The 115,343-nt window shown below is 56.2% G+C and carries 106 protein-coding genes (2 of these 106 cut by a window edge); 63 read left to right on the top strand and 43 right to left on the bottom strand.

What is annotated here, in order from left to right:
• The 3 genes in view from JYB85_RS16945 to JYB85_RS16935 are tightly spaced (at most 6 nt apart) and all read left to right on the top strand, a layout consistent with a single transcriptional unit that may run on beyond the window.
• Positions 1–238 carry the end of a DUF484 family protein gene (locus JYB85_RS16945; protein WP_207321110.1) on the top strand. The gene continues 398 nt to the left of window position 1, outside the view, so only the last 238 of its 636 coding nucleotides appear in the window; its start codon lies beyond the left edge, outside the window; the stop codon is at positions 236–238.
• A 6-nt stretch (positions 239–244) separates the two neighbouring features.
• Positions 245–1,123, top strand: coding sequence for a tyrosine recombinase XerC (gene xerC / locus JYB85_RS16940; RefSeq protein WP_207380219.1), 879 nt, complete (start codon positions 245–247; stop codon positions 1,121–1,123).
• Entirely contained in the window at positions 1,123–1,833 is a 711-nt protein-coding gene (locus tag JYB85_RS16935) for an HAD-IA family hydrolase (RefSeq protein WP_207380218.1), read from the top strand. Before xerC ends, JYB85_RS16935 begins: the two co-directional genes overlap by 1 nt.
• A gap of 91 nt (positions 1,834–1,924) precedes the next feature.
• Here the strand turns inward: JYB85_RS16935 and JYB85_RS16930 are convergent, their stop codons facing one another.
• The 12 genes from JYB85_RS16930 to nadC all read right to left on the bottom strand — a co-directional run bounded on the left by JYB85_RS16930 (position 1,925) and on the right by nadC (position 12,604).
• Complete coding sequence (locus JYB85_RS16930) at positions 1,925–2,416, bottom strand: AlbA family DNA-binding domain-containing protein (protein ID WP_207380217.1); 492 nt, start codon at positions 2,414–2,416, stop codon at positions 1,925–1,927.
• Between the two features lie 79 nt (positions 2,417–2,495).
• On the bottom strand, positions 2,496–3,197 hold the full coding sequence (gene ric, locus JYB85_RS16925; RefSeq protein WP_207380216.1) for an iron-sulfur cluster repair di-iron protein: 702 nt from the start codon (positions 3,195–3,197) through the stop codon (positions 2,496–2,498).
• 257 nt (positions 3,198–3,454) lie between these two features.
• A complete protein-coding gene (locus JYB85_RS16920; RefSeq protein ID WP_207380215.1) occupies positions 3,455–4,192 on the bottom strand; it encodes a substrate-binding periplasmic protein in 738 nt (245 codons plus the stop codon).
• 196 nt (positions 4,193–4,388) lie between these two features.
• Positions 4,389–4,784, bottom strand: a complete 396-nt coding sequence (mutT, locus tag JYB85_RS16915) for an 8-oxo-dGTP diphosphatase MutT (protein WP_207321104.1) — start codon at positions 4,782–4,784, stop codon at positions 4,389–4,391.
• Positions 4,785–4,790: 6 nt separating this feature from the next.
• Positions 4,791–5,000 (bottom strand): DNA gyrase inhibitor YacG, encoded by a 210-nt coding sequence (yacG, locus tag JYB85_RS16910; RefSeq protein ID WP_207321103.1) that lies wholly within the window; start codon positions 4,998–5,000, stop codon positions 4,791–4,793.
• A gap of 46 nt (positions 5,001–5,046) precedes the next feature.
• The gene (zapD, locus tag JYB85_RS16905; RefSeq protein ID WP_207321102.1) at positions 5,047–5,781 is read right to left on the bottom strand and encodes a cell division protein ZapD; all 735 of its coding nucleotides are present in this window, start codon (positions 5,779–5,781) and stop codon (positions 5,047–5,049) included.
• 6 nt (positions 5,782–5,787) lie between these two features.
• On the bottom strand, positions 5,788–6,393 hold the full coding sequence (coaE, locus tag JYB85_RS16900) for a dephospho-CoA kinase (RefSeq protein WP_207380214.1): 606 nt from the start codon (positions 6,391–6,393) through the stop codon (positions 5,788–5,790).
• An 8-nt stretch (positions 6,394–6,401) separates the two neighbouring features.
• Positions 6,402–7,316, bottom strand: a complete 915-nt coding sequence (locus tag JYB85_RS16895) for a prepilin peptidase (protein ID WP_207380213.1) — start codon at positions 7,314–7,316, stop codon at positions 6,402–6,404.
• 25 nt (positions 7,317–7,341) lie between these two features.
• A complete protein-coding gene (locus JYB85_RS16890) occupies positions 7,342–8,610 on the bottom strand; it encodes a type II secretion system F family protein (protein WP_207380212.1) in 1,269 nt (422 codons plus the stop codon).
• Between the two features lie 38 nt (positions 8,611–8,648).
• Positions 8,649–10,358, bottom strand: coding sequence for a type IV-A pilus assembly ATPase PilB (gene pilB, locus JYB85_RS16885; RefSeq protein ID WP_207380211.1), 1,710 nt, complete (start codon positions 10,356–10,358; stop codon positions 8,649–8,651).
• Between the two features lie 85 nt (positions 10,359–10,443).
• A complete protein-coding gene (locus JYB85_RS16880; RefSeq protein WP_207380210.1) occupies positions 10,444–10,842 on the bottom strand; it encodes a prepilin-type N-terminal cleavage/methylation domain-containing protein in 399 nt (132 codons plus the stop codon).
• Between the two features lie 904 nt (positions 10,843–11,746).
• Entirely contained in the window at positions 11,747–12,604 is an 858-nt protein-coding gene (gene nadC / locus JYB85_RS16875; protein WP_207380209.1) for a carboxylating nicotinate-nucleotide diphosphorylase, read from the bottom strand.
• Positions 12,605–12,816: 212 nt separating this feature from the next.
• Between nadC and ampD the strand changes: the two genes are divergently transcribed.
• From ampD to JYB85_RS16830, 9 genes are all read left to right on the top strand, one after another.
• The gene (ampD, locus tag JYB85_RS16870; RefSeq protein ID WP_207380208.1) at positions 12,817–13,371 is read left to right on the top strand and encodes a 1,6-anhydro-N-acetylmuramyl-L-alanine amidase AmpD; all 555 of its coding nucleotides are present in this window, start codon (positions 12,817–12,819) and stop codon (positions 13,369–13,371) included.
• A 34-nt stretch (positions 13,372–13,405) separates the two neighbouring features.
• Entirely contained in the window at positions 13,406–14,281 is an 876-nt protein-coding gene (gene ampE, locus JYB85_RS16865) for a beta-lactamase regulator AmpE (RefSeq protein WP_207380207.1), read from the top strand.
• Between the two features lie 180 nt (positions 14,282–14,461).
• Positions 14,462–15,214 carry a pyruvate dehydrogenase complex transcriptional repressor PdhR gene (pdhR, locus tag JYB85_RS16860; RefSeq protein ID WP_207321093.1) on the top strand — a complete coding sequence of 251 codons (753 nt, stop codon included), beginning with the start codon at positions 14,462–14,464 and terminating at the stop codon, positions 15,212–15,214.
• A gap of 76 nt (positions 15,215–15,290) precedes the next feature.
• On the top strand, positions 15,291–17,954 hold the full coding sequence (gene aceE / locus JYB85_RS16855) for a pyruvate dehydrogenase (acetyl-transferring), homodimeric type (protein ID WP_207380206.1): 2,664 nt from the start codon (positions 15,291–15,293) through the stop codon (positions 17,952–17,954).
• Positions 17,955–17,965: 11 nt separating this feature from the next.
• Complete coding sequence (gene aceF, locus JYB85_RS16850; protein WP_207380205.1) at positions 17,966–19,843, top strand: pyruvate dehydrogenase complex dihydrolipoyllysine-residue acetyltransferase; 1,878 nt, start codon at positions 17,966–17,968, stop codon at positions 19,841–19,843.
• 174 nt (positions 19,844–20,017) lie between these two features.
• Positions 20,018–21,448, top strand: a complete 1,431-nt coding sequence (gene lpdA, locus JYB85_RS16845) for a dihydrolipoyl dehydrogenase (RefSeq protein WP_207380204.1) — start codon at positions 20,018–20,020, stop codon at positions 21,446–21,448.
• Between the two features lie 143 nt (positions 21,449–21,591).
• Positions 21,592–26,043, top strand: coding sequence for an EAL domain-containing protein (locus tag JYB85_RS16840; RefSeq protein WP_207382117.1), 4,452 nt, complete (start codon positions 21,592–21,594; stop codon positions 26,041–26,043).
• 74 nt (positions 26,044–26,117) lie between these two features.
• A complete protein-coding gene (locus JYB85_RS16835; RefSeq protein WP_207380203.1) occupies positions 26,118–28,322 on the top strand; it encodes a patatin-like phospholipase family protein in 2,205 nt (734 codons plus the stop codon).
• Positions 28,323–28,467: 145 nt separating this feature from the next.
• A complete protein-coding gene (locus JYB85_RS16830) occupies positions 28,468–30,513 on the top strand; it encodes a M13 family metallopeptidase (RefSeq protein ID WP_207380202.1) in 2,046 nt (681 codons plus the stop codon).
• Between the two features lie 65 nt (positions 30,514–30,578).
• On the opposite strand, the gene hxpB is transcribed toward JYB85_RS16830, so the two are convergent.
• Positions 30,579–31,241: a hexitol phosphatase HxpB gene (hxpB, locus tag JYB85_RS16825; RefSeq protein ID WP_207380201.1), complete on the bottom strand. Its 663-nt coding sequence runs from the start codon at positions 31,239–31,241 to the stop codon at positions 30,579–30,581.
• 436 nt (positions 31,242–31,677) lie between these two features.
• Between hxpB and acnB the strand changes: the two genes are divergently transcribed.
• Positions 31,678–34,275: a bifunctional aconitate hydratase 2/2-methylisocitrate dehydratase gene (gene acnB, locus JYB85_RS16820; protein ID WP_207380200.1), complete on the top strand. Its 2,598-nt coding sequence runs from the start codon at positions 31,678–31,680 to the stop codon at positions 34,273–34,275.
• Positions 34,276–34,436: 161 nt separating this feature from the next.
• On the top strand, positions 34,437–34,883 hold the full coding sequence (gene tnpA, locus JYB85_RS16815) for an IS200/IS605 family transposase (protein WP_207381940.1): 447 nt from the start codon (positions 34,437–34,439) through the stop codon (positions 34,881–34,883).
• 129 nt (positions 34,884–35,012) lie between these two features.
• Here the strand turns inward: tnpA (JYB85_RS16815) and rsd are convergent, their stop codons facing one another.
• A complete protein-coding gene (gene rsd, locus JYB85_RS16810; RefSeq protein ID WP_207321084.1) occupies positions 35,013–35,477 on the bottom strand; it encodes a sigma D regulator in 465 nt (154 codons plus the stop codon).
• Positions 35,478–35,879: 402 nt separating this feature from the next.
• Here rsd and hemE point away from each other — a divergent pair, with 402 nt between their 5' ends.
• The 3 genes from hemE (at position 35,880) to JYB85_RS16795 (ending at position 38,770) form a co-directional block, all read left to right on the top strand.
• Positions 35,880–36,944, top strand: coding sequence for a uroporphyrinogen decarboxylase (gene hemE / locus JYB85_RS16805; protein WP_207380199.1), 1,065 nt, complete (start codon positions 35,880–35,882; stop codon positions 36,942–36,944).
• 106 nt (positions 36,945–37,050) lie between these two features.
• Positions 37,051–37,851: an SDR family oxidoreductase gene (locus JYB85_RS16800; protein ID WP_207321082.1), complete on the top strand. Its 801-nt coding sequence runs from the start codon at positions 37,051–37,053 to the stop codon at positions 37,849–37,851.
• Between the two features lies 1 nt (position 37,852).
• The gene (locus JYB85_RS16795) at positions 37,853–38,770 is read left to right on the top strand and encodes a LysR family transcriptional regulator (RefSeq protein WP_207380198.1); all 918 of its coding nucleotides are present in this window, start codon (positions 37,853–37,855) and stop codon (positions 38,768–38,770) included.
• A 63-nt stretch (positions 38,771–38,833) separates the two neighbouring features.
• On the opposite strand, the gene rho is transcribed toward JYB85_RS16795, so the two are convergent.
• Both rho and trxA read right to left on the bottom strand, forming a co-directional pair.
• Positions 38,834–40,099: a transcription termination factor Rho gene (gene rho, locus JYB85_RS16790; protein ID WP_207321080.1), complete on the bottom strand. Its 1,266-nt coding sequence runs from the start codon at positions 40,097–40,099 to the stop codon at positions 38,834–38,836.
• Positions 40,100–40,319: 220 nt separating this feature from the next.
• Positions 40,320–40,646, bottom strand: coding sequence for a thioredoxin TrxA (gene trxA / locus JYB85_RS16785; protein WP_207321079.1), 327 nt, complete (start codon positions 40,644–40,646; stop codon positions 40,320–40,322).
• A gap of 152 nt (positions 40,647–40,798) precedes the next feature.
• On the opposite strand from trxA, the gene rhlB reads away from it, so the two are divergent.
• From rhlB to JYB85_RS16770, 3 genes are all read left to right on the top strand, one after another.
• On the top strand, positions 40,799–42,115 hold the full coding sequence (rhlB, locus tag JYB85_RS16780; protein ID WP_207321078.1) for an ATP-dependent RNA helicase RhlB: 1,317 nt from the start codon (positions 40,799–40,801) through the stop codon (positions 42,113–42,115).
• Positions 42,115–43,032 carry a Ppx/GppA phosphatase family protein gene (locus tag JYB85_RS16775; RefSeq protein WP_207380197.1) on the top strand — a complete coding sequence of 306 codons (918 nt, stop codon included), beginning with the start codon at positions 42,115–42,117 and terminating at the stop codon, positions 43,030–43,032. Before rhlB ends, JYB85_RS16775 begins: the two co-directional genes overlap by 1 nt.
• Positions 43,033–43,311: 279 nt before the next feature.
• Positions 43,312–46,308: a TonB-dependent receptor gene (locus JYB85_RS16770; RefSeq protein WP_207380196.1), complete on the top strand. Its 2,997-nt coding sequence runs from the start codon at positions 43,312–43,314 to the stop codon at positions 46,306–46,308.
• Between the two features lie 61 nt (positions 46,309–46,369).
• Here JYB85_RS16770 and JYB85_RS16765 read toward each other — a convergent pair whose 3' ends face one another.
• The 13 genes from JYB85_RS16765 to rraA form a co-directional block, all read right to left on the bottom strand.
• A complete protein-coding gene (locus JYB85_RS16765) occupies positions 46,370–46,768 on the bottom strand; it encodes a TlpA family protein disulfide reductase (protein WP_207380195.1) in 399 nt (132 codons plus the stop codon).
• A gap of 134 nt (positions 46,769–46,902) precedes the next feature.
• Positions 46,903–47,913, bottom strand: a complete 1,011-nt coding sequence (gene hemB, locus JYB85_RS16760; protein ID WP_207324792.1) for a porphobilinogen synthase — start codon at positions 47,911–47,913, stop codon at positions 46,903–46,905.
• A gap of 14 nt (positions 47,914–47,927) precedes the next feature.
• Positions 47,928–49,799 (bottom strand): sensor domain-containing diguanylate cyclase, encoded by a 1,872-nt coding sequence (locus JYB85_RS16755; RefSeq protein WP_207380194.1) that lies wholly within the window; start codon positions 49,797–49,799, stop codon positions 47,928–47,930.
• Positions 49,792–50,595: a TatD family hydrolase gene (locus JYB85_RS16750; RefSeq protein WP_207380193.1), complete on the bottom strand. Its 804-nt coding sequence runs from the start codon at positions 50,593–50,595 to the stop codon at positions 49,792–49,794. Before JYB85_RS16750 ends, JYB85_RS16755 begins: the two co-directional genes overlap by 8 nt.
• 2 nt (positions 50,596–50,597) lie before the next feature.
• The gene (locus JYB85_RS16745) at positions 50,598–51,098 is read right to left on the bottom strand and encodes a hypothetical protein (RefSeq protein WP_207380192.1); all 501 of its coding nucleotides are present in this window, start codon (positions 51,096–51,098) and stop codon (positions 50,598–50,600) included.
• Positions 51,099–51,170: 72 nt separating this feature from the next.
• Positions 51,171–51,914 carry a twin-arginine translocase subunit TatC gene (gene tatC, locus JYB85_RS16740; protein WP_207380191.1) on the bottom strand — a complete coding sequence of 248 codons (744 nt, stop codon included), beginning with the start codon at positions 51,912–51,914 and terminating at the stop codon, positions 51,171–51,173.
• Positions 51,915–51,917: 3 nt separating this feature from the next.
• Complete coding sequence (gene tatB / locus JYB85_RS16735; RefSeq protein ID WP_228289648.1) at positions 51,918–52,283, bottom strand: Sec-independent protein translocase protein TatB; 366 nt, start codon at positions 52,281–52,283, stop codon at positions 51,918–51,920.
• 6 nt (positions 52,284–52,289) lie between these two features.
• Positions 52,290–52,514: a Sec-independent protein translocase subunit TatA gene (gene tatA, locus JYB85_RS16730; protein ID WP_207380190.1), complete on the bottom strand. Its 225-nt coding sequence runs from the start codon at positions 52,512–52,514 to the stop codon at positions 52,290–52,292.
• A gap of 62 nt (positions 52,515–52,576) precedes the next feature.
• The gene (gene ubiB, locus JYB85_RS16725) at positions 52,577–54,226 is read right to left on the bottom strand and encodes a ubiquinone biosynthesis regulatory protein kinase UbiB (RefSeq protein WP_207380189.1); all 1,650 of its coding nucleotides are present in this window, start codon (positions 54,224–54,226) and stop codon (positions 52,577–52,579) included.
• Complete coding sequence (locus JYB85_RS16720) at positions 54,223–54,840, bottom strand: ubiquinone biosynthesis accessory factor UbiJ (RefSeq protein WP_228730135.1); 618 nt, start codon at positions 54,838–54,840, stop codon at positions 54,223–54,225. Before JYB85_RS16720 ends, ubiB begins: the two co-directional genes overlap by 4 nt.
• Positions 54,840–55,595, bottom strand: coding sequence for a bifunctional demethylmenaquinone methyltransferase/2-methoxy-6-polyprenyl-1,4-benzoquinol methylase UbiE (ubiE, locus tag JYB85_RS16715; RefSeq protein ID WP_207380188.1), 756 nt, complete (start codon positions 55,593–55,595; stop codon positions 54,840–54,842). The genes JYB85_RS16720 and ubiE overlap by 1 nt, the downstream gene beginning before the upstream one ends.
• A gap of 186 nt (positions 55,596–55,781) precedes the next feature.
• Complete coding sequence (locus tag JYB85_RS16710; RefSeq protein ID WP_207380187.1) at positions 55,782–56,816, bottom strand: formimidoylglutamase; 1,035 nt, start codon at positions 56,814–56,816, stop codon at positions 55,782–55,784.
• A gap of 108 nt (positions 56,817–56,924) precedes the next feature.
• On the bottom strand, positions 56,925–57,410 hold the full coding sequence (gene rraA / locus JYB85_RS16705) for a ribonuclease E activity regulator RraA (RefSeq protein ID WP_207380186.1): 486 nt from the start codon (positions 57,408–57,410) through the stop codon (positions 56,925–56,927).
• A 331-nt stretch (positions 57,411–57,741) separates the two neighbouring features.
• Between rraA and JYB85_RS16700 the strand changes: the two genes are divergently transcribed.
• From JYB85_RS16700 to JYB85_RS16690, 3 genes are all read left to right on the top strand, one after another.
• The gene (locus JYB85_RS16700; RefSeq protein WP_207321064.1) at positions 57,742–57,990 is read left to right on the top strand and encodes a YgjV family protein; all 249 of its coding nucleotides are present in this window, start codon (positions 57,742–57,744) and stop codon (positions 57,988–57,990) included.
• 112 nt (positions 57,991–58,102) lie between these two features.
• Positions 58,103–58,615: a phosphatase PAP2 family protein gene (locus JYB85_RS16695; RefSeq protein ID WP_207321063.1), complete on the top strand. Its 513-nt coding sequence runs from the start codon at positions 58,103–58,105 to the stop codon at positions 58,613–58,615.
• 58 nt (positions 58,616–58,673) lie between these two features.
• Positions 58,674–59,714: an MJ1255/VC2487 family glycosyltransferase gene (locus JYB85_RS16690; protein WP_207380185.1), complete on the top strand. Its 1,041-nt coding sequence runs from the start codon at positions 58,674–58,676 to the stop codon at positions 59,712–59,714.
• Between the two features lie 8 nt (positions 59,715–59,722).
• On the opposite strand, the gene JYB85_RS16685 is transcribed toward JYB85_RS16690, so the two are convergent.
• The 4 genes from JYB85_RS16685 to JYB85_RS16670 form a co-directional block, all read right to left on the bottom strand.
• Positions 59,723–61,063 carry an acetyl-CoA carboxylase biotin carboxylase subunit gene (locus tag JYB85_RS16685; RefSeq protein ID WP_207380184.1) on the bottom strand — a complete coding sequence of 447 codons (1,341 nt, stop codon included), beginning with the start codon at positions 61,061–61,063 and terminating at the stop codon, positions 59,723–59,725.
• A gap of 4 nt (positions 61,064–61,067) precedes the next feature.
• On the bottom strand, positions 61,068–61,490 hold the full coding sequence (gene accB, locus JYB85_RS16680; protein ID WP_207380183.1) for an acetyl-CoA carboxylase biotin carboxyl carrier protein: 423 nt from the start codon (positions 61,488–61,490) through the stop codon (positions 61,068–61,070).
• 4 nt (positions 61,491–61,494) lie between these two features.
• A complete protein-coding gene (gene aroQ / locus JYB85_RS16675) occupies positions 61,495–61,947 on the bottom strand; it encodes a type II 3-dehydroquinate dehydratase (protein WP_207380182.1) in 453 nt (150 codons plus the stop codon).
• 156 nt (positions 61,948–62,103) lie between these two features.
• Positions 62,104–63,720, bottom strand: coding sequence for an LVIVD repeat-containing protein (locus JYB85_RS16670; protein WP_207380181.1), 1,617 nt, complete (start codon positions 63,718–63,720; stop codon positions 62,104–62,106).
• Positions 63,721–63,823: 103 nt separating this feature from the next.
• Here JYB85_RS16670 and JYB85_RS16665 point away from each other — a divergent pair, with 103 nt between their 5' ends.
• Positions 63,824–64,408 (top strand): phosphatase domain-containing putative toxin, encoded by a 585-nt coding sequence (locus JYB85_RS16665; protein WP_207380180.1) that lies wholly within the window; start codon positions 63,824–63,826, stop codon positions 64,406–64,408.
• Positions 64,409–64,424: 16 nt separating this feature from the next.
• On the opposite strand, the gene arfB is transcribed toward JYB85_RS16665, so the two are convergent.
• Positions 64,425–64,838 (bottom strand): alternative ribosome rescue aminoacyl-tRNA hydrolase ArfB, encoded by a 414-nt coding sequence (gene arfB / locus JYB85_RS16660; protein WP_407695866.1) that lies wholly within the window; start codon positions 64,836–64,838, stop codon positions 64,425–64,427.
• A 97-nt stretch (positions 64,839–64,935) separates the two neighbouring features.
• On the opposite strand from arfB, the gene JYB85_RS16655 reads away from it, so the two are divergent.
• Positions 64,936–65,307, top strand: a complete 372-nt coding sequence (locus JYB85_RS16655; protein WP_207321056.1) for a SpoIIAA family protein — start codon at positions 64,936–64,938, stop codon at positions 65,305–65,307.
• A gap of 31 nt (positions 65,308–65,338) precedes the next feature.
• On the top strand, positions 65,339–65,515 hold the full coding sequence (locus tag JYB85_RS16650) for a DUF3012 domain-containing protein (protein WP_207321055.1): 177 nt from the start codon (positions 65,339–65,341) through the stop codon (positions 65,513–65,515).
• A gap of 108 nt (positions 65,516–65,623) precedes the next feature.
• Here JYB85_RS16650 and JYB85_RS16645 read toward each other — a convergent pair whose 3' ends face one another.
• The 4 genes from JYB85_RS16645 to JYB85_RS16630 all read right to left on the bottom strand — a co-directional run bounded on the left by JYB85_RS16645 (position 65,624) and on the right by JYB85_RS16630 (position 68,392).
• Positions 65,624–66,181: a hypothetical protein gene (locus JYB85_RS16645; protein ID WP_207380179.1), complete on the bottom strand. Its 558-nt coding sequence runs from the start codon at positions 66,179–66,181 to the stop codon at positions 65,624–65,626.
• 60 nt (positions 66,182–66,241) lie between these two features.
• On the bottom strand, positions 66,242–66,631 hold the full coding sequence (locus tag JYB85_RS16640; protein WP_207380178.1) for an Imm41 family immunity protein: 390 nt from the start codon (positions 66,629–66,631) through the stop codon (positions 66,242–66,244).
• 955 nt (positions 66,632–67,586) lie between these two features.
• Positions 67,587–67,874 carry a YciI family protein gene (locus tag JYB85_RS16635; protein ID WP_207380177.1) on the bottom strand — a complete coding sequence of 96 codons (288 nt, stop codon included), beginning with the start codon at positions 67,872–67,874 and terminating at the stop codon, positions 67,587–67,589.
• A gap of 32 nt (positions 67,875–67,906) precedes the next feature.
• Positions 67,907–68,392, bottom strand: a complete 486-nt coding sequence (locus tag JYB85_RS16630; RefSeq protein ID WP_207324773.1) for a cupin domain-containing protein — start codon at positions 68,390–68,392, stop codon at positions 67,907–67,909.
• Between the two features lie 202 nt (positions 68,393–68,594).
• Between JYB85_RS16630 and JYB85_RS16625 the strand changes: the two genes are divergently transcribed.
• Both JYB85_RS16625 and JYB85_RS16620 read left to right on the top strand, forming a co-directional pair.
• On the top strand, positions 68,595–69,860 hold the full coding sequence (locus tag JYB85_RS16625) for a sensor histidine kinase (protein WP_207321047.1): 1,266 nt from the start codon (positions 68,595–68,597) through the stop codon (positions 69,858–69,860).
• The gene (locus JYB85_RS16620; RefSeq protein ID WP_207324771.1) at positions 69,857–70,381 is read left to right on the top strand and encodes a response regulator transcription factor; all 525 of its coding nucleotides are present in this window, start codon (positions 69,857–69,859) and stop codon (positions 70,379–70,381) included. The genes JYB85_RS16625 and JYB85_RS16620 overlap by 4 nt, the downstream gene beginning before the upstream one ends.
• 165 nt (positions 70,382–70,546) lie before the next feature.
• On the opposite strand, the gene JYB85_RS16615 is transcribed toward JYB85_RS16620, so the two are convergent.
• Both JYB85_RS16615 and priA read right to left on the bottom strand, forming a co-directional pair.
• Complete coding sequence (locus tag JYB85_RS16615) at positions 70,547–72,568, bottom strand: TonB-dependent receptor (RefSeq protein ID WP_207380176.1); 2,022 nt, start codon at positions 72,566–72,568, stop codon at positions 70,547–70,549.
• A gap of 217 nt (positions 72,569–72,785) precedes the next feature.
• Complete coding sequence (priA, locus tag JYB85_RS16610) at positions 72,786–74,981, bottom strand: primosomal protein N' (RefSeq protein ID WP_207380175.1); 2,196 nt, start codon at positions 74,979–74,981, stop codon at positions 72,786–72,788.
• 81 nt (positions 74,982–75,062) lie between these two features.
• Between priA and JYB85_RS16605 the strand changes: the two genes are divergently transcribed.
• From JYB85_RS16605 to tnpA (JYB85_RS16455), 31 genes are all read left to right on the top strand, one after another.
• Positions 75,063–75,926, top strand: a complete 864-nt coding sequence (locus JYB85_RS16605; RefSeq protein ID WP_207380174.1) for a FimV/HubP family polar landmark protein — start codon at positions 75,063–75,065, stop codon at positions 75,924–75,926.
• Positions 75,927–76,164: 238 nt separating this feature from the next.
• Positions 76,165–76,377 (top strand): 50S ribosomal protein L31, encoded by a 213-nt coding sequence (gene rpmE, locus JYB85_RS16600; RefSeq protein WP_011758567.1) that lies wholly within the window; start codon positions 76,165–76,167, stop codon positions 76,375–76,377.
• Between the two features lie 438 nt (positions 76,378–76,815).
• The gene (locus tag JYB85_RS16595) at positions 76,816–78,063 is read left to right on the top strand and encodes a malic enzyme-like NAD(P)-binding protein (protein WP_207324767.1); all 1,248 of its coding nucleotides are present in this window, start codon (positions 76,816–76,818) and stop codon (positions 78,061–78,063) included.
• A 152-nt stretch (positions 78,064–78,215) separates the two neighbouring features.
• Positions 78,216–80,123: an RNase E specificity factor CsrD gene (csrD, locus tag JYB85_RS16590; protein WP_207380173.1), complete on the top strand. Its 1,908-nt coding sequence runs from the start codon at positions 78,216–78,218 to the stop codon at positions 80,121–80,123.
• A gap of 226 nt (positions 80,124–80,349) precedes the next feature.
• Complete coding sequence (locus JYB85_RS16585; protein WP_228730134.1) at positions 80,350–81,228, top strand: MSHA biogenesis protein MshI; 879 nt, start codon at positions 80,350–80,352, stop codon at positions 81,226–81,228.
• Positions 81,225–81,824 carry a PilN domain-containing protein gene (locus tag JYB85_RS16580; RefSeq protein WP_207380172.1) on the top strand — a complete coding sequence of 200 codons (600 nt, stop codon included), beginning with the start codon at positions 81,225–81,227 and terminating at the stop codon, positions 81,822–81,824. Before JYB85_RS16585 ends, JYB85_RS16580 begins: the two co-directional genes overlap by 4 nt.
• Positions 81,821–82,471: an MSHA biogenesis protein MshJ gene (locus tag JYB85_RS16575; protein WP_207380171.1), complete on the top strand. Its 651-nt coding sequence runs from the start codon at positions 81,821–81,823 to the stop codon at positions 82,469–82,471. The genes JYB85_RS16580 and JYB85_RS16575 overlap by 4 nt, the downstream gene beginning before the upstream one ends.
• The gene (locus tag JYB85_RS16570; protein WP_207324763.1) at positions 82,455–82,745 is read left to right on the top strand and encodes an MSHA biogenesis protein MshK; all 291 of its coding nucleotides are present in this window, start codon (positions 82,455–82,457) and stop codon (positions 82,743–82,745) included. Before JYB85_RS16575 ends, JYB85_RS16570 begins: the two co-directional genes overlap by 17 nt.
• Before the next feature lie 12 nt (positions 82,746–82,757).
• Complete coding sequence (mshL, locus tag JYB85_RS16565; RefSeq protein ID WP_207380170.1) at positions 82,758–84,416, top strand: pilus (MSHA type) biogenesis protein MshL; 1,659 nt, start codon at positions 82,758–82,760, stop codon at positions 84,414–84,416.
• A gap of 2 nt (positions 84,417–84,418) precedes the next feature.
• Positions 84,419–85,336 (top strand): ExeA family protein, encoded by a 918-nt coding sequence (locus tag JYB85_RS16560; protein WP_207380169.1) that lies wholly within the window; start codon positions 84,419–84,421, stop codon positions 85,334–85,336.
• Positions 85,333–86,439 (top strand): tetratricopeptide repeat protein, encoded by a 1,107-nt coding sequence (locus JYB85_RS16555; RefSeq protein ID WP_207380168.1) that lies wholly within the window; start codon positions 85,333–85,335, stop codon positions 86,437–86,439. Before JYB85_RS16560 ends, JYB85_RS16555 begins: the two co-directional genes overlap by 4 nt.
• On the top strand, positions 86,436–88,193 hold the full coding sequence (locus JYB85_RS16550; RefSeq protein WP_207380167.1) for a GspE/PulE family protein: 1,758 nt from the start codon (positions 86,436–86,438) through the stop codon (positions 88,191–88,193). Before JYB85_RS16555 ends, JYB85_RS16550 begins: the two co-directional genes overlap by 4 nt.
• 2 nt (positions 88,194–88,195) lie before the next feature.
• The gene (locus JYB85_RS16545; protein ID WP_207382114.1) at positions 88,196–89,416 is read left to right on the top strand and encodes a type II secretion system F family protein; all 1,221 of its coding nucleotides are present in this window, start codon (positions 88,196–88,198) and stop codon (positions 89,414–89,416) included.
• Complete coding sequence (locus tag JYB85_RS16540) at positions 89,417–89,893, top strand: hypothetical protein (protein ID WP_207380166.1); 477 nt, start codon at positions 89,417–89,419, stop codon at positions 89,891–89,893.
• Between the two features lie 72 nt (positions 89,894–89,965).
• Positions 89,966–90,568: a pilin gene (locus JYB85_RS16535; RefSeq protein ID WP_207321032.1), complete on the top strand. Its 603-nt coding sequence runs from the start codon at positions 89,966–89,968 to the stop codon at positions 90,566–90,568.
• A gap of 109 nt (positions 90,569–90,677) precedes the next feature.
• Entirely contained in the window at positions 90,678–91,187 is a 510-nt protein-coding gene (locus tag JYB85_RS16530; RefSeq protein ID WP_207382113.1) for a type II secretion system protein, read from the top strand.
• A gap of 148 nt (positions 91,188–91,335) precedes the next feature.
• Complete coding sequence (locus tag JYB85_RS16525) at positions 91,336–91,824, top strand: pilus assembly FimT family protein (RefSeq protein ID WP_207380165.1); 489 nt, start codon at positions 91,336–91,338, stop codon at positions 91,822–91,824.
• Between the two features lie 19 nt (positions 91,825–91,843).
• Entirely contained in the window at positions 91,844–92,392 is a 549-nt protein-coding gene (locus JYB85_RS16520) for a type IV pilus modification PilV family protein (RefSeq protein WP_207382112.1), read from the top strand.
• Positions 92,392–93,234: a PilW family protein gene (locus JYB85_RS16515; protein ID WP_207380164.1), complete on the top strand. Its 843-nt coding sequence runs from the start codon at positions 92,392–92,394 to the stop codon at positions 93,232–93,234. Before JYB85_RS16520 ends, JYB85_RS16515 begins: the two co-directional genes overlap by 1 nt.
• Positions 93,224–93,664 carry an MSHA biogenesis protein MshP gene (locus JYB85_RS16510; RefSeq protein ID WP_207380163.1) on the top strand — a complete coding sequence of 147 codons (441 nt, stop codon included), beginning with the start codon at positions 93,224–93,226 and terminating at the stop codon, positions 93,662–93,664. The genes JYB85_RS16515 and JYB85_RS16510 overlap by 11 nt, the downstream gene beginning before the upstream one ends.
• 55 nt (positions 93,665–93,719) lie before the next feature.
• Entirely contained in the window at positions 93,720–96,320 is a 2,601-nt protein-coding gene (locus JYB85_RS16505) for a DUF6701 domain-containing protein (RefSeq protein ID WP_207380162.1), read from the top strand.
• Between the two features lie 197 nt (positions 96,321–96,517).
• Positions 96,518–97,567 (top strand): rod shape-determining protein, encoded by a 1,050-nt coding sequence (locus JYB85_RS16500; RefSeq protein WP_207321027.1) that lies wholly within the window; start codon positions 96,518–96,520, stop codon positions 97,565–97,567.
• 42 nt (positions 97,568–97,609) lie between these two features.
• A complete protein-coding gene (mreC, locus tag JYB85_RS16495) occupies positions 97,610–98,494 on the top strand; it encodes a rod shape-determining protein MreC (RefSeq protein ID WP_207324751.1) in 885 nt (294 codons plus the stop codon).
• Entirely contained in the window at positions 98,491–98,979 is a 489-nt protein-coding gene (gene mreD, locus JYB85_RS16490; protein ID WP_207324750.1) for a rod shape-determining protein MreD, read from the top strand. Before mreC ends, mreD begins: the two co-directional genes overlap by 4 nt.
• Before the next feature lie 15 nt (positions 98,980–98,994).
• A complete protein-coding gene (locus tag JYB85_RS16485) occupies positions 98,995–99,579 on the top strand; it encodes a Maf family protein (protein WP_207380161.1) in 585 nt (194 codons plus the stop codon).
• 90 nt (positions 99,580–99,669) lie between these two features.
• Positions 99,670–101,136: a ribonuclease G gene (rng, locus tag JYB85_RS16480; RefSeq protein WP_207380160.1), complete on the top strand. Its 1,467-nt coding sequence runs from the start codon at positions 99,670–99,672 to the stop codon at positions 101,134–101,136.
• A 44-nt stretch (positions 101,137–101,180) separates the two neighbouring features.
• A complete protein-coding gene (locus tag JYB85_RS16475) occupies positions 101,181–105,281 on the top strand; it encodes a YhdP family protein (RefSeq protein WP_207382111.1) in 4,101 nt (1,366 codons plus the stop codon).
• Positions 105,205–106,044 carry a carbon-nitrogen hydrolase family protein gene (locus JYB85_RS16470; RefSeq protein WP_207380159.1) on the top strand — a complete coding sequence of 280 codons (840 nt, stop codon included), beginning with the start codon at positions 105,205–105,207 and terminating at the stop codon, positions 106,042–106,044. Before JYB85_RS16475 ends, JYB85_RS16470 begins: the two co-directional genes overlap by 77 nt.
• A 113-nt stretch (positions 106,045–106,157) precedes the next feature.
• The gene (tldD, locus tag JYB85_RS16465; RefSeq protein WP_207380158.1) at positions 106,158–107,606 is read left to right on the top strand and encodes a metalloprotease TldD; all 1,449 of its coding nucleotides are present in this window, start codon (positions 106,158–106,160) and stop codon (positions 107,604–107,606) included.
• Between the two features lie 181 nt (positions 107,607–107,787).
• Positions 107,788–108,234, top strand: coding sequence for an IS200/IS605 family transposase (gene tnpA / locus JYB85_RS16460; protein ID WP_207381945.1), 447 nt, complete (start codon positions 107,788–107,790; stop codon positions 108,232–108,234).
• Positions 108,235–108,413: 179 nt separating this feature from the next.
• On the top strand, positions 108,414–108,860 hold the full coding sequence (gene tnpA / locus JYB85_RS16455; protein ID WP_207381940.1) for an IS200/IS605 family transposase: 447 nt from the start codon (positions 108,414–108,416) through the stop codon (positions 108,858–108,860).
• 57 nt (positions 108,861–108,917) lie between these two features.
• On the opposite strand, the gene yjgA is transcribed toward tnpA (JYB85_RS16455), so the two are convergent.
• Positions 108,918–109,451, bottom strand: a complete 534-nt coding sequence (gene yjgA / locus JYB85_RS16450; protein WP_207380157.1) for a ribosome biogenesis factor YjgA — start codon at positions 109,449–109,451, stop codon at positions 108,918–108,920.
• A 164-nt stretch (positions 109,452–109,615) separates the two neighbouring features.
• On the opposite strand from yjgA, the gene pmbA reads away from it, so the two are divergent.
• On the top strand, positions 109,616–110,959 hold the full coding sequence (gene pmbA, locus JYB85_RS16445; RefSeq protein WP_207380156.1) for a metalloprotease PmbA: 1,344 nt from the start codon (positions 109,616–109,618) through the stop codon (positions 110,957–110,959).
• 22 nt (positions 110,960–110,981) lie between these two features.
• Here the strand turns inward: pmbA and JYB85_RS16440 are convergent, their stop codons facing one another.
• Complete coding sequence (locus tag JYB85_RS16440) at positions 110,982–111,845, bottom strand: substrate-binding periplasmic protein (protein WP_207380155.1); 864 nt, start codon at positions 111,843–111,845, stop codon at positions 110,982–110,984.
• 210 nt (positions 111,846–112,055) lie between these two features.
• Between JYB85_RS16440 and JYB85_RS16435 the strand changes: the two genes are divergently transcribed.
• Positions 112,056–112,292: a ribosome alternative rescue factor ArfA gene (locus JYB85_RS16435; RefSeq protein ID WP_207321017.1), complete on the top strand. Its 237-nt coding sequence runs from the start codon at positions 112,056–112,058 to the stop codon at positions 112,290–112,292.
• Positions 112,293–112,302: 10 nt separating this feature from the next.
• On the opposite strand, the gene rimO is transcribed toward JYB85_RS16435, so the two are convergent.
• Entirely contained in the window at positions 112,303–113,727 is a 1,425-nt protein-coding gene (gene rimO, locus JYB85_RS16430; protein WP_207380154.1) for a 30S ribosomal protein S12 methylthiotransferase RimO, read from the bottom strand.
• A gap of 256 nt (positions 113,728–113,983) precedes the next feature.
• Between rimO and JYB85_RS16425 the strand changes: the two genes are divergently transcribed.
• Positions 113,984–114,691: an oxidative stress defense protein gene (locus JYB85_RS16425; protein ID WP_228730132.1), complete on the top strand. Its 708-nt coding sequence runs from the start codon at positions 113,984–113,986 to the stop codon at positions 114,689–114,691.
• Between the two features lie 101 nt (positions 114,692–114,792).
• A protein-coding gene (locus JYB85_RS16420; RefSeq protein ID WP_207380153.1) for a methyl-accepting chemotaxis protein crosses the window boundary here: on the top strand, positions 114,793–115,343 show its beginning. The gene runs 1,123 nt beyond the window's last position; the window shows 551 of its 1,674 coding nt (coding positions 1–551); it begins with the start codon at positions 114,793–114,795; its stop codon lies beyond the right edge, outside the window.

Genomic DNA, 115,343 nt, shown 5'->3' with positions numbered 1-115,343 from the left:
CATTTGGAGTAACCGCCTCGCCAAGGGGCATTATTTCGGTCGCCTCACCCAACAGGAGGCCCGCCGTCTGTTCGGTGCTGATGTGGGGTCTGTGGCCCTGACCCGCTTGTCGGAAGACTGTGGTCAGGTGGTTTTTGCCATCGCCAGCCAGGATCCAGCCCACTTCCACCCCGAGATGGATAACCTGCTGCTGGACCAGCTCAGGCGTCTGCTCGATCATCTGTTACCCAAGCTCTGAGGCCAAATGAACGATTGGCTGCAGCGCTTCGAACGTTACCTGACGAGCGAGCGACGCCTGTCAGACAAGACGGTTCGCAACTACCTGTATGAACTGAATCGGGTCAAGGCCATGGTCACCAAGGACTGGCTGGCCCTGGAGCACAGGGATTTGGCTGCGGTTATGGCCAAGCTGCATCGTCAGGGATTGAGCCCCCGTTCCCTGGCGCTGTGCCTGTCGGCACTCAAGCAATTCGGTCAGTTTCTGTTGCGCCAGGGGGTGATTGAGGTCAACCCCGCTGCGGGCCTCAGCGCCCCCAAGCAAAATAAGCCGTTACCGAAAAATCTGGATCCGGATGCCATAAGCCACCTGCTCGACATCGACGGTGATGATCCGCTGGATATTCGCGATGGCGCCATCATGGAACTGTTCTACTCCTCCGGCTTACGTCTTGCCGAGTTGGCGGGCCTGGACTGTCACGCGCTTAACCTTAAGGAACAGGAGGTGCGGGTGCTGGGTAAGGGCAATAAGGAGCGGATTTTGCCCGTGGGTTCGGTGGCTATTGCGGCCCTTAGCCGTTGGCTCGATGTTCGCCGGGGCTTGCCCTGCGAGGATGATGCCCTGTTCGTAACCGCAAGGGGCAGGCGCCTGTCCCATCGCAGCATCCAGGCGCGTATCGATAAATGGGCCAAAATCCAGGGCATGGCTGTGCATGTGCATCCCCACAAACTGAGACATTCCTTTGCCACCCACATGTTGGAGTCCAGCGGTGATTTGCGGGCGGTGCAGGAGTTGCTGGGCCATGCAAACCTGGCGACAACCCAAATCTATACCAGCCTGGATTTTCAGCATCTGGCCAAGGTGTACGACGGCGCCCACCCGCGGGCGCGGAAAAAGGAACGATAATGCAGGTCTTCCAGCGGTTGCGGCCCTTTGCTGCCATCAGTTTTGACCTTGACGATACCCTGTACGATAACGGTCCCATTATCAGGCAGGCCGAAGCCGGTCTGCTGGCCTTTTTGCATCAGGAGTATCCCAACAGCCGAAGTTGGCTCGCCAGCGATTGGCGCCATCTCAGATTGCAGCTGATGGCGGTGGAACCGACTCTGGCACACGACCCAACCGCGGCGCGGCGTCGGTGTTTGCGCCTGGGGCTGGAACGGCTGGGATATGGCTCCGAGGAAGCCCAATCGGGCAGCGAAGCCGCCATGGCGGAGTTTTTACGTTGCCGCAGTGATTTCAGGGTGAGTGACCAGGTGCTGGACTTGCTGGAACGATTGAGCCAGCGCTGGCCTTTGATTGGCCTCAGCAACGGCAATGTCAATCCAAAGCTGATAGGCCTGGGACAGGCGTTGGAATTTGTGTTGCAGGCGGGCCAGGGCGTGCGAATGAAGCCCTTTCCGGATATGTTTGAGCTGGCCTGCGAGCGGCTGGGGATATCTGTGTCACAACTGCTGCACGTGGGTGACAGCCTGAGCGCCGATGTGACCGGTGCCCGTAGGGCCGGGTGCCAGTCCGTGTGGCTGCAACTGCCTCAGGCAAGTCCGCTGGCGGCGCCTGTGCTGCCCACCATGACCATTCATGATCTGTATCAGTTGCAGGCAATGTTAACGTAGAGCTTCAATGTGGCCGCCTGTTGTATTGGGTGCTCTGAGGGGGCGTTAACTGTTGTAAGGCTTTGTTAATGGGGCGACGAGTTAGAACTTGTCAGCTTTCCGGTGGCGTCAGATGTTTGCTTTCCCGCAGTAGGCGGTTGACCTGACGGTGACTGGCGCGCATATCGGCATCACCAACCCGAAAATAGGTGCCGCCGAACGGCGAGCTGCCAAGGAATATGGGCTTCTGGGTCTTGGTGGCTTCGGGCACATGGATACGGATGAGTTTCTTGTCGGCCAGGGCCACAATCTGCACATCTCTCGGGCCCAACAGATTGCAGCTTATTCGGCTGCGATCTTCCAGGATCTGCCAGATTTGTTGCACCAAAGGTTCGGGTTGGGCAATGCCCTGGATACTGAATTGCCCTTCGTGTTCCCGCACCCCGAGAATGATTTCTCCCCCCTGGGTATTGGCAAAGGCGCTGTAGCTTTCCCAGATGGCCTCGGGTAGCTGGCCCAGGCCGTTGCGCCCCGCAGCCAGTTTGAACTCCACCCTGACAGATTCCCGCAGTCTATCGAGATCACTGAGAGCTAGTGCAGCCATGCTTTCCCTCCGAACTGACGGGGCGGTGGTTAGCCGCCCTTGTCTCAGTCATAGCATGGGAAAGCGCTGCTGGCCAGCCTTAGCAAGTCAGGGCCATAACCTTGGGAAACAGCAGGTTGTTTTCCAAATGTATGTGGCGATGCAAATCTGCCTCAAATTCTGCCAGGGTGGCATAGCAGACCCGCCAGGTGGTGCAGGCATTTTCCGGTGGCTGATAATTGCCGGTTATTTCGCGCAATTTCGCCAATATTTGCCCCGCATCGTCGTGTTCGTGCTGCATGGCGCGGATGGGGTTGCCTATATGACCAAAGCAACCGTCAACCGCTTCACCGGCCGCCATGGCGCGAATGGCCGGGAACAGCACCTGCTCTTCCTTGATCAGATGGGGCACCAGATCATCCATCAAAGCCTGTACCCAGGCTGCCAGGGGCTTGATTTCTGCAAAGTGTTCACCGTGGGCGCGCACCATTTTGGCCGTGTACTCCAGCAATAGCGGTGCTTTTTCGCGTACATAAGTGTGGTGATTGGCTTCGATGTAATCAATCAGTTCGCCCAGGGGTAATTGATTGAGGGTGTCGTCGGCTTTTCCGCTGGCGGCCATGGTTTCCAGCAGGTCGAGCAGGCGCTCGGTGGGAACTCCGGCACGCTCACAGGCCTTGGCCAAAGACCTGCCACCGCCACAACAGAAATCGATACCAAACTGACTGAAAACATGGGCGCGACGAAAGTCTTCTGCCACCAATTCGCCTACGCTGCGATCCAGTAATGATGTGGGATTCATGGGCATTCCTTAATGATGTAAAAGTAATGCATGTTAGTGTTCAGCAGTCAGGCAGGCAAGGGGCAGCAGGGCTATTTGGGCGACGGATCACAGCGAAGTTGGCAGGAGATGAGAGCAGCAAGCCGCATTAAAGCGGCAAACTCGCTTCAGAAGAATAGGGGCAATATGGAGTCGGGTTGTAATTTCAGCTCTTTTTAGAAGTAGCATTAGCAGCTGAAGCTAAGCCGGGTCTGATGGAGGCGACCCGGCTAAGTGGGTCATTCTTCGAAGGGAAAGGTGGGCCACTGGTATTGGTCAAACAGCTTGCGTATGGCGCCTGACTTTATCAGCTCACGCATCTGTTTATCGTAGATAGCCGCCAGCCGATGACCGCGCTCATTGTTGGCAAAGGCAATGAAAGTTGGCAACACTATGACCTTTTGCATCTCAAATTCAGTCGGGTCAATGTTTTCCCGTTGCATTTCCTGCTCCAGGTCATAACGGGCGTCGAGTACAAAGTCCAGCTCACCGCTTTGTAAGCGATTGATGCCGACTTTTAATTTGAGAAACTCACTGGCCACCACCTTGACCTTGAGGTAGCTGTCCAGTTGATAGCCCTTACTCCAGCCAACCCGCTTTTGTGCCAGGCTTTGCTCTCCCTGCCAGTTGGCAACCTTGCCTTTGGAATACAGCGCGTAATACTGATCTTCATCCAGGGGCAGCTTAGGATATACGGCGTCTGCAACTTCGTCTGGAGAAGCGCCGACCCAGGCATCGGCACCATTTGCCATCACCTTACTGACGCTCCTGGCGTAGGGCATAGTTTCGAAGTTGAGTTTGATGCCTTCTTGCTGATACACCAGCCGCAACATATCCCAGTAAAGACCCCGGCCACTTTTTTCGGTGGCATTAGTCCATACCTCGCTGACAACATTGATTTCGGTAATGGGTTCTTCCGCATTGGCCAGCACGGGGCAAATGACCAGAAGCAGAGTGAATAATGCGTTCTTTAACATGGTGAAAAACCTTTAGATGGGCTGCGTGAGGATTGCGGCTACCGTGGCTAAGGGCAACCGAAAAAGCATTGTCTATTTTAGTCGATTATGGAATTGCGACATGCCAAAGTGATCTCACTTTTGCGAGTGAGACAGTCGAAGCTTCCGGAGATCTGTGGGAAAGCTGCCCGGATGCGGTTCCGGGCAGAGAAAAGCTTCAGCAATTTAAGCCAAGCAATTTGTCGAGTATGGGGCGGTTGGCATCAGGAAAGGAATATTGGCTCAATTCGCTCATTGGTACCCAGGCAATTTCCTGCCCTTCTGCGCCGTGAGCGTCACCACTGAAGTCATTGACTAAGTGAATGTCCAAAAAGACCTGCTTATCCGGATAGTCGTAGGCCAGCTCCATAAAGGGGGTGCAACCATGAATTTCCAGGCCCACTTCCTCTTTTAATTCCCGTGCCAGTGCCATGGCGACGGTTTCGCCCGGTTCAACTTTGCCTCCCGGGAATTCCCATTTGCCACCTTGATGCAGGTGTCCGTGTCTTTTGGCCAGCAATATGGTGTCACCCGATTGAATGATGCCAACCGCCACGTGAATTCGCTTTAGCATTGCCTATTACTCTTTAAAGAAGTGTTCTTCGTCGAAGCCGAGTTCATCAAGCAATTGAGGATCAAACTCAGGTTTAACCGGAATGGCATGCTTTTCTGAAGCCCAGTCTCCGAGGTCAATCAATTTGCAGCGTTCGCTGCAAAATGGCTTGAACGGAAAATCACTGTTCCATTCGACGGTTTTCTTACATTGGGGGCATTGTACTGTGATGGGCATGGCTCGTAACTGCAGATCGATGGCCTGGAGGCCAATGGTATCGCCATCAAGGGCAGGTTGCCAGTTTAAACTCTATGGTTTTGTCCGAATGGCGTTGTTCCTGAAACTGAACGAAATGAATCGCAAAGCGATTTTTGTGGCCGCTGATGGTGGGGTAACAGCCTTGATTGGCGTCCAATTTCACTCGGATAAGGGATAACGGCTGGGCACTGTCGCCTTGGTAAAAGCCACCACAGGCCTGAGTGTCCTGAAACTCACCGGTACTTCTGATTAGAGACAGCAAGAGGTTGACAGGTTCCAGCAGTGGGGAGAAATGATCCACCCAGGCTCGATATTCCATTTGCCGTTGCGGCCAAGGCTTGGCCAGCCAAAAATGCAGCTGTGGCAGATCAAAATTGCAGCAGGCCCCGGGCATGCCGAATCTTTGCCGCAGGGCATTGAGAAACCTGTCCTGTTTGAGACAAGAGCCTATTCGATTCGGGGTCTGTAACGCTTCCTTGGCGGAGGTGAGTTGACTGACGAAGACTTCTATTTGGGGGGCATTGGCGTGGGGTAGCTGCTGCCATTTGGCCAGCATAAAAAGCTGCTTTTCTATCTCTTTTAAAAGATCATTACGGTAATCGCAGCGGTCGGTTAAATCGCACAGGGAGAACAGAGGGTAAAAACACCTGTGCTGGTGATCCTGCTGCAAATTATTCTCTATTTGTTGAGACAGGTATTCCAGACGCAGATAACTACGAATTCGCTCATTTAATGGTTGTTCGTATATCAGTTCTGTCATGCGCAGTTATTGCGACTGAGATAAGGTCATATACAGGCTATGCAGTTCAGCGACTTTATCTTCTATGCCGGCAACGTCTCCATTGTTATCTATGATGTCATCTGCCTTGGCCAAGCGGTCTTCCCGCGACATCTGGCTGGCTATAATATTATTGACCTGTGTTTCTGATACTTTATCCCTGGCCATGGTTCTGGCTATTTGCTTTTCAGGTGAAATATCCACCACCAAGGTCCGATTGACTAACCTATCCAAGCCGTTCTCAAATAGCAAGGGGGCAATCAAGATCACATACGGCGAGTTGGCCTTTTCGACAAGTTCCAGCATTCGCGTCCTGATCATTGGATGCAAAAGATTATTCAGCCATTCTCTATGCTGTGGATTGGCAAATACGATTTCCCGTAAAAGCCCACGATTCAAAGTGCCGTCGCCGTTAATAACCGAGTTGCCAAAGTGGGTGCGGATCTGTTCAAGGCCTGGACTACCGGGCTCGACGACTTCCCGGGCAACCATGTCCGCATCAACCAGCGTAATACCATGGTTTAAAAAGCCATTGGCAACGGTTGTCTTGCCGCTGCCTATCCCACCGGTTAAACCTACAAGGTATTTCTTCATACAAGGTATCACAGACCGGCGAGGTACCAGTCAACTATGTCTTGTCCCCAAATCAAGGCTATCCAGCCGGCTGCCGCAATATAGGGACCGAAGGGAATGGGGTTTTCACGGGAGAGTTTTTTACTCAGCATCATGGTGATTCCCACTAGGGCGCCAACAAGAGATGAGAGCAAGATAATGAGCGGCAGCATTTGCCAGCCAAGCCAAGCGCCGAACAGGGCCATCAGCTTAAAATCGCCATAGCCCATGCCTTCCTTGCCCGTGAGTATTTTGAATAACCAATATACGGACCAGAGCGACAGATAGCCGGCCATTGCGCCAATAAGGGCATCTTCAATCCCGACAAATTGATGGTTGAGATTCGCCAGCAAACCGAGCCACAACCATGGCAGTGTTATTTGGTCCGGCAACAACATTTCGTCTAAATCTATTCCGGCCATGGCTATCAAGCCAAAAGTTAACAGCGCAGCCAATAAAAACTGCCAGCTGGGGCCGAAATGCCAGGCCAGTGTTGCGACTGTAATGCCGGTTAAGGCTTCGACTATCGGATATCTGGCCGATATTGGAGTCTGGCAGTTGGCGCACTTCCCTTTAAGTAGCATCCAGCCAAGGATAGGCAAATTATGCCAGGCCTTAATGCTGCTGTGACATTTGGGACAGCGTGATGCCGGTACAATCAGATTATATTTGCTCGGGTAATTATCAATTGGCTTTTGCAGCTCAGCCGCGCCCACTTTGGCGACCAAGGCTGGATGATACTCGCTCAAATACTGATTGCACTCCTGCTGCCATTCACGCTTCAGCATCACAGGGAAGCGATGAATGACCACATTGAGAAAGCTGCCAATGCAGGCAGCGAATATAAAACTCATTACTTCAAACAGCCAAGGAGATTGGCTTAATACGTCAATAATATTATTCATTCAATCACTGTAAATTTAATTTTTACTATCCGACTACTTTACCCAAGTTAAATATGGGCAAATACATGGCTACAATGAGTCCGCCCACTATGGTGCCAATCACCACCATCATAATGGGTTCAATCAAACTGGACAGCGCATCAACGGCATCATCCACCTGCATCTCGTAGATGTTGGCGACCTTGTTCAACATGTTATCCAATGAGCCGGATTCTTCTCCGATCATCACCATCTGAATTAGCATGTCGGGAAATAAGTTGACCGTGCGCATGGCCACGTTCATTTGCATACCGGCCATGACTTCCTGGCGGATTTTGAGCAGCGCTTTTTTATAGACGGCATTACCGGAAGCGCCAGCTGCTGACTCAAGACCATCGATCAGAGGCACACCGGCGGCAAAGGTGGTGGCCAGGGTGCGGGCAAAACGGGCCATGGCGCCCTTGTGTAAAATTTCACCCACAACAGGGATTTTTAACATCAATTCGTCAATTCTGTCCCGGAACGCCTGCGAATTACGATGCAGGCGCACAAATATGAATACAAAGGCAACAATGGAAATTAAAAATATGTACCAATAATCCTGTAAAAAACGGGATATGCCGACGACCAGCTGGGTAAACGCCGGCAATTCAGCACCAAAGCCTTTGAAGACCTCTTCAAATTGCGGTACCACAAATACCAGTAGAAGAACTGTCACAGCTATGGCAACTATCACCACTGCGGCGGGATAAAACAGGGCTTTCTTGATTTTTGACTTCAGCGCTTCCGCTTTTTCCCGATAGGTGGCAATGCGGTCGAATACCGTATCAAGGGAGCCTGAGTGCTCTCCGGCGCCAACCAAGTCTACATACAAGTCATCGAAATACAGTCTGTGAGGTCTTAAGGCATCGGACAATGGGATACCGGATTGGATTTCATTAAGAATGGTTCCTAGCAATTCCCGCATTTTAGGCTTTTCATGGCCACGGCCAAGCATTTCAATGGTGGTGACCAAGGGCACACCCGCAGCCAGCATGGTGGCTATCTGACGGGTAAGCATAGCTATGTCCATGGCATTGATCTTGGCTTCGAACAGCTGTATGCCTTCGGACTTTTTCTTGACGTTCTTGGGTGATATGCCTTGAGACTTGAGAATATTTTTAATTTCGGCGACATTAGCACCACGCAGTTCGCCGCTGCTTTTTTTGCCGTCTTTGTTTAAGCCGGTCCATGTGAAGGTAAATATCTTGGGTTGGCTTTTGGCGCCTGCTTTTACCCCTTTACCGGCTCTTCTGGATGCAGTGGCTGTCGCCATGTTATTTTCCCCTTGAATGCTGTTTGGCTAAGTCAACGCTAAAAACTGGTCACCCGGTTGACCTCTGCTATGCTGGTCACACCTTGAATGACTTTAAGCAGACCCGACTGGCGCAAATCACGCATTCCCTGGCTCTTGGCCATGGACGCAATTTGCAACGAGTTGCCTCCTTCCATAATAGTTCGGGCTATCTCGTCTGACATTTTCATCACTTCATAGATACCCACACGGCCTTTATAGCCGCCGGAGCAGAGATCGCATCCGCAAGGCTTGTATAGGGTGACACCTTGGGTTATTTGCTCCTGTGAGAATCCCAGCCGTAACAACTCATGCTCGGGAATCTCTTCGGGCTCTTTGCATTCAGGGCAAAGTCTTCTGGCGAGGCGCTGCGCAATAATCAGATTCACCGAGCTGGCTATGTTGTAGCCGGGGACGCCCATGTTAATCAGTCGGGTGAGGGTCTCTGCGGCAGAATTGGTGTGCAGGGTGGATAATACCAAGTGACCCGTTTGTGCGGCCTTAATGGCAATTTCCGCCGTTTCCAGGTCACGAATCTCACCCACCATAACTACATCGGGATCCTGACGTAGAAAAGAGCGCAGTGCCGAGGCAAAGGTTAGTCCTGCCTTGAGGTTAATGTGAACCTGGTTTACCCCTTCCAGGTTTATTTCCACCGGATCTTCGGCGGTGCTGATATTGCGCTCTTCGGTATTAAGTATATTAAGGCCGGTGTACAGGGATACCGTCTTACCCGAACCTGTGGGGCCTGTAACCAGTATCATGCCCTGGGGCTTGGCTAGCATTTCCAGATAGGCGGCCTTTTGGTCTTCTTCGTAGCCCAGCTTTTCGATACCAAGCTGCGCGGAGGAAGAATCCAATATACGCATTACAATCTTTTCGCCCCACAATGTGGGCAGTGTGCTGACACGGAAGTCTATTGACTTGGTCCGCGACAGTTTCATTTTGATGCGACCGTCCTGGGGAACCCTACGCTCAGCAATATCCAGCTTGGACATCACCTTTAAGCGAGCCGAAATACGGCCGGCGAGATTAATCGGCGGTTCAGAGACTTCGTGTAAGATGCCATCAATACGAAAACGGATGCGATAACGCTTTTCGTAGGGCTCAAAGTGCAAATCCGACGCTCCCTTGCGGATGGCATCGGTCAGAATTTTATTGATATAGATAACGATTGGCGCGTCATCGCTGCTGTCACCCTGTTGATCTTCATGACGCCTATCTGTATCAGTAACTTCAATGCCGGCAAGTGAATCCTCATCAAGACCACCCAGATCCAAGGCACTGATATCTTCTTCGAGGATCTTCTCCAGAGCCTTGCCCAGCTTATCGTCTTCCACCAGGATGGCTTCGGCATGTAAACCGGCCGAAAACTGGAAGTCTTCCAGTGCGGATATATTGGTGGGATCTGAGGTGGCGATATAAAGACGGTTACCGCGGCGGAAAAGTGGCAGGCAGCGGTGCTTTTCAATCAGTTTTTTGTTGAGATGTTCTTCGGGAATGCTGGGAATATCAAATTCGGCCAGGTCCAGCAGTGGGGTGCCATATTCCTCATAGCACATCTCAGCTATTTCCCGTGCAGACATAATGCTGTCGGAAATCAGTGTTGAAACTAAGGTTTGTTTGCTTTGCCGTGACTTGGATATTGCAGTGGCCATTTGCTCTTCCGTAAGAAATCTCTTACGGATAAACAAGGTTGCGAGGCCCAAGTGCAATCCAGATGTCGGCATAGAGTGAAATACTCAAAAACGGTGTTACAAAAAGGAGAAGAAGAGCAATGCATGGCATTGCTCTTCTCTATTGGAGCTCAAGCTATTATAAGCCAGCCCCATCGGTACAAAGTTGGCCGCCAGCGGTGACTGCAAACGCTACACTGCCATCAACATCGAAAGTTGCGGTTAAAGTACAAGTATTGTCGGTCCAAGTCAGCACAGTACCTGTGTTCAGAGCGGGTGCCACTGAAGCAGCAAGTTTTGTATTATTTTGAACTTCGTTGGGTATAGCCGCACAACCAATATCAGTTTGGATACAAGCTTGGACCTTGGTGGCAAACGCGCTGAGGCCCTTCATTGCTGCGCCACCCTCGGAAGTCACTACATAATCACGGTAGGCAGGCAGCGCGATGGCGGCGAGAATACCGATAATTGCCACAACGATCATCAGTTCGATCAGGGTGAAACCCTTGGCGTTTTTCTTCAAAGTGATACCTTTCATTTCTTTCTCCGTAAATTGCTCTGCAATTTAGTTGACCAAAGTTTATTGACCCAGTTGCCCGGTCGATTCCCTGTAACCATACATCATCCGGATGTTAGATGCACAGTAGTCAACCATAAAATGTTAACCCTGTGTTAACTGCTATCCGGTTCGTCCCTGATGTCGGCACCCTGGTCGGATGACGATGGATTGTATTCGTCTGTTATTAATGTTGTCGATAACAAACTGTCCAATTTACGTTTTTATGAACAGTAAGGCATCAACCTCACCCTGATCACCCGATTCATCATCAATCCCAAAACGTCAGTGTAGCTACACCTATTTTGGCATTATGTTGAGCTCGGTGATTGTGCTTCTTTCACAATGGGACAACAGACCCAAGATGAAAGAAGCTGCCTCTTGATGTATGCATATGTTACAAGCATCGCAAGGTACGAACCGATAATGGCCCTCCCGGCTGTCTCGGTCTCACTCTCCGGTTCAAAGGAGTTTAAGTGATAAGAAAGGCGTGTTCAGTTTCTTGTCCCACACGCATTTTTTACCATCTCAGACACTTCGTCCGGACAGGCCATTACGCCTGGGGTAAAAGTTAGTATAAAGTTTGCGAAAATGAAACAGAAAATTGCACGAAAGTCGTGTCTAGTCGCTTAATTTATCTAAGATAGTTGGTTTTTTGAGACGTTGGTTCTAACAGTTCATTGACAAGTGTTCGATTGCTTGACGCTTTGGCTGAAACGTCAATTTAACGGCGGCGATTTCGGCTGTTTACCAGATTTTTGGAGGGGCATCCATTTAGGTGTGAAAGGATGCTGAAAAAACATGAATGGGTCTTTTTTGTTTGCTGAAAAACAGAAATGGAAGAGGTCACTGGCACACTGTGAAGTGTGCCAGTTTTTGTCGGCAGTCAGGCTTTCAATCTCAGGGAGAGATCCAGCGCGCGGACGTGCTTGGTTAAGGCCCCTACAGAGATAAAGTCGACACCGGTACGGGCAAATTCGGCCAGGGTTTCCAGGGTGACATTGCCCGACACTTCCAACTTGGCGCCCAAGCCTTTCTCTTTGTAGCTGTTATTAAGTTCTACCGCATCGATCATCATGGTGATATCGAAGTTATCCAGCATGATAATGTCGCTGCCGGCATCCAGGGCCTGAGTCAGCTCGTCCAGGCTTTCCACTTCTACCTCTACCGGTTTATCGGCATGCAGACTGCGCGCCTTATCTATAGCCTGTTTAATGCCGCCACAGGCCATGATGTGATTTTCTTTTATCAAAAAGGCGTCGTACAGACCGATGCGATGGTTGCTACCGCCACCACAGGTTACGGCATATTTCTGTGCCGTGCGCAGGCCCGGAATTGTCTTGCGGGTATCCAGCAGGCGACACTGAGTACCTGCCAGCTTGTCCACATAGGTCTTGGTGAGACTGGCTACACCGGACAGTGTCTGGATGAAGTTCATCGCGGTACGCTCACCGGTCAATATGGCCCGTGCCGGCCCCGACAGTTCACACAACACCTGATTTGGCAATACCAGATCGCCATCATCCACATGCCAATGCAAGGCGACTTCACCGCCGAGCTGATTGAACACCTGTTCGGCCCAGGCTTTGCCGCAGAACACCCCTTCTTCACGGGTGATCAGTGTGGCTTCGGCATATTTGTCAGCCGGGATCAATTGTGCCGTAATGTCTCCGCTGGCATCCTGATGTCCTAAATCCTCATCCAGGGCTGCCTTAACCGCGAGTCGAATATCATTTTCCAGCATTTTCATTTCCTTGATACTTGGTACCAATACTGTGGAGCAAATCGGGACTGTGGAGTGTCTTCACCCTCCGCATCTTTGGCGATGGTACCACATCCTCACCGGGCTTGGGCATAGGCGGGCACTTTAGATGCATGGCTTAATATAGCAGTTGGTTAACCAGGACTAAGTTGTTAAAGTGTTATCTATCAATGTCATAGTCTGGTGTGGTTGGCGTGGCCAATAATGAATGGCGGCAAGGTTGGTTCCTGGCTGCCCAAAGATGTGAGTCTCCCTTCTTTAATACCCGGCCCAATGGGGAAGTCAGCCTGTTGGTCATTCATAATATCAGTCTGCCCGCCGGCTGCTTTGGGACACCTTATATAGAAGACTTGTTTCTGGGAAAATTGGACTGTGCTGCCGACCCCAGTTTCGCCGATCTTAAGGGCCTGGAAGTCTCGGCGCATTTTCTTATTCGACGTGATGGTGCGGTATTGCAGTTTGTATCCTGTGATCAGCGCGCCTGGCATGCGGGCCTTTCCAGTTTTGAAGGCCGTAGCGGCTGCAATGACTTTTCCATCGGCATAGAGCTGGAGGGTACGGATGAGGTTGATTTTGAACCGGTGCAATATGAAAGGCTCACTGAGCTGACCAGCAAGCTGATGCGGCATTATCCCGGCATCAGCAGAGATCGTATCGTTGGCCACAGCGATATTGCGCCAGGAAGAAAAACCGATCCGGGTCCACACTTTGATTGGCGCTCTTACCTGGCCAGTCTGGCGGAACTTTAGCAAGGGCGCGATAGCGCAAAAGGAAGCAAATAATATGGCATTGTTCTCATTATTGGTGGCCATCCTGGTGGAGCGACTCAGGTTGCTCCCTTCAGCCTGGCAATTTGATACTTTGCTGCCCGAAGGATTGGAGCTGCTGTTTGGTAAGCCCCGGGAGGGGGCTGGTTCGGTACTGTTTAAACTGTCCGAACTGCAATTGGGGATGGCAATACTTCTGCCTGCGGCCTTGGTTTATATTGCCGGTTTGTTGGTTGCCGGAGTGGCCTGGGGCAGCCTGTCACTCTTGCTGTGGGTACTGGTGGCAATAGTCTGTTTCAGTCACGATGAGCAAAGGGCATCCTTCAAGCACTATATTCAGGCGGCCTGTCGTGGTGATGTTCAGGCCTGTTATCACCATGCCGAGCAATTGGATTGCAGTGAATGCCTGGATGCGGTCAGTGAAAAAGCGCTCGCAGCCAGGGTGGGGCAGAGTGTCGCCTGGGTCAACTACCGTTATTACGGGGCCGTGGCCTTGTACTTTATCTTGCTGGGCCCAGTCGGGGCAGTTCTCTACTGCACCGTGCGTTATTGCAGTCTGGTGCAGCAAAAGGCCAAGGCGACATTGCCTTTGGTGGATGCCTTGCAATGGGTACTCGATTGGTTGCCCAGCCGCATATTTGCGCTGTTTTATGTGCTCAGTGGTGACTTCAAGCCGGCCTTTGCCAGTTGGCGACGCCTGGCGCTGAATTCATCAGCCTCGGCGCGCAGCATTATTATAGACACCGCCGTCAGCGCCGAAGAGTTGCCTGAGCCATCGGAAGCGCCCGTATGTGTTCAACCGACACTGGCGTTATTGGCACTCACCAAGCGCAACTTTGTGCTTTTGGTGACAGCCCTGTCCTTACTGACAATTTTCGGCGTTGTCAGCTGATTCTGTGGCTTGGATCTTGTTTGATGGCAATTGGTCAGACCCCATGGCCAATATTTTGGGCTATGCTCTCTGTCCGTAAGTGATGGGGATCACTGAAGTAGACTTTAAAACTGTGATTTGATAAAGTGCCCTCACTTGCTAAAATTGGTAAGACCAATTTACAAAGGAGCTGAGGGCCAAATGGCTTATAGCAAAATCAACCAGCCGAAAATTTCAGATGTGATCATGCAGCAACTTGAGCGCATGATCCTTGAGGGTAGCTTGCAGCCGGGGCAAAAACTGCCGCCGGAGCGCGAGCTGGCCATTCAGTTCGAAGTTTCCCGTCCATCCCTGCGCGAAGCCATTCAAAAGCTGGAGGCCAAGGGCCTGTTGATGCGCCGCCAAGGCGGCGGTACCTATGTAAAGGAACAGCTCTGGCAAAGTCTTGCCGATCCTATCGTGGAGTTGATGCACAGCGATTCCGAGAGTCAATATGACCTGCTCGAGTTCCGTCATGCCACCGAAGGCATGATGGCCTATTTCGCGGCGCTGCGTGGTACAGACGCAGATATGCAGAACATCCAGAATATGATCCAGCAAGTGGAGCAGGCCCAGGGAATAGAACAACAGGCCGATGCCATTGTGCGTTTTTACCGGGCGGTGGCAGAGGCCTCACATAACGTGGCCATGCTGCACCTGGTACTCAGTTTGACTCCCGTGCTGCATAAAAATGTGGCACAAAACCTGGAACTTCTGAGCCGACGCGAAGATGCCTCCAGAATGGCCAACGAACACCGCCGGGCACTGCTCGCCGCCATCGTTCGCCGTGATCCCGAAGCGGCCCGCGAAGCCTCGAATGAGCACTTGAGCTACATCGAGGAAGTCATGCTGGCGGTAAGGGAAGAAGACAGCCGGTTGCAGCGTAGCCTGCGCCGTTTAAAGAGCGGCGCCTGAAAGCCGGGTTGGCAATTCGCCAGTTCCTCCGGAAGCCGTTAATCCACCAAAAATGTATATAAATAAGGACAGTCTCATGTCTGAACATATGCTACAAGACTTAGATCCAACCGAAACCCAGGAGTGGCTTGCAGCCCTCGAGTCCGTTGTCCGAGAAGAAGGCGTAGAGCGTGCCCAGTTCCTGTTGGAACAGGTATTGGATCGGGCCCGTCTTGACGGCGTGGATATGCCCACCGGCATTACCACCAACTACGTGAACACTATCCCGCTCACCGAAGAACCGGCTTATCCCGGTGACACCACTATCGAGCGCCGCATTCGTTCTATCATTCGTTGGAACGCCATCATGATAGTGCTGCGCGCATCCAAGAAAGATCTGGAACTGGGCGGCCACATGGCCTCATTCCAATCTTCTGCTGCTTTTTATGAAGTGGGCTTCAACCATATTTTCCGCGCCCCCAACCCGAAAGACGGCGGCGATCTGGTGTATTACCAGGGCCACATCTCCCCCGGTATCTACGCCCGCGCTTTCGTAGAGGGCCGTCTGACAGAAGACCAGCTGAACAACTTCCGTCAGGAAGTGGACGGCAAAGGTCTTCCTTCTTATCCGCATCCCAAGTTGATGCCCGAATTCTGGCAATTCCCAACCGTATCCATGGGTCTGGGCCCCATTTCTGCCATCTACCAGGCGCGCTTCCTCAAGTACCTTGATGGCCGTGGTCTGAAGGACACCTCTGAGCAGCGTGTTTATGCCTTCCTCGGCGACGGTGAGATGGACGAGCCGGAAAGCCGTGGTGCCATTTCTTTCGCCGCCCGTGAAAAGCTGGATAACCTTTGCTTCCTGATCAACTGTAACCTGCAGCGTCTCGACGGTCCTGTGATGGGTAACGGCAAGATCATTCAGGAGCTGGAAGGCCTGTTCAAGGGTGCCGGTTGGAACGTGATCAAGGTAGTTTGGGGCAGTGGCTGGGACAAGCTGCTGGCCAAGGACACCACAGGCAAGCTGTTGCAGCTGATGAACGAAACCGTTGACGGTGACTATCAGACCTTCAAGGCCAAAGACGGCGCCTTTGTGCGTGAGCACTTCTTCGGCAAGTATCCCGAGACTGCGGCCCTGGTGGCCGACATGACCGACGATGAAATCTTTGCCCTCAAGCGTGGTGGCCATGAACCGTCCAAGGTGTTTGCTGCATTCCAAAATGCCAAGCAAACCAAGGGCCGTCCGACTGTGATACTGGCCAAGACAGTTAAAGGTTACGGCATGGGTGATGCTGCCGAAGGCAAAAACATCGCTCACCAGGTCAAGAAGATGGACATGACCCACGTAAGCAAGATGCGCGATCGTCTGGGCCTGACCGATCTTATCAGCGACGAAGAGCTGGTAAACCTGCCTTACCTCAAGCTGGAAGAAGGCAGTGCCGAGCACACTTATCTGCACGCCCGCCGCCAGGCGCTGCACGGCTATACCCCCAAGCGTCTGCCCAACTTCAGCGGTGAATTCATCGCGCCCGAACTGACCGAGTTCCAGCCGCTGCTGGAAGAGCAGAAGCGCGAAATCTCCACCACAATGGGCTTTGTTCGTACCCTGAATATTCTGCTCAAAGACAAGAATATCGGTAAGAACATAGTGCCAATCATCGCCGATGAGGCCCGTACCTTCGGTATGGAAGGTCTGTTCCGCCAGATTGGTATCTATAACCCCCGTGGTCAGAACTATATTCCGGAAGACCGTGAAATTGTGTCTTACTACAAGGAAGACACTGCAGGTCAGGTATTGCAGGAAGGGATTAACGAGCTGGGCGCCATGTCTTCATGGGTTGCCGCCGCCACCTCGTACAGCACCAACAACCTGCCGATGATCCCCTTCTACATCTATTACTCCATGTTCGGTTTCCAACGTGTTGGCGATATGGCGTGGATGGCGGGCGATCAACAGGCCCGTGGCTTCCTGCTGGGCGCCACTGCCGGTCGCACCACGCTGAACGGTGAAGGTTTGCAGCACGAAGACGGCCACAGTCATATCCTGGCCGGCACTGTGCCCAACTGTATTTCCTACGATCCGACCTTTGCCTACGAAACGGCGGTCATCATTCAGGACGGTATCCGTCGCATGTATGGCGAGCAGGAGAACGTGTTCTACTACCTGACGCTGATGAACGAAAACTACGCCATGCCGGCCATGCCGGAAGGTGCCGAGGAAGGGATCCGCAAGGGTATCTACAAGCTGGAAAGCCATGCAGGCGCCAAGGCCAAGGTACAGCTGCTGAGTTCCGGTACCATCATGAACGAAGTGCGCAAGGCGGCGGTGATCCTGGCCGAGGAGTACGGCGTGGCATCGGATGTGTTCTCTGTGACCTCCTTCAACGAGCTGGCCCGCAACGGCCAGGACTGCGAGCGCTACAACATGCTGCATCCTGAAGCCGAAGCCAAGGTGCCTTACATTGCCACTGTGATGGGTGATGCGCCTGCGATTGCGGCCACAGATTACATGAAGAACTATGCCGAGCAGGTTCGTGCCTTCGTACCGGCTGCATCCTTCAAGGTGCTGGGTACCGACGGTTTCGGCCGCTCCGACAGTCGTGCCAACCTGCGTCGTCACTTCGAAGTGAACGCCGGTTACGTGGTGGTGGCGGCGCTCAATGAGCTGGCCAAGCGCGGTGAAGTGGCGAAGTCCGTGGTGGCAGATGCCATCCGTAAGTTCGACATTGACACCGAGAAGATGAACCCGCTTTACGCGTAAGAGAACAGACAATGACAATCGAAATTCACGTACCCGATATTGGCGCAGATGAAGTCGAAGTCACCGAACTCCTGGTGAAGGTGGGTGACACCGTCGCGAAAGAGCAGTCGCTGATCACAGTGGAAGGCGACAAGTCTTCCATGGAAGTGCCTGCCCCCGCCGCCGGCGTGGTCAAGGCCATCAAGATTGCCGTGGGTGACAAGGTTGCCACCGGCTCGCTGATCATGGAATTTGAGGCCGAAGCTGCGGCCGCGACTGCGGCTCCCGCACCTGCGGCTGCGCTCGTGGCCGCTGCCCCTGCTTCAGTAAATGCCACTGTGGCACTGAAAGAAGTGCACGTCCCGGACATTGGCGGTGACGAAGTGGAAGTGACCGAGATCCTGGTGGCCATCGGCGACAGCATAGCTGAAGAGCAGCCGCTGATTACCGTGGAAGGTGACAAGGCCGCCATGGAGGTGCCTGCACCTTTTGCCGGCGTGTTGAAAGAGCTCAAGGTCGCCAAGGGTGACAAGGTCGCCACAGGTTCACTTATCATGGTATTTGAGGTGGCCGGCACACCGGTGGCCGGCACTCCGGTGGCCGGCGCTCCTGCCGCCGTAGCAGCTGCTTCTGCCCCGGTCGCCGGATTGCAGGACATCAAGGTTCCTGACATCGGCGGTGATGCAGTGGAAGTGACCGAGCTGCTGGTAAAAGTGGGCGATGTGGTTGCCAAGGAGCAATCGCTGCTTTCAGTGGAAGGCGATAAGGCCGCCATGGAAGTGCCGGCTCCCGTTGCCGGCACGGTAAAAGAGATCAAGGTCGCCGTGGGTGACAAGGTGTCCACCGGCTCCCTTATCATGGTGTTTGAAGTCCAGGGTGCTGCGCCAGTTGCCGCTCCTGCTTCTGCTCCTGTGGCTCAGGCCGCTGCTCCGGCTGCCAATGCTCAGGCCAAAACAGGTGAGTTCGTGGAAAACCACGAATACGCCCATGCATCGCCCGTGGTGCGTCGTTTGGCCCGTGAATTTGGCGTCAATCTGGCCAAGGTGAAAGGCACCGGACGCAAGGGCCGGGTGCTGCGCGAAGACGTGCAGGCCTACATCAAGGATGCGCTCAAGCGTCTGGATGCCGCTGCAGCAGCGCCTGCAGGCAAGGGCGACGGTGCCGGTCTGGGACTGCTGCCTTGGCCCAAGGTGGATTTTGCCAAGTTCGGTGAGACCGAGGTACAACCTCTGTCCCGCATTAAGAAGATTTCCGGCGCCAACCTGCATCGCAACTGGGTGATGATCCCCCATGTGACTCAGTTTGATGAGGCCGATATCACCGAGCTGGAAGATTTCCGCAAAAACCAGAACGCCGAGGAAGCCAAGAAAGATACCGGCATGAAGATCACCCCGCTGGTGTTCATCATGAAGGCCGTGGCCAAGGCACTGGAGGCGTTTCCTTCTTTCAACTCGTCCCTGTCCGATGACGGTGAGAGCCTGATCCTCAAGAAGTACATCAACATTGGTATCGCAGTGGATACCCCCACAGGTCTGGTAGTGCCCGTGGTGCGTGATGTGAACAAGAAGGGCATCTATGAGTTGTCCCGCGAGCTGGCGGAAATTTCCAAGAAGGCCCGTGCCGGTAAGCTGACCGCTTCCGATATGCAGGGTGGTTGTTTCACCATCTCCAGCCTGGGTGGCCTGGGCGGTACCGCCTTCACGCCGATTGTGAATGCCCCCGAAGTGGCGATCCTCGGTGTGTCCAAATCCGAGATCAAGCCCAAGTGGAACGGCAAGGACTTTGCGCCGCGGCTGATGCTGCCCCTGTCCCTGTCCTATGACCACAGAGTGATCGATGGTGCAGAAGGTGCCCGCTTCGTCACCTTCCTGAGCGGTGTGCTGGCAGACATCCGCAAGTTGGTGTTGTAAACACTTAAGGCTGTCCTTTGCGGGACAGCCTTTTGTTTATTGAGATCCTGACCCATCGCGGGTTAAAATGCGGCCACCTTACACGCGGGCCGAATGTCGGCGAAAAAAATGTCGTCTCCCTCAGATGCTTGGCGAGTTTTTTGAACCGGCGAAATGAAAAATTCAGAGGAAAACATGAGTAATCAAATCAAAACTCAGGTAGTAGTGCTGGGCGCGGGTCCTGCAGGTTATTCAGCTGCCTTCCGCGCAGCCGACCTTGGTCTGGAGACCGTTATCGTTGAGCGCTACAGCACCCTGGGTGGTGTGTGTCTGAACGTGGGTTGTATCCCATCCAAGGCCCTGCTGCACATCGCCAAGGTCATTGAAGAAGCCAAGACCGCTGCCGAGCACGGTGTGGTATTCGGCGAGCCTTCCATAGATTTGGACAAGCTGCGCGGTTACAAAGAGAAGGTTATCGGCCAACTGACCGGTGGTTTGGGTGGCATGGCCAAGATGCGCAAGGTGCAGGTGGTCAATGGTTTCGGTAAGTTCACCGGCCCCAACAGCATTGAAGTCACCGATGGCGAAGGCAAGGTAACAGTAGTTAACTTCGACAACGCCATCATCGCCGCCGGTTCCCGTCCTATCCAGCTGCCATTTATTCCTCATGAAGATCCTCGTATCTGGACCTCTACCGAAGCTCTGGAACTCAATGAAGTGCCCGGCAAACTGCTGGTAATGGGCGGCGGTATTATCGGTCTGGAAATGGGTACCGTATACCATGCTCTGGGCAGCCAAATTGACGTGGTTGAAATGTTCGACCAAGTTATCCCAGCTGCCGACAAAGACGTGGTTAAGGTATACACCAAGAAGATCAGCAAGAAGTTCAATCTGATGCTGGAAACCAAGGTGACCGCAGTTGAAGCCAAGGAAGACGGTATTTACGTTTCTATGGAAGGCAAGAAAGCCCCCGCCGAACCTGTGCGTTACGACGCAGTGCTGGTGGCCATCGGTCGTACTCCCAATGGCAAGCTGATCGACGCCGAGAAGGCCGGCATCAATGTCGATGAGCGCGGTTTCATCAATGTTGACAAGCAACTGCGCACCAACGTGCCACACATCTTCGCCGTGGGCGACATCGTTGGTCAGCCAATGCTGGCTCACAAAGGTGTGCATGAAGGCCATGTGGCCGCCGAAGTGATCTCCGGTCTGAAGCACTTCTTCGATCCCAAGGTGATCCCATCTATTGCTTACACAGATCCTGAAGTGGCCTGGGTAGGTCTGACCGAGAAAGAAGCCAAGGAGAAGGGTATCGCTTATGAAACTGCGACCTTCCCATGGGCCGCTTCCGGTCGCGCCATTGCCTCCGACGCCAGCGATGGTATGACCAAGCTGATTTTCGACAAGGAAACCCATCGCGTGATCGGTGGCGCCATTGTCGGTGTGAACGGTGGCGAGCTGCTGGGTGAAATCGGTCTGGCCATTGAAATGGGTTGCGATGCCGAAGATATCGCACTGACCATCCATGCGCACCCAACCCTGCATGAGTCTGTGGGTCTGGCCGCCGAGATCTATGAAGGTTCCATCACGGATCTGCCAAACCCGAAAGCCAAAAAGAAAAAGTAAGCTTTTGGTATGAAAAAAAGAAGACGCCTGCGGGCGTCTTTTTTTGTCGCAGGTTGTGACATTTGTAAATTATGTGTAATTATTGTCGGGATTTAGGTCCATTTTTTAGGACCTTTCCTGCGCAGTCCCCTGAGCCGAAAATGATGATAAGAAAAGCCGTTCACCGTTTGATATTTCTCCTGCTGTGCTGCTGTGCAGGGCTGCAGTGGGCGAGTGCCGGTGAGTTGGTGCAGCGGGTTTTCGCCGCCCGGGATGGCTTGGCCAACGGGGTCGTCAATGATATCAGCTTCGATCAGTATGGTTTTACCTGGCTGGCGACCGAAGATGGCCTTTATCGGGTCAGCAATACCAAGGTCAGGCGCATAGACAAAAAAGGCCTGGAAAACCGCCTGAGCAATGCCTATGTCAATCAGGTCATCCCCCTTGACAAGGAAAACCTGTTGGTGGGGGTTAATCAGGATATCTATCGTTATCATATTCCCAGTGACAGCTTTCAACGTATCGGCAGCCCTGAGTTTATGCCCGATTACCCCGGCGGCGGCATTATGGATGCTACCCGCCTACCGGATGCCCGTTTGTTGCTGCTGACCAATGCGGGCCAATTGCTGGAGTTGGACTATCGTCATTGGCAAATCCATTCCCTGGTGCATTTACAGCAGGATAAGGACAGACCCTGGGGCAGGGTGCTCAGGTTGAATGATGGACGTATATTGCTGGCAAGCTCCTATCAGCTGCAGCTACGCAGCAGTTCCGGGGAAAAACTGGCCCAGTTGCCCTGGAATGAGACCTCGGGGCAAATTAAATCTTTATTCGCAGACAGCCAACAACGGCTGTGGATGAGCAGCAGCGAAGGGCTGTTCCGCATTGAGCTGGAAAAGCTGCAGATCACGGCCGAATCCAAGGTGCCCTATTACTGTACTCACATGGTGGAAGACGGGAGCGGACATTTCTGGATTGCCAGTCGCGCCGGGCTGCTTAAGTGGGTTCCGGGCCAGGAACCCACAACCTATAAGGATGCGCTCAAGCAAGAAGCAGACATTGAGTATATCCATGATATGGAAATAGACAGTGCCGGGCTGCTGTGGGTGGGCGGCACGGGGGAAGGACTGGCCATAGTTGCCGACACTCCCGGCTTTATAGTGGACAAGTTTGATGCCGCAGGACGGTACAAGCTGGCCAATGAAATGATCTGGTCCGTGTATGCCGAGGGCAACCGGGTGTGGCTTGGCAGTGACGCCGGCTTAATCGCATTTGAGCGTGGCAAGGACGGCTCCCGTTTATTGGTTCCGGATGATTTCGAACTTAACGACAGCGTCTATAACATTACCCCCCTTAACGGCGAATACCTGCTGCTGTCGACCACCAATGGCTTGTATGTACTCAATAAAACGAATTTCTCCAGCGAACGTTTTGCGAAGTGGAGCCAGGGTTCTGATTCCCTGAGACACAAGCTGGTGTTTTCCACCTACAGGGACCCGGCGATCCCTGGGCGGATCTGGTTCGTGACGGCCACGGGGATCTTTTTCTGGGAACCCGGTCTGTTTAATCCCGCCGTCGTCGACATTCGTACCCGCGAGGGACAATTGCTCAACCCCAGCATTCAGACTGTGCTCAGAGACAGCAGCGGCCGCGTGTGGCTTGGAGGCGAAGGGGTTTTTGGCTATCTGGATGACGAAGGCTATTTTGTCAGCCAGTTGGCGTTATTCGATGGTTTGGAGGGCACTCCCGGTGTCGGTCATCTATTGGAACCTGAGCCGGGAGTGCTGTGGATTGGCAGCGGGCAAATGGGTTTGTTGGAGTATCGGAGTAACGCTGCCCAGGTGCAGCCATTGGGACAGGATTGGCGGGTCGATTGCAGCAGCATCTTTTTCCTGCGTGATATAGGTGAGTACCGGCTTATCGGTTGTCCCCGCAGCCTTATCCGGCAACATAAACTTTCGGGTAAGGTTTCGGTTTACTCGGTGACCGATGGGCTGGTGGCCAGTGAACTGAACGAAAGCGCCGTCTATTTCCACCCGGATCAGGGCTTGTACCTTGGCACCCCCGATGGTGCCGTGTTGGTGGATGTCAACAAACTCAGCAACAGGTTCAACACTGACAAGGTCTCGTTGGAGTCGGTCACAGTTTACTTTGATGAGCATTCAGAGCTGCAATTGGTGCCGGAGCAGATGACCCGGGTCGCTCCAGGGGCACGTATGGTCAGTTTGCAGCTGACCAGTCACAACTTGTTGGATGACTCACCATTGCGGGTGAAGTATCGCTTGCGGCGGCCTGGGGATTTGGGGCAGGGCAGTTATCTGCTGCTTGATGGCCAAACCCAGATTAACCTGTCCGGCTTGACCGCCGGACTGCATTTGCTGGAAGTGCTCAGCCAAAGCAACGGCGTTTGGTCCGAGGTGCCTCTCAGCTACCGCTTACAGGTGGAACAATATTGGTGGCAGACCCCTTGGTTTAAGTGGGCATTGGTATTGCTCTCTATCATCATGGCGATAGGCGCGGCGTTCGCCCGCCAAAAACAGGTGTCCCGATTCCGGCGCATGAACCAGGCGCTGCTGGAAAGCGAGGACAGGCTCAGGCAGTCGCTCAAGGGCAGTGAATCCGATCTGTGGGAGTGGCGGGCAGACACGGATCACTTCTATCTGGATAACCGTGGCGGGGTGTTGGGCAGTCACGCCGAAATGATAGAACGTCCGGTGAAAGACATTCCCATCCATCCCGATGACAGGGAGCGGGTGGAGACCCTGTGGTCCCAGGTGGCAAAGGGGGAGCTGCCAAGATTCGAGGCCGAATACCGCTTTCAGCGTCAGGATGGTCATTGGGGCTGGCTGCGGGTGCGTGGTCGTCCAACCCGCCATAGCCGGGAAAACGGGCTTCCCGAGCAAATCTCTGGTATTTACAGTGATATTACCCAGCAGCGCCAGCTACAGGATGAGGTGGATTTGCTGGCCCAGGCCTTTGAAAACACTTCCGAGGGGGTGCTTATCCTCGACGCTGCCGAAAAGATCAAGGTGGCAAACCGCGCCGCGCAGACCATTCTGGGCGAGACGGCAGATTCCTTGTTGGGCCGCAGTTTTGTCTCACTTGTCAGTGAGCGCAGTAGCGAGCAAAGCGAGATCCGCGAGTTGCTGGGGCACGGCCAGTCATGGACCGGGGAGCGTGAGCTGCGGGTGGCAGCCGGTCAGGTCTGTCCCGTTTGGCTCAACGTTTCCGCCATGCTGGGAGCCGAAGAGAAAATCCAACATTATGTGGTGGTGTTTTCTGACATCACCGAACGCAAGCGCAGTGAAGCCGATCTGCGCCGCCTGGCCAACTACGATGTGCTGACCGGGTTGCCCAACCGCTCCCTGTTCTCGGCCCGCCTCAATCAGGCAATCCACAAGGCTACCCTTAACGATGGCAAGCTGGCACTGATGTTCCTGGATCTCGACAGGTTCAAGCACGTCAATGACTCCTTTGGTCACAGCATGGGTGATGCCTTGCTGGTGGAGGCCGCCAACCGTTTGCAGTCATGCATGGAACCCGAGCAAACCCTGTGTCGCTTTGGCGGAGATGAGTTTGTGGTCTTAATTAACCAGGGCACGGATCTGGACAGTCTCAATCATCTGGCCGAGTCCATGCTGCGTCAGATAGAAATGCCCTTCAGGCTCTATGGCCGGGAGTTTTTTATCTCGACCAGTATAGGGATTTCCATTTGGCCCGATGATGCCCGTCAGCCAGAGGCCTTGATTAAAAATGCCGACTTGGCCATGTACCATGCCAAGGATGAGGGGCGGGGTAACTTCCAGTACTATTCGGAAGAGCGCAATGCCGAGGCCCTGTATCACCTCAAACTGGAAACCGATCTGCGTAAGGCGTTGGAGCGGGAAGAGTTCGAACTCTACTATCAGCCCCAGATTGATGTGCTCAAGGATGATGCCGTGGTTGGGGTTGAGGCCCTGATCCGCTGGCGTCATCCCAAGGATGGCTTCGTCCGTCCCGATGTGTTTATCAAGGTAGCCGAGGCCTGTGGCCTGGTGATCGATATCGACAAGTGGGTGCTGCGCCGGGCCTGTCTGGATGGTGCCCGCTGGGCCAGGTTGGCCAAGGGGCCGTTCAAGGTGTCAGTCAACGTCAGTGCCATCCACTTCCGCCAGGCCGACTTTATCAGCCATCTGCAACAGACCCTGGCAGAAACCGGTATGCCGATAGCCAATCTGGCGCTGGAAATCACCGAAGGCGTACTGATGAAGGAGTTGCAAGTGGCCAGACAGCATTTACAACAACTCAAATCCATGGGAGTTGATGTGGCCATCGACGACTTCGGTACCGGTTACTCTTCGCTGGCGTACCTGCGACATTTCGATGTCAACACGCTCAAGATTGACAGGTCTTTCCTCATCGATATCGCCACCAATGAAGCCGATCAGGCCATCGTCAGCAGTATTATCGAGCTGGCCCGCAACCTGAAACTGAACGTGGTCGCCGAGGGCATAGAAACCAAGGAACAGCTTGAGCAGGTATTCAGCCGGGGCTGTCATACAATTCAGGGCTACTACTTTGCCAAACCCATGCCGCTGCCGGAGCTGGACAGCTTCATCGGATTAAATGAGAGCTAAGGAACTGGCCAATAGAATGTTTTGTTTTCTGATATCAATCCGTTTTTAACCCTTTGACTGTGAAGAATCATTCCATGATCCGTCTTGTGTCGCTTTTGCTACTGTTATCCGTCTCCCAGGCATGGGCCAGGCCGACCGTTGGTCTGGTGCTCAGTGGTGGTGGGGCCAAGGGCGCCGCCCACGTGGGGGTGCTCAAGGTGCTCGAGGCCAATCATATTCCCGTGGATTATGTGGCCGGCACCAGCATAGGTGCCTATGTGGCCGGCATGTACGCCCTGGGCTATAGCGCGGCCGAAATTGAGGCCATCATGATGAACGTGGATTGGAATGCCGGTTACTCGGATACCATTCCCAGGGAGTCGTTGGGGTACCGTGACAAGCAGCTGCGGGATCAATACAACATTCCGCTCAACCTCGGGTATGTAGATAACGAGGTAAAGACCCCCAGTGGCTTGCTGCAGGGGCAATCCATGTCGATATTGCTGCGCCAGTCAACGGACTTGGTCAGGCAATTTGACAGCTTTGACGAACTGGCCATTCCCTACCGGGCGGTGGCGACCGATCTGGAAACCAGTCAGCCGGTGATCCTGTCCCGTGGCAGCATGGTCAATGCCATGCAGGCTTCGGCCACTGTGCCCGGTGCCTTGCAGCCCATGGTTCAGGACGGCAAGTTGCTGGTGGACGGCGGCATTGCCAATAACATGCCGGTGGACGTGGTCAAGGCCATGGGAGCCGAGGTAGTGATTGCTGTCGACATAGGTTCGCCCCTGGTGGACAAGAGCCAGCTGAACAGCACCATAGCCGTGCTGAACCAGTTGTCGACCATGCTGACCAACGTCAGTACCGAGGCACAGAAAAAACTGCTGACCGACGAAGATGTGTTGATCCGTCCGGCGATTGATGATCTCAGCACCACAGACTTCAGCGTTATGGGCCGCGCCCTGCCCCTGGGGGAAGTGGCTGCCAATGAGGCTTTGACGCAGCTCAGGCACCTGAGCCTGTCCGAAGAGGAATACCTGGCCTATCGGATGGCCAAAAGGCAAAAGTCGCTGCAATGGCTGGGTGAATTTGAGCGCCCCGTGGTGCGCGTAGCCTTTGATAACCACTCCAAGGTCAGTGAGAGCCTGCTGCGGGAGACCCTCGGGATTGCACCCGGTAAGGCTGTGACCAGTGAAGAGTTGAATCAGGGCATTGAGCGGCTTTATGCCCTTAACCGCTTTGAGCGGGTGGATGCTGAGTTTGCCGATACCGCCGACGGTCGGGTGCTGACGGTCAACACCAAGGCCAAATCCTGGGGGCCGAATTACTTCCAGTTGGGATTCAATTGGGAAGATGATTTCACCCTGGATTCCGCCGTGACCCTGGATCTGGCCTACACCATGACAGATGTGAACAGCAAAGGCGCCGAGTGGCGCAACGAGCTGAAGCTCGGCTATGAGAAAATGGCTGCCACCGAGTTTTATCAGCCACTGGATGCTGACCAATCCTTCTATGGCCGCAGTCGTTATGAGTACGAAATTAAGGCCTGGGAACTGTTCGATGCCAATAACAAGCTGTTCGAGTTGACCAAGAAGACCCACAGGGCGGACCTGGGGTTGGGCTACAACTATCACCAACACGGCATCATAGAGCTGGGCTTTACCGGCGAAATTGGCACCCTCAGTAATGACGCCTTGCTGGTGTCGGATTTTGGCTTCAACTCCTATGGCGGCTATTTCAAATTCGGCTTTGATAACCTCGACAGCATCAGTTTTCCGACCTCGGGTAACCGAGTGACCCTGAATGTCTATGTGCGCAAAGAGAAATTTGATGATGTGCCGGAAGAATTGGCCTCCATTTCCTCGGTGCAGGTTGAGGCCGATTGGAAAGGGGCGCTGGGCTTTGGCAATCACGCCTTTGTCGGCAAGGTGTCGCTGTCCACAGTCAATGAAGAAGGTGAGGAAACCCTGAACCTGTCGGAGTTGGGTGGCTTCCTCAACCTCTCGGGCTATCACAAGAACTCGTTGCTGGGGGTCCATAAGCTGTTTGGCGCCTTTATCTATCAATACGATCTGGGCCGTGATGCCCTGGGGATGCAGGACTATCCCTTGTATCTGGGAGCCAGCGTTGAGGCTGGTAATGTCTGGTGGCAACGCAGTGATGTGGCTCTGAACGACCTTATTTATGCCGGTAGCCTCTACATAGGGACAGATACGGATCTGGGGCCGGCGGCGCTGGGATTTGGTCTGTCCGATGATGGTGAGCGGGCCTTCTATCTGTTTGTCGGCAAGAATTTTTAATATCCGCATGTGGATTGAGGCGCCATGGTCGCAGGCAATTGCAAATAGACATTTACAAATTGCTACTACGGCTCTGGCGCCAGTCTTGTTAGTCTTGGGCCACAAAAGCATAAACAGACCATAAAAAGGACATACGGGGACTCTTATGACAAAAGTAACCACTCTGGCACTGGGTATTGCCCTCAGCCTGGGACTGGCAGCCTGCAGCAACCAGGAAGCCAAGAACAGCACTCCCGTGGTATCGGGTATTGAATTGGCCAATTTTGATCCCGCGGTGCGTCATCAGGACGACTTCTATTACAGCGTTAACGGCAAGTGGTTGGCCAACACCCCAATCCCGGCCGACAAATCCAACTATGGCGCCTTCTCCGTGCTCTATGATGAGAGCCAAAAAGCCCTTAAAGACATAGTTGAGGCCGCAGCCGCCAAGTCAGATAAGCAAGCCGGCTCATCCGAGCAAAAGATCGGTGACTTTTACAGCAGCTACATGAATACCGATAAGTTGGAGCAACTGGGCAGCAGCCCAATTAAGGCACAGCTTGAGGCCATTGGTGCCAGCAGTAGCCACCAAGCCCTGGCTGCTCTGATGGGGGATTTGCTCACCAGCGGTATCAAGGTGCCGTTTGGTTTTTACGTCAATAATGATGCCAAAAACTCCTCTCAGTATGCGGTATACATGAGTCAAAGCGGCCTGACCCTGCCGGACCGGGATTATTACCTCAAGGACGACGCCAAATTCGTCGCCAACCGTGAGGCCCTGGCCCGCTATGTGACCGAACTGCTGGGTGCGGCAGGCTATGCCAATGCCAAGCGTGCCGCCAAGAGCGTCGCCGATATTGAGTTCTTTATCGCCCAGAACCAATGGAGCCGGGTCGAGTCCCGTGATGCCAACAAGGCATACAACAAGTACAGCCGTCAGGAGCTGACCGAGCTGTTCGGCGGTTTTGATTTGGAAGCCTTTGCCGCCAAGGCCGGTATGGATGACAAGGTTAAGGACGTGATAGTGCGCCAGCCTTCCTTCATCGAAGCACTCGGCAAGCAGTATCAGCAGTTCCCGGTCAGTGCCTGGCAGGATTACCTGGCGTTCCACCTGGTGGACGGTGCCGCTGAACTGCTCAGCGAGCAGTTTGCCAAGTTGCATTTCAACTTCCATGACAAGACCCTGGCTGGCATCGAGGAACAGGCTCCGCGCTGGAAGCGTGCCGTGGATGCGGCCGACAGCGTCATTGGTGAGCTGGTGGGCGAGCAATACGTCAAGCAGCATTTCAAGCCGGAAGCCAAGGCCCGTATGGAAGCCATGATCAAGAACCTGATCAAGGGCTTCGAGGTTAGCATCAATGATCTGGAATGGATGACACCGGACACCAAGAAGGCGGCCCAGGAAAAACTGTCCAAATTCACCTACAAGATTGGCTATCCGGACAAATGGAAGGATTACAGCGGTCTGGAAATCAAGGCCGACGATCTGGTGGGCAACTATGTGCGTTACGCCAAGTTTGAATACGCCGATATGCTGAACAAGCTTGGCAAGCCAATCGATCGCACCGAATGGCACATGACACCGCAGACGGTCAACGCTTACTACAGCCCTGTGATGAATGAAATTGTGTTTCCGGCCGCCATTTTGCAGCCGCCGTTCTTCAACATGGATGCCGATGACGCGGTGAACTACGGTGGTATCGGCGCCGTTATTGGCCACGAAATCAGCCACGGTTTTGATGACCAGGGCGCCAAGTATGACGGCGATGGCAACCTGCGTAACTGGTGGTCCGATAAAGACCGTGAAGAATTCCAGAAACGCGGTAAGCAACTGTCGGCACAATACAGCCGCTTTGAAGCTTTGCCGGGCAAGTTCGTCAACGGCGACCTGACTTTGGGTGAAAACATTGGCGATCTCGGTGGCTTGACCGTGGCACTGCGTTCCTACCATATGAGTCTCAATGGCAAGGAAGCACCTGTGATGGACGGTTTGAGCGGCGATCAACGCTTCTTTATGGGCTGGTCCCAGGTGTGGCGCCGTAATTACCGTGACGAGGAGCTGGGACGCCGTTTGATGACCGACAGCCATTCCCCAAGCCACTATCGCGCCATGGGGACACCAAGGAACATTACCGGTTTCTACCAGGCCTTTGACGTTAAAGCAGAAGACAAGATGTATCTGGCACCGGAAGAGCGGGTCAAAATTTGGTAATCTGCTGAATAACAGATAAAAAGCCAGGCAATTGCCTGGCTTTTTATTGTCCGCTGTTGCCGGCCTCAGTCTCCCGCCAGCAGCGCTGGCAGTTCAGTCAGGGTCTCGGCCCGCTCATGGGCTATGACCCAACGGGGCTGGTCGCGCTCGTGGGCCGGAGGAATTGCCAGGGTGTGCATGGTGGCGGCACGGGCGGCAATCAGGCCGTTGAATGAGTCCTCTATGGCCAAGCACAGGCGGGCCGGGACCCCGAGTTTGGTGGCACAATTGAGGTAGACCTCGGGGTGGGGCTTGCCATAGGCCAGGTGTTCGGCCGACTCCATGGCGTCGAAACAGTGCCTTATCTCAAGCTTATCCAGTACCGCATCTATGATGGTCCAGCTGGAGGAGGTCGCCAGGCCCACCTTCAGCCCCCGGGCCTTACAACACGCCAGGGCCTCGAGTACGCCCGCCATGGGGGTGCCTTCATTTTTGATATATGCGATGACGCGGTCGACAATCTGCGCCGCCACTGCGCCATTGTCGTAATTGTCCCAGGGCAGGCGTCGATACCAATAGTCCACCACCTGATCGATTCGCAGGCCCACGGTTTCCAATATGTCTTTGCGTTGCAAGGGTAATCCCAGATCTCTCAGCACCTCGTATTCGGCCTGTTGCCATACGGGTTCTGAGTCTATGAGGACGCCATCCATGTCAAAAATCACTGCCTGGATCGTGCTTGGGATCATTTCTGCTCCGGAAGTTAAAAAAGTTTTCCGCTTGAAAACGGCGCCTTCATTTTGGTCTGCAGGCAGTATTTAAATCAACTATTGTTGCTAAGTATTTGTATTGGCTGTTTTTTGGTCTTGTTTCAAACTATTGTCTAATTTCAATCGTTTAACTGCAGGAGTAACTTGCCCGTCGGTGGGGAAATTTATACCGGCTTTTCCCTGCGTAAGCTTGTGAGTCGATTCATACTTTTGCAAAGCTGTAGTATACTGCGGGCCGGAAAACCGGGTCGATCCTGTCGGACTGTCTGCTGCATGAAAACCGGGCGGACACAGCAGTGGTTGTCACCTAGCTGTCCGTCACCCCTTGGGTTCAACTGCCTTTAATGTCACTTGGAACTTGGCGAGAAGACGTGCAGTTTCGCTGTTAGAGCGCCACACAAAGAGGAATTTTGCCGTGCTAGAAGCATACCGTAAACACGTCGAAGAACGTGCTGCAGAGGGCGTAGTCCCTAAGCCACTCGATGCCCATCAAGTGGCCGAACTGGTTGAATTAGTCAAGAATCCCCCAGCAGGCGAAGAAGCCTTTATCCTGGATCTGCTGGAAAACCGTATTCCCCCAGGTGTGGATGAAGCCGCCTATGTTAAGGCCGGTTTCCTGGACGCCGTAGCCAAGGGCGACGCCAAGTCTCCAATCCTGAGTGCCGAGCGTGCCGTTGAGCTGCTGGGCACCATGCAGGGTGGTTACAACATTGAGCCGCTGATCCATCAACTGGACAACGACAAGTTGGCCCCTCTGGCCGCCAAGGCCCTGTCACACACCCTGCTGATGTTCGATTCTTTCCACGACGTGGTTGAGAAGATGAACGCCGGCAACGCCTTTGCCAAGCAAGTGGTTGAGTCCTGGGCCAACGCCGAGTGGTTCCTGAGCCGTCCTAAACTGGCGGACAAGATCTCCCTGACCGTGTTCAAGGTGACCGGTGAAACCAACACCGACGATCTGTCTCCTGCTCCCGATGCCTGGTCTCGTCCCGATATCCCGCTGCATGCCCTGGCGATGCTGAAAAACGCCCGTGACGGCATTGAGCCCGATCAACCAGGCGTGATTGGTCCGGTCAAGAAGCTGGAAGAGCTGAAGACCAAAGGCTTCCCACTGGTATACGTGGGTGACGTGGTAGGTACAGGTTCATCCCGTAAGTCTGCCACCAACTCTGTGCTGTGGTTCATGGGCGATGATATCCCCAACGTACCCAACAAGCGTGCCGGTGGTTTCTGTCTGGGTGGCAAGATTGCCCCAATTTTCTTCAACACCATGGAAGATGCCGGCGCCCTGCCAATCGAGCTGGACGTGAGCAAGATGGACATGGGTGACGTGATCGATATCTTCCCATACCAAGGTGTGGTGAAGCGTCACGGCAGCGATGAAGTGATCTCCGAATTTGAACTCAAGACCGACGTGCTGCTCGACGAAGTCCGCGCCGGTGGTCGTATTCCGCTGATCATTGGTCGTGGTCTGACCGACAAGGCCCGTGAAGTGCTGGGTCTGGACGCGTCCGCTGAATTCGTACGTCCACAGGACGTGGCCGACACCGGCAAGGGTTACACCCTGGCCCAGAAGATGGTTGGTAAGGCTTGCGGCGTAGCCGGCGTGCGTCCCGGTCAGTACTGCGAGCCCAAGATGACCTCTGTGGGTTCCCAGGACACCACAGGCCCAATGACCCGTGATGAGCTGAAAGATCTGGCCTGTCTGGGCTTCAGTGCCGACCTGACCATGCAGTCTTTCTGTCACACTGCCGCTTATCCAAAGCCAGTGGACGTGAACACTCACCACACCCTGCCTGACTTCATCATGAACCGCGGTGGTATTTCCCTGCGTCCAGGTGACGGTGTTATCCACTCTTGGCTGAACCGTATGCTGCTGCCGGATACAGTGGGTACAGGTGGTGACTCTCACACCCGTTTCCCAATCGGTATCTCTTTCCCAGCCGGTTCCGGTCTGGTGGCCTTCGCTGCGGCCACAGGTGTGATGCCACTGGATATGCCTGAGTCGGTGCTGGTGCGCTTCAAGGGCAAGATGCAACCCGGTATCACCCTGCGCGATCTGGTACATGCCATCCCGCACAAGGCCATCGAATTGGGTCTGCTGACCGTTGAGAAGAAGGGCAAGAAGAACATCTTCTCCGGCCGTATTCTCGAAATCGAAGGTCTGGAGCACCTGAAGGTAGAGCAGGCATTCGAACTGTCTGATGCCTCTGCCGAGCGCTCTGCTGCCGGTTGTACCATCAAGCTGGATAAAGATCCTATCATCGAGTATCTGAACTCCAACATTGTCATGCTCAAGTGGATGATTGCCGAAGGTTACGGTGATCGCCGTACCATAGAGCGCCGCATCAAGGGCATGGAAGAGTGGCTGAAGAATCCTGAGCTGATGGAAGCCGATAAGGATGCCGAGTACGCCGCGGTTATCGAAATCGATCTGGATGCCATCAAGGAGCCTATCCTGTGTGCCCCTAACGATCCGGACGATGCCGTGTTGCTGTCCAGCGTGGCCAACACCAAGATCGATGAAGTGTTCGTCGGCTCCTGTATGACCAACATTGGTCACTTCCGCGCAACCGGTAAGATGCTGGACAAGTTTGCCAAGACTCTGCCTACCCGTCTGTGGATTGCGCCGCCAACCAAGATGGACAAGGATCAGCTGACCGAAGAAGGTTACTACGGTATCTTCGGCCGTGTCGGTGCCCGCATCGAAATCCCGGGTTGTTCTCTGTGTATGGGTAACCAGGCTCGCGTGGCCGACGGTTCAACCGTGGTTTCTACCTCTACCCGTAACTTCCCGAACCGTCTGGGTACAGGTGCCAACGTGTATCTGGCCTCTGCGGAACTGGCCGCCGTGGCTGCCCTGCTGGGTCGTCTGCCAACTGCCGAGGAATATCAGGTATACGCCAAGGAACTCGACGCCACAGCCGCCGATACCTACCGTTACCTGAACTTCGATCAGATTGACTCCTACACAGACAAGGCGTCCAAGGTGATCTTCCAGTCTGCGGTCTAATCCCGCAGCAATTGAAAAAGCCGGCTTAAGCCGGCTTTTTTGTTGTCACCCTAAAACCACCTCCTATGGAGGTGGTGATCGTTCTGGTGGGGCTTTGCCCGGAGAATGCCCATGCTAAATACTCCCTCGGTTTGTTACCAGCAAATCAAGGAGTAAGTAGCATGAGCAGATATGAATCCGCGTCTCACGTATTCTATCGTTGTCAGTATCACCTCGTTTGGACACCCAAGTACAGGTACAAAATCCTGAAAGGTAATCTCGGCAGAGAGCTTTATCGAAGTATCTATGTTTACTGCAACATGAAGAAATGCAGAGTCGTGGAACTAAATGTTCAGGAAGATCATGTCCATCTAGTAGTCAGAACCCCACCCAGTCTAAGCGTGTCGGATTTAATGGGTTTTGTTAAAGGGAGAACCGCGATCAGGATGTTTGCCAAATTTCCTTATTTAAGAAAGCACAAGCTCTGGGGGAATCACTTCTGGCAACGGGGTTATTTTGTGGACTCAGTAGGAGCAAACGAAGACATAATCCGTAGATATGTACGGCACCAGGAAAAGACAGCCAAAGAAGAAGAGAAACGGCAAATAGCGTTAGGGTTGGAAGGTTAGTTTTTAAGCCCCCTTTTAGGGGGCTGTGTCAAAGCCACCTGCTATGCAGGTGGATTTTTACTTTCTCCAAAGCGTAAAATATGCCAATAAAAAAGGCCGGCGATGCCGACCTTAATCAGAAATTCCATATCAGGAGTGGCGGGTGTGCAGCACTTCCAGGAGCTGATCTTCCAGCTGGAAGCGGGTCTCCATGGCATCGCCGAGGCGCGACAGGTCTGAATCCAGTTGCATCAGCACCTTGTCATCCGCAGCTTCGGTGTATTTGTCATTGAAGTCCAGTGCCGCATCCGTGGTGTCATTGATCTTGGGCAGTAATTGCTGAGCCACGGCCTTGCTCGTCTGGCCATGCTTTTCACAGGCGCTGACCACCTGGTTATAGACCTCGAAATGCCCCTCGGAAACGTAGTCCACCAACATCTCACAGAAAGAACGGACGTTATCAACGGACGGTAAACTGTTGCCATTCTCATAGGGGGGTAAGCCCGCGATGCGACAGTAATGCACCAAGAGGTTTCTGCGATTATTAAGCCATTGATCAATAGCTTTATTTGCTCCGCCCCACTTTTGTTCGGCTTTTTCCAGCTCTCTTAGCATTTGTTGCCTCGTTGTCCGTCAACCTTGCCTCTACTGTAGGAGAGAAACAGGGGCGGGATCAACTGTTTTCGGCAGCAATTCCATCAGCTCAGAGCAGCAATAAAAAACCCGGTTGCAGTGACCTGCAACCGGGCGAATTATGTGTCTTTGGGCTCGATGTGACGAGCTTCTTGATTGTTCTTGCTAGCGCCCAGTTTTTATACCAAAGGGGATCTGAGGGCGCAACTTTTTTCTGTCATATAACGGGTGATGGCTCTCGAATTCAGTGCTTTTATGATCCCGGCCCCTTAATCCTGCCGCCAAGATGCCTAAGTTCACAGATTTACGTTCGGGCAGGTTTTTTTAGTCGCGTAAATGCTAAACTAGCGCCCAGTTTGCCAATAAGAACAGGAACCGAGCCAAATGGCAGAATTGAAGAATGACCGTTATTTGCGTGCCTTGCTGAAGCAACCCGTGGATATGACCCCAGTGTGGATGATGCGCCAGGCAGGCCGTTATCTGCCTGAATACCGCGCGACCCGCGCCCAGGCCGGTGATTTTATGTCACTGTGCAAAAATGCCGAACTGGCCTGTGAAGTGACACTGCAACCGCTGCGCCGCTATGAGCTGGACGCCGCGATCCTGTTCTCGGACATTCTGACCATTCCCGATGCCATGGGCCTGGGACTTTACTTTGAGACCGGTGAAGGCCCGCGCTTTGAGCGCAAGGCTGATACCCTGGAAGCCATCAAGGCGCTGCCCATCCCCGATCCCGAAGATGAGCTGGGTTACGTGATGAAGGCGGTGAGCACCATTCGCCGTGAGCTTAAGGGCGAAGTGCCGCTGATCGGTTTCTCCGGCTCTCCCTGGACCCTGGCCACCTACATGGTCGAAGGCGGTTCCAGCAAGGCCTTCGAAAAAATCAAACGTATGATGTACTCAGAGCCGATGGCGCTGCATCTGCTGCTGGATAAGCTGGCCGATTCTGTCATCCTGTACCTCAATGCCCAGATCGCCAACGGCGCCCAGTCGGTAATGATCTTCGACTCCTGGGGTGGAGCCCTGTCACACAGCGCCTATCGTGAATTCTCCCTGCGCTACATGCAGAAGATTGTCGATGGCCTGACCCGTGAAGCCGACGGTCGTAGGGTACCAGTTACCCTGTTTACCAAGGGTGGTGGCCTGTGGCTGGAGTCCATGGCCGAAACCGGCTGTGATGCCCTGGGCCTGGACTGGACAGTGGATATCGCCGATGCCCGTCGTCGCGTCGGTCACAAGGTGGCTTTGCAGGGCAACATGGATCCTTCCATGCTGTACGCGCCCATCCCACGCATCGAAGAAGAAGTGGAGCAGATCCTGGCCGGATACGGCGAGGGCACTGGCCACGTATTCAACCTGGGTCACGGTATCCATCAGCATGTGGATCCCGAGCATGCAGGCGCCTTTATCAAGGCGGTGCACGAGAAGTCGCGCAAATATCACAAATAACCCAAGAGCCCGCATCAAGCGGGCTTTTTTATGCCTGCCAATAACTTGCCAGCCGCCATCCCCTGTGCCAACTTATCCGCCAATATGGATTGAACTGAGGCATGACATGGGTGACATCAAGGGGAAAGTGATACTGCTGACCGGCGCTTCCGAAGGGATAGGCCGGGCGCTGGCCAAGGTCTTGGCCCGGGAAGGGGCCAGGTTGCTGCTCACGGCCCGTAACCAGGACAGATTGCAATCCCTGTTACTGGAGCTGCCAAAGGATTGTGGGGCCAAGATCCATGCCGCTGATCTGTCCCTGCCATTGGAATGCGAAGAGCTGGTCGATGTCTGTCTGACCCGCTTCGGCGCACTGGATATAGTGATCCACAATGCCGGCATGACCATGTGGACCCGCTTCGATGAGCTGCAAGATTTGAGCGTGCTGGAGCGGGTGATGCGGGTCAATTATTTTGGTCCCGTGTACCTGACCAAGGCCGCCTTGCCCCACCTTAAGGCCAGTCGTGGCCAGCTGGTTGCCGTGGCCTCGGTGGCCGGTCTGACCGGGGTGCCAACCCGCAGTGGCTATGCTGCCTCCAAGCATGCGCTGATGGGCTTTTTCGATTCGCTGCGCATTGAATTGATGGATGAGGGAGTGGCTGTCACCCAGATTTGTCCCGACTTCGTGGTGTCGCAGATCCATAAGCGCGCCCTGGATGCCCAGGGGCAACCCTTAGGGGAAACGCCGATGCAGGAGTCGCGCATCATCAGTGCCGAGGCCTGTGCCGAAATGATGTTACCGGCCATAGCAAACCGGCAGCGGCTGCTGATCACCTCCTGGCGTGGCCGCTTGGGCCGTTGGCTCAAGCTGCTGGCACCGGGGCTTATCGACAGGCTGGCCCTTAAGGCCATCTCCCGGGGGCATTGAGATGCTGCTGGAGGATCTACAGCTGTTTGTGCGGGTGGCCGATTGCGGCAGCATCACAGCTGCGGCGGCCGAACTGGAACTCAGCGCCGCAGCCGCCAGTGCGGCTATCAAGCGGCTTGAAAAGCAACTCGATACTCTGCTTTTTGTGCGCAGCACCCGCAATTTGCGGCTCACCGCCGCCGGTGAGCGCTATCTGATCCATTGTCGCAATGCCCTGGAGCAGTTATGCCAGGCGGAGCGGGCATTGCAGGACGAAAAGGGTGAGGTGGCCGGCACCCTGGCCATCGCCGTGTCGTCGGATTTTGGCCGCAATCTGTTTCTGCCCTGGCTGGATACATTTCTGGCGCGCCACCCCAAACTGGAAGTGCGCCTGCAGCTTGGGGATCAGCTGAGCAGCTTTTATCGCGATCAGCTGGATGTGGCGCTGCGCTATGGCAAACCCCAGGACTCCAGTGAGGTGGCCTTCAAGTTGTGCAGTTTGCGCCGGCAGCTGTGCGCCTCGGCCGACTACCTGGCTCGCCACGGCTGGCCGCAGACGCCCGGGGAGCTGAGTCTGCATGAGTGCCTGCTGTACAAGCGCGGCGAGCGCACCCATGACCTGTGGCATTTTTGGCGGGATGGGCAGGAGCATAAAGTGCGGGTGAGCGGACGTCGCAGCAGCAATGATGCCGATTTGGCCCGCCGCTGGGCCGTGGCCGGTCACGGCCTGGTGTACAAGTCCAGGCTGGATCTTGCCGAAGACATGATAGCCGGGCGCTTACTGCCGCTGCTGCCGGACTTTGACGGGGAGCCGCTGGAACTGTACATGCTGTGTCCCGGTCGCCAGCATCTGAGTCCGGCCATATTACTGCTGCGGGATTTTTTGCGGGAGCGGATTACCGAGCAGCTGGCCCGCCTGGAGACCATGCCCGGCAAGTAAAATCCGGGCAATAAAAAAAGCCGCTCAGAGAGCGGCTTTTTTGTGAAACGCATTGCTCTGCTATCAGGACTTGGCGCGCTTCATGGCGGTGAAGAATTCTTCGTTGGTCTTGGTCATGGCCAACTTGTCTATCAGGAACTCCATGGCGGCAACTTCGTCCATGGGGTTGAGGATCTTGCGCAGGATCCACATCTTCTGCAGTTCGTCCTGGGTGGTCAGCTTCTCTTCGCGGCGGGTGCCTGAACGGTTGAAGTCGATTGCCGGGAATACCCGCTTTTCGGCGGCCTTGCGCGACAGATGCAGTTCCTGGTTACCTGTACCCTTGAATTCTTCATAGATCACTTCGTCCATCTTGGAGCCTGTGTCTACCAGGGCGGTGGCGATAATGGTCAGGGAGCCGCCATTTTCAATGTTACGGGCAGCACCGAAGAAGCGCTTGGGACGGTGCAGGGCGTTGGCGTCCACACCACCTGTCAGCACCTTGCCTGATGATGGGATAACAGTGTTGTAGGCGCGGGCCAGACGGGTGATGGAGTCCAGCAGGATCACTACGTCTTTCTTGTGCTCTACCAGGCGCTTGGCCTTTTCGATCACCATTTCGGCAACCTGTACGTGACGGCTGGCCGGTTCGTCGAAGGTAGAGGCAATCACTTCGCCCTGAACCAGGCGTTGCATCTCGGTCACTTCTTCAGGACGTTCGTCAATCAGCAACACCATCAACACCACTTCGGGGTTGTTGTAGGTAATGGATTGGGCAATGTTTTGCAGCAACAAGGTCTTACCGGCTTTTGGCGGTGCCACAATCAGACCACGCTGGCCCTTACCAATGGGAGAGCACAGATCGAGGATACGGGCGGTGATATCTTCGGTAGAACCATTGCCGCGCTCCATGCGAATGCGTTCTTCGGCATGCAGGGGAGTTAGGTTTTCAAACAGGATCTTGTTGCGGGAATTTTCGGGCTTGTCAAAGTTAACTTCGTTAACTTTCAGCAGGGCAAAATAACGTTCGCCTTCTTTCGGGGGACGAATTTTACCGGTAATGGTGTCACCCGTTCGCATATTGAAGCGGCGGATTTGACTGGGGGACACATAAATATCATCTGGACCCGCTAGGTATGAACCGTCGGCACTGCGCAGGAAACCGAAACCGTCCTGAAGTATTTCCAACACCCCGCCACCGAATATGTCTTCACCGCTTTTGGCGTGGGCCTTGAGGATAGAGAAAATAATGTCCTGCTTGCGCGCACGGGCCATATTTTCCAGTTTCATGTTATCCGCCAGTGCAACCAGGTCGGAAATAGACATGTTTTTCAGTTCAGTTAAATTCATTTTTGATGGGTCTTTTTTACGCGAGAAAGCTTACCCCGCGCTCAATCCGCAATGATTAAAGGAAGTCTTGATGAGATTGAACAGCGAGAAGTGGGTTAATTAGAAAGAATCTGGTTATTAAAGTAGCACTATAGCGGCGGGGCGTCCAGATTTTTGCGGATACCCGGCACATTTAAATGGCTGGCTTGTGCCGGGTGTCACGCAATGGCGGATTGACGGCTTAGATTTGCGCGTCGATAAACTCTTTCAGTTGAGTTTTTGACAGGGCGCCCACCTTGGTGGCCACCAGCTCGCCGCCCTTGAACATCAGCAGAGTTGGAATACCACGCACGCCGTATTTGGCTGGAGAGGCATTGTTCTGATCCACGTTCAGCTTGGCCACTGTGAGCTTGCCTTCGTATTCGGTGGCAATGTCGTCCAGGATTGGAGCGATCATTTTGCAGGGACCGCACCACTCGGCCCAGAAATCAACCAGAACAGGTTGGCTGGACTTCAGTACGTCATTTTCGAAGCTGTCGTCGCTCAGGGTTACAATTTTATCGCTCATGATGTTCTCCGGTAGGTTGCCATTGCTGGTTTGTTAATGGCTTAGCGTGTATATTGGGGCTGTTTTACGGCAATTCAAGTGACCGCTTTTTGGTTGTCGCTATTTCAAACGATCGAGTATCTTATTGCAACCCTGAATGGTATGCTGGCGCTATGAGCGAAACACATTTATCCCAACAGAAATTTGCCGACCTTCCCCTGCGTGAAGAAGTAAAACAGGCACTTATCGAAAACGGCTTCGAATACTGCACCCCGATCCAGGCCTTATCTTTGCCTGTATTGTTGGCGCAAAAAGACATCGCCGGCCAGGCGCAAACTGGCACAGGCAAGACCCTGGCCTTTTTGGTGGCCACCTTTAACCATCTGCTGAATTCCCCAGTTCCTGAAAACCGTCAGCTGAATCAGCCCCGCGCCATCGTCATGGCGCCGACCCGTGAACTGGCCATCCAAATTGCCAAGGACGCCCAATTGCTGTCCAAGCACACTGGCCTCAAGGTGGCCATTGTCTATGGCGGCGAGGGCTATGAAACCCAGCGCAAGGTGCTGGACAAGGGCGTGGATATACTGATCGGCACCACTGGCCGCATCATAGATTATGTCCGTCAGGGTGTAATTAATCTGGGCGCCATTCAGGCCGTGGTACTGGATGAGGCCGATCGCATGTTCGATCTCGGCTTTATCAAGGATATCCGCTTCCTGTTCCGCCGCATGCCCGAGGCCAATCAGCGTCTGAATATGCTGTTTTCTGCCACCTTGTCGATGAAGGTGCAGGAACTGGCTTACGACCACATGAACGATCCGGTCAAGGTGGAAATTGCGCCCGAGGAAAAGACCTCCCGCAACATCAAGGAAGAGATCTTCTATCCCTCGATGGAAGACAAGCTCAAGCTGCTGCACTCCCTGATTGAAGAAGACTGGCCAGAAAAAGCCATAGTCTTTGCCAACACCAAGCACCAGTGTGAAAAACTCTGGGCCAGCCTGGAAGGCGATGGTCACAGGGTTGGCTTGCTGACCGGTGACGTGCCGCAGAAGAAGCGGATCCGCATTCTGGAACAGTTCACCAAGGGCGAGTTGGATATCCTGGTGGCGACCGATGTGGCCGCCCGTGGTTTGCATATTTCCGATGTGTCCCACGTATACAACTACGATCTGCCTGACGATTGCGAAGACTATGTGCATCGCATTGGCCGTACCGGTCGTGCGGGTCAAAAAGGGGTCTCCGTCAGCTTTGCCTGTGAGGAATACGCCCTGAACCTGCCGGATATCGAAACCTATATCCAGCACTCCATTCCGGTCAGCTCCTATGATCGCAGTGCCCTGATTGAAGACTTGCCTCCTCCGGCGCATATCCATCGTAAGCACCCTGTGGGTGCCCGTGGTGGACGCGACCGCGGCGGCAGACCATCGGGAGCCCATCGCAGCGGCGGCAGCCGTCCGCCAAGGCATGACAGGACCCGCAGACACTCTTGATGCAAGATCTTTACGCCGCCATTACCCTGGGCTCCAACAGCTTTAACATGCTGGTCGCTACCACAGTAGCCGGTCAGCCCAAGGTATTGGCGAAATACAAGCGTAAGGTGCGGTTGGCAGAGGGCATTGGCTGTGATGGTATGCTCAGCGAAGAGGTGATGGCTCGCGGGCTCGACTGTTTGGCAATGTTTGCCCAAATGCTGAAAGACCATGCCATTGCCGGCGACCGGGTTGCCGTGGTGGCCACCGCCACCTTGCGCACCATAGCCAATGCCGAGATCTTCAAGGCCCGGGCCTTGCCCATACTCGGACATCCCATAGACGTTATCTGTGGCATGCGCGAGGCTGAGCTTATCTACCGTGGCATGGTCGCCACCACCTCGGGTCAGGGGCGACGCCTGGTGATCGATATTGGTGGTGCCAGTACCGAGTTTATCGTCGGTGATGGCGACAAGCTGCTGTTCAAGACCAGCCTTCCCATAGGTTGCGTGACCTATCAACAGGCGTATTTCTCTTCTTTGCCGTTACAGCAGCTGGATTTTGACGATGCCCACGGGGCTGTCGAAGCCGCGCTCGGTGAGGATGGTGCGACCCTCAGGCGCTTGGGGTGGCATTGTGCCGTGGGTGCCTCGGGTACTGTCCAGTCCGTGGTCGAGTTGTTGGAGCACAGGCAGGAATCCGCCCTGATCACCTTGCCGGTGCTGCTGGCGCTGCAGCAGGAAATTCTTGCCGCACCCGACGCTGGCCTCAGTGGTATCAATGGCCTCTGTCCCGAGCGCGCGCCCACCTTTGCCGCCGGTGTCGCCATATTGCTGGCCCTGTTCCGCCTGCTCGGTATAGAGCAATTATCCCTTTCCGGTGGCGCCCTGCGTGAAGGTGTGCTGCTGGAACTGTCACGCCAGGCCGTTGCGCACTAACCGCTGCCGGTCGTATTCCTCCTGAACGCTTCCCTATGTCCACAAGCCTGCTCCTGCTTGTGCGGCGGCAGCCATCATAAATAAATTTCATCTTGCTTGTAACGCGCTGATCTTATAGAGAATTTTGTTTTGATTCCCGTTAAACCAAACAATTCGTGCATAATAAATAATGTATACAATATGTAATAACTGTTAAGGTTCTGCGACTTTCGGTCAAAAAGTACCCGTATCACAACAGGCCGAAAGCGACACTCAGGAAAGGGATGAGGAATCTTAACCATGTTGGAAACAAGCAATAGAGCCTTAATCGGGGCTCGCAAATCACTGGCGGCGATTGCCGTCAGCTCGGCACTGTTGTTGGCGGTCCCCCAGGCCATGGCGGTTGATGGCTCCAGTATCGTCAAGGGCCAGGTGGTTAGTGGCAATGGTGCCGCCATTGCCGATGCCACCATTACACTCAGGCACAAAACCAAGGGCTTGGTTTACAAGATAAGCACCAATGACAAGGGCGAGTATCTGCTGCGTAACGTGCCCGTGGGTGAGTATGACATTGAGATCAGCAAGGATGGCTTTGAAGCGTCCCATGAGGCATCGGTGCAGGTGGTCATAGGCCAGGCATTAATCCTGGATGGCCAACTGCTGGCATCAGGTGCCAATATGGAGCGCATCGCCGTGACCGGCAGCGTCATCCGCCGGGTGGACATGGCCTCTTCTACCTCTGGCGTGTCATTCAGCCAGGAAGATTTGCAAACCATGCCGGTTAACTCGGGCTTTGAAAGCATTGCCCTGCTGGCGCCAGGCACCGCGGCACCGGGTGGCTCATCTTTTAAGGGGGCTTCCAGTTTCGGCGGGGCCTCATCTGCTGAAAATGGCTATTATTTCAACGGTATGAATGTGACCAGCATCAGGACCGGTTTGGGCTCAATCGCCTTGCCATGGGAAGCGATTTCCCAGACCCAGGTGATGACAGGTGCCGTCAGTCCCGAGTTTGGTGGTGCCATGGGGGGCATAGTCAATGCGGTATCCAAATCCGGTGAGAATGAGTTCAAATTCGGTACCCAGGTGCGCTGGGATCCCGACAGTATGCGGGCCAATCATGACTCGATTTTCAACAGTGACGGCATAGTCAGCACCAATACCCGTCAGGACAGTTACGATTTCCGTGAACTGCAGCTGTGGGCCAGTGGCGCCATTGTTGAGGATAAACTGTTTTATTACGGCCTGTTCAATCCCCGCCGTGATGACAGCGACTGGGCCGGTCAGACGACAGCGGGTCACAGGGACAGGCAGGAAGACCGCTGGTTTGCCAAGTTGGATTGGTATATTTCCCAGGATCACTCCATCGGCCTGTCGGCACTCAATAACAAGCGCACCTATGACAGAAAAACCTTTGCCTATGATTTTGAGAGTAACAGCCTGGGTGAGCAGATTGGTCCCACCGCGCCTGGCCGGGATGGCGGCAAAGTCTACAGCATCAATTATAACGGTTACTTCAGCGATAACTTTTCGGTATCGGCCGTGGTCGGGCGCACCCAGGAGAACATAGACAATGTGGTGGCCTCGGCCAATCCATCTGTGTATGACTATCGCAATGGCGAATACCTGAGCCAGCACTCGGATTCTTCTATCTCAGAGCAGGAATTTACCCGGGATCAGGCCCGGATAGACTTCAACTGGGATCTGGAAGAGCACTCGTTGCAGTTCGGTATTGATTACACCAAGGTGCTGGTGGACTATACCTCGGCGCAAAATGGCATCGGCGATGCTCAGGGCTGGTGGTCGGTGAAAACCGCAGGTACCAACAGTGTTTCCGGGGCGGCCGATGGTGAAGATTACATCGAGCGCCGGGTCCGGACCCGCTACACGGATTCCGAGGTCAGCTCGCTGGCTTTCTATGCCAGCGATTCCTGGCAGGTTACTGACCAATTGGTGCTGAATCTGGGGCTGCGTTACAGCGGCTTTGAAAATACCGTTTCCGATGGTCGTGCCTATGTGTCCATTGATAATCAGATAGCTCCCCGAGTTCAGGCGGTTTACGATCTGCACGGAGATGGCAGTGCCAAACTGTTTGCCAGCTATGGCCGCTATTTCCAGCCCGTGTCGGCCAATATGAACATTACCCAGGGTTCTTCTTCCATCGAGTGGTTTGAGTACTTCGAGCTCGATCAGCTCGACGCCGATGGACAGCCAGTGCTGCTGGCCGATGGTTCACCCAGTCGCGGCGCCATGCTGAGGGAGCGCTATTGGCGCCAGCGCGGCATTACCGAGCCGGGATTGATTGCCTCGTCCAACCTCAAGCCCATGTACAGCGATGAGTTTACCCTGGGCTATCAGCAGGAACTGTTCGACAGCATGACCGGCGGTGTGCGCTTTATCTACCGCGATCTGGGCCGCAGCCTAGAGGACACGGATGTGGGCCCTGTGCTGGCGAAAAAGCTGGCGGAACTGGGTATCGAAGACAATGTGGGGCAGGGCTCCTACTATGTGCTCAACAACCCGGGTGAAGCCATTACCCTGTCCTATGATTTCGACGGTGATGGTCAGGTCGACAATGTCACCTTGAGTCAGGACGAGTTGCAGCTGCCCAAGGCCAAACGGCGCTACCTGGCCATGGAGTTCACCCTGGATGGCCGGGTCAACGAAGATTTGACCATCAACAGCTCCTATACCTGGTCCCACAGTTATGGCAACACCGAGGGCCTGGTGAAGACGGACAATGATCAAGCGGATCCGGGCTGGACCACCTCCTATGACTATGCGGATCTGATGGATCACGGCTATGGCAACCTGCCGAACGATCACCGTCATGCCTTCAAGGTCAGCGGAGCCTATCAATTGACCGATGCCCTGACCCTGGGACTGGTGGCAAGGGCGACCTCTGGCAGACCCCAGAACTACTTCTCCCAGCACCCTGAAGGCGTCGACAGCTGTGCCGCCGGCAGCCCGTGGGAAGACTGTATCAGCCGTTACTACGATCAGGCATCGCACTATGATGAAAATGGTAACCCGGCACCCCGTGGCAGTGTTGGCACCCTGCCTTGGGTGACCAGTGTGGATCTGTCGCTGAGCTACAGTACCGAGCTGTTTGGTGGCGATCTGACCCTCAAGGGCACTGTTTACAATCTGCTCAACAGCGATGCGGCCACCGACATCAATGAGGAGCGAAGCCGCTACGCTGATACCGCCAATGGCCTGGAGCTGAACCCTGACTATGGCATGGTGACCGGACGTCAGGAGGCCCGCTACCTGTCGCTGATTGCCCGCTACGAGTTCTAGGGCAAGGGAAAAATCAAAGGCCGGCAATTGCCGGCCTTTTTTTATGGGGATCAGCCTTTACTCAGAGGCCGAGAATGTCAACCAGGTCCTGCTCCAGTGACGTTTGTGGCCGCTCCACTATCCGGCCCAGTTCCACGCCTTGGCGCAGTACCAGGATAGTCGGAATGCGGTTGAAATCGTAGCGACCGGCCAAGCCCGCGGGATCGGTTTTGTCCCTGTCGACGCCTATGTGGCTCAGCTTGAACACTGTGCCATTGAGTTGCTCGGCAATACGAATAAGGCGCGGCACTTCACGAACGCAATCGGGACACCAGGTGCCTTGAATCACCAGCAGCTCGGTGGGCTCGCTCACCTGTTGCAAAGGTGCCAGCCCGGCAGTATCGGGCTTATAGTCCTGATAGCTGCTCCGATAGTCTTCCTGTGCCAGCAAAGTGGCCGAGTCCAGTTGACCTGTTAACATCTTGGTTCCTCCAATGTCATCGCGGCCATGGCGGCCCTATGTCCGGCATTGTGCCCCAATCGGGATGCCGTGCGAAGTGGTGCCATTAAAAAAGCCACCCTGAGGTGGCTTTCTCTTGGCTGAAGCGCTGGCGCTTATTTGGCATCCTTGAGCCACTGGGCGGCACGCTTGGCGAAATAGGTGAGGATGCCGTCGGCACCGGCGCGCTTGAAGCACAGCAATGACTCCATCACTATCGCCTTCTCCGCCAGCCAACCGTTCTGAATGGCGGCCATGTGCATGGCGTACTCGCCGCTGACCTGATAAGCAAAGGTGGGCACCGCCAGCTCGGTCTTGACCCTGTGGACTATGTCGAGATACGGCATGCCGGGCTTGACCATCACCATGTCGGCTCCTTCCTGGATGTCCAGCGCCACTTCGTGCAGTGCTTCGTCGCTGTTGGCCGGATCCATCTGGTAGCTGTGTTTGTTGCCGCCCTTAAGGTTACCGGCGGAACCGACCGCATCGCGGAATGGACCATAGTAGTTGGAAGAGTACTTGGCCGAGTAGGCCATGATCTGGGTGTTCACATGGCCGGCGGCTTCCAGGGCCTGTCGTATGGCGCCGATACGACCGTCCATCATGTCGGAGGGCGCCACTATGTCGGCACCGGCTTCGGCATGTGACAGGGCCTGCTTCACCAGGATCTCTGTGGTGATGTCATTGAGTATGTAGCCAGTGTCATCGATGATGCCATCCTGACCGTGGGTGGTGAAGGGGTCGAGGGCCACGTCTGTCATCACCCCCAGCTGGGGAAACTCACTTTTAAGTGCCCGCACGGCGCGCTGAGCCAGGGCATCCGGGTTGTAGGCTTCTTCCGCCAGCAGGGACTTCTTTTCCAGCGGAGTCACGGGGAACAGGGCAATCAGCGGAATGCCCAGCTCAACCAACTGCTCGGCTTCTTTGAGCAGCAGGTCTATGGAGTAGCGCTCAATGCCCGGCATGGACGCCACCTGCTCGCTGCGGTGGTTGCCTTCCAAAACAAACATCGGATAGATCAGGTCGTTGACCGTCAGGGTATTTTCCGCCATCAGGCGACGGCTGAACTCGTGTTTGCGCATGCGGCGCATTCTGCGTTGTGGGAAAGCACTGGTAATAATGTTCACATTCGACTCCTGTCTTAAGGGGCGGAGGATACCGCTTGCAGCGTCTGTTCCTCGTAGCGACAGACACGGTTGCGGCCCAGGTTTTTGGCTCTGTACAGGGCCTTGTCGGCCTGTTCAAGCAACAGCAGCGGGTGGCTGTCGCTGTCGATAATGGCGGTACTGACACCTATGCTGACACTCAGGGCTATGCTGTCCTGGTTCCAGCTCAGTTGTAATTGGCTGATATTTTCCCGTATGGCCTCGGCTACCGCCAGTGCGCCTTCCTCGTCCGTAGCCGGCAGAATCACGGCAAATTCCTCGCCGCCATAGCGGGCCACCATATCGGTCGGACGTTTAAGGTGTTGCAGCAGGTTGGCGGCAATAACCTTGAGGGTATGATCGCCGGCCAGGTGGCCATAACGGTCGTTGATGCGTTTGAAATGATCTATGTCCAGCATCAACAGCGCCAGCGGTGTGTGTTGCCGGCGGCTGATGCGCCCCTCGGCGGTCAGACGTTTGTCAAAGGAGGCCCGGTTCTTGACCCCGGTCAGGCTGTCAATGGTGGTTTGTTCGGTCAGCTTCTGGTTCACCTCATTGAGTTCCCTTAATGTGATTTCCAGCTCCAGGGTGCGCTCCTGCACCATTTGCTCCAGGCGTTCGTTGGATTCGGCTTCCTGCCTAAGGGATTCTTCCCTGGCCAGTCGGATGCGCTGAGCCTGTTCCAGCGCCTGCTGTTGAATTCGTTGTTTGGCCCGGCGCTCATCGCTGTAGCGGATAGCCAACACCGCCGCCATATAGACTATCTCGAAGGTCAGCCCCAGCATGGCCGGCGTTTGTGGCGGAATAAGGGTATCTACCATGCCCAGATAAATCAGGCTGCTGGCGATGGCGCTGCTGAGTAGCACTATCCACCCCAGAGAATAAAGCCGGGCAAGCTTTTGTCCCTTGAATGCCTGAATCAGGGCAAACAGCAACAGCATGGTGCTGATCCCAAGCAAGGCAATGATCTCGCTGAAAATAGCCACACCATAGCTGACCAGGGGAGACAGCAGCGCCATCAGTACGCTGAACGCGGCGCCCATGCGGCAGGCCCTGAGCATGCGGATATTGTTGTGCTTCAGCTGCAGCATTTTCTCGGCAAACATCAGTGCAAAAGCCATCACAATCGGCAGCAGCAAGGGAATGATCCATTGCTGGACTTCGGGGGTATTCGGCCACAGGAATCGAAATGCCAAACCTTGCACTGTGGCCACCAATAAGGTCATGGACAGCACGTAACCGGCATAATAGCTGTAACTGAAGGAGCCGGAGGCGAGGGCGATAAACAGGCTGAACAGGCCCAGTGCCAGCAAAATGCCCAACTGGATCCCCTGAAACAGGGTGGTGAATTCACTCACCTGGTTGTAGCGCTCCGGAGCCCAGAGGCTGATGGGCAGATAGCCACTGCCTTCGGAGTCAATTTTCAAATAAAAGCTGTGGACCTCGCCCGGGGCCAATTCAAAGGGATAAAGAAAGCTAGTGCTGCGTATGGGCCGGGAGGCGAAATCCAGCTTGTCACCCATGTGCATGACACGCACCAGATCGCCATCGACCAAATGATAGAGACTGACTTTATCCAGCAGAGGATTGTCCATTTCCAGCAGTCGGTGCATGACCCCCTGATCGCTGGTGAGACTGAAGCTCAGCCAGAGATCCTGCACTCCCAGAGCCAGAGTTTCCCTTTCCAGAGGGCGCCATAACGCGCTGTCCTGCGGCGGTAACTGTTCCAGTGAATGTGACTTTTGTGCCTGATATACCTGCAAAAAGGGCGTAAGGGCCATTTCGGTCACAGCGCTGTTAACCTGCAGCAATTGCCCATGGACCTGCCATGACAACAGGAGCACCAACCACAACACAGACCTAAGCATGGCCGGGCTCCAAATTAAAGAAGGCGAGGCTGTTGCGATAACAATTTGCTGCCAGTTCGGTTTCGGATTCGCCGCGCAACCTGGCAACTTCGACGGCAATATAGGGCAGGTATTTGGGCAGGTTCTTGCCGGATTTAGGTTTGGGACGCATGGAGCGAGGCAGCAGGTAAGGACTGTCGGTTTCCAGCAACAGGCGGTTTGCCGGTATCTCTTTGACCAGTTCCGCCAGTTCCAGGCCCCGGCGCTCATCACAGATCCAGCCGGTGATCCCAAGGTGTAAATCCAGCGCCAGGCAGTCTTGCAGCTCGGCCCGGTTGCCGGTGAAGCAATGCAGCAGGGCACCGGGCAAGGCACTGCGATATTGGCTGAGAATGGCAATAAAGTCCGAATGGGCGTCGCGCTGGTGCAGCAAAACAGGCTTACCCAGTTCTGCTGCCAGAGCCAGCTGGGCCTCGAATGCCCGGCGTTGGTCGGCTCTGGGCGAAAAATCCCGATTGTAATCGAGCCCCGCTTCGCCAACGGCGACCACCTGGGGGGCTTGGCTCAACTGTCGTAGCCGGTTTTCGGACTGGTTATTCCATTGATTGGCGTGGTGGGGATGGACCCCGGCGGTACAATAAAGTTTGCCAGGGTATAAGGCGCAGGTCTGGATAGCGGCTTCGCTTTCATCGAGGGTACTGCCTATCACCAGCAGGGGGGATACCCCCACGGCCTCGGCCTCTCTAATCACAGAGACCAAGTCCGGTTCCAGGCTGCTGCCCAGAAGATTGACGGCCACATCCAGATATGAGCTCATGCTTACTTCAGGCGTTTAACCCTGATGGTGGAGTTGCGGTCATCTGTGCCGAGAATAAAAGAGCCCAAGGCACCTTTTTCAATAAACACTGCCTGCCCTTGCTCCAATTTGTATTTTCGTCCTTCAGTTTGTTTCCAAACCTGGCCGTTGGTGAATTCAACCTTCATCATGCCATAGGGATCTTTTCCTACTGTGGCAACGGTAAGGTAAATCTTTTCCAATTCTGCGTCAGGAGCTTTCTTCTTCGCACCAAAGCTTTCTTCAGCTGATATCTGAGGCTTGGCCGCTATGGCAGGAGAAGCCGCTGCCGCAGGTGTGCTGGGGGCTGAGTGTAAGGCTGTATCAGACATGACTCCATTACTTACGGTTGCCGCCAGCTTGTCGTAGCAGATAAGGCGCTCGAGTTTGTCCTGGATGGCGGCACATTGGCCCAATTGCTGCTCCAAACCGGCATGGGCTTGCAAACTGAAAGCGGCTGCGGCAAATATCCAAATGGGGCGCATGTGTAGTTCCTTGTTGTTATCTAAAGAATGACCAGAGTGTATGCACAGGCCACGGCTTAGGTGGCCGATGATTTAAGCCTCTTCCTCGGGCTCCTGGTCGTCCTTTTTACTGTAAAACCTGGCGGCAAGCAATCCGCCCTCAAACAGTAACAGCATGGGAACCGCCAACATGGTTTGGGAGATCACATCCGGAGGGGTCAACAGCATACCGATTACAAAGGCCGCCACCACTATATAGGGACGCTTGGTCCTGAGGTCTTCCGGCGAGGTTACTCCCGCCCAACACAGCAGCACCACGGCTACCGGGATTTCAAAGGCGAGGCCGAAGGCGAAAAATAGCTTGAGGATAAAGTCGAGATAGCTGCTGATGTCGGTCGCCACCTGCACGCCCTCTGGGGCCACGCTGGTGAAGAAGCCGAATACCACGGGAAACACCACGTAGTAGGCGAAGGCGATGCCCATATAGAACAGCAGGGTACTGCTGACCAGCAAAGGGACCACCAGACGTTTTTCGTGCTTGTACAGCCCGGGTGCCACAAAGGACCAGATTTGATACAGCACATAAGGTACGGCCAGGAAAAAGCCCAATACCAGGGTCAATTTAAACGGGGCAAAGAACGGGGCCGCTACGTCGGTGGCAATCATGGTCCCGGACTCGGGCAAGGATTGCATCAGCGGAATGGCCATGTAGTGGTAAATATCATTGGCCCAGTAGACCAGGGCCACGAACAGCAGCATCACGCTGGCGATGCACTTCAGCAATACATTGCGCAGCTCCAGCAGATGACTGATCAGCGGTTGTTGGTGTGACGACATGAATTATCCGTTGGTGTGGGGCGGTTTTTCCTGCCCTGCGGCCACGCTGTCGGCTTGGGATTCCGGCGTTTTCACCTGATAGGGACGGTTAACCGATTCGGCGGCCTGTTTAAGCTGGTCAATGGACTCCTGCAATTCCGGAGACAGGTTGTTCAGACCCCGGGCTTCGGCCTTTTTGAGGTCAGCATGCAACTGCTCGATTTTCAGTTCCTGTTCCAGCTCATCTTTGACCGAGTTGGCCATGCGTTTCATGGCCCTGATCCAGCCGGTCACAGTGCGCACAGCCACAGGCAAGCGCTCCGGGCCCAACACCACCAGACCTATGATGGCGATGAGCAACAGCTCCATAAAGCCGATACCGTCAAACATAAGGGATTACACCTGTTCTTTTTTCTCGGTTTCAGACTGCTTCTCAGTGGTCTGGGTCGATTTGGCGTTGCTGTCTTCCAGAGCCTTTTTGTCTTCGTCGGCCATGGCGTTTTTGAAGCCCTTGACCGCACCACCGAGATCGCCGCCCAATGAGCGCAATTTCTTGGTGCCAAACAACAGGATGACGATTAAGGCTATGATGAGCAATTGCCAGATACTGATTCCACCCATGAAGGATTCCTCTCAATCAAATTAGTCAGTTCTATTATGAACTTCTGGTTATTTAGTGCTAGCTAAAATTTCCGATTCTTTGGCCTGGATCTCCATCCGATAAGCCACAACAACGCACCGGCTGCCAGACACCCCAGGGCGGGCACCAGTGTAACCTCTCGGTCAAACAATATTGTGCCGCAGATCAAGAAAACCGCAGAAGTGATAAGCAGGTAATTGCTTTTATGCGCTTTTTGCTGGTGTTTCAGGTAGCGATCCAGCATTTGCTGTTGGCTGCCCAGCAGCTTGCGGCCCAGTCGCAGGTTGTCATAAACCAATTCGGGGAGCTCGGGAAGTTTATCAGACCAGTAAGGCGCCGCGGATTGCAGTTTTTTGAACATTGCCTTGGGGCCCGTCTGCTGGTTCATCCATTTTTCCAGGAAGGGCTTGGCGGTTTGCCACAAATCCAGCTCGGGGTACAGCTGCCGCCCCAGACCCTCGATATAGAGCAGGGTCTTCTCCAGCAGCACCAGCTGAGGTTGCACCACTATGTCGAAGCGCCGTGCGGTGCGGAACAGTTCCAGCAGCACATGACCAAAGGAAATCTCGTTAAGCGGCTTGTTGAACATGGGTTCGCACACCAGCTTTACCGCCTGCTCGAACGCCAGTATGTCGGTATCCGCCGACACCCAACCCGACTCCACGTACAGCTGGGCTATGCGGTGATAGTCGCGGTTGAAAAAGGCGAGGAAGTTTTCCGCCAGGTAGCGTTTGTCCTCTTCGCTGAGGCTGCCCATGATGCCGCAGTCCAGGCCGATGTAAAAGGGATTGTCCGGGTGTTCGCGACTGACAAAGATATTGCCCGGATGCATGTCGGCGTGGAAGAAGTTGTCACGGAAGACCTGGGTGAAAAACAGCTCCACCCCCCGCTCGGCCAGCAGCTTGAAGTTGGTACCCTGGGCCTTGAGCGCGGCGATATCCGCCACCGGAATGCCGTCGATGCGCTCCATCACCATCAGTCGCTGGTGGCACAGCTCTTCATACACCAGGGGAATGTACAGGGCGTCGGAGTTGAGGAAGTTATTCCGCAAGCGGACGGCATTCATTGCCTCCAGCTTGAGGTTGAGTTCACCAAGTATGGTGTGTTCATAGTCCTGCACCACTTCCACCGGCCGCAGGCGATTGCCATGGCCGAGCAGGGCTTCTATTCGGGCAGCCACCTGCAACATGAGCTGCAGATCGGCGGCGATTTGTTGCTCGACCCCGGGTCTGAGCACCTTGAGTACCACCTCGGCGCCGTTGGACTTGAGTCTGGCGGTATGCACCTGGGCAATTGACGCCGAGGCCAGGGGCACATCGTCGAAATCATCAAACAGGCTTTCAATGGGGGTGCCTAGTTCGCTTTCGATGGCGGCACGGGCCAGGGCCGTATCAAAGGGCGGTACCCTGTCCTGCAGCATGGTCAGCTGCTCGGCCCAGTTGTCACTGAGCAGATCGCGCCGGGTCGACAGCATCTGGCCAAACTTGATATACACGGGGCCCAATTGCTGCAACGCCAGCTTAAGGCGCTCGCCACCGCATTTGTCCTTGTGACGGTTGCGGATCCAAAAGAGGCACAGACGTAACACCTTGAAATACCACGGTGTCAGCTTGGGGGGTAAGAGTTCATCCAAACCATAATGCAGCAGGGTGCGGACAACCTGGTATCCGCGGCGGAGACTGGCGAGCGTCATAATGAAAAACGTTCCCTCAAATGCTGCAGGCGTTGGATCTGGGCCTCGGTATCCCGGGCCAGATCTTCAATGGCATCGCACTGGGCGATAAATTCAATTCGCTGCGGGGCGAGGCGATACTCTTCGGTGGCCAACTGCGCCATATGGTCCAGGCTTTTGCCCGTGATGCGGCGCAATTCTTGACCCAGCTGGCCCAGACCGGATTGCAGTCTGTGGGTGGCACCATCACCAATCCAGCGCGACAGGGGTTCGCCGAAGTCGAAACGCTGCTCTGTCATCAGGCGGCTCAAGCCCTGCAGGGCGCTCAGATCGCCATCAAGCTCCAGCTTATCCTGCTTGATGAGTGCGCTCAGGTTTGCCCCTTGGCTCAGCTGGTACAGGCAGGCTAAATCGGCTTTGACCGCGACGCTGGGCTCGGCCTCATAGCGGCTCAGCACCAGCACAGACTGGTCGAAAATCAGGTACAGGGAGAAAGGTAACTCTTTGAGTTCAATGGCGATGACCTTGCCATTGAGGCCGTAGCTGCGCAGCTGGGCGCCGCTTTGTTTGAGCAGGCCATTGAAGGCCAGTTCAATCGCGCCGCAGGCCAGCAGCGCCAGCTCTCTTTGCAGCATCAGAACTTGTATCCCCGGTGCAGCGCCACTATGCCGTCGGTCATGTTGATGTAATCCACCTGCTCAAATCCGGCATTCTGCATCATGGCCTTGAGGGTTTCCTGGTCGGGGTGCATACGGATGGACTCGGCCAAGTACTCATAGCTGCCGGCGTCCTGGGTGATGATGTCACCCATCTTGGGCAGGATCTTGAAGCTGTACATGTCGTACACCTGACGCATCAGTTCATGCTGTGGCTTGGAAAACTCCAGTACCAGCAGTTTGCCGCCGGGCTTGAGCACCCTTTGCATGGAGCGCAGCGCTGCGTCCTTGTCGGTCACGTTACGCAGGCCAAAGGCGATGGTAATGATGTCGAAATGATTGTCGGGGAAGGGGAGGGCCTCGGCGTTGGCCTGGACATAATCCACATTGCCAACCACCCCCAGATCCCGCAGTTTGCTGCGGCCAACCTTGAGCATGGAATCATTGATGTCTGCCAGGATCACCTGGCCCTTGTCACCGACCAGCTTGGAAAATTTGGCGGTCAGATCGCCAGTGCCACCGGCCAGATCCAGCACCTTCATGCCCGGGCGGGCACCGGCGGTTTCAATGGTGAATCGCTTCCACAACCTGTGGATACCGAAGGACATTACATCGTTCATTATGTCGTACTTGGCGGCCACAGAGTGGAATACGCCCGCGACCAGATCGGCCTTCTTGTCTGCTTCAACCGTCTTGAAACCAAAATGGGTAGTGTTTGCCGAGCCCTCAGACATCTGCTGTTTCCTGTCAATCTTTCAAATTAAGTGCAAGTTTGCGCCATTGGCTGCCCAGGCTGAATCCTCCTGGGGCGGCGTTGTGATCCCTGTCACGGACAGGCCGGGGACCCTGTGACAGAGGTACTGCCACAGTCCGGAATGATTGCGCATTAGACCACAAAACAGGCCGTTATTGAATAGCGGTCACACGGGACAGAAGCTGCGCCGCCCCTGGATGTAGGCATAAATCAGCTCGGTCAGGCTCTGGCCCACCTCTCGCATTCCGGCAGCCAGGCCGGCCTCGTGGCACACGGGGGCCGCTTCCGCCAGATGCAGGTAAGCACAGGGGCTGTGGCCGGCGATATAGCTGACGTAGTGACAGGCATCCAGTAAAGGCACGCCGGCGGCGGTGCAGGCGCTTGACGGCATATTGCTGATGGCGTCGAGATCCAGCTCCAGTGCCACAGGCAAGCCTGTGGCCCGCAAGTCCTTGGCGATTTGGCGCAGGGCCTCTTCCAGGGTGATCTCGCGGCGCACCCAGATGTCCTGCAGGCTGTGCCAACTGCCACCGAAGGCGGTCAATTGTTCCAGGTTGGCTTCGCTGTTCTTGAGTTCATGCAGTCCCAGCACATGGTAGTGGTCCAGGGCGCCGCTGGCGGCGGCATAGCTGAAACCGTTGCCGCTGTGGCGACCTTCTCTGGGCCTGAAGTCCGAGTGGGGGTCGAGATTGACCGCGGCCACAGGGCGGCCATAGGCGGCCCGGGTTGCCATCAATATGCCATAAGCATTGTTATGACCTCCGCCTATGACTATGGGCTCGATTTCCGCTTCCATCAGCACAGTGCACAGGGCAATAACCCTGTCGTCCACCTCGGCGACCCGATTGCGCAGGGTTTCGGTATCCAGCTCGCCCTGGTGCAGATCGCTGCAATCGAGGGTGCCGAGCAGCAGGCAATCCTTGCCATCATAGAAGCGATTGGCCTGCAGATTGACGAACCACTTGAGGCAAGCTTCCAGGGCATTGGTGGAACCGCCGCGGCCCAAATTGGCCCGGGGGCCCAGGTCTTCGGCGATGCCCAGGATGGCGAAGCGGGCACCGTCGGCCTTGGCCTGGGCCACAATGGCCTCCAGGGTGTCGCCCTGGGGCAGCAAAAGGTTGTCACCCAGGCGGGATTCCCCGGGGCGTTTTCCAAGTAATTGTTTGAGCAGGTCCTGAGAGAAGGTGATCAGATGTCGCATAGTCTTGTGTCTGTCGAGTTCGGCCATATGCCAATTATTGTGATTATGTCTGTGCAAAAGGCAATAAAAACGCCGGCGGGGCCGGCGTTATATTGTTGAGCCTGACCCTTATTCTATATCAAGGGGCTCGGGTGACAGTATGATACCTGTGTTGTCGGCATACACATGATCACCGGGGAGGAAGGTGACGCCACCGAAATTCACCGGAATTTCCACTTCTCCGACGCCGTTGCCATCGGCACCCACCGGGATGGACGCCAGGGCTTGGATACCAATGTCGAGATCCTCCAGGGCATCCACATCGCGCACACTGCCGTAAACTATGATGCCTTCCCAATTGTTGTTGACCGCAATCTCGGCGATGCTGGCATCGATCAATGCCCGTCGCAGTGAGCCGCCGCCATCAACCAGCAATACCTTGCCTTCACCGTCTTCGGCCAACACATCGGCAATAAGACCATTGTCCTCGAAGCACTTGATGGTGCTGATGGACCCGCCGAATGAGCTACAACCACCGTAATTACTGAACATGGGCTCGACCACATCCACGACGTCCAAAAACATGTCGCATAATTCTGAGGTGTTGTATTCCATAGTGACACTCCTGTAGCGCCCGAAAATCAGGCTGTTAGGCTGGTATAAAACAAACTCTTGCCAGTATATAAGGGAATCTTCAAAAGAAAAGTGTTATCAATCACGCAATTGTCGCCCTCCCTGTTGGCCATTCGTTGTAAAATTTCAACACGGGTGACGCAAAAATCGCCAAAACATGATTGCTGTCATTATATAACGGTTTTTTATTACAACTCTGGGGGCCGATTTGCTAGCATAGCTGTTGATCCCCACTCCACAGTTATATCTGCTTTAGGGGCACGGACCCCCCATTAAGCTCAAGGAAGGCAGAGGGCCTTAAACGAGGTGCCTTATGGAAGCTCTGAATCTGATTGAAATTATAGGCTATGCCGCCTCAGTCATGGTGGCTATTTCGCTGATGATGAAGGATATCATCTGGCTGCGATGGCTTAACTTTGTCGGCTGTAGCCTGTTTGTGGTCTATGGCGTTGCCATCACCGCCTGGCCGGTGGCGGGCATGAATGCCTTTGTTGCCTGCATCAATATTTACCACCTGATCAAAATCTACCGCAACAAGCCCCAGGTTGCCGTCGCGGCCTGAGTCCAGTTCAGCGAAAAGTGTCATAAAAACTTCGGGCAGGTGTCACCTGCCCGTCACAGCCCAGAGCCAGAATCCGGAGGAACCATAGGGTTTCAGCTGGGGTACTGCCTCTGTGAAAGACAAGATTGCCGAACTGGACAAACGTGGTTATCGCCTGATAGTCGACATTAGCCGGGAGCATGGCTTGGAGCCGCTGGCCCTGCGTATCTCGGCCTCGGGTGACGGACCTCTCTATCTGTACCTGTTTGTGGGCCTGCTGTTAACCCACAGTCAGGGCCAAAGCCTGTTCAACCTGGCCCTGGTGGCCTTTCTCATCGAATTACCCCTGTACCTGCTGCTCAAACACAGCATCCGCCGTACCCGGCCCTGCCATCTGGCCATAGGCGGACATTGCCGTTTCGAACCTTCGGATAAATTCAGTCTGCCTTCGGGCCATACCGCTGCCGCTTTCGTGATGGCGGCCTCGGTGCAGCACATTTACCCGCAACTGGCGGCGCCAGCCTTCCTTTGGGCCCTGGCCGTGGGCCTGTCCCGCATTGCCCTCGGCGTGCATTTCCCACTGGATATTGGTGCCGGCGCCCTGTTGGGGCTGGGGTCTGTACTGCTGGCAAGTCATTACATCTAGCGCAAGCCCATTTAACCCGGGCCCGTCGATGTCAGGCCCACTAAATTCAGGATAAGCAATGAAAATACTCTACGGGGTTCAGGGCACTGGTAATGGTCATTTAAGTCGTGCCCGGGTCATGGCCAAGGCGTTGGCCAACAGCGATAACGAAGTGGATTTCCTGTTCAGTGGTCGCAAACGGGAGCAGTTCTTCGATATGCAGGCCTTTGGTGATTTTCAGGTCAAACAGGGGCTCACCTTTGTGACCCATGCCGGCAGCATCAGCGTGCCCAAGACCCTTAAGTACAATCTGCCCCCCAGGTTCTGGGGGGAGATCCGCGAGCTGGATCTCTCGGGTTACGATCTGGTGCTCAACGATTTTGAGCCCGTCAGCGCCTGGGCGGCGAGGCGGCAGAAGGTGCCGTCCATAGGGATCAGTCACCAGGCGGCGCTGCGTTTTCCGGTTCCCAAGGTGGGCAATACCTGGTGGAACGAGATGCTGCTCAACTACTTCGCCCCCGCCGACGTGGCTTTGGGATGCCATTGGCACCACTTCGGTTTTCCAATCCTGCCGCCCTTTGTCGATGTGGACCGGGTCCAGGCCGAGCACAGCCACGACATTCTGGTTTACCTGCCCTTTGAAGCGCCTGCGGACATAGTGGCGCTGCTGGCACCTTTCGACGGCTACCGTTTTCTGGTGTATCACGCCGCAGCACCGGCACAGACGCCGCCGGAACACATAGTCTGGCATGGTTTTAACCGCGAGGGATTCAGGGCGGACATGGCCCAATGTGGCGGCGTGATAGGCAATGCCGGGTTCGAGCTGGCCAGCGAAGCCCTGACCCTCGGCAAAAAGCTGTTGGTGAAACCGCTGATTGGCCAGTTTGAGCAGCTGTCCAATGTGGCTGCGCTGCAACTCCTGGGGGCAGCCCACAGCATGATGCATCTCAGTCAGGATGCACTGCGCCACTGGCTTAAGGCGCCCCAGCCCAGACCCGTGGCCTATCCCGGGGTGGGTGATGCGCTGGTGGACTGGCTCAAGGGTGGCAATTGGCATGACAGCCGCAGCCTTTGCGATGGACTGTGGGCTCAGGTGGACTTACCGGAAACCTGGCGCTGATGGGCTTTTTACTGGGTTTCCAGCAGGCGCTCGACAAAGTGAATGTCCGGCATCTGCTGCGCCAGCTCGGGGCTTGCCAACAAGCGCCGCTGCAAAGCTATGTTGTTGTGAATGCCTTTGATGTCCAGCTCCGCCAGCGCCTGTTGCACTCGGCATAGTGCCTGGTCCCTGTCTTCGCCCCAGGCGATAAGTTTGCCCACCAGGGAGTCGTACTGGCTGGGGATTTCATAACCAGGATACAGGTGCGAATCCCAGCGGATGCCGGGGCCGCCGGGAAGGTGAAGTCCGGTCACAGTGCCTGTGCCCGGCAATTGCCGCTCAGGATCTTCGGCATTGATGCGGCACTCTATGGCATGGCCGCTGGGCTTCAGGACTGAACGCGGTGGCTGCGGTTCACCGCGGGCGAGCTTGAGTTGCCAGGCCAGCAAATCGATTCCGGTTACCATCTCGGTGACAGTGTGCTCCACCTGGATGCGGGTATTCACCTCGATAAAAAAGAACCGCCCGTCCTGGTACAGAAACTCAAAGGTTGCCACGCCGCAATAGCCGAGCTCCACGCAGGCCTGTTCGCACAGGGCCGAAATACGGGCGCTTTCTGCGGCATCCAGCCCGGGGGCCGGAGCCTCTTCAATCAGCTTTTGATGGCGCCGCTGGGCCGAGCAGTCGCGGCTGCCCAGGCACAGTGCGGCCTTGCCATCGCACAGCAATTGAAATTCTATGTGGCGGGGAGTGGTCAGGTAGCGTTCCAGATACAGGCTGTCGTTGCCGAAACTGGCCTTGGCCTCGGCACGGGTGAGTGCCAGCGCCTGCTCCAGCTCGGCTGACTCTGATACCACTTTCATGCCGCGGCCACCGCCACCGGCACTGGCCTTGATGATCAGCGGATAACCCAGTTTCTGTGCCAGGTGCTTTGCCTGTTCCATTGAGGTGAGAGCACCGTCCGAGCCGGGGATCAGTGGCAAACCCAGCCCGGCCATGGTCTGGCGGGCGCTGAGCTTGTCGCCGAGCCGTGCCATCACGGCCGCATCCGGGCCAATAAAGGTCAGGCCCGAGCGGCACACGGCCTCGGCAAATGCGGGACTCTCGGCCAGGAAGCCATAGCCCGGGTGCACCGCATCGGCACCACCAAGGTGGGCGGCGGTCAGCAGGGCGGGGATATTGAGGTAGCTGTCTTTGGCGGCCGGGGGGCCGATACACAGGGCGCTATCGGCAAGTTGTACGTGCAGGCTGTGGCGATCGGCGCTGGAAAAAACCGCCAGGGTTTCCAATCCCAACTGGCGGCAGGCACGGATGATGCGAACCGCGATTTCACCGCGGTTGGCCACCAGTACCCGCCGGAATTGGGCCATGGCGCTATTCCCGCAAGGGCTCCAGGATAAACAGGGGCTGATCGAATTCCACAGTGGCGCCATTGTCCACCAGGATGGCGCTGACCACGCCATCACAGTCGGCGGCAATCTGGTTCAGCATCTTCATGGCTTCAATCACCGCCAGGGTATCGCCGCGGCTCACCTGGGTGCCCAGCTCCACAAAGGGTTTGGCCTCCGGGCTGGGGCCCCGGTAAAAGGTGCCCACCATGGGGGACAGTACCCGCTGCCGTCCGTCGCTCGGTTGGGGCGTCTTGGGAGCCGGTTGCTGTGCTGCCGGAATAGCAGCGGTGCCTTGGTTGCCCTGGCGCACTATGCGCACCGAAGTTTCACCCTCTTTGACCTCCAGCTCCTGAATGCCCGCCTCGGTGACCATTTCGATGAGTTTTTTGATCTTGCGGATATCCATGGTGTCAGTTCCCCGTATTAATGCGGGCGACGGCTGCCTGTAGGGCCAGTGAATAACCCTGGGGCCCAAGGCCCAAAATCACTCCCACCGCCTTATCGGAAAAATAGGAGTGGTGCCTGAAGGGCTCGCGGGCATGAATATTGGACAGGTGCACTTCAATAAAGGGGATCCCTACACCCAGAAGGGCGTCCCGCAGCGCCACGCTGCTGTGGGTAAAGGCGGCCGGGTTGATAATGATCATATCGGCATCGCTGGCATGGATCGCCTCAATCAACAGGTGCTCGGCATTGGCCTGGATATGCTGCAATTGCACACCGGCCGCCTTGGCCTCGGCCTCCAGTCCGCTGACAATTTCCGCCAGGGTCAGGCTGCCATAGATCCCGGGTTCCCGTTTGCCAAGCAAATTAAGGTTGGGGCCGTTGATAAGCAGGATTTTGGGCTCGGGTGACGAAGGCATGGGATATCCTTTTGATTATGTTGCCGGCGACCGGGCGCCGAAGGACCCAATATCGCCAATGTTCAGGGTATTTTCAACCGCCAATACCGGAATTAGGCCGCCCGGGTGCACTCAATTTTCTCATATTTACCCGAACGGCGCCGGCCCATTCAGGGATCATTGAATGCTGACATGGCCCACTGAATAGGGCGGGAATATGCTGGTGGCACTGCCTTCGCGTATGGCAAAGGTCCCGCGACTGTTGACGCCCACACCCCATTTCACTTTGACAAAGGGGGCAAAGATCTTGCCGGACAGTTTGTACAGGGCGAACACCGGGCCAAGATCGTCGTTATAGGTCAGGTGGTAGTAAAGTCCCAGGCCCTTGGCGTGATTGCTCACCTGAGAAGTCTTTGTGTCCACCGCCAATATCCGGCCGAACTGCACTGTTCCCAGCAGGCCGCCAAACAGTTGTTTTATCAGGGTGCTGTCGAGGCTCAGATCGTGGAAGTCCAGCAACTCGCCGTTGATACCGGACACATAGAGTCGGTTGTCTTCACCCGCTGCGGCATAAAAGGGCACAAAATTGTCCGGCAGTGTGATGCTTTGCCCCGGCTCCAGTCTGTCGTTGTTGATGCTTAAGAGCTGCAGCATTTCGGGAATCGCTTCGCTGGCTGTTGTGTCGTCGTCGCCAAACAGGCTGTGATACAAATCCTTGGCCTTGGTGCTGACGACCCTGAGATTGGCTCCTGCCAAGGCCCAAAAGCGGTTGGGATCCCGGGGATCGCGCTCAAGGTCCACCAACAGCGGCACTGTGGCATCTTTAAACAGCTGCAGTCGGCTATGTTCCCTTGGCTGCTGTGGATTTTCGGTATCGAGCAGCAACACCTGGTTATTGATGGCCTCCAGCACTGCGGCGCGGTGGCCGTCTTGCAGGAACAGCACATCGAGATACATCTCATTGCCCCTGTCGCCTGGCAGCGACATGCGGCTGATGACCTTGGGGGCAAGCTCATCACTCACATCCAGTATGGCCAGGTCCTTGGCACCCAGCAGTATCATCTGCTGACCATTACGGGCCACGGCCGTGGGCTGTGACTGTAACTCCAGCGGGATTTCCCTCAACAGGGCGGGTTGGCCCGGCGCTGTCAGGTCGATTATCTGCAGCAACACATGGTATTGCTTACCGGTGTCGTTGGCGGCGCGCTCCCTGCCGTCGATCCCGAACGCATACAGATAGGCATGGCTGGGAGAGATCTGGGTAAACATGGCCCGCTTCAAATCCAGGGTCATATCATAGGCCGAATCCATTTCGATAAGGCCCTTGGCCTTGGGATCGGTGCGCATAAATTGCAGCCGGTTGGCATCTGTGTCCGTCGCAATGATGTAATGGCGGCTAAAGAATTCCCACTGGGCCATGCCTTGGGCATTGCTGACACTTAAACGGTGCGCTTGGCCCGCTGCCAACTCCGCCGGCACCCTTATCAGCACGGCCTTATCCAGTTGCTGCAACTTGGTCACCACTTGGCCGTCTATCTGGATTTGCGCATCGGCCGGAATATTTCCTTCGATGGCCAGCAGCTCGCCCGGGTAAATCAGGCCATCGCTTGTGAGTTTGCTGAGTTTGGCTGTGGCTGTCGGTAATTGGCTGCCGATATCGCGCACCCTGACTATCTGGGGTTGCTGACTTTGGACTGCGGGCTTGACCTGACGCGGGGTTGAATTGCAGCCGGGCAGCAGTATTAACGCCAATGCCAGCAGGGGGGCTATTCGGTGCTTGAAATCTACATCCATGTTATTAACCATTGATTTAAAAGGCTTGCCACATTAATTTAACGGCCGAGTATAACCAGTTCCCTCGGGGAATGTAAGCAAAGCAGGCGGGGAGCAAGAGGCTGTGAACGGAAATGTGCGGCGGTTAACTTTATTCGTCTGGCTGGTAATGCTGTCCTTGCCCGGCTGCGGCAGTCTGCCGGAAAACTCCCCCTATGTTGCGCCGCAGGTGCGCCCCGTGCAATGGGCCCAGCCTTTGGCCTCTCCTGTGCTGCCCAAGGAAAGACTGGAAGGGCTCGACAATTGTTATCGCATCGATGCCCGCCTTATTCGCTGTGGCCAACCCTCGGCTGCGGATTTTGCGGTGCTGGGGGAGCAGGGGGTGAGCCGGGTGCTCAACCTGCGCCAGTACCATGATGACGGCCGGCTAACCCGGGATGCACGTCTCAGCCTGAAACGTATGCCCATGAATGCCGCCGAGGTGACACCGGCGCAGCTGCGCGAGGCGGTAGCCTATATCTCAGCCACCAATGAGCAGACCCTGGTGCATTGCTGGCATGGTTCGGATCGTACCGGCGCCGTGGTGGCGGCCTACCGGATCCTGGAGCAGGGCTGGTCCAAGGCCGACGCCATCACAGAGTTTATTCACGGCGGCTACGGCTTTCATCCCATCTATTGGAATCTGGTTCTCAGTCTGGAGCAGCTGTGACTTTTTGTTGTGTGAGCTAAACCCCGACCTTGCCCCGCATCGCCTTGGTGGCACCGCGCTGCTTCTTGCTGTCGACCCGCTTTTTCTGGCTGGAGCGGCTGGCCTTGGTGGGAATACGTTTTTTCTGCACCACATTGACCGAACGCACCAGTTCGATAAATTGCGCCAGCGCGGTCTGGCGATTGGCCTCCTGACTGCGACTGTCCTGGCACTTGATAATGATCTTGCCGCTCTGGCTGATGCGGTGATCGCTTTTGGCCAGCAGGCGCTCCTTGTAAAAGTCGGGCAGGGATGAGGCGCGGATATCGAAGATCAGCTGGGCACAGGTGGACACCTTGTTGACATTCTGGCCCCCGGCGCCGCTGGAGCGGATAAATTGCCACTCGATTTCCTGCTCCTGAATGACAACCCTTTGCGATATTGTGATCATGGACATGCTTTGCAGTTAATGGCTGACAAGGGATTTGCTATGATTGGCCGACCCGCCTAGCCATTGGCCGGCGTTTGTTTTCCCTCGGAGAGCCTCTATGTTATGCCAGATCCCGGATATTGCTAAGGGTGTTATCAGTCTTTTTGCCAGCGGCCGACTGTCGGCCCAGGATTATCGCACTAGATTGCAGCCCGCCATTAAGAGTTACCGGGAAAACTGGGGCCAGGTGTGTCTCTATATCGAGGCCGATGTGTTGCTGGAAGGTTGGGAGCAATTGTCGCTTTCCGGTCCCGGTGAGGTACAATTACCGCCGTTCGATGCCCTGGTGTTTGTCGGTGGTCCGGATTGGGTCGGCAATGCCGTGCGTTTGCTGGGCCCGTTCGTCAGCGGTGAAGTCGCCTGGTTTCCGCTGGAGCAAAAGCCCAGGGCAGTGGAATGGATTATCAAGCGTTCGGCCGTGCGTGGCTGAGGCAATGCAAAAGAATTGAAGAGGAAGCACAATGCTGAGTAAAACTTATTTCAAGCTGCTGGCCGCCGTGGCCATGGTGGCAGCCCTGGGCGCCTGTACCCCTGAAGTGGGCAGCGAAGCCTGGTGCAAGATGATGAAAGAAAAGCCAAAAGGTGACTGGACCGCCAACGAGGCGTCCGATTACGCCAAGCACTGCGTGTTCAAATAATCCGACGCAGGAATAGCAAAAAGGCACCCCAGGGTGCCTTTTGTTTTGGTCGAAGATTAACGCTTTTGTAAAAGGCGCGACGCAAGGAGCGTCCTTTTGACAAACTTGTTACGTGTTTGCACTGGAAATTGCGCCATTGCTTAAATTAATTTCGTGCACATCGCCATTAAAGTCAGTGACCTTGGCGATACCACCGTGAACCTCCATGCCTTCGGTAAATATATCTGGGCCTGAGGTACTCCAAAGCTTTTCCCCATCTTTGGAATAACAACCAATTTCAAGCTCTCCCCAAGTAAGAAGGCAGCTTCTATCATCGAGCCAAAAGACACCAAAGCATGTAGCGAAATCTACTTTTTTACACCAATTCAGTTTCAAAGCAGGAAGCGACAACGAATAGAGCGCATCACCGGCAGCTACGTATAGGCTAGTACCATTGAAGGCTAATGAGTTGTCGTTAACCCTTGTTGCACCACCCACACCCAAGAGAACGGCCGAGCCCAATATCTCTTCATTTTCGGAGACATTTATTCCATGAGCTGAAACATGCTCGTACTTATCATTACGACAATACTCATTAATATAGCTTCTGGGATTATCAGTCGAGTTTCGAGAATATGTTGGCTCATCTCTTATAGCGACTTCGTAATTTCCAAATACTTTGTTCATAGCTCTAGTACACGTAACGCTCAAAGCAGCCGCGCTGTAAGCGTCGGCAGCCTTTGTTTGTTAGTTGCTGACTAATAACGGATTGACTAAATCAAAGCTACTTTCTGGCAAAACCTCACCGGTTGATAAACCAACAATAGCTAGATCAAATCGCTCTATAAACTCGTGAAGCTGTTCGTCCGTTACTCCTGCTAGCTTTACTGCATCAAGCTCATTAAAGTGAGCTGCCACAATTGACCAAACAGACTTTTGAATACCTAAGATTCGACCAAACAGTTGTTTATCAATTTGATTTTTATCTCTTAACGCGATTGCTAGTTCCACCAGAGCTTTGTGTAATTTCCAAAATTCACTGACATTCCATTCGCAGTATTCATATAGTCTCTCAGAGAATGACCCCTCCCAATCAGGGTGGCTAGCAGAATATCTTTCAATTTCGTATAAGTTCACAGATACCTCTAGCAACTAACATTTGTATAGTGCGCATGCGCATAATCTCCCCGCGTGGCGCGTAGAACGCTTCGGCTCTCGCTAAAAATGCAAAACTGTTTGCATTTTTGCCACTTACGCGGCCGCTACCGCCCTCCGACCACTTGGCTTAGACGCTCGCAACACATTGTTTTTAAATTTGATTTATACGTTAACAAAAATCATTCTGGGTGGAAAGTGCGCATGCGCATGATTTTCGCTCGCTTTGTTTTACACATAATTTTTAATTTGCTGATTTTGAAGCCACTCTCAGAAATGTTTGCAGCGGCTATTGCCGTTCGGCAAGCGAAAATTTGATGTGCTTTTGTTTTATCGGGGGCAACACTTTAGCCTGAGAGGAACACCTTAAATCAAGCACAGCCGCACCAGTGACCATCGGCGACATGGATGTCGCCGCTGAGCCTCCATGGACGGACTCGCGGCGTGTCACGGGTGTGGCAGTGCGAAAGCGCACCGCAGGTGATTTAGTACTTCCCGGGCTTGAAGTTGCACAAAAGCACAAGATAGCCGCTGTGCCAGCGGCACAAAGTCGTGGGTCTCCAACCCACACCCGGGGAAAGGGGGCAGTGTCGACTTGCCCCCTTATCCAATCCCCCAGCGACCCCCAGCCGGAGCCGAAGGCCCCTCGGGCTTATGGGCGAAACGGCCAACGCGACAGACTCGCGTCCTGCTCGACTGTCGCTACCTCAGCATCCATGCCTCGGTTGTTGCCGTTTCTTGCCCAACACCCTCGGCGGCTCCGAAGGGGGGGAACGGTGCAACAGTCAGACTTCGCAATAATTCTTAGTTTTCTAGGCTGTTTCTCCTTAGCTGGAGAGGAACACCATTAGCCAGCACTGCCGCACCAGTGACCGTCGGCGACATCGCCACGCAAACTGGCGTGGCCTTGCCGAAGAGTCACTGGAGAAAAACTGTGTTACTCCTTGAGTAACTCCAATCCTGGGGCCGTGCGGCTGACCTGCATTTCGATGACATCAAAGCGGGCTATGCCGTAACGGAAGAAGGGGTCCTGCTGCAAAATGGCGTCGAGGCTGTCCCTGTCCTTGGCCCGGGCCAGCAGCACTCCGCCGGTGCGGGGGATCTTGCGGCCCGAGAGCACAAAGGTGCCGTCGGCATAAAACTTATCGAGAAATTCCATGTGGGCCGCCAGATGGGTGTCCACTTGATCCACCGGGACCAGATAACTCAGGGAAACGATAAACATAACTTACTCCTTAAGCTTGGGTGCTGACGCCGTTAGTCGTCCATTTCGCCGTCATAATAGTCCACCGCATCGCCGGCGCGGCTGATGTGTCTCAGGGTGCGGTTGCCCTGTTCGCCCGTCATGGCCAGTATCTTGTCCGAGTCGGGGTATTCACAGATGTCAAAGGGGTCGTTGGTGCTCAAACACAGGTAGCGCAGCGTCTCAGTGCCCGTGTTGATCAGCTGGTGGGCGACATCCCGGCCACCGGGTGGGCAGGCGATGATATCCATGGGTTTGACCTGATATTCCTCGGCACCGAAGCGCAGCGTGCCAGTGCCCGCGAGGATCAGAAACATTTCCTCGTTGATCCTGTGATTGTGAAAGGGACACACCCGTTTGCCGGGCGGCACTTCGGACAGGCTGTAACCCAGGCGTTTGGCACCGATTTTTTCGCTGATGGGGTAGTAGGTGTCGGCGTACTTGCCCCGTTCGTCGTGGAAAGACTCGCTGAGTTCATTGAGGTTGATAAGGGGTTTCATCGCTGGCTCCTCGTGGCAGGTTCCCCAACTTAGGTGCACGCCTTGGGGCTGTCAATCCTGCTTTCTGCCGAGATGATTATTTGGCACAGAAGCGGATGAAACCCGGCACAGGTATTTGCGATGCATCTTTGATCTTCAGCCCGGAATTGGTTCGGACCCTTGGGCTAAAATGGTCCAATTTTTTGATCTTTAGGCAAACCTGATGACCCCTATTCGAAGCAGCCCACCGCTGGCGGCCGATCAGCTGACCCTGTTACGGGGGTTGGGACTGGTATTGCAGTTACAGCTGACCTTTGTCGGTGCCGATGCCCTGGGGCTGACCTTGCAGCAGGGCCCCTTGCTGTATGTGTTCGCGCTGGAACTGGCGTATCTGGGGCTGACCATAGGCCTGCGGCAACAATTGCTGCGCAGCCACGCCAGCCTGTTTGCCGTGCTGCTGATGGACAGTGTGCTGTGGATAGCCTGGCTCTATTTCAGTGGTGGGGCGACCAACGCCTTTATTTCCCTGTTGCTGTTGCCCATCGCCATCGCCGCCGTGACCCTGCCGTCCTGGGCGCCCTGGAGCTTGGCGGGGCTGACGGTGCTGGCCTACAGCCTGATGTTGTTCCTGGCCTCGGGTGAGCCTCAGGGTCATCAGCATCACGGCCCGGCCCAAGGGACCTTGCTCAGCCCCCATTACCTGGGGATGTGGCTGAACTTTCTGATCTCTGCCTGGGTGCTGACCACCAGTGTTGCCCTGATCGCCCGCCGTTTACGCAGTCGCGATGCCGAGTTGGCGGCCATGCGTGAATCGCAGCTGCGCCAGGAACAGCTGTTGGCCCTGGGCACGGCATCGGCCCAGATGAGTCATCAGTTGGCCACGCCGCTTGCCAGCCTGCGCTTGCTGTTGGATGAACTCAAGGACGGCGCCCCCTTGGCAGAGGTGGTGGCGGAAATGGACCGGGCCATGGGCCGCTGCGAAGCCAGCCTAAATGACCTGCGTCAGGCCACCGAGGCCATTCGCGAGCGGCGCAAACAAAGCATGACTGTGGCGCAGTTGCTCCACGGGCTCAGGCAACAGGTGCTGCTGCAAATGCCCGGGGTCAAGCTGCATCAGGACTGTGATGCCGTGCTGGCGAAGCGGCTGTTGCAGGTGGATGTCAGCTTGCTGCCGTCCTTGTTGGCCCTGGTGGATAACGGCGCCAAGGCGTCCCAGGCCGCAGGTCAGGACGCTGGGATTTGGCTAGAAGCCAGACTGGCGGGGCCGGACAGGCTGCAATTGGATGTGCGGGATAGGGGGGCCGGAATCGACCCCGAGCGCCTGCACCAGTTGGGGGCCAAACCGGTGAAAAGTAAGGATGGTCTGGGGCTGGCCCTGCTGCTCAGCCACGCCAGCCTGGAGCGCCTGGGAGGCGAGTTGCACCTGGGCAACGCTCCCCAGGGTGGCGGCCTTGCCAGGGTGCATTTGCAATTGGAGTCCGAGGCATGAAGCTGCTGATCATTGAGGATGACAATGCCTTTGCCGGAGTGCTCGCCCGGCGCATGAGCCGCCAGGGCTTTGAATGCCACCATGCCGCCGAGCCTTCCGAGGCCCTGCTCAGTGCCAGACGTTGGTGTCCCAGCCATGTGCTGCTGGACATGAAGCTGGCCGAAAGCAATGGACTGTCGCTGATCACCCCGCTGCGGGCCAGCCTGCCGAAGGCCACCATAGTGCTGCTGACCGGCTTTGCCAGCATAGCCACAGCCGTAGAGGCGGTGAAGCTTGGCGCCGACAACTATTTGGCCAAACCCGCAGATACCCAAACCCTGCTGGCGGCCCTGTTGCCACACGCCGGTCATGCTCAAAAGCGGGCGCTGCCGGACGAGCAACCCATGAACCCAAGGCGGCTGGAGTGGGAACACCTGCAGCAGGTGCTCAGTGCCAACGAGGGCAATGTGTCGGCCACCGCCCGCCAGCTGGGGATGCACAGGCGTACCTTGCAACGCAAACTGGCGAAAAAGCCCCACTGAAACCAATGCCGCTAACTTGGCGGGAGCCTGGTTGCCGTCATTGAAATAAAAAATCCCCCGACAGGCCAGGCTGTCGGGGGGCAGGTTCAAGGCAGTGGATATCACACCCTCAGCGTGTTTCGCTGCCGCTGCGATGAAAATTGAACCTCAAGACGGATACTTCACTTACAGGCGATAGTCCGCCATCAGCCAGGCATTGAGACCCGGTTGTGGCAGGCGCTCACCCACGGGCACATCGCCACCGGCAACCCGGTTATAGCCACCGAGATGATCGGCATATTCAAGGTCAAACAGGTTGTCCACACCGGCACTCACGCGCCAGTTGTTGCCCTGCCAGCCGGCCTTGATGTCGAGGGTGAAATACCCCGGAGTCGCCTGTTCCAGCTGCACGGCGGACACCTTGTCCTGGGCCGCCACCGCCCGGCCGTGAATGCCGGCAAACCAATTCCCGCTGTTATAGACCAGGCCCAGATTGGCATTGGGTGCTGCTATGCGGTACAGATCCCCGTCCTCGTCCCGGCGCTCGCCGTGAATATAGGCGGCCGCAAGCATGAGCTGCCAGTGTTCGGTCAGCCTCAGCTCGCCCTGAAGATCCATGCCGTAGAGCAGGGCATCGGTATTGCTGAACACCAGGGTATGGGCATCACCGGCCATCAGCAGCGCCGGATCTGCCGTCGGCAGGCCCTGGATATAGTTATCGATGCGCTGCACAAACAGCCGTGGGCTCAAGAGCCATTGTTGCTGCTGCAGATCCAGCCCCAGCTCCAATTGCCAGGCGGTTTCCAGCCGCAAATCCAGTGTGCCCACATAGGTGCGTCCGTCCGCCAAACCGCCGGTGGACTGCATAGGCACCCACAGGAAGCGCTGTTGGTAACTGGCATTGGCCTGTTTGCGGGCCAGACCCACTACGGCCGCCAGATCTTCTGAAAGGGCGCGGCGGCCCTGCAGCACCAGATCCAGCCCGGTATCGCTGCCGCTGCGGTCGGCCTGGTTAAATCTGTCCATCAGGGTCTTGATGGCGGGCTTCATGGCGGCCATGGAGTGGTTGACCGCGTCGGCATCGAAACGGTAGTGCTTGACCCTGGCCCCCAGCTGCCATTGCCAGTCGGCAAGTAGGCTCTGCCACTGGCCAAACAGACTGTAGCTGTCATCCCTGACGTCGTTAAAGTTATCCACCCTTAACATGGGATTGTTGGGATCGCTAATGACCGAATTGTGCCTGGCCTGGCTGATATCCAAACCAAACTGCCAATCGCCGTCGCTCAGCTTAATGCTTGCCTGCCAGTCCTCGGTGTCGGCCTGGTTATAGCGGGCGGCCATGGTTGGCATTCGCAGCCTCAGGCTGTCGTTATCCATACCGTGGCGGCCGTTGCCATAGCCCAGCTGCCACTTGAGGCGTGCATCACCCAGGGCGTGACTGCCGTCGGTGTGGACACGGTCACTGCGGATATAGTCTATGTCCATGGGCAGGGCCGGGGTGGCGCTGTTGTCGGTTTCCAGATGGCGGGCATCCAGTCCAAGATAATCCTCATCGTTCAGGAACAGGCGGTACTTGGCGCCGAACTGGGTCTGCTGATAAATGCCCGGCAGCAATCTGTGGCCCGCGCCGCTTTGGGGGACCGTATGCCCTTGTTGCCGGTCGGCAAACAGTAGCAGTGCCTGCTGCTCTGAGCCCAGATTGGCCTTGGCGCCAAGGCGGCTTTGAGCGCCATTGGCCTGATACTGGCCCCGCAAGCCGGCCGAATACTCGTTCGCCCTAGCCTGGGACTCAACCAGGTGCAGGCTGCCACCCAGGGTATCTGTGCCGCGAGCTATGTCGGCAATGCCCCGTTCCAGTTCCAGCGCTTCGGTCAGTATGCCGCTGCCATAGCTCAAGGGGGTATCCATGGCATTGGGACCCGCGCCCGCGTGGCTATGACCATCTATGTCCTGGTGAACCCGGTCACCGAACAGGCCGCGATATTGGGCAATGCCGGACAGGGGGCCGTTACTGTTGAGACCGGCGCCGGCCATGTCCCTGAGCAGGGCGCCGAGATCGGCCTGAACCTTGTCCTTGGGGCTGCTGCTGAGGCTGTTCAATGGCCTTTGGCCGCGTACCTCCAGCACTTCGTCCATGGTTTGTGCCTGAGCCGCGGCACACAAGAGGGGCAAGATACCCAGGGAAAGCGGAGAGAGTGAAAAGCGCATCTGATTGTTTCTGCAAAGATAGGGTGGCGTGATTCTCTGCATTGTGGGAGCGGGCTGCAAAGGTTAAGGGGCAATCTGCGACAGCTTGTCGCACCCTCAAGCTCAGGCTCAAGTTCAGACTCAGACTCAGACTCAAGTTCGGGCTCAAGCCCAGGACTTTTGTGGGGAGAGGGCTCGGCCCTGATGGTTTGTGGCTGTCACCTGCCCTAGGGCGGACTTAGAGCAAGTCCTGGGGATCCCGGTCCAGGGTCCAGCGGCAGCGTTTGGCCTCGGGCAGGGCTTCTATTTCACTCAGGCGGGTATCGAATACCTGTTGCAGTCCCTGGCGGTGACGGGCCTGGAATATCAGCTGCCGTCTGTGTTTGCCTGCCTTGCGATCCATGGGCGCCGGCAGCGGGCCTATGATTTCGAAGTCTTTCTCGTTTGGCAGCAGGGCCGCCACCGCAGCGAGGAAGGCATCGGCATCCTCGGCCCTGTGAGCCTCGGCGCGGAACAGCACCATGTGCCAGGCCGGGGGCAGGGCTGCCTGTTGCCGCTCCGCCAACTGGCTGCGGGCAAACTCGCCGTAGCCCCGGTGCAGCAGATCCCGCAGCAGCGGATTGTCGCTTTGATGGGTTTGCAGCAGCACTGTGCCGGGTTTGGCGGCGCGACCGGCCCGGCCCGCCACCTGGGTATAGAGCTGACCAAAGCGTTCGGGGGCGCGGAAGTCAGCACTGAACAGGGCGCCGTCCACGTCGAGCAGGCCCACCAGGGTCACATCCGGAAAGTGATGACCCTTGGCCAGCATCTGGGTGCCGACCAGGATCTTAAAGTCACCCCTCTGAATCGCCTGCAAATGAGATTCCAGTGAGCCCTTGAGCCGGGTGGTATCCCTGTCGATACGCACCACGGGGAAGCGGGGAAACTCCTGTTTCAGCGCCTGCTCCAACTGCTCTGTGCCTATGCCCTGTCCCATCAGCATGGTGGAGCCGCACTGGTGGCACTGGCGCGGAATCGCATATTGATTGCCGCAGTGGTGGCAGCGGATTTCCCCCAGGCTCTGGTGCACTGTAAAGAAGGCATCGCAGCGATCGCACTCATGCAGGTGGCCGCATTCATGGCACAGCAGTGCCGGGGCAAAACCGCGGCGGTTGAGGAACAGCAAGACCTGATTGCCGGCCTCCAGATGCTGGCGCATCTCGTTCAGCAGTGGCTGGGACATGCCGGCCTTGAGGGGCTGGTGACGGATGTCGATGATCCCCTGACGCACCTTTTTGGCGGCGCCGGCGCGCTCCCCCAACTGCAAGTGGTGGTAACGGCCGGCGAGGGCATTTTGCAGGCTTTCCAGCGACGGGGTGGCCGAGCCCAGCAGTACCGGGATATTTTCCAGGTGGCCGCGCATCACCGCCAGATCCCGGGCGTGGTAGCCAACCCCTTCCTGTTGCTTGAAGGAGGCATCGTGCTCTTCATCAAGTATGATGATCCCCGGCCAGGCCATGGGGGTAAACAGGGCCGAGCGGGTGCCGATAATGATGGCCGCCTCACCGCTGCGTCCGGCGCGCCAGGCATCCAGGCGTTGATTGTCGGTGAGGTTGGAGTGGATCACCGCCAGCGGCACCCGGAAACGGCGCCGGAATCTGTCTATGGTTTGCGGCGTCAGGCCTATCTCGGGCACCAGGATCAACGCCTGTTTGCCGGCCTTGAGTACCTGTTCCAGCAGTGCCAGGTAGACCTCGGTCTTGCCCGAGCCGGTGATCCCCTCGAGCAAGGTGCAGTGAAAGCCTTCCCGGGTACCGATGCTGGCCACGGCCACCGCCTGTTCCTGATTCAGTCTGTGGGGTGTTTCATCGAGCGTGAGCTCAGTGCGCCAGCCAAGGTCCGGCGCTATTGTCTCTTCAACACGCGCTATCCAGCCCTTGTCTTCCAGCGCCTTAAGGGCGGCCTTGCTGAATTCCATGGCGCTGAATTCATCCAGGCTGAGAGGGCCTTGCAGCAGGCGCTCAAAGAGTTTTTTCTGGGCCGGGGCGCGCTTGAGTACAGCAGCGTCGGCCTCGTTTCCGGCGGGGCTAAGGGTCAGGGACTGGCGGGATTTTGGGGCAGCGTCGGCGCCCTTTCGCAGCGCCACCGGCAGGGCCTGGGTCAGCATTTGTCCCTGACTGCAGAGGTAATACCTTGCAGACCAGAGGGTTAGTTTATAAAGTGAATCAGGTAATACCGGCAAGTCATCCAGTAGTTCGATAACATTTTTAATCTGTGTCTCGGCCAGCGCACAGCTGTCGGTCAGTGCCACTATCAGGCCTATCAGCTGTTGCCGACCAAAGGGGACCTTGACCCTGGCACCAATAAGGGCCCGATCGGCCAAAGGCTCTGGCAGTCGATAGCTGAAGGATTGCCGCAGAGGAACGGGCAGGGCAACCTCGACAAATGTGGGCATAATCAGACACTTTGTTTTTGAATGCCGCTAGTGTACCAGAGATGACCTCCCGAACCAGACCATAGATGAGGAAAACCACCCATGCGAAGCCTGATCCCAGTTCTGCTCTGTTGTCTATTGCTGCCAGGCGCGGCCATGGCCAAGTTGTCCCATGTCAGTATCAATAAGAGCCAGTTCACCCTGGGGGAGCATCCACGGCTGCGGGTTAACATTATTGCCGAACGCAATGATCTGTCCCGACTGGAATTTGTGGTGCAACAGGGCGAAAGCGAAGAAAAATTAATGGTGCAGCCTCTGAACAGTTTTATGTTGCTGCTGACCGGGGTGGAAGAGGTGCGCGATCCCAATGCACGCTTGTTGGTACGTGAGTATGTGGTGGATCAATGGCATGAATACCGCTGGTTTCCCCTGTTTGCGGGGGCCTCGGGCAAGCTGACCGAGAATGCCGTGCCTGCCCGGGCCTCAGAACTCCGGGAAAAAGGAACCCAGGCCTCAGTGGCTGCCGCCATGCCTCGGGGTGCGCAAGCGCCGGTCCAAATTCAGGAAGCGCCGGTCAAAACTCAGGAAGCGTCAGTCGAAACCGAGGAGGCGCCCACCAAAACCGAGCTTGCGCCGCAAGTTGAGATTGCCGCAGCCATTGCTGAGCCCACAGTTGATTTAGCAAACAGATCAGCAGCAAACGAATGTGAGGTGGAGCGACAGGCTGGGGATACCCTGTGGCGCATTGCCAATCGCAATGCCGCCAAATGGCAGGTGGATGTATACAGTGCCATGCTGGCACTGTTTGATGCCAACCCCGGGGCCTTTACCCGCAATAAAATCAATGGGCTTAAAAAGGATGCCAGGCTGGAATGTCCCGGGACTGAGCTGCTTGGGCGTTACCCCGATCCCAAGGTCGCCAGCCGCGTGTACGCCGACAAAGAAGCAGGGCAGACAGTGCAATAGTTTGTTGCCCAGAAGTGTCGCTTCAGCAAGGGATCCCCGGTTGGCCCGAACCGGGGATGCTTAAGAGGAAAGGTCTGATTTGGACCTGTCGGAAATTGGCCGGGCGCTGCAATAATATACTTGTCAGTATTGGTGCTTTGCTGTAGCATTCTGCGCCCTGAACATACTGTATTAACCGCATGTGGTGTCCGACTTCGGGTTGGAAGAGCGACATGGCCTTAACTTGAGGTAATCCCAAATGAAACCAGGTATCCATCCTGAATACGCCCAGATCACTGCCACCTGTACTTGTGGTAACGTTATCAAGATCAACTCCACTGTAGGTAAAGACCTGCACCTGGACGTGTGTGGTGCTTGTCACCCATTCTACACCGGCACCCAGAAAGTAGTTGACACCGGCGGTCGTATCGACAAGTTCAACAAGCGTTTCGGTATGCTTGGCAAGAAGTAATTGCTTCGGCAATGAATTCAGAAAAAGGCGCTCATCGAGCGCCTTTTTTGCATTCAGCGCCAACGAAAATCCCCCAGGCAATGCGGCAGCAGATCATTTCCCTGAAAGGGCCATTTTTGGAATATTCTTTGGTAAGTTTCAAACAAAACCCCGCTTAATTTGCGGTTGCAGGCCGGTGTTGTGTGAATGTTTCCGTATTAAAACTACAAAGTTAACTATTGGATAGCTAATTGTTTTCTTGAGTTAACTTATGAAAATAACGCTTTCAGGTGGTTAGTCCTCTTAAGTCGGTGAAATTTGTTAATCTTGGCTATAAACGGTCGGCGGATTGGCGTATCTTATTCCTGTTTCTAAGGGGTTTTTGTTGTCGCCCGCATCTCAGCCCCAGTGGACTCGGCCGCTTTTACATAACTCTTCGTCGTATTTCAGGATTAAAAAATGGCAGACCTTCGTCAACAAGCTCTCGATTATCATGAATTTCCGGTCCCGGGTAAGATGGCGGTATGCCTGACCAAACCCGCCGCAACCAGCATGGACCTTGCCCTGGCCTATAGCCCGGGTGTGGCCGAGCCGGTGCGTGAAATTGCCTCCAATCCCAACGACGCTTACCGCTACACCAACAAGGGCAATACTGTGGCGGTGATCTCCAACGGTACCGCCATTCTGGGTCTGGGTAATCTGGGACCTTTGGCCTCCAAGCCGGTGATGGAAGGCAAGGCGCTGCTGTTCAAGCATTTCGCCAACATAGATGCCACCGACATCGAAGTAAAACACCGCACCGCGGAAGAATTTATCAATGTGGTTGAAGCCATTGCCGACACTTTCGGTGGTATCAACCTGGAAGACATCAAGGCGCCCGAGTGTTTCGAGATTGAACGCGAGCTGATTGAGCGTTGCTCTGTGCCGGTTTTCCACGACGATCAACACGGTACCGCCATTGTGACCGCCGCCGGTATGCTCAACGCGCTGGAAATCCAGGGCAAGAAGATAGAAGAAGCGGTATTTGTTTGTATGGGTGCCGGTGCCGCCGCCATCGCCTGTATGAGCATGCTGGTCAAATGTGGCGCCCAGCGTGAGAACGTATACATGCTGGACCGCAAGGGCGTGATCCATACCCGTCGCGACGATTTGAACGAGTACAAGGCACTGTTTGCCAACAACACCGACAAGCGCACCCTGCAGGACGTGATCCGGGGCGCCGACGTGTTCCTGGGCCTGTCAGGTCCCGATGTGCTCAGCGCCGAAGACGTGCTGCTGATGGCCGACAACCCGGTGATCTTCGCCTGCTCCAACCCGGATCCCGAGATCAAGCCCGAGCTGGCCCACGACATCCGTAAAGATCTGATCATGGGCACGGGTCGCAGCGACTACCCCAACCAGGTCAACAACGTGCTGTGTTTCCCCTTTATCTTCCGTGGTGCTTTGGATGTGCGCGCCTCGCGGATTAACGATGAGATGAAGCTGGCGGCAGTTTACGCCATCGCGGCCCTGGCCAAGGAGCCCGTGCCCGAGTCGGTGCTCAAGGCCTACCCCAAGGTCAGCAGCCTGAGCTTTGGTCCCGAGTACGTGCTGCCCAAGCCGATGGACCCAAGATTGCTGCCAAGAATCGCCACCGCAGTGGCCCAGGCGGCGATAGAGTCCGGGGTGGCAGCCGTGACAACCCTGCCGGAAAACTACCTCGGCTGATGTTCAGCAAAGGCAACCTTCAAGGTTGCCTTTTGTTTTTGGGTGCTCAATAATTCCGCCGGAACCCCTGTACACACCACCTTCTGGGTAGCAGGGGCAACCGCCCTGGTGGGCAACCAAATAAGAACAATAAATCCAGGACGGTATTTCCCATGCAACTGACCCGCATGCTGACCAAAAAACTCATCAGTTTCTGGATGATGTCTTTGTCCGCCGTGGCCTTTGTGTTCCTGCTCAGCGCCGTTGTCAGCTTTATCCAGCTCACCTACCGCTTTCAGCAACAAAAGGTGAACGAGCTGGAAACCATGCTGGTCAATCACTATCAGAACCACAGCGAATGGGCCCTGGACAGCTGGCTGCCGCCCTTGCTGCTGGCTTATAACACCGTGAGTTTCCGGCTGAGCGAGGCCGGAGAACCCGTGTTTGAGTATCAGGGCAATTTGGCCTCGGAGCAGGTGCTGCAGTATGACAAACAGCTGGGCAGCCAGGGGCAACTGAGGATGCAACTGGTGTTGCCGAGGCCCTTTTCCCAATACCGCCTCAGTGAGGCCGAGTTACTGGTACTGCTGATAGGCCTAGGGGCCATAGCTGCCTTTGTCCGTTTCGGTTATCGCTGGTTTTCCACCGAGTTGGAGGGCGTGGAAGCCCTGGCCCAGCGCAGTAAGCTGATCCTCGATGGCCGCCATGAAGAGGCCGCCAAAACCCCGGGCAACGGCAAGCCCAGGCTGATTAACCGGGCTCTGTCGCGCTTGCTGGCGGAACTGGCCGATGCCCAGAAGGAGCGGGCCCGCTTCGATAAATTTATCCGCTCCAACACCTTTCTCGATCCCCAGACCCGCATAGGCAACCGGCTGTTTCTCAAGAACCGCCTCGATGCCCTGTCCAGCGAGCGCGGCATGATGGCCCATGGCGTCATTTACCTGCTGGAGATGGAAGACCTGGACCTGCTGGAACAGGAACTGGGCAGCGAGCCTGTGTTGGAGCTACTGCACTCCACCATTAACGGCATTAACCTGGTGCTGCAAACCCAGGCCAACAGCATCTTTGCCCGTCGTTCCCACAATCAGTTGGCGATCGTGGTGCCACAGATCTCCCTTGCCGAAGCGGACAGCCTGGCGGACAGGTTGCTGAAAATTTGCCTCAGCCAGCCGCTGCCGCCCATTGAGACCAGGGATAACTTTTTCCATCTCGGCGGTGCCTTCTTCACCGAGGGTGACAATACCGAGCAGCTGCTGGATGAAGCCGATATGGCGCTGCGGGCGGCGCAGCTGCAGGGGGCCAGCAACTGGTTTATGTACGACAAGGGGGCGGTGGACGAGGAGTTTGCCAAGGGCTCGGTCCGTTGGCGCAGCTTTCTGGAAAACGCCTTGCTGGGGCGCCGCTTTGTGGCCTTTGCCCAACCTGTTATGGAAGGGGATGGCCTGCTGCATCACAGGGAAATTTTCACCCGCGCGCGGGATCCCCAAGGCAATCTGGTGCGTGCCAGCCTGTTTATGCCCATGGCGACCAAGTGTGGCCTGATGCCACAAATCGAGCGCCAGATAGTGGAACGTACCCTGTTCGAATTGATGGCCGACGATAATCCCGGAGTGCATCACTACAGCATTAACCTGAGTCTGGACTCGCTGCAAAGCCGCGCCTTTGTGCGTTGGTTGCAGACGACCTTGCTGGAATACCGTCATTTGGCGTCCAGGCTGATTTTCGAACTCACCGAAGATACTGTCATCAAGCACAGGCAAGCCCTGGAGCCCAGACTGGATATGCTGCGCAAGATGGGGGCGCGCCTGTGTGTCGACCACGTGGGGCAGCAAGTGGTCAGCACCCAGTACATCAAGGAATTGAAGTTTGACCTGATCAAGTTACACCGTTCCGTGGTGCGTCAAATCGATCTTCGTCCTGAAAATCAACTGTTTGTTCGCAGTCTCATCGGCAGCTTGTACCGCACCGAAGTGCAGGTGTGTGCCGAGGGCGTGGGCAGCTTTGAAGAATGGCAAACCCTGCAGATTTTGGGGGTCAGTGCCGCCCAGGGCAGCTATTTCGGCGACCCGAGTGAGACCTGAGTGGCATTTTGCTGTTGCGCACTTGTGAATGGCCGGTCATGGGCCTATCTTAGAGTGGGATTTCCCTGCATAATAAATATTATTAAAAAAGAAATAATTACTGAGTAAATCACCGGGGCGCCAGCCTTGGTGGTATCAGCTTCAGCGCGGTTTCGGGGAGGAGGGCTCAAGGCTCTTCAGGGCATCCCGAGATCGTTAATGGACAGAGGAATATCGGGCATTCACAATGGAAAACAGTTTCTTGGCACGTTTGTCCTTCTGGAAAGCCAACCAAAGCAAGCGGCCCGCCGGCCTGTTTCTTGGCGAGTCCTATGCCTGGGTCTTCCTGCCGCAACCGGGAAAAGATCCCGAAGTGCTGCAATTCCCCATTGATGACAAAGATTGGTCTGCGCTGATGGCCCCCCTGAGTCAGCGCCTGGGGCCACTGAGTCTGGCGTTGGTGCTCTGTCCCGCCCGTTATCAACTGCTGACCGTGGATAAGCCCGCTGTGCCTGAGGAAGAAGTGTCCCAGGCCCTGGTGTGGTCCATCAAGGACATGGTCAGTGAACCCCTGGATAAGCTGCAAATCGACTACTTCAGCCCTCCGGTTGCCGGCAGCAATAAGCTGACCGTGGTGTGCAGTGCCAAGCCGGAATTGCAGGCCCTGGTGAAAGCCGCCGATGACGTGGGTTGTGAGCTGATGGGGATCAGTATCGAAGAGCTGGTCAGCAGTCGTCTCTGGGGTAAGGATTCCCCGGCCAGATTGGTGGTCAGTCATGTGCCTGAGCAGGATTTGCTGCTTACCGTGGTGCGTGAGGGCGAGCTGTGGATGCAGCGGCGGGTGCGGGGATTTCGTGAACTCAACGGCCTCAGCGAGCAGGACCTGACCTACGGTGTGGCCGACAACCTCAGTCTGGAAATCCAGCGCTCCATGGATTATTTCGAGAGCCAGCTGCGCCAGGCACCGGTAGCCTCCATTGAGGTTCTGGTCGAAGGTTCGGGCAGGGCATTGAGCCGCCTGTTGGCCGCCAACTTCAATCAGAAAGTCAATTATCTGGAAACAGACTCTGTGGCCGGTACCTTTGCCCGCCTGGGACTGGCCGAATTTGCCCCGGAGGTGCTGTGAGCAAGACGCGGATAAACCTCTACGACAGGTCGCTGTTGCCACTGAGGCAACGCCTGACCCTGGCGGCGTTGGGACGCACTGTGACCCTGGTGTTGCTGCTGGGTATTGGCGCCACGGGCCTGGTGTATTGGCAGCAATTGCAGTTGCAGGGCCAGCTCAGAATGGCGGAACAACGCAAACAGCAACTCGATAGCGACAAACAGTTGCAGGAACAGGCTCTGGCGCGGCACAAGGCCGACCCTGCGCTTATCCATCAGGTGGAGCTGGAAGCGGCACAGCTGGAGCTGAAGCAACGCCTGCTCAGTGAGCTTGGCCTGCGTACCCAACTGGCGAGCCAGGGGTTTGCACCTTTGCTGCTGGAGTTGGCGGAGGCCGCCGATGGCAGCCTGTGGCTTGACGGGATCCTGGCCGAAGAAGGTCGTTACCGTTTCAGCGGTTACACCCTTAAGCCGGCTCATGTCCCCCAGTGGGTAGAGCGCCTGAAGCAGAGTAACACCCTGAGGGGCCAATCGTTTGCCGCCATGACCATGAGCCGGGGGGAAGACAAGCCCCTGGGCTTTGTGTTGACCTCTGAACCAGAGGAGGTCAAGCCATGAGTGCAGTCCGTGAACTGGCCGAAAAATACAATGGCTTGAGCCGCCGCGAGCGCGGCCTGATTGCCCTGGCAACCCTGGTGCTGCTGGCCGTGGTGCTGATGCAGCCTTTGGATGCCCTGTGGCAGCAAACCCAGGCGATGAACCTCAGGCTCAAATCCCTGGTGAAGGAAAACGAGATTTCGGTGCAGCAGCTGGAACTGTACCGCCAGCGGCTGGCACTGGATCCCAATGCCAGTTACCGGCAGCGGCTGAGCCAGCTGGCCGCTGAGCAACAACAACTGGATGCCAGGCTCGATGAGCAAATGGTGGCCATGGTACCGGCGAAATTCATGCCCGGGTTGCTCAACCGAATGTTGGAGTCCATGCCCGGACTCAAGTTGCAGGAGTTTGCTTCCATTGCCCCCGAACCCTTGCTGCAGGTGGGCGAAACCGAGAAGTTGAATCTGTACTCCCATGGCATGCGTATGAAGCTGAGTGGCGATTTTTTCTCGCTGCTGCGCTTTATGCAGGCACTGGAGTCCATGCCCACCAAGCTGTATTGGAAGCGCCTGGATTACCAGGTGAAGGATTATCCCGGGGCGGAAGTGGAGCTGCTGCTTTATACCCTGAGCATCAATGAGGACTTTATCAGTGTTGCCAAGGATTAGTGTATTGCTGTTGGGGCTGTTGCCGCTCGCTCTGACTGCGGCTCAGGATCCCACCCGCCCGGCCATGTACGCCACCGCTGGCGAAACCCACAGTCAGGGTGGGCTCAAAAGCATAGTGCGCAATGGTAAAGAGGCCTTTGCCATAGTGGGCAACCGCATAGTGGCGGTGGGGGATCAGCTCAATGGGCTGAGGATCACGGCCATTGGCGCGGATTACCTGCAGTTATCCGATGGTTCACGGCTGACCTTGTTCAAGCCGGTTACAGAGAGATAGGAAAATAACAAGATGAAGCCAGGCCTTTACCTCACCCCTCTGTTGTCCCTGTTGCTGGTGGCTTGTCAAACCACGGACAGACCCCAACCGAAAGAATCCAAAGCGGAGCTGAATCAGGCGACCCAAGCCAAAGCCGAAAAGCCCACGCCGCCTCCGGTGCAATTGCCCGCCGCTGTCATGCAGGAATTGGGGGCCGCCAAGACACAATTGGCGCCACAGCTGCCGGTCGAGCGCCGCTTCGATGTGGCTGCCAACGATGTGGATGCCAGGGTGTTTTTTCCCAGCCTGGTGAAGGGCACCCCCCTGAGTGTCGCGGTGCATCCCGATGTGCAGGGGCGCATCTCCCTGTCCCTCAAGGGTGTGACCCTGAGTGAGGCGCTGCAGGTGGTGGAAGATCTTTATGGTTATGAGATCAACCGTCAGGGCAAGGTGCTGCAGATTTTCCCTGCCGGGATGCGTACCGAGACCTTCCCGGTCAATTACCTCTTTATGGAACGTCAGGGATTGTCGCTGACCTCAGTCAGCTCGGGCCGCTTGTCGGACAATAACCGCAACAACAATAACAACAGCAATAACAGCAACAATAACAATGGCTCCGGCTCGGATAATGGCTCGGGCAATAACGGCAACAACAGCAACAATACCATCAACGGCACCTTTATCCGTTCCCAAACCAAGACGGACTTCTGGAGTGAGTTGAAACTGACCCTGGAGTCCATGGTGGGCGCGGACGGACGTCAGGTGATGGTGACCCCCCAGGCGGGCTTGGTAACTGTGCGGGCCTTCCCCGATGAGTTGCGCCAGATCCGTCATTTCCTCAGTACTGCCGAAACCCACCTGCAGCGTCAGGTGGTGCTGGAGGCCAAAATTCTTGAAGTGACCCTGTCCGATGGTTATCAGCAGGGGATCCAGTGGCAGGATGTGATGGGCACGGCCTTTGGCAATGGCAATACCCAGGTCACCTTTAACACAGGCGCTGGCGCCTTCGGGAACCAAATCACCCAGGCTTTGGGTGGCATGACCTCTCTTTCCGTCAAGGGGGCCGACTTTGGCGCCATGATCACCCTGCTCGATACCCAGGGCGACGTGGATGTGTTGTCCAGCCCGCGCGTGACCGCCTCCAATAACCAGAAAGCGGTGATCAAGGTGGGCAAGGACGAGTATTTTGTCACCGAAGTGTCTTCCACCACTGTGGTCAGCAATACCCCAGTGACCACCCCCCAGGTGGAACTGACCCCCTTCTTCTCCGGGATAGCACTGGATGTCACACCGCAAATCGATGAGCAGGGCAATGTGTTGTTGCACGTCCATCCTTCGGTGACCGATGTGACCGAACAGAACAAAAATATCCGGGTCAGCGATGCCGAGCTGGACCTGCCCCTGGCCCAAAGTGAAATCCGTGAGTCTGATACCGTTATCCGCGCCCAGTCCGGCGATGTGGTGGTTATCGGCGGCCTGATGAAGAGTGAGCAGTCCGAGCAGGTGTCCAAGGTGCCCTTGCTGGGAGATATTCCCTTCCTGGGTGAGGCCTTCACCAATCGCAGCAAACTGACCCGAAAAACCGAGCTGGTGATCCTGCTCAAGCCGACCGTGGTCGGTGCCGACACCTGGCAACAGGAGCTGGAACGGTCCAAAGCCTTGCTGGATCGCTGGTATCCCGAGGGGCAATAACCGTGTATCTGCAGCACTTTGGCTTAAGCGAAGCGCCCTTTGCGCTGACGCCAAACACCAGCTTTTTCCTCGCCATGACACCCCATGTCGAGGCCTTGCAGGTGCTGCAGACCGCATTGCAGACCGGGGAAGGCTTTATCAAGGTCACAGGCGAGGTGGGCACAGGCAAGACCTTGCTGCTGCGCAAGTTACTCAATGAATTGCCGCCACCGCTGCGCTGCGCTTACCTGCCCAATCCCTGTCTCAGCCCAAGCGAGCTGCGTTGGGCCCTGGCATCTGAGCTGGGGCTGAAATACTCGGCCAACATAGACCAGCAGCAACTGACCAGTCTGATCCAGCAGCAACTGCTGGCGCTGGCGGCCCACGGTCATGCCGTGGTCTTGATTCTCGACGAAGCCCAGGCGCTGCCGACCGACAGTCTGGAAACCCTGAGGCTGTTCACCAATCTGGAAACCGAGACCCGTAAACTGTTGCAGGTGGTGCTGTTTGGCCAACCTGAGCTGGACCAGCGACTGGCAAGTGCGGAGCTCAGGCAATTGCGGCAAAGGATCACCTTCAGCTATAGACTGCGGCCCCTGAATGAGCGCGAAACCCAGACCTATCTGAATCATCGCCTGGCCGTGGCGGGGTTTCAGGGCGCCCCCATGTTCGGTGCGGCCGAGGCCAGGCTGTTGCAGCGGGCATCCCGCGGGATCCCCAGATTATTGAATATCCTGGCCCACAAGGCCCTGATGCTGGCCTTTGGCGCAGGCGACTCCAGGCCCAGCCGCAGCCAGTTGCGGGCTGCCATTAAAGACACAGAAGATGCCACCCAGGGCCAATGGCCGTTAAGCTGGGCCGGTTGGCTGGCCTGCGGGGCGCTGCTGACCAGCCTGGTGTTCTGGTTCGGTGGCGTCGGTCAATGGGGGGCTGGTCTGTGAGCGTAATTAATCAGATGCTCAAGGATCTCGACAAGCGCCGGCAACCCCATAGCCTGAGCGCCATGCCCAAGGTCTTGCCCAATGCCATGCAGGAATCGCGGCCAAGCCGTATCCGCATGCTGTGGTGGTTGCTGCCCGCGGCCTTGTTGATGGCAGCTTGGCAGCTGTGGAGCGAAGCGGCCAAGGTACCGGCTGCTGCTCCGGCACCGGAATATGTTGCGGCCGCACAAAATCAGGTAGCTTCGGTTGAACCGGCAGTTGCCGAAACCCTGACTCCGACCTCTGATGCCGTTGATGAACCTGTCACAACCTCGCCAGCCACTGCGCCTGCTGCGTTAATTGCGACCCCGGCTTTGGCAAAGAGCGATGAACCGCATTCCGGTGAGCAGCAAGCACCGACTGAACCTGTGGCCGAACCGCTGACAACGGCGCTGCCGGTTGAGCTGGATGACCGCCGGCAAAGTGTGCCTTCACCAGCTATTGCCGACAGCGGCTCCCTCGCCATTACCGAGGTCAAGTTCAGCCCGGAGGAGCTGGCCCAAAAAAGCTATATGGAAGCCCTTGCAGCCCAGGAGCAAGGCCAAGTGGCGGAGGCGGAGCGGGCCTATCGTCGTGCCCTGGCGCAAAATTCTGCCCATCACGAAGCACGCAAGGCGCTGGTGGCGCTGCTTTTCGGCCGCAGCCAATTGGCCCAGGCCATTATGCTGCTTGATGCTGGCATAGGCCAATTTCCGGAAATCACCGAATTCAGAATCCTGCTGGCCAAGGTGCAAATGGCGCAAGGGCAGGAGGCCGCTGCGCGCCTGACCCTGGACGCCATTGCCGACAGCGACAGTCTGGCGTTGGATAAATGGCTGCAACTGGCAGAACTGGCTCGGCGCCAGAATGACCAGCGCCTGGCGGAACAGGCCTATGCTGCGCTGACCGCCTTGCAGCCGAACGAGGGCCGTTGGTGGCTGGGGTTGGCTTATGCCCAGGATGCCCAGGGACAGTATGTGCAGGCTGTAACGGCTTACCGTCGGGCTTTGGGGCTTGACGGCCTGTCCCGCGACGCGCGGGATTTTATGGAACACAGATTGATGCAGTTGGGAGAGAACCGATGAAACCGAAACTCAAGATGCGCCTTGGCGATCTTCTGGTATCCGAGCAGATAATCGGTGAGGAGCAGCTGCAACAGGCGCTGGCGGAGCAGAAGAAAACCGGCCGCAAGCTGGGTCATACCTTGATTGATTTGGGCTTTATTTCCGAGACCCAGTTGCTGACCTTCCTGTCGCACCAGCTCAATATTCCCTTTCTGGATATCAGCCGCCGCCCCGTGCCACCTGCGGTAGTTAACCTGCTGTCCGAAGTGCAGGCCAGGCGCTACCGCGCCCTGGTGCTGGAGGATTTGGGGGACGAGGTGCTGGTCGCCATGAGCGACCCTGCGGATCTGCAGGCTTTGGATAACCTGGAGTTATTGCTGGCGCCCAAGCGCATCAATGTGGCCGTGTCCCCCGAGGCCCAGCTGATGCAGGCCTTCGATAACCTGTACCGGCGCACCGATCAGATTGCCCAGATAGCCGGCAAGCTGGAGGAGGAATATGCCGCCGACGAGGTCTTTGATCTGGCGGCCCTGACCCAGGGCGACAGCGATAACGAAACCACTGTGGTCAAGTTACTGCAGTCCATTTTCGAAGACGCGGTGCAGATGCGAGCCTCGGACATTCACATTGAACCCGGTGACAAGTCGCTGCGGATCCGGCAGCGTGTCGATGGCCTGCTGCAGGAAAACGTGCTCAAAGAGGTCAATATCGCCGCGGCCCTGGTGCTCAGGCTCAAGCTGATGGCCGGACTGGATATTTCCGAGAAGCGTTTGCCCCAGGACGGCCGTTTCCATATGGAAATCAAGGGTCACAAGATAGATGTACGTATGTCCACCATGCCGATTTATCACGGTGAATCCGTGGTGATGCGTCTGCTGGACCAATCCGCCGGCCTGCTGACCCTGAATGAAACCGGTATGCCGCCCCATATCCTTGAGCGAGTCAGGCGCCAGATTAAGCGTCCCCACGGCATGCTGCTGGTCACAGGCCCAACGGGCAGCGGTAAAACCACCACGCTTTACGGCATTCTCAGCGAGCTCAATACCGCCGACCGCAAGATAATCACGGTGGAAGATCCGGTGGAATACCAGCTGCCGCGGATAAACCAGGTGCAGGTCAACCACAAGATAGGCCTGGACTTCTCCAACGTGCTGCGCACCACTCTGCGTCAGGATCCGGACATCATCATGGTGGGTGAGATGCGCGATCAGGAGACGGTGGAAATCGGTTTGCGGGGTGCGCTCACGGGTCACTTCGTCCTGTCGACGCTGCACACCAACGACGCGGTGACCTCGGCCCTGCGTCTGCTGGACATGGGCGCGGCCGCCTATTTGGTGGCCAGCGCGCTGCGGGTCATCATAGCCCAGCGTCTGGTGCGGCGGGTGTGCCAGAACTGCGCCGCCGAGCATCAGCCCTCGGCCCAGGACCGGGCCTGGCTTGCCAGCGTCAGCAAGCTGGATTTCAGCAATGCCCGCTTTCGCATGGGCAGCGGCTGCCAGAGCTGCAACGGCACAGGCTATCGCGGCCGTATAGGTATCTTTGAAATCCTGGAGCTGGATGAAGCCATGGTGGATGCCATGCGAACCGGCAATCCCCAGGCCTTTGCCCATGCTGCCTATCAGAGTCCCAATTTTACCCCGCTGGCGGAATCGGCCATGGGCTACCTGCGTGAAGGCATGACCACCATTGAAGAGGTGGCCCGTCTGGTGGAGGACATGTCAGACAGCCCACAATCCCTTGCCGAAGACATGCAGCAGTTTGAGTGGGAGTCCTGAAAATGCCCCTGTACCACTACCGTGGCCGTAATGCCCAGGGCCAACAGGTAACCGGGCAGTTGGAGGCGGCCAGCGAACACGCCGCCGCCGACCAGCTGCTGGCCCGGGCGGTGATCCCATTGGAGCTGACCGCCACTAAGTCCAGGCAAGGTTTCAGCCTGGAAAAGCTGTTTGCCCGGCAGGTGAGTCTCGACGAGCTGCAAATCTTTACCCGGCAGATGTATTCACTCACCCGCTCCGGCATTCCTATTCTGAGGGCCATTGCCGGCCTGTCCGAATCCAGCCATTCGGCCCGGATGAAGGAGGCCTTGCAGGATATTTCCGAGCAGCTCACCGCGGGGCGCAGCCTGTCATCGGCCATGAATCAACATCCCGATGTGTTTAACGCCCTGTTTGTCTCCATGGTGCACGTGGGGGAGAACACAGGTAAGTTGGAGGACATCTTCCTGCAACTGTCGGGTTATATCGAGCGGGAGCAGGAAACCCGGCGGCGGATCAAATCCGCCATGCGCTATCCGATATTTGTACTGATCGCCATCGCCATCGCCATGGTGATCCTCAATATCATGGTGATCCCCAAATTTGCCGACATGTTTTCCCGCTTTGGTGCCGATCTGCCCTGGGCCACCAAGCTGCTGATTGCTACCTCCAACCTGTTTGTTCATTACTGGTTTCTGCTGTTGCTGGGGCTGCTGGGCGTCATTATCGGCATACGTTATTGGCATGCCAGCGAACAGGGCGAGAAACAGTGGGATCAGTGGAAACTGCATATTCCGGCGGTGGGCTCCATTATCGAGCGTTCGACCCTGGCCCGCTATTGCCGCAGTTTCGCCATGATGCTCAGTGCCGGTGTGCCCATGACCCAGGCGTTGAGCCTGGTGGCCGATGCGGTCGATAACGCCTTTATGCACGACAGGATAGTGGGTATGCGCCGCGGCATAGAGGCCGGTGAGTCCGTGCTCAGGGTGTCCAATCACAGCCAGCTGTTTACCCCGCTGGTGCTGCAGATGGTGGCCGTGGGTGAGGAAACCGGGCAGATAGATCAGCTGCTCAATGATGCTGCCGATTTCTACGAGGGTGAGGTGGATTACGATCTGAAAAACCTGACCGCCAAGCTGGAACCCATTTTGATCGGCATAGTGGCCGGCATAGTCTTGATCCTGGCCCTGGGCATTTACCTGCCCATGTGGGACATGCTCAACGTGGTCAAGGGAGGCCACTGAATGCAACCCCAGCGGGAGGTGGAGGGCGAATTGATGGGGGTGTTCCGCACCCTGACGGCGCTGATCCTGCTGCTGCTGATTTTGGGGGGATTGGGCTGGCGTTATTTTTCCGGGTTGGAATCCGTTGCCGGTAATGGCCTGGCACTGCAACACAGCCGCTTGCTGAATGTGCTGGGCATGGCCCGCTCCCAGTGGCTGAGTCAGGGGCAGCCGGGGGAAGTCATGCTGCAATGGGCCGGTGACGGCGGTCGCTCTGTGGTGAAGATGTCCAAGGGCGGTTGGCCAGTGCCCGATGAGGCGAGCGCCGACGGCTGCGCCCGTTTGTGGCAAGCACTGCTGAGTGTCAAACCCGAGTCGGGTTTGGTCAGTGCCGATTACAGCGTCGAAGCGGATATTTGCTCCTTCACAACACATGATGGCGACAGGCTGGAATACGGCCTGTCGTCGGGTAAACTTCTCTTGGCCTCCCAAGAGTAATTATCTGTTATTTAAAACACTTTTAATGGTTTATTTAGCTGCTACAATGGAAAAATCGCTACGGAGGCAAGTATGAAAGCAAAGCAACAGGGTTTTTCTCTGATCGAGCTGGTCATAGTCATAGTGATCCTGGGGTTGTTGGCCGTGACGGCTATTCCCAGATTCCTCAATGTGACCGACGATGCCGAGGCTGCCAGCGTTGATGGCGTCACCGGTGGCCTGTCCACCGCCGTGGGTTTTGTCCGTGCCCAATGGGAAGTGGACGGTCGCAACAATGCCAGCGTGCTGCTTGATGGTACCAGCATTGCCCTGGATACCCGCTTTGGTTATCCCACGGGCCTGGTCAACACCTCGGCCACTTCAATGACCGATGCCAGTTGCCAGGAAGTGTTTAACACCATATTGCAAAGTGCGCCCCGTAACGTGCTGTATAACCAGGATGCCCGTAACCAGCGCTACACAGTGCGGGTGATTGATGGTTCGGGTGGCAGCGCCACGGCGCTCAATGGCACCGCGGTGGCCAACCTGGACCTGTGTGTTTATCACCAGGTTGCCTCCCTGGTGCTGGACCAAAGCAGCGGTGTGCCCACACCCGTGCCGGATCTGGCCACCACAGGTGCCCTCGGTATCACCTATAACCCGGGCACGGGGCAGGTGCTCAGCTTCACAAATTAACAGATTGAAACAGGCGAGCAGGGAACAGGTCGTGCTATAAAAACAACAATTGGGGTCAGAGGCAGGATGTTTCTGGGCCATCACACTGGAACTGGAATTTTTTATGCGTATGCAAAAACAACAAGGTTTTACCCTGATCGAATTGGTGGTGGTGATCATCATCCTCGGCATTCTGGCGGTTACCGCAGCGCCCAAGTTTATTAACCTGCAGGGCGATGCTCGCAAGGCAACCGTTGAAGGGGTTAAAGCGGCGTTACAGGGGGCCAACTCTCTGATTTACTCGAAAGCAGCCTTGGCCGGGCAGGAAAAAGCTACAGGTGCATCTGTATCTATTGGTAACAGCCTGAGTGTGACAACGGACTATGGTTATCTGGACAGTGCCACTGACTCAGCAACCGTGAAGACCAACCTTGATAAGGCTATGGAGATGACCTTCGAGGCCATCACGGGTACAGACACTGCAGTAGCTAACCAAGACTATGGTGTTATTTATGTCAGCGACTCATCCTTCATCATCGTTCCCAAAGGCAAGAAGGGTAGTGATGCTTGTCGCCTGAATTACACTCCGGCGACTTCAACGACTTTACCGCAGTACGTGTTGACGGTTACTGACTGCTAATAGTTGTTACTAATTGCTATACAAGGTTCTAAAGGCCCGCCTAGCGGGCCTTTTTCTTGTCTATTTAACATCTTGCACATCAAGTATTTGCCTATTTGCCGTCCATGTTGGAAACTTGGAAAGGACGATTTCCGGCGCGGGGCGGCCAATGTTTGGCTCTCACTTTTTTTATCGACGGCACAGACAGGGATTTACCCTGATTGAACTGGTCACCACCATACTCCTTATCGGGATACTGGCCGTGGTGGCCTTGCCGCGCCTGCTTGGTAAGAGTGACTACAGCGACCATGGGCTGCGCAGCGAGCTGATTTCCAGGTTACGGCAGGCCCAGCTGATGGCGCTCAACAATACCGATCAATGCGTGCGCATCCAGGTGTTAAGTGGCAGTGGTTACCGCCAGCAGCGCTTCGATGGTCGCAGCGGTGCTCTGTGCAGTGGCACTGAGCAATGGAGCAGTGATTGGCAGTCGCTTCAGGGGGATACCACCCTGACCCTGGTGGCCGGAGGCAGCGACACCTTCAATCTCGATTTCGACGCCTTGGGCCGCTTGCCGGGCAGCGGCTGTAACGGTCCTTGTTTGCAAACAGGAGCGCTGCAAATCGGCATCAGCCGGGAGGGCTATATCTATGCCCTGTAACTCTTTACCCCGTAACTCTATGCCCTGTACCTCTAAGCCCTGTAGCTCTTTGTCCTGTAGATATGGCTCCACAAGCGCTAAAGGAAGGGGCTTCACCCTGATTGAGTTGGTGGTCGGCATGCTGGTTATCGGCATAGCCCTGGTGATGATGTCGACCATGCTGTTTCCCCAGGCCGACCGGGCAGCCGTTAACCTTTACCGGGTACGCAGCGCCGAACTGGCCCATTCGATTCTGAATGAGATCTGGGGCAAACGCTTCGATGAGGCCAGCGCCATAGGTGGTACCCCGGCCTGTGGATCTCCTTCGGGGGCGCCATGCTCCAGCAGTCTGGGGCGGGACAGTGGTGAAGAGCGCAACGACTTTGATGATGTGGATGATTTTAACGGTCTGAATGAAACCGCCACCCTGCTCGGCAGCAGCGATACCTATGCCGACCGCTACCCGCGTTTTAAGCTGCTGGTGACCGTCAGCAACCAGCAGGCTGACCATGAGAAGCTCATTCAGGTCGACGTGACCACACCCGCCGGTGAAGTGATCACTTACCACGCGCTCAGGAGTAATTACTGATGCGCCAATTCAAGAGCAGCTTGGGCTTTACCCTGGTGGAGATGGTGACCGTCATCATCATCCTCGGGGTGCTGGTGGTGGGCGTCAGCAGCTTTATCATTTTCGGCACCCGGATTTTTGTCGAGTCCAGTGCCGTGGATCAGGTGATGGCCGAGAGTCGCTTCGCCCTGGAGCGTATGACCCGGGACGTACGCCAATCCCTGCCGGGCAGTTTGAGACTTGCCAGCGGCTCCGATGGCAGCCGCAGTTGGCAATGCCTGGAGCTGGTGCCTGTGGTCAGCAGCTCCAGCTACATAGTACTGCCGGTGTTTCCCGACTCAGCCTCCACCACGGGCACGGCGCTGTTGGATTCCGGTTCCTCCCGGGTGGCCAGCGGGCAGTGGCTGTTTGTCTATCCCCTGACGGCGGATGAGGTGTATCAGGCTGCGGCCGGGGATACGGGCAAGCGGGTCGCTTTGCAGGATGTGAGTGTCAGTGCCAACGAGCTGAACCTGACCTTTGCTTCGGCGTTCCGCTTTGTGGAGGCCTCGCCGCGGCAGCGGGTTTATTTTGCCACCACGGCCCTGAGTTACTGCTTTATCCAGACCTTGGCCAGCGGTGATATTTCCTTGTGGCATTACAGTAATTATTCCCTGCTGGCAACCCAGGCGTCTCCGGCCGACATGCTGTCCCAGGGGGCCACAGAGTCCTTGATGGCGCAGCACATTGCCACCGCCAGTCCGCTCAGTCTTTATGGCGCCACCTTACTCAATAATGCCATGGTACAGCTGGATCTGGGATTCAATGTTAATGGCCAGGTATTCAGTTACCAGCATCAAATGCAGGTGATCAATGTTCCCTAAGCCAACCGGGGCCGAACGGGCCATACAGTTTCGACGTCGCCAGCGCGGCAGCGCCCTGGTGATTGGCATCTTTGTGCTGACGGCCATGTTTCTGTTGGCGGCGGCCCTGATCAATATGGCCAGTGACAGCGACAGCGCCCTCAATCAGGAGGTCTGGGGCACCCGGGCGCTGGCGGCGGCCAACAGTGGCGCCGATGCGGCCATGGCACGCTTGTTTCCCCTGGATGGCGCCGAACCCGGTTGCTCTGCGGTTGACAGTGACTGGACGCCACCCAACGTACTGGGCTTTCACGCCTGCCAGGTGTCCCTTTCCTGTCAAGCCATCACGGGTTCGGGTATGACCCAGTACCTGCTGCAAAGCCATGCTGTGTGCGCCAGCGGCGATATCCGGGTCAGTCGTCAGGTGGAGGTCACAGCCCGTGGTTATTAACTGGAACTGGTTGCCTAATCTTTGCCGCCTAACTTGCGTTGGCCTCTCGCTTATCTTGCTGTCGCCCTCGCTGCAGGCCGTGCCACTTTGCTCGGATATTTTTACCGACCCGCCAACCGGTTCCCACAACCCCAACGGCCTGGCGCCTCCCTCGGGGCTTGAATCCAGTCGCGGTGACTTTACTTGTTACACCCATGGTCATACCCGCAGTTGCAACCGCAGCGACAGCTTTGCTGCGGGTGATTTCAACTTCAGTGATGGCAGTTTCAGCCATGGTAATTACATCAGTACCAGCGGCACCACCACCCGACTGTATTTTGATAATCTGGACCTGACACAGGCGAATATCAATGCCTCGGGTAAGCCGGAAAATCTGCTGATCTTTGTCCGTGGCAATGTGCATATCTCGGGGCAGAATTACATCAATGCCATAGTCTATGTGGCCGGTACTGCAACCTTCAGCGGCCAGGCAACAATAGATGGGGCCATGGCCAGCGGCGGCAGCCTGAGCTTCAGCGGCAACGCCTATGCCGATGTGGATTTAAGCATTATAGACAAGGCCGATTTCGGTGGCATGTGCACCGACGCCTCGGCGCTGGTGGATCACTTTGAATTCCAGCTGTCGGCCAATCCCCTGACCTGTAAGGCCGAGACTGTGACCCTCAAGGCCTGTGCCAATGGCGATTGCAGTTCCCTGATTACGGATGCGGTGCAGGCCAACCTGCTAGTCAGCGGTTCTTCCTCTGCCTATTGGGTGGGCGGCAACAGTGTCAGTTTCAGTGGTGGCTCGACCTCGCTGTCACTGCGAAGCACCACCACTGAATCCATCACCCTTGGCATCGGCTCTTCAACTCCATCTGAATTAAACAGTACCCTCTGCCGCTTGGGGGCTTTGGCGCCGAGTGTCGCGGCCTGTACCTTGAGTTTTGCCGACAGCGGTTTAGTGTTTGAGGTGCCGGATAAGCTGGCCAATAAGGCAGCGGAAGGTATCAAGGTCATGGCGGTGAAAAAAGATGACAGCAGCCAGAGCTGCGCGCCCGCCTTTGTCAGCACCACTAAGAGCCTGAGCCTGTGGAGTGACTATTTGGATCCAAATGCCACGACTCAGGCAAGCAATGCCAAGGTGACGGTCAATAACACGGCGATAGGTGCCAGTCAGGCCGATGCCACGGTTCAAAACCTCAGCTTTGATGGAGCAGGTGAGGCCACCATTCAGGTCAATTATCCCGATGCGGGCCAGTTGCAGTTGAATTTGAGTTATTCCGGTAGCGGCGAAGATGCGGAGCTGTCTATGTCGGGCTCAGACACCTTCGTCAGTTTCCCCGTGGGCCTGTGTGTCGTGCCCGAAGATCCCGGTGCTGTGTGCGCTGCAGGCGATGCCTCTTGCCCCGCCTATAAACAAGCCGGTGAGAGCTTTAATCTCAAGCTCCAGGCCATGGCCTGGGAGTCTGATAACGACAGCGATTATTGCAATAACCCGACCACGCCCAATTATGCCCAAGCCAACATAGTGCTTGGCAGTGAGTTGGTGGCGCCCAGCGGCGGTGAGCCGGGCACCCTGACCACACAAGAGTACAATCATCAGATGGCGACGGCCGGCCTCAATATCCAGAGTCAGGCCATCAGTGAAGTGGGAGTATTTAAATTTACCGCCGCGCCTCCCGCCACCTATCTCGGCTCCAACTTTTACAGCATTCCCAAGGCCAGCACTGGCTATGTGGGGCGCTTTATTCCCGCCAGGTTTGAATTGCAGGACCCCAGCGTATTAGCCGCCTGTGGGACAGGCAACTTCAGTTACCTCGATCAGCCCTTCGGCTTAAGCTTGAGCTTGCGGGCCCTGAACACAAAGGATGAGGTGACCCAAAACTATCGGGGGGAGTTTGCCAAGGGCATGGCCCTGTTGGTGCTGGAAAATAACGACGATGGTAAGGACCTGGGTGATCGCATTGCCGATCTGCCCTCCTGGGATAAGGGGGGGGTTGAATTGCCGCTGGACTTCACCACCAGCGTCGCTCGCTTACCGGCGCCGGGCGTGGATGGTCCCTTCGATGCGGCCATGCTGGGGATCAAGGTGGCGGATACGGATAAGGTCGCGCTCACGGCTGCCGATATGAATGCCGCCACCACGGGTAATTGTGCCGACACAGATGATTGTGATGCCATCGCCCTGTCCAGCCAAAGCTACTTCCATGGCCGGGTGGTGCTGGACAATACCTATGGCCCCGAGGATCAGTGGCTCACCATGGCGGGTCGGGTGCAGTATTGGAATGGGTCCGCCTGGGCGCTTAATCTCAGCGACAGTTGCAGCAGTTTTGCGCCGGCATTGGCCACTCAGGTGGATGATACTGTGTTGGGTTATGGCTTTAACCCGGCGCTGGGCGTCAATCAAGAGGTTGAGCGTTTTGTTGCGGGGCCTGGCACTATGACTGAGGCCGCCGCCGGGAACTTCAACCTGCTGTGGCGCGCCCTCACCGCTGGCACTTTGGGGGGCTATACCGGACAGGTGACGGCCCCCCTTGAGGTACCCCTGTGGTTACAGTGGTACTGGAACTGGAATGGCCTGGATGCCAATGCCCTGAGTAACCCAAGGGCCAGTGCCTATTTCGGCCGTTATCGGGGTCATGACAAGGTGATCTACTGGCGTGAGGTCTATTGACGACTGTCAACAAAACAGCGCTCCGTTGCGCTGTTTTTTTAGGCGCTAAGGCTGGTGAAATTGTTCAAAAAACCTTTGATTCAAAAAAAATCACTTCATTAGCGAATGTTAACCCCCGCGGTCTTGTGGAATCAGGGTGGCATTGATAAAGTTAGCTGATTTTCTTTCTCTGGCTCCACAGAATACAGGCTAGTTACATGTTCAAGAAGCTGCGTGGCATTTTTTCTAACGATCTGTCGATCGATTTGGGTACAGCTAACACCTTAATTTATGTTCGTGAAGAAGGCATAGTGTTGAATGAGCCTTCGGTGGTGGCGATACGTGGTGAGCGCAACAGCTCTGGCCAGAAATCCGTGGCAGCCGTGGGGACCGAGGCCAAGCAGATGCTGGGTCGTACCCCAGGCAACATCCAGGCCATACGTCCGATGAAGGACGGTGTGATTGCCGATTTCTATGTGACCGAGAAGATGCTGCAGCACTTTATCAAACAAGTGCACAACAACAGTTTTTTCCGCCCCAGCCCCCGTGTGCTGGTGTGCGTGCCTGTGGGAGCCACCCAGGTTGAGCGTCGTGCCATCCGCGAATCCGCCATGGGTGCCGGTGCCCGCGAGGTTTACCTGATTGAAGAGCCCATGGCCGCAGCCATTGGTGCCGGTCTGCCGGTTTCCGAAGCCACAGGTTCCATGGTGGTGGACATTGGTGGCGGTACCACTGAGGTGGCCATCATCTCCCTCAATGGTGTGGTTTACTCCTCTTCCGTGCGCATAGGTGGTGATAAGTTCGATGACGCCATCATCAACTACGTGCGCCGTAACTATGGCAGCCTGATTGGTGAAGCTACGGCCGAGCGCATCAAGCACACAATCGGCACAGCCTATCCCGGCGACGAAGTGCTGGAGATTGAAGTTCGCGGCCGCAACCTCGCCGAAGGTGTGCCAAGAAGCTTCACCCTCAACAGCAACGAAATTCTTGAAGCCCTGCAGGAACCCCTGTCCGGTATCGTCAGCGCCGTGATGGTGGCTCTGGAACAGTCTCCTCCGGAACTGGCATCAGACATCTCCGAGCGCGGCATGGTGCTCACCGGTGGTGGTGCACTGCTGCGTGATCTCGACCGTCTGCTGATGCAGGAAACCGGCATCCCAGTGATGGTGGCCGAAGATCCGCTCACTTGCGTGGCCCGCGGCGGCGGCAAGGCACTGGAAATGATCGACATGCACGGTGGCGATCTCTTCTCCGAAGAAAACTGATCCCTGATCAAATAAGGCGGTGAATCACCGCCTTGAGTTTCTATGAAGCCAATTTTTGTTCGCGGTGTGTCCAATCAGTTCCGATTGACACTGGCAATCATATTGTCGGTGATCCTCATCGTGGCCAATGATCGACTCGACCCCGTACGCCAATCCATGGCGACCCTGCTCAGTCCCCTGCAATACCTGGCCAATGTTCCCGGCGATATGCTGGATTCGATGGCCGAAAACCTCGCCAGCCGAGCCATGCTGCAGTCCCAGAATGCCGAATTGATGCGCCAGCAGCTGCTGATGAGTGAGCGCCTGCAACGCTTTGAACACCTGCGCCAGGAGAATGAGCGCCTGCGGGCCCTGCTTGGCTCGCCACTGCACATGGATGCCCGCAAAATGGTGGCCGAGGTGGTCGAGGTGGCCAGCGATCCCTTTCATCAGTACGTGGTGATTAACCGCGGCAGCCAACATGCGGTTTATGTGGGCCAGCCTGTGCTGGACGCCCAGGGCATAGTGGGGCAGGTGGTGCAGGTCAGTGCCATTACCAGTCGGGTGCTGCTGATGTCCGATGTCAGCCACGGCATTCCGGTGCGCATCACCCGGAACGATGTGCGTCTGGTGGCCAATGGCACAGGCGAGCTGGACGAGATTGAACTCAAGTATGTGGCCAAGAGCACCGACGTGAAGGTCGGCGATCTGCTGGTGACCTCGGGCCTGGGCAACCGTTTTCCCGAGGGTTACCCAGTCGCCAGGGTCATGCAGGTACAACGTGACGATGGTCAGAGTTATGCCCGGGTTACGGCCCAGCCGGTGGCGGCCCTGGACAGGATCCGTTATCTGCTGCTGATCTGGCCGGAAAAAGCCGTGGAGAATTCACCGGAGGCCGTGCCTCCCGCTGCCGAGGCAGACGCTGATATCAAAGGGGAGGCCCAATGACATTACAGGCTCCCCGAGGCAGGTTGGTGGTCTGGTTGACCTTACTTGCCGGATTGGTTTTTCAAATCATGCCATTGCCGGCGCTGGTTGAGGGTTGGCGCCCCGACTGGCTGCTGATGGTGATGATCTATTGGGCCATGGCCCTGCCCCACAGATACAATATCCTCACCGCCTGGCTCCTTGGGGTGGTGCTGGATGTGATGTTGGGGGCCACCTTCGGGGTTCGGGCCCTGGGATTTTCCCTGGTCACCTACGTGGTGGTGCTGCATTTTCAGCGGCTGCGCAACTTTCCCATGTGGCAGCAGGCCTTGGTGATCACCAGTCTGATAGTGCTCTATCACCTGGTGGTATTTTGGGCCGAGTATGTGCTGCAAAAAGCCCAATTCAATGTGGACGTGTTCTGGCCGGCGCTGTCGAGCCTGTTTATTTGGCCTTGGGCCTTCTGGCTGCTGCGTCGACTGCGGCGTCGTTATAAAGTCCGCTAAACAAAGGAAATTGAAATGACTTTGGTACTTGCCTCCCAATCTCCCCGTCGCCGGGAACTGCTGTTGCAAGCCGGGCTTGGACGTGCCGATTTCAGGTTCGAACGGGTCAATCCCGATATAGATGAAACCCCGTTGGCAGATGAGACCCCGGAAGCCCATGTGGAGCGTTTGGCGCGGGAAAAGGCTCTGGCCGGTCTGTCACTGGCATCAGGTTTCGAGCAGCCAGTGGTGTTGGGTTCTGACACCATAGTGGTGCTCGATGGCCGCATCCTCGGCAAACCCAGGGATGCGGAGGATGCCTGTGCTATGCTGAGCGCATTGAGCGACCGTGAACACCTGGTGATGACGGCGGTGGCCATCAGTGATGGCAACCAGACCCGCAGCACTGTGGTGCAGACCAAGGTACGCTTCAGTGTGCTGAGCGAAGATGACATCCGCCTTTACGTCGCCAGTGGTGAGCCGCTGGACAAGGCTGGTGCCTACGGGATCCAGGGCATGGGTGGTGCCTTTGTCAGCGCCATTGACGGCAGCTACAGCGCCGTGGTGGGCCTGCCGCTGGTGGAAACCCGGGCCCTGTTGCAGTCTTTTTCCCTGCTGTGATTGCGGGCTTAACCGAGATACAAAAGCAATTCCCTTGAGGGGGTGGCGGTGCAAAGTAATCGAAATTCAGGTGCAAGGCTTCCGCGCAAGATGGGATCCGAGTTGCTGATCAATGTCACGCCCACCGAGGCCCGGGTGGCCCTGGTGGAGCACGGCCTGTTACAGGAAGTCCACGTAGAGCGGCGCATGAAACGCGGCCTGGTGGGCAATATTTATAAGGGCAAGATCAGCCGGGTACTGCCGGGTATGCAGGCTGCCTTTGTCGACATTGGCCTGGACAAGGCCGCCTTCCTGCATGCTTCCGATATAGTGCCCCACACCGAGTGCGTCGCCGATGTGGAGAAAGGCAACTTTGTGGTGCGCGACATCGCGGAGCTGGTGCGCCAGGGCCAGGACATCATGGTGCAGGTGGTCAAAGATCCCCTCGGCACCAAGGGCGCCCGCCTGACCACAGACATTACCCTGCCTTCCCGCTATCTGGTGTTTATGCCGGGTTCCGCCCATGTGGGTGTATCCCAGCGCATCGAGTCCGAGGAAGAGCGCGCCCGCCTCAAAGCCATCACTCTGCCATTTGTTGATGATGACGGTGGTTTTATTATCCGCACCGCGGCCGAGAATGTCGGCGAGGAAGAGCTGTCCCAGGACGCCGCGTTCCTGCGACGGGTATGGGGCAAGGTCAGCGAGCGCCGTAAACGTAAGGGCGCGACCCTCTTGTATCAGGATCTGGCACTGCCGGTACGCATAGTGCGTGATTTTGTCGGCCAGGAGCTGGACCGGGTGCAGGTGGACTCCCGCGGTACCTTTCTGGAATTGCAGCAATTTGCCCAGGAATTCATGCCCGAGTTGGCGGACAAGATTGAACACTACCAGGGCAATGTCCCTATTTTCGACCTGTACGATGTGGAGAACGAGATCCAGCGGGCCCTGGGGCGCAAGGTGGAACTCAAGTCCGGTGGTTACCTCATCATTGACCAGACCGAGGCCATGACCACGGTCGATATCAACACCGGCGCCTTCGTCGGCCACCGCAATCTGGAAGAAACCATATTCAACACCAACCTGGAGGCAACCCAGGCCATTGCCCGGCAACTGCGGCTGCGCAATCTCGGCGGCATCATCATCATAGATTTCATCGATATGCTGAACGAGGACCACAAGCAGCGGGTGCTGGCCAGCCTGACAGCGGCGTTGGCGGCGGACAGGGTCAAGACCAATATCAGCGGTTTCTCCGGTCTGGGACTGGTGGAAATGACCCGTAAGCGCACCCGCGAGAGCTTGGAGCATGTACTCTGCGGTGAGTGCCCTGCCTGCAAGGGCACGGGATCGATGAAGACGGTGGAAACCGTCAGCTATGAGATCTTCCGCGAAATTATCCGCCTCAACAAGGCCTATGCGGCGGACGAGTTCCTGCTCTACTGTTCCCCGGCGGTGCACCACAGTCTCTCCGGCGATGAGGGACACCTGCTGGCGGAGTTGGAAGTCTACATAGGCAAACGCATTCGGGTGCAGAATGAGCCCATGTATGCCCAGAACAAATACGATGTGGTGATGGTCTAGTGTCCCTGTCCCTGCCTGCCCGTTGGGGCCGAATCTGCTTGCAAATGCTGGCACTGGCGCTGGTGCTGTTTGCCCTGGCGGTCAGCCTGATCCGCGGCCTGTTACCCCAACTGACCCAGGTACGGCAGGACTTGGTGGACTACCTCCATGAACAATACCAGGTGCAGGTGCAGCTGGGCTCCCTGTCCGCCGAATGGCAGGCCTTTGGGCCGGCGTTGACGGTCGACCATCTGGTGTTGCCGCCCCAGCCGAAATTGCCTGTGACCCTGATAGTGCAGCGCACCGAGTTCAAACTGGATTTCTGGCAAAGTCTGGTCAATCGCAGGCCGCAGATAGAAAACGTGATGTTCGATGGGGTCGAGGTGGCCATCAATCTCGACCAACTCGAGGCCGGGGATGGAGAGGTCAACCTGGATTGGCTTTATCGCCTGCTGCTGGAGCAGTTGGAGCGTTTTGCCATGGACAGGGTCAGCATTCAGCTGCTCAGCCAGAATCACACCATACGCCCCATCTTCCTCGACAAGTTGCGTTGGTTTAACACCGATGGCCGCCACAGAGCCGAGGGCTTGTTGTTCCTGCAGCAGGGGGCATCGGCGCGGGAGAGTCTCAGTCTGCAGGTGGAGCTGCGTGGCGATGGCAATGACCCCGACAGCATTCGCGGCCAGCTTTATCTGGCAGCAAAGGAGCTGGATCTCGGCGCCTGGGCTTCCCATCGCCAGCAACTGGTCAATCAAACCGATGCCCTGCCCATGAACGGTGTGGTGAATCTGCAGGCCTGGCTGGATCTTGACCGTCGTCATCTGGAATCGGCTTTGGTGCAATTTCAGCCGAGCCACCTGGAGTGGCAGTTACCCGGTGAGGACATCAGCCAACGTTTCGAGATAACCAAGGGCAAGCTGCTGTGGCTTAAAGACAAACAGCAGGGCGGTTGGCAACTGCTCAGCCAGGATCTGGCCCTGGCCAGTAATGGTCAGCCTTGGCCCGAACTTATGCTCGGGCTCAGGTATGCCGATGGCGACCTGGCCGTCCATATCAATCAGCTGGAGTTGCCCATGCTGCTGCCCCTGGCAGTTTTGGCGCCGACCGTGGGCCAGGCTCAGTTACAGCGATTGTTGCAGCTGGCGCCACAGGGACAGATTGCCGATGCCAGAGTCATTCGTAATGGGGCAGGGATGAATGCCAGTGCCTCCCTGCGCCATCTGGCCTGGCAGCCCCTTGAAGGGATCCCCGGCAGTGACGCCGCCAATTTCCGCCTGATGCTGGATACCAATGGCATCACTCTGGCGGCGCCGGCCCAGTCCTATCGACTGGATTTCGCCGGTGGTTTCAAAGCGCCGCTGGCGCTGAATGCCAGGCCCTTCAAGGCCAGGGTCGACTTTGCCGAACAGGCCTTGCTCCTTCCCGGCATCCAGCTGGACAATGCCGATATTGCCATAGACGCCGCCATGCGCCTTGGCTGGCAGGAGCGGCTCCATCTGGCGCTGGCGGCGGCAGTAGATGTTAAGCGCGCCGACCAGGCCGGTCTCTATTTTCCGCGGCAGGCCATGGGCGAGCCCCTGGCCGATTATCTGGAAGGGGCCATCAAGGCCGGCCACAGCGATGATGCCCAGATGGTTTGGCATGGCTTCCTGGGGGATTTCCCCTACGGCGAGCACCAGGGGGTGTTCCAGGCCGGATTCAGCCTGAAGCAAGGTGCCTATGCCTTCCAACCGGATTGGCCGACGGTCACCGAGTTGGAGGTACGGGCCCTCTTCGAAAATGCCCGCATGGATATCTGGGCTGACAAGGGCAAGCTGTTGAATGTCAATGCCGATGGCGCCCACGTGTACATTCCCACCATGGATGAGCACAGCCTGCTGCGGGTTGAAGCGGAGCTGGCTACCTCGGGGCCGGCGGCAACCGCAGTGTTGAAGCGCTCGCCCTTGGCCTCTTCTGTGGGTGCCACCCTGGATGTGGTGCAGGTGCTGGGGGATGTGAGTGGCAAACTGGATTTAAGCATACCTCTGTGGCACGGCGCCCGGCCCGAAATCCTCGGTGAAGTGGTGTTTGACAATACCCCTGTGTACCTCAGTCAGCCCGGTGTGAGACTCAGTCGGGTCCGTGGCAAGGTGAATTTCCATAACGACAAGGTTTGGGGAGAGGGGATAAACGCCAGGCTGTTTGGTCAACCCCTGGGCTTCAGTTTTAAAAGTGGCGATGATCAGGGTTTGTACCAGTTACAGGTGGATCTCAATGGCCACTGGAATCTGGATGCCTTGCCGGAAGAGTTGGCCAATCCCCTGACTCCTTTTTACAGTGGCGTCCTCGACTGGCAGGGCGATCTGCGACTGATGTTTGATTCCGCCGGGTTCAGGATCCAGGGCTTGGTGGAAACCGAACTGGTGGACGCCAGGCTGCAGTTGCCGCCCCCCTTTGGCAAGGGCGCCGCCGAAATCAGTGCGCTGCGGGCCGAGATCCTTGGTGACAATAAGCAGCTGAACCTGGGGATCCGCCTTGAGGACAAGGGCGAATTCTGGGGCAGCTTCGACATGGAGCAGGGAGGCACGGGCCCCGTACTGAGCCATTATGACTTGCTCCTTGGCAGGGGATTTCGCAGCGGTGACGGGCTCAGAAAGGACAATGGTCATTTGCAGTTGGCCTTGCCCAAGGTGGACTTCGCCCAGTGGCTGCCCCTGATCCGGGCCTTTGTTGAAGCTCCCGCCGCCGAAGGCCGGCCCTTGTTCCCGCCTTTGACTCGGGTCGATGCGCAAGTCGAGGCCATGGATCTCTTTGGCCAGCCCCTGAGCCACCTGAACTTTAGTGCCGAACCCAGTGACGGCCTGTGGCGACTCGATGCCGAAGCCGGCGAGTTCAAGGGCCATGTGGATTTCTTCCCCGACTGGTCAACCGGCGGCCTTAAGGTGGCTGCCGAGCGGCTGGACTTACAATTGGATGGTTCCGGCCAGCAGCTCAATGACGATGATATTCGCCAAAGTCTGCCACCGCTGGCGGTCAATGTGGCCGACCTGCAATGGCGGGGCAAATCCCTCGGCAGCCTGACGCTGCAGGGCACGCCGGATGGCAATAATTATCAGATCCAGACCCTGGAACTCACCAGTGCCGACGCCAGCCTGAGTGGCGCCGGTAGCTGGCTTAACGAGAATGGCATCAGCCAGACAGAATTGTCCCTGTCCCTCAAGGCCGACAAGTTTGACAGCGTCAGTGCCCGTTTGGGAATCGATCCCGGCATCAAGGAGGCGCCTCTGGATTTAACCGCCAAACTTGGCTGGCAGGGCGCTCCCTACGGTTTTGAGCTTGGCAGTCTCAGCGGTGAGGTTAACTTCAAGCTTGGTAAGGGGCATATGTCGCAGCTCAGCGACAAGGGGGCCCGGATCTTCTCCCTGTTCAGCCTCGACTCCCTGCTGCGCAAGCTGTCGCTGGATTTCTCCGATGTATTTGGCCAGGGTCTGTATTTCGACAGCTTTGGTGGCAATCTGTTGCTGGAGAATGGTGTGGTGAAAACCACAGATACAGTGATGGACGCCGTGGCCGGGGAAATGAAGGTGCGGGGCTATACCGACCTCACCAGTCAAAGCCTCAATTACGATATCCGCTTTGCGCCCAAGCTGGCTTCCAGCGTGCCAACAGTGGTGCTGCTCAGTACCAGTGCCTGGACCATGGGCCTGGGGGCGTTTGCCCTGACCAAGGTGCTGGAGCCTGTGATTGAGGTGATTTCCGAGATCCGCTTCCGTTTGACCGGCACCATGGATGAGCCGCTGCTGGAGGAAGTGGAGCGTAAGAGCAAGGAAATTGAGATCCCCGAGTCTGTGCTGCCACGCAGGGAAGAACCCCAGGCCGTCGAGGGGCAGGTGATTGAAGGCAAGGAGGATACGCCGGACGTGCCGGAAAAAAATGCCCCGACAGAGACCACTCCGGCCGTGACGCCGGAGCCTGAAAAAGAGCCCGAGCAGCCTGAACCCCAAGCAGTAGAACCCGTACCTGCCGTTGGTCAAGAGCCCAAAGCACTACAGGGCCAGTTGTCCGGCGCGCTACCATGGCAGTTAACCCCAGTCGTTACAGGAGTTGCAGATGCAAGTCAGTTTGCTGCAATGCCGGAGCAGCCGCGATGTGGCGGCCAATCTCGGCTTTATCGAATCGCAGCTTGAAATCCTGCCAAGGGAGGCAGGCGAGCTACAGCTGGTGGTGCTGCCCGAATGCAGCCTGCTGTTCGGTGGTCACGAGAGCCAACAGCTGGCCTGGGCCGGCGATGGTGAGGACAGCGAGCTGAAGCAGGCCTTGGCGGCACTGGCAAAACGTTTTGATGTGTATATGGTGGCCGGCACCATTCCCGCCCGCAGTGCCGATGGCCGGGTCTACAGCCGCAGCTTCCTGTTCGACAACCGAGGCGCCACCCTGGGCCAGTACGACAAGTTGCACCTGTTCGATGTGGACGTCAGCGACGGCACCCGTCACTACCGGGAAAGTGAGACCTTTTGCCCCGGCGATCACATCAGCGTGATAGACACGCCCTTTGGCCGCCTGGGATTGTCCGTGTGCTACGATCTGCGTTTTCCCGATCTGTACCGGGCCATGCGCCTGGCCGGCGCCGAACTTATCGCGGTACCCTCGGCCTTCACCAAGGTCACGGGGCAGGCACATTGGCAGGTGCTGTTGCAGGCAAGGGCCATAGAAACCCAATGTTTTATGCTGGCAGCCGCCCAGTGGGGCCAGCATAATGAGGGCAGCAGGGAAACCTGGGGCCAGAGCATGATAGTGGACCCCTGGGGCCAGATTCTGGCGCAGCTGCCGGAGGGCACGGGTTGGGTGCAGGCGCGGCTCGACAGGGAAGCCCAGGCCGATATTCGTCGCCGCATGCCGGTGATGGGCCATAATAGGTTTGAGCCACCGGCGCTTAAGCTTGTTGATTAAGCCAGGTACTTAATCTTGATGCTTAAGGCCTGAGCTGTGACTGATTCCGGTGGCACTTATTGCCCCAAGTTATCGAATTTACAACGGATCCTGAGGGATCAGAGAGAGAGTCAATGCCATTTTTAACTCAAGTCGAACACAGCCTGCTGCAGGGCGGCCTGGATCTCAACGATCTGGCCCACTACCTCAAGCTTATCCATGCCCACAAGGTCGATTTTTCCGACCTTTATTTCCAGGGCAGCCGGCATGAGACCTGGGTGCTGGAAGATGGCATCATCAAGGATGGCAGCTTTCATATTGAGCGCGGCGTTGGCGTCCGCGCCATCAGCGGCGAGAAGACCGGCTTTGCCTATGCTGATGAAATCAGCCCGGCGGCGCTGGAAGCCTCTGCCCTGGCGGCCCGCGGCATAGCCGAGAGTGGCAGCCAGTTCAAGGTACGTGCCTGGAAACGCCAGGGAGCCAAGGCCCTTTATGACAGCCTGGATCCCATTGCCGCCATGGAGGAGAGCCGCAAGATAGCCCTGCTCAAGCAGGCCGACGCCTATATCCGCAGCCTCGACAGTCGCATCATCCAGGTGGTGGTCAGTCTGTCGGCGGTGCACGAGGAAATCCTGGTGGCCGCCAGCGACGGCACCCTGGCCGCCGATGTGCGTCCCCTGGTGCGCTTCAACTGCTCGGTGATACTGGAAGAAAACGGCAAGCGTGAGCGCGGTGCCGCCGGTGGCGGTGGGCGCCATGATTTCGCCCCCCTGTTTGCCGACGATGCCACCGGTCTGCCCGAGTGCTTCGGTTTCTGCCGCGAAGCAGTGCGCCAGGCCCAGGTGAACCTGAACGCCATCGAGGCACCGGCCGGGGAAATGCCTGTGGTCCTGGGGCCGGGCTGGCCGGGGGTGCTGTTACACGAAGCCGTGGGTCACGGTCTGGAAGGGGATTTCAACCGCAAGGGCAGCAGTGCATTCAGTGGCAAGGTCGGCAAGCTGGTGGCCTCGCCTCTGGTGACAGTGGTGGATGACGGTACCCTGGCGGGCCGCCGTGGCTCGCTGACCATAGATGATGAGGGAACCCCCAGCCATCGCACCGTGCTTATCGAGAACGGCGTGCTCAAGGGCTATATGCAGGACAAGCTCAACGCCCGCCTGATGGGCGTTGCGCCCACGGGCAACGGTCGCCGTGAGTCCTATGCCCACCTGCCCATGCCACGAATGACCAACACCTATATGACCGCCGGCCAGTCGAACCCTGCGGATATTATTAAGTCGGTGGACAAGGGCATCTACGCCCCCAACTTCGGCGGCGGCCAGGTGGACATCACCTCGGGCAAGTTCGTGTTCTCGGCCTCCGAGGCCTACCTGATTGAAAAGGGTGAGATCACCAAGGCCATCAAGGGGGCGACCCTGATAGGCAATGGCCCCGAGGCCATGAGCCAGATTTCCATGGTGGGCAACGATCTTGAGCTGGATAAGGGGGTCGGCGTCTGCGGCAAGGATGGCCAGAGTGTGCCCGTGGGCGTCGGTCAGCCGACCCTGCGGCTCGACCGACTCACGGTCGGTGGCACCGCCTGAGTCGATCGCTCCTTACAATAGCTGGAAAAAAACAGGGCTCCTTTGGGAGCCCTGTTATTTTATTGTCACCCTAAAACCACCTCCTATGGAGGTGGTGATCGTTCTGGTGGGGCTTTGCCCGGAGAATGCCCATGCTAAATACTCCCTCGGTTTGTTACCAGCAAATCAAGGAGTAAGTAGCATGAGCAGATATGAATCCGCGTCTCACGTATTCTATCGTTGTCAGTATCACCTCATTTGGACACCCAAGTACAGGTACAAAATCCTGAAAGGTAATCTCGGCAGAGAGCTTTATCGAAGTATCTATGTTTACTGCAACATGAAGAAATGCAGAGTCGTGGAACTAAATGTTCAGGAAGATCATGTCCATCTAGTAGTCAGAACCCCACCCAGTCTAAGCGTGTCGGATTTAATGGGTTTTGTTAAAGGGAGAACCGCGATCAGGATGTTTGCCAAATTTCCTTATTTAAGAAAGCACAAGCTCTGGGGGAATCACTTCTGGCAACGGGGTTATTTTGTGGACTCAGTAGGAGCAAACGAAGACATAATCCGTAGATATGTACGGCACCAGGAAAAGACAGCCAAAGAAGAAGAGAAACGGCAAATAGCGTTAGGGTTGGAAGGTTAGTTTTTAAGCCCCCTTTTAGGGGGCTGTGTCAAAGCCACCTGCTATGCAGGTGGATTTTTACTGTCACCCTAAAACCACCTCCTATGGAGGTGGTGATCGTTCTGGTGGGGCTTTGCCCGGAGAATGCCCATGCTAAATACTCCCTCGGTTTGTTACCAGCAAATCAAGGAGTAAGTAGCATGAGCAGATATGAATCCGCGTCTCACGTATTCTATCGTTGTCAGTATCACCTCGTTTGGACACCCAAGTACAGGTACAAAATCCTGAAAGGTAATCTCGGCAGAGAGCTTTATCGAAGTATCTATGTTTACTGCAACATGAAGAAATGCAGAGTCGTGGAACTAAATGTTCAGGAAGATCATGTCCATCTAGTAGTCAGAACCCCACCCAGTCTAAGCGTGTCGGATTTAATGGGTTTTGTTAAAGGGAGAACCGCGATCAGGATGTTTGCCAAATTTCCTTATTTAAGAAAGCACAAGCTCTGGGGGAATCACTTCTGGCAACGGGGTTATTTTGTGGACTCAGTAGGAGCAAACGAAGACATAATCCGTAGATATGTACGGCACCAGGAAAAGACAGCCAAAGAAGAAGAGAAACGGCAAATAGCGTTAGGGTTGGAAGGTTAGTTTTTAAGCCCCCTTTTAGGGGGCTGTGTCAAAGCCACCTGCTATGCAGGTGGATTTTTACTCACCGATTTCATCTCTGAGGTACTTGAACAGTTCCCTTGATGCCTTGGAGTCCGGCCCCTTGGCCAGCTCCTTATTGGCCTGACGCACCAACTGGCGCAGCTTCTGCCGGTCCAGCTGCGGATGATCCTCCAGCAGCTGCTGGATTTCACTGTCACCCTGGGTCAGCAGACGTTCGCGGTGCTTCTCGAAAATCTGCGCCTTGGCAGCTTCGTTATTGTTCTTGTTGAGCACCCGATCCAGTGCGGCCTGGATGGGCTCCACATCGACGTTGCGCATCACTTTGCCGACGAACTGCAGCTGGCGGCGATAGGCCTCGGTGTTGACCTTGATCTTCTTGGTCGCCAGCACGGCATCGAGCACGGATTCATCCAGCTCCATCTTGTCCAGTTGGCTCTTGCTCAGGGCCACCAGTTGCTTGCCCAATTCCTGTACCGCATCGCATTCACGTTTATGCTCGGACTTGCTGACGTATTCGTCATCCCGGTCATAGGGCTGCTTGAAGTGCTCGGAATCACCCACGATATTCATTTGAAAAAACCTCTGTTTCAGCTATCCGCCAATAATACCATTGCCCGGGCAAAAGCGCCTGCGAAGAATGCGGTCAACAAGGTGCCAGGGCCAATAACAGATGTGAATCCAGCGGCCCTTTGTTATGCTAAAGCCATCTGCGAATTCAACTTAAGAGCAAGACAGTGTCGGCCAACAATATTGAACTGGAATTGAATCACCTCAAGGAAGCGGTCGCCATGGCCCTGGACTACGCCGCCAAGCTCGGTACGGGAGCCGCCGAGGTGGCTATCAGCAAGCAGCAGGGCTTGTCTGTCTCCACCCGCCTCAAGGAAGTGGAAACGGTCGAGTTCAATAAGGATGGCGCCCTGGGGATCACCCTGTTCCGCGATGGCTGCAAGGGCAGTTCGTCCACCTCAGATCTCAGCCCCGAGGCCATTCGCCAGGCGGTCAAGGCCGCCGACGATATTGCCCGCTACACCTCGGCCGATCCCTGTAACGGCCTGGCCGACAAGGCGTTGATGGCCACCGAGTTTCCCGAGTTAGACTTGTTTCATCCCTGGGAGTTGACCCCGGCGGAGCTGACCGAGCTGGCTGTGCGCGCCGAAACTGCTGCCCTCGATGCCGACCCGCGGATTAAAAATTCCGATGGCGCCAGCGCCAACGCCCACACCGGCATCAAGGTGTACGGCAACAGCCACGGTTTTCTGCACGGCTATTGCAGCTCCAGGTACAGCCTGTCCTGTGTGCTGATCGGTGAGGAAGACAACGGCGATATGCAGCGGGATTATGACTACAGTGTTTCACGGCGCTTCGGTGAATTGTGGGCCCCCGAACTGGTGGGCCAGAAGGCGGCGGCCAAGACCCTGAGCCGCCTCGGCGCCCGCAAGATTACCACGGGCAAGCTGCCGGTGCTGTTCGCCCCCGAAGTAGCCACAGGTCTTATCGGTCATTTGATTGGCGCCATCAGCGGCTCCAGCCTGTACCGCAAGTCGAGTTTTTTGCAGGATTCCATTCACACCCAGATTTTTCCTGAGTGGTTCAGTATCAAGGAGCAACCTCACCTGCAAGCGGGACTGGCAAGCGCCGCTTATGATGCCGAGGGCGTGGCCACCCGTGAGCGCGACATCATCCAGGCCGGGGTGCTGGAAACCTACCTGTTGACCGCCTATTCTGCCCGCAAATTGGGCCTGACCGACACGGGCCATGCCGGTGGCATCTATAACTGGACCCTGTCCGACAGCGGCATGGACTTTGATGAGCTGGTGCGCCAGATGGGCACGGGTCTGATAGTGACCGAGGTCATGGGTCAGGGCGTCAACAGCGTCACAGGTGATTATTCCCGCGGCGCCGCCGGTTTCTATGTGGAAAACGGTGAGATCCTCTACCCGGTGGAGGAGATAACCATAGCCGGTAACCTCAAGGACATGTACCGCAACATCCAGGCGGTCAGTTGCGATAGGGATCTGCGCTCGTCCATTCGCACCGGCGGTATCTTGCTCGGTGAGATGAAGATCGCCGGCAATTAATGCCGGCGGCAGTTGAATTGGTTCAGGAGGCCCCGCTTGCGGGGCTTTCTTTTGGCGGCGCTGTCTCAGGTGAGCCGCCAAACCAGTGGTAACCCAAGGCTTCAATCAGGCCTTCCTGTTCCATTTGCAGCAGTAGGGTCTGGAACCTGGCGGCTAAACTGTCTGCCTGAATGCGGATGGGCACATTGTCTGGCGCCAGCGGCTTGGTCGGGTCAAAGTCCGGGTTAGCCTCTTCGGCAACATGTTTGCTCTTGCGGGAGAACCCCAGATACATGGGGTGGGGCGCCTCACAACACTGGGTCTGCAGCCTGAGTCCGGGCTGTGGGTGCTGCTTCAGAAAATACCTCAGGTTGGCTTCGTCATAGACAAAAAAATCCCCTTTGCGCTCCTGCAACAGCGTCAGGGCCTTGGCGATATCCATGTCCATCAGCTGGCGGATGTTGAGCTTGGGTGGCAGACCGCCAAGATCAAAGCCTCCCAGGGAACGCAGCAATACCATGTTGTGACGCACCAGATCGTCAAGCCGGGTTATGGACGGGGCATCTTCACGGCCGATACCCACATAACGCTCCTTCAAGCCATTGGCGATAAAGTGGACTATTTTCTGCCGTTCCTCGTTGAAGCCCAGTCCTGGATAAAAGTCGATGTCACCCTTGGTCAGGCCATGCATTATGCGGTTTTTGGGTTCGCGGACCACGATCAGTTGGCAGCCCAGCCGCTGGGCGGCCAACTGATACAGTTCGAAATAGAGACCGCTGTTGTCCGGGGCTTCATGGATATAGGGCATGCGCTCACTGGTGCGATAACCCATCACCAGCTCACAGCCATGGGCCGTCAGCGATGCCATTGCCAGTCCCAGGCAGGCGATTAAGTGGATTTTTTTCATTGTTCTAGTCGTTATGGTGGAGACTTACTCGGGTACTGTTCAAACATATAGCCCTATGCTGCCCGGGGCAAATGAAAAATCTGTCCCGAAGCTGTAGATTTTTTCAGCGCCATGCCGTAGGCTGCGCCCTGAGGCGGCAGTTTGGCCGGCCTTGAATCAGGAGCTTTTTATCAGCAGCTTTTAATCAGAAGCTTTTAATCAGGAGTGCTTATGAGCAAACAAACCCAGCCCCTGGCCCATGAAACAGGCCGGGGTGAGATCAAGGACAATGCCCTCAAGGCATTGGTCACCAGCACGCTGTTCAGCGCCAGGGTGGAGAAACCGAAAAAAGGCAAAGGGTCCTACAGTCGTAAGGGCCGGAAGATGAAGGGGCAACAGGGCGTTGCCCCTTTTGATTTTTATGGGGGCAATAAAAAAGCGTGCCCCGGGCACGCTTTTTTACACTAACCGAATTGGCTTATTCCGGCAGTTGCACCAGCTCGGCCCACAGGTCGTGCTCGTCGGAATGGGTGATCACGGCACGCACCAGCATACCCGGCTCAAGTTCGGTTTCGCCGTTGATAAACACCATGCCATCGATCTCCGGGGCATCGGCGTAGGAGCGGCCAATGGCGCCTTCCTCGTCCACATCGTCGATCAATATATCCAGCTCACGGCCCACCAGGCGTGCCAGACGCTCGGCACTTATCTCGGCCTGCACCGCCATAAAGCGCTCGTACCTGTCTTCCTTCACTTCTTCGCTGATAAGCTCTGCGAGCGTGTTGGCCACGGCGCCTTCCACTTCTGAGTACTTGAAGCAGCCCACGCGGTCGAGACGCGCTTCACGCAGGAAGTCCAGCAGCAGCTCAAAGTCTTCTTCGGTCTCACCTGGGAAGCCAACGATAAAGGTAGAGCGGATCACCAGCTCGGGGCAGATTTCACGCCATTTCTTGATGGCTTCCAACTGCTTGTCGACGCGGCCCGGGCGCTTCATCATCTTCAGAACACGCGGGCTGGCGTGCTGCAGCGGCATGTCCAGGTAGGGCAAGATCAAACCTTCGGCCATCAGGGGGATCAGGTCATCAACCCAGGGGTAAGGATACACATAGTGCAGACGGATCCAGGCGCCCATCTTGCCAAGCTGACGTGCCAGGCTGACTATGTCCTGTTTCACCGGCATGCCGTTCCAGAAGTCGGTGCGGCCGCCCTTGTCCTTGCCGTAGGCCGAGGTGTCCTGGCTGACCACCAGGATCTCCTGCACGCCGCTTTCCACCAGGCGCTTGGCCTCGTCGAGTACACTGCCGGCGCCGCGGCTATCGAGATCGCCACGCAACGCCGGGATGATGCAGAAGGTGCAGCGGTTGTCGCAGCCTTCGGAGATCTTCAGATAGGCATAGTGCTTGGGCGTCAGCTTGACCCCGGTCTGGGGGATCAGCGAGGTAAAGGGGTTGTGCTCGGGCTTGGGCACGTACTTGTGTACGTGGCTGAGCACGGCTTCGTAGCTGTGGGGGCCGGTGATTTCCAGCACGTCAGGGTGCACCTCACGGATCTGGTTTTCCTTGGCACCCAGACAGCCGGTGACTATCACCTTGCCGTTTTCTTCCAGAGCTTCACGCACCGCATCCAGGGACTCTTCCACCGCGGCATCGATAAAGCCGCAGGTGTTGACTATCACCAGATCGGCATTGTCATAGCTGTTGGTCACTTCGTAGCCGTCGATACGCAGCTGGGTCAGGATCCGCTCTGAATCCACCAGGTTTTTCGGGCAGCCCAGGCTGACAAACCCAATGCGGTTACCGCCGGTCTGGCCGTCGGTCGTTGACGCCTGCTGGGCCAGGGTTTTGGCCGGGGTATCCAGGGTCGTGGTTTGCTTGGGATCAAAGGTTTCAACTGATTTATTCAAGATCTGGGTTCCGAGTGACTGTCCAAACGCGCCCCGCTGCCGAATTGGATTCAGTGTGCGGGACGAAAAAAGTGCGCGCGATTATACCTCAGCCAATAAAAAGGTACAGGCTTGCTGGTTAAAAATTACCCATCAAACTAAAACCCACAGTGAGCCAAAAAATTTTAACCCCTTTACCGACCATGGCCGTTATTAGGGGCAGTGAGAACAGCAAATCAGCAAGCCCTTGGCTTGTAACAGACTTTTGGAGAAGCCCATGAGCAACAATATATTTCTTTCCCCGCTGGCCCTGATCTTGACCGGCACCCTGGTAGCTCCCCTGGCGCTGGCGGAGGATAGCCTGCCACTGCTGGAAACCGTCGGGGTTGCCGAGTTGGAGGTGCAGCCGGACATGGCCTGGCTGGAGGTGCAGGTGGTCAGTAAGGGGCCGGACGGCGCCTATGTGAAAAAGGCATCCGACAAGGCGGTGGCCGGTTTTATCAGCCGCCTCACGGCGCTGGGGGTAAAAAAGGAAGACATAGAAAGCGCCAATTTATCCCTTCACCCCGAGTACGACTATGAAAAGGGCCGTGAAGTGCAGATCAAGGGCTTCAGTGCCAGCCGGCAAATGACGGTGGCGGTGCGGGATCTGGACAAGCTAAACGCCATTCTCGATCAGGCCCTGGGGGAGGGTATCAACAGGGTTAACCAAATCCGCTTCGCCCTCAGCGATGACAGCGGTTATCGCACCAAGGTGCGGCAACTGGCGATAGCCGATGCCCAGGCCAAGGCCAAATCCCTGGCCACGGGCTTTGGCGAAAAGCTCGATGGCGTCTGGCGCATCCGCTATTTTGAGCAGGTACCGGTGCGCCCCATGCTGTACAAGGCCGCCACCATGGAAGCCGATGCCGTGGACCAGAGCTACCAGTCATCGGCCATCACCTTGAGCGATAGGGTGGAAGTCAGTTATCGACTGAAGCAATGACACTCGTTTGCTGTAATTGTTAACGGGCCTTGGACCTAGGTCACAGGCCCTGGGAAGTGTTGGCTATACTTTGCAAACGAACGTTGCCAAGTGGTGCCTCCATGCTGAAGAAATTCCTGTTGCCTATAGCGGCCTTACTTGCCCTGACCTGTGTGCTGATTGCCTTTTGGCTGCCGGCATTTATCGAGGATGCCATGGTCAGAGCCAGCATCAAGGATGCCCAGCGGACAGTGGATCAATTCAAGGTGCTCAGGCGCTATTACACGGAAAATGTGATCGCCAAGGTCAAGGCCGCCGGCATGACGCCCCATTTTGACCATAAGTCAGAGCCCAACCGGATCCCGCTGCCGGCGACCATGATCCACGAACTCAGCCAGGAGATCAGCCACTCGGGTGCTGAACTCAAACTTTACAGTGCCTATCCCTTCCCCAACCGCGCCAACAGGCGCCTGGATGACTTTCAGCAACAGGCCTGGGACAGACTGAACAAGGCACCTGATGAGGTGTTTTCCCGCGAGGAAAATTATCAGGGCAAATCCGTACTGCGGGTGGCCGTGGCCGACACCATGCAGGCCAAGGCCTGCGTTGATTGCCACAACAGTCACCCCAATTCACCTAAAACCGATTGGCGGCTGGGGGATGTGCGCGGCGT

Source organism: Shewanella sedimentimangrovi, assembly GCF_017354965.1.
Lineage (GTDB): Bacteria > Pseudomonadota > Gammaproteobacteria > Enterobacterales > Shewanellaceae > Shewanella > Shewanella cyperi.
The sequence above is the reverse complement of the archived record's forward strand: the minus strand, read 5'-3'. Positions and strand labels throughout refer to the sequence as shown.

Excerpts from the sequence above, each read along its gene's own strand:
- xerC (WP_207380219.1), top strand. The coding sequence starts at position 245 with ATGAACGATTGGCTGCAGCGCTTCGAACGTTACCTGACGAGCGAGCGA.
- JYB85_RS16935 (WP_207380218.1), top strand. The coding sequence starts at position 1,123 with ATGCAGGTCTTCCAGCGGTTGCGGCCCTTTGCTGCCATCAGTTTTGAC.
- JYB85_RS16930 (WP_207380217.1), bottom strand. The coding sequence starts at position 2,416 with ATGGCTGCACTAGCTCTCAGTGATCTCGATAGACTGCGGGAATCTGTC.
- ric (WP_207380216.1), bottom strand. The coding sequence starts at position 3,197 with ATGAATCCCACATCATTACTGGATCGCAGCGTAGGCGAATTGGTGGCA.
- JYB85_RS16920 (WP_207380215.1), bottom strand. The coding sequence starts at position 4,192 with ATGTTAAAGAACGCATTATTCACTCTGCTTCTGGTCATTTGCCCCGTG.
- mutT (WP_207321104.1), bottom strand. The coding sequence starts at position 4,784 with ATGCTAAAGCGAATTCACGTGGCGGTTGGCATCATTCAATCGGGTGAC.
- yacG (WP_207321103.1), bottom strand. The coding sequence starts at position 5,000 with ATGCCCATCACAGTACAATGCCCCCAATGTAAGAAAACCGTCGAATGG.
- zapD (WP_207321102.1), bottom strand. The coding sequence starts at position 5,781 with ATGACAGAACTGATATACGAACAACCATTAAATGAGCGAATTCGTAGT.
- coaE (WP_207380214.1), bottom strand. The coding sequence starts at position 6,393 with ATGAAGAAATACCTTGTAGGTTTAACCGGTGGGATAGGCAGCGGCAAG.
- JYB85_RS16895 (WP_207380213.1), bottom strand. The coding sequence starts at position 7,316 with ATGAATAATATTATTGACGTATTAAGCCAATCTCCTTGGCTGTTTGAA.
- JYB85_RS16890 (WP_207380212.1), bottom strand. The coding sequence starts at position 8,610 with ATGGCGACAGCCACTGCATCCAGAAGAGCCGGTAAAGGGGTAAAAGCA.
- pilB (WP_207380211.1), bottom strand. The coding sequence starts at position 10,358 with ATGCCGACATCTGGATTGCACTTGGGCCTCGCAACCTTGTTTATCCGT.
- JYB85_RS16880 (WP_207380210.1), bottom strand. The coding sequence starts at position 10,842 with ATGAAAGGTATCACTTTGAAGAAAAACGCCAAGGGTTTCACCCTGATC.
- nadC (WP_207380209.1), bottom strand. The coding sequence starts at position 12,604 with ATGCTGGAAAATGATATTCGACTCGCGGTTAAGGCAGCCCTGGATGAG.
- ampE (WP_207380207.1), top strand. The coding sequence starts at position 13,406 with ATGGCATTGTTCTCATTATTGGTGGCCATCCTGGTGGAGCGACTCAGG.
- pdhR (WP_207321093.1), top strand. The coding sequence starts at position 14,462 with ATGGCTTATAGCAAAATCAACCAGCCGAAAATTTCAGATGTGATCATG.
- aceE (WP_207380206.1), top strand. The coding sequence starts at position 15,291 with ATGTCTGAACATATGCTACAAGACTTAGATCCAACCGAAACCCAGGAG.
- aceF (WP_207380205.1), top strand. The coding sequence starts at position 17,966 with ATGACAATCGAAATTCACGTACCCGATATTGGCGCAGATGAAGTCGAA.
- lpdA (WP_207380204.1), top strand. The coding sequence starts at position 20,018 with ATGAGTAATCAAATCAAAACTCAGGTAGTAGTGCTGGGCGCGGGTCCT.
- JYB85_RS16840 (WP_207382117.1), top strand. The coding sequence starts at position 21,592 with ATGATAAGAAAAGCCGTTCACCGTTTGATATTTCTCCTGCTGTGCTGC.
- JYB85_RS16835 (WP_207380203.1), top strand. The coding sequence starts at position 26,118 with ATGATCCGTCTTGTGTCGCTTTTGCTACTGTTATCCGTCTCCCAGGCA.
- JYB85_RS16830 (WP_207380202.1), top strand. The coding sequence starts at position 28,468 with ATGACAAAAGTAACCACTCTGGCACTGGGTATTGCCCTCAGCCTGGGA.
- hxpB (WP_207380201.1), bottom strand. The coding sequence starts at position 31,241 with ATGATCCCAAGCACGATCCAGGCAGTGATTTTTGACATGGATGGCGTC.
- tnpA (WP_207381940.1), top strand. The coding sequence starts at position 34,437 with ATGAGCAGATATGAATCCGCGTCTCACGTATTCTATCGTTGTCAGTAT.
- rsd (WP_207321084.1), bottom strand. The coding sequence starts at position 35,477 with ATGCTAAGAGAGCTGGAAAAAGCCGAACAAAAGTGGGGCGGAGCAAAT.
- hemE (WP_207380199.1), top strand. The coding sequence starts at position 35,880 with ATGGCAGAATTGAAGAATGACCGTTATTTGCGTGCCTTGCTGAAGCAA.
- JYB85_RS16800 (WP_207321082.1), top strand. The coding sequence starts at position 37,051 with ATGGGTGACATCAAGGGGAAAGTGATACTGCTGACCGGCGCTTCCGAA.
- JYB85_RS16795 (WP_207380198.1), top strand. The coding sequence starts at position 37,853 with ATGCTGCTGGAGGATCTACAGCTGTTTGTGCGGGTGGCCGATTGCGGC.
- rho (WP_207321080.1), bottom strand. The coding sequence starts at position 40,099 with ATGAATTTAACTGAACTGAAAAACATGTCTATTTCCGACCTGGTTGCA.
- trxA (WP_207321079.1), bottom strand. The coding sequence starts at position 40,646 with ATGAGCGATAAAATTGTAACCCTGAGCGACGACAGCTTCGAAAATGAC.
- rhlB (WP_207321078.1), top strand. The coding sequence starts at position 40,799 with ATGAGCGAAACACATTTATCCCAACAGAAATTTGCCGACCTTCCCCTG.
- JYB85_RS16775 (WP_207380197.1), top strand. The coding sequence starts at position 42,115 with ATGCAAGATCTTTACGCCGCCATTACCCTGGGCTCCAACAGCTTTAAC.
- JYB85_RS16770 (WP_207380196.1), top strand. The coding sequence starts at position 43,312 with ATGTTGGAAACAAGCAATAGAGCCTTAATCGGGGCTCGCAAATCACTG.
- JYB85_RS16765 (WP_207380195.1), bottom strand. The coding sequence starts at position 46,768 with ATGTTAACAGGTCAACTGGACTCGGCCACTTTGCTGGCACAGGAAGAC.
- JYB85_RS16755 (WP_207380194.1), bottom strand. The coding sequence starts at position 49,799 with ATGCTTAGGTCTGTGTTGTGGTTGGTGCTCCTGTTGTCATGGCAGGTC.
- JYB85_RS16750 (WP_207380193.1), bottom strand. The coding sequence starts at position 50,595 with ATGAGCTCATATCTGGATGTGGCCGTCAATCTTCTGGGCAGCAGCCTG.
- JYB85_RS16745 (WP_207380192.1), bottom strand. The coding sequence starts at position 51,098 with ATGCGCCCCATTTGGATATTTGCCGCAGCCGCTTTCAGTTTGCAAGCC.
- tatC (WP_207380191.1), bottom strand. The coding sequence starts at position 51,914 with ATGTCGTCACACCAACAACCGCTGATCAGTCATCTGCTGGAGCTGCGC.
- tatB (WP_228289648.1), bottom strand. The coding sequence starts at position 52,283 with ATGTTTGACGGTATCGGCTTTATGGAGCTGTTGCTCATCGCCATCATA.
- tatA (WP_207380190.1), bottom strand. The coding sequence starts at position 52,514 with ATGGGTGGAATCAGTATCTGGCAATTGCTCATCATAGCCTTAATCGTC.
- ubiB (WP_207380189.1), bottom strand. The coding sequence starts at position 54,226 with ATGACGCTCGCCAGTCTCCGCCGCGGATACCAGGTTGTCCGCACCCTG.
- JYB85_RS16720 (WP_228730135.1), bottom strand. The coding sequence starts at position 54,840 with ATGCTGCAAAGAGAGCTGGCGCTGCTGGCCTGCGGCGCGATTGAACTG.
- ubiE (WP_207380188.1), bottom strand. The coding sequence starts at position 55,595 with ATGTCTGAGGGCTCGGCAAACACTACCCATTTTGGTTTCAAGACGGTT.
- JYB85_RS16710 (WP_207380187.1), bottom strand. The coding sequence starts at position 56,816 with ATGCGACATCTGATCACCTTCTCTCAGGACCTGCTCAAACAATTACTT.
- rraA (WP_207380186.1), bottom strand. The coding sequence starts at position 57,410 with ATGGAATACAACACCTCAGAATTATGCGACATGTTTTTGGACGTCGTG.
- JYB85_RS16700 (WP_207321064.1), top strand. The coding sequence starts at position 57,742 with ATGGAAGCTCTGAATCTGATTGAAATTATAGGCTATGCCGCCTCAGTC.
- JYB85_RS16690 (WP_207380185.1), top strand. The coding sequence starts at position 58,674 with ATGAAAATACTCTACGGGGTTCAGGGCACTGGTAATGGTCATTTAAGT.
- JYB85_RS16685 (WP_207380184.1), bottom strand. The coding sequence starts at position 61,063 with ATGGCCCAATTCCGGCGGGTACTGGTGGCCAACCGCGGTGAAATCGCG.
- accB (WP_207380183.1), bottom strand. The coding sequence starts at position 61,490 with ATGGATATCCGCAAGATCAAAAAACTCATCGAAATGGTCACCGAGGCG.
- aroQ (WP_207380182.1), bottom strand. The coding sequence starts at position 61,947 with ATGCCTTCGTCACCCGAGCCCAAAATCCTGCTTATCAACGGCCCCAAC.
- JYB85_RS16670 (WP_207380181.1), bottom strand. The coding sequence starts at position 63,720 with ATGGATGTAGATTTCAAGCACCGAATAGCCCCCCTGCTGGCATTGGCG.
- arfB (WP_407695866.1), bottom strand. The coding sequence starts at position 64,838 with ATGATCACAATATCGCAAAGGGTTGTCATTCAGGAGCAGGAAATCGAG.
- JYB85_RS16655 (WP_207321056.1), top strand. The coding sequence starts at position 64,936 with ATGTTATGCCAGATCCCGGATATTGCTAAGGGTGTTATCAGTCTTTTT.
- JYB85_RS16650 (WP_207321055.1), top strand. The coding sequence starts at position 65,339 with ATGCTGAGTAAAACTTATTTCAAGCTGCTGGCCGCCGTGGCCATGGTG.
- JYB85_RS16645 (WP_207380179.1), bottom strand. The coding sequence starts at position 66,181 with ATGAACAAAGTATTTGGAAATTACGAAGTCGCTATAAGAGATGAGCCA.
- JYB85_RS16635 (WP_207380177.1), bottom strand. The coding sequence starts at position 67,874 with ATGTTTATCGTTTCCCTGAGTTATCTGGTCCCGGTGGATCAAGTGGAC.
- JYB85_RS16630 (WP_207324773.1), bottom strand. The coding sequence starts at position 68,392 with ATGAAACCCCTTATCAACCTCAATGAACTCAGCGAGTCTTTCCACGAC.
- JYB85_RS16625 (WP_207321047.1), top strand. The coding sequence starts at position 68,595 with ATGACCCCTATTCGAAGCAGCCCACCGCTGGCGGCCGATCAGCTGACC.
- JYB85_RS16620 (WP_207324771.1), top strand. The coding sequence starts at position 69,857 with ATGAAGCTGCTGATCATTGAGGATGACAATGCCTTTGCCGGAGTGCTC.
- JYB85_RS16615 (WP_207380176.1), bottom strand. The coding sequence starts at position 72,568 with ATGCGCTTTTCACTCTCTCCGCTTTCCCTGGGTATCTTGCCCCTCTTG.
- priA (WP_207380175.1), bottom strand. The coding sequence starts at position 74,981 with ATGCCCACATTTGTCGAGGTTGCCCTGCCCGTTCCTCTGCGGCAATCC.
- JYB85_RS16605 (WP_207380174.1), top strand. The coding sequence starts at position 75,063 with ATGCGAAGCCTGATCCCAGTTCTGCTCTGTTGTCTATTGCTGCCAGGC.
- rpmE (WP_011758567.1), top strand. The coding sequence starts at position 76,165 with ATGAAACCAGGTATCCATCCTGAATACGCCCAGATCACTGCCACCTGT.
- JYB85_RS16595 (WP_207324767.1), top strand. The coding sequence starts at position 76,816 with ATGGCAGACCTTCGTCAACAAGCTCTCGATTATCATGAATTTCCGGTC.
- csrD (WP_207380173.1), top strand. The coding sequence starts at position 78,216 with ATGCAACTGACCCGCATGCTGACCAAAAAACTCATCAGTTTCTGGATG.
- JYB85_RS16585 (WP_228730134.1), top strand. The coding sequence starts at position 80,350 with ATGGAAAACAGTTTCTTGGCACGTTTGTCCTTCTGGAAAGCCAACCAA.
- JYB85_RS16575 (WP_207380171.1), top strand. The coding sequence starts at position 81,821 with ATGAGTGCAGTCCGTGAACTGGCCGAAAAATACAATGGCTTGAGCCGC.
- mshL (WP_207380170.1), top strand. The coding sequence starts at position 82,758 with ATGAAGCCAGGCCTTTACCTCACCCCTCTGTTGTCCCTGTTGCTGGTG.
- JYB85_RS16550 (WP_207380167.1), top strand. The coding sequence starts at position 86,436 with ATGAAACCGAAACTCAAGATGCGCCTTGGCGATCTTCTGGTATCCGAG.
- JYB85_RS16545 (WP_207382114.1), top strand. The coding sequence starts at position 88,196 with ATGCCCCTGTACCACTACCGTGGCCGTAATGCCCAGGGCCAACAGGTA.
- JYB85_RS16540 (WP_207380166.1), top strand. The coding sequence starts at position 89,417 with ATGCAACCCCAGCGGGAGGTGGAGGGCGAATTGATGGGGGTGTTCCGC.
- JYB85_RS16535 (WP_207321032.1), top strand. The coding sequence starts at position 89,966 with ATGAAAGCAAAGCAACAGGGTTTTTCTCTGATCGAGCTGGTCATAGTC.
- JYB85_RS16530 (WP_207382113.1), top strand. The coding sequence starts at position 90,678 with ATGCAAAAACAACAAGGTTTTACCCTGATCGAATTGGTGGTGGTGATC.
- JYB85_RS16525 (WP_207380165.1), top strand. The coding sequence starts at position 91,336 with ATGTTTGGCTCTCACTTTTTTTATCGACGGCACAGACAGGGATTTACC.
- JYB85_RS16520 (WP_207382112.1), top strand. The coding sequence starts at position 91,844 with ATGCCCTGTACCTCTAAGCCCTGTAGCTCTTTGTCCTGTAGATATGGC.
- JYB85_RS16515 (WP_207380164.1), top strand. The coding sequence starts at position 92,392 with ATGCGCCAATTCAAGAGCAGCTTGGGCTTTACCCTGGTGGAGATGGTG.
- JYB85_RS16510 (WP_207380163.1), top strand. The coding sequence starts at position 93,224 with ATGTTCCCTAAGCCAACCGGGGCCGAACGGGCCATACAGTTTCGACGT.
- JYB85_RS16500 (WP_207321027.1), top strand. The coding sequence starts at position 96,518 with ATGTTCAAGAAGCTGCGTGGCATTTTTTCTAACGATCTGTCGATCGAT.
- mreC (WP_207324751.1), top strand. The coding sequence starts at position 97,610 with ATGAAGCCAATTTTTGTTCGCGGTGTGTCCAATCAGTTCCGATTGACA.
- mreD (WP_207324750.1), top strand. The coding sequence starts at position 98,491 with ATGACATTACAGGCTCCCCGAGGCAGGTTGGTGGTCTGGTTGACCTTA.
- JYB85_RS16485 (WP_207380161.1), top strand. The coding sequence starts at position 98,995 with ATGACTTTGGTACTTGCCTCCCAATCTCCCCGTCGCCGGGAACTGCTG.
- rng (WP_207380160.1), top strand. The coding sequence starts at position 99,670 with ATGGGATCCGAGTTGCTGATCAATGTCACGCCCACCGAGGCCCGGGTG.
- JYB85_RS16475 (WP_207382111.1), top strand. The coding sequence starts at position 101,181 with ATGCTGGCACTGGCGCTGGTGCTGTTTGCCCTGGCGGTCAGCCTGATC.
- JYB85_RS16470 (WP_207380159.1), top strand. The coding sequence starts at position 105,205 with ATGCAAGTCAGTTTGCTGCAATGCCGGAGCAGCCGCGATGTGGCGGCC.
- tldD (WP_207380158.1), top strand. The coding sequence starts at position 106,158 with ATGCCATTTTTAACTCAAGTCGAACACAGCCTGCTGCAGGGCGGCCTG.
- tnpA (WP_207381945.1), top strand. The coding sequence starts at position 107,788 with ATGAGCAGATATGAATCCGCGTCTCACGTATTCTATCGTTGTCAGTAT.
- tnpA (WP_207381940.1), top strand. The coding sequence starts at position 108,414 with ATGAGCAGATATGAATCCGCGTCTCACGTATTCTATCGTTGTCAGTAT.
- yjgA (WP_207380157.1), bottom strand. The coding sequence starts at position 109,451 with ATGAATATCGTGGGTGATTCCGAGCACTTCAAGCAGCCCTATGACCGG.
- JYB85_RS16440 (WP_207380155.1), bottom strand. The coding sequence starts at position 111,845 with ATGAAAAAAATCCACTTAATCGCCTGCCTGGGACTGGCAATGGCATCG.
- JYB85_RS16435 (WP_207321017.1), top strand. The coding sequence starts at position 112,056 with ATGAGCAAACAAACCCAGCCCCTGGCCCATGAAACAGGCCGGGGTGAG.
- JYB85_RS16425 (WP_228730132.1), top strand. The coding sequence starts at position 113,984 with ATGAGCAACAATATATTTCTTTCCCCGCTGGCCCTGATCTTGACCGGC.